112 protein-coding genes and 1 tRNA gene (1 of these 113 only partly in view) are annotated in these 111,198 nt (G+C 64.6%); 33 read left to right on the top strand and 80 right to left on the bottom strand.

Features of this window, described 5'->3' with window-relative positions:
• Together HL671_RS06645 and HL671_RS06640 are read left to right on the top strand one after the other, a co-directional pair.
• Nucleotides 1-374 carry the end of an MFS transporter gene (locus HL671_RS06645; RefSeq protein WP_172235928.1) on the top strand. It extends 769 nt beyond the left edge of the window, so only the last 374 of its 1,143 coding nucleotides appear in the window; the start codon falls outside the window, past its left edge; its stop codon occupies nucleotides 372-374.
• 12 nt (nucleotides 375-386) lie between these two features.
• Nucleotides 387-1,133, top strand: coding sequence for a hypothetical protein (locus tag HL671_RS06640; RefSeq protein ID WP_172235927.1), 747 nt, complete (start codon nucleotides 387-389; stop codon nucleotides 1,131-1,133).
• A gap of 443 nt (nucleotides 1,134-1,576) precedes the next feature.
• On the opposite strand, the gene HL671_RS06635 is transcribed toward HL671_RS06640, so the two are convergent.
• Together HL671_RS06635 and HL671_RS06630 are read right to left on the bottom strand one after the other, a co-directional pair.
• Entirely contained in the window at nucleotides 1,577-2,236 is a 660-nt protein-coding gene (locus HL671_RS06635) for a hypothetical protein (protein WP_172235926.1), read from the bottom strand.
• A 218-nt stretch (nucleotides 2,237-2,454) separates the two neighbouring features.
• On the bottom strand, nucleotides 2,455-4,773 hold the full coding sequence (locus HL671_RS06630; RefSeq protein ID WP_172235925.1) for a lysozyme inhibitor LprI family protein: 2,319 nt from the start codon (nucleotides 4,771-4,773) through the stop codon (nucleotides 2,455-2,457).
• A gap of 734 nt (nucleotides 4,774-5,507) precedes the next feature.
• Between HL671_RS06630 and HL671_RS06620 the strand changes: the two genes are divergently transcribed.
• The 3 genes from HL671_RS06620 to HL671_RS06610 all read left to right on the top strand — a co-directional run bounded on the left by HL671_RS06620 (nucleotide 5,508) and on the right by HL671_RS06610 (nucleotide 8,899).
• On the top strand, nucleotides 5,508-6,698 hold the full coding sequence (locus HL671_RS06620; protein ID WP_172235923.1) for a hypothetical protein: 1,191 nt from the start codon (nucleotides 5,508-5,510) through the stop codon (nucleotides 6,696-6,698).
• Between the two features lie 595 nt (nucleotides 6,699-7,293).
• Entirely contained in the window at nucleotides 7,294-8,559 is a 1,266-nt protein-coding gene (locus tag HL671_RS06615; RefSeq protein WP_246705821.1) for an acyltransferase family protein, read from the top strand.
• Between the two features lie 127 nt (nucleotides 8,560-8,686).
• Nucleotides 8,687-8,899, top strand: a complete 213-nt coding sequence (locus tag HL671_RS06610; protein WP_012044976.1) for a hypothetical protein — start codon at nucleotides 8,687-8,689, stop codon at nucleotides 8,897-8,899.
• A gap of 61 nt (nucleotides 8,900-8,960) precedes the next feature.
• On the opposite strand, the gene HL671_RS39080 is transcribed toward HL671_RS06610, so the two are convergent.
• On the bottom strand, nucleotides 8,961-9,203 hold the full coding sequence (locus HL671_RS39080) for a GCG_CRPN prefix-to-repeats domain-containing protein (protein ID WP_012044977.1): 243 nt from the start codon (nucleotides 9,201-9,203) through the stop codon (nucleotides 8,961-8,963).
• A gap of 491 nt (nucleotides 9,204-9,694) precedes the next feature.
• On the opposite strand from HL671_RS39080, the gene HL671_RS06605 reads away from it, so the two are divergent.
• Both HL671_RS06605 and HL671_RS06600 read left to right on the top strand, forming a co-directional pair.
• Nucleotides 9,695-9,880 (top strand): hypothetical protein, encoded by a 186-nt coding sequence (locus HL671_RS06605; protein WP_041751579.1) that lies wholly within the window; start codon nucleotides 9,695-9,697, stop codon nucleotides 9,878-9,880.
• Nucleotides 9,881-10,041: 161 nt separating this feature from the next.
• Nucleotides 10,042-10,236: a hypothetical protein gene (locus HL671_RS06600; protein ID WP_172235922.1), complete on the top strand. Its 195-nt coding sequence runs from the start codon at nucleotides 10,042-10,044 to the stop codon at nucleotides 10,234-10,236.
• Nucleotides 10,237-10,265: 29 nt separating this feature from the next.
• Here HL671_RS06600 and HL671_RS06595 read toward each other — a convergent pair whose 3' ends face one another.
• From HL671_RS06595 to HL671_RS06580, 4 genes are all read right to left on the bottom strand, one after another.
• Complete coding sequence (locus tag HL671_RS06595; protein ID WP_012044980.1) at nucleotides 10,266-10,712, bottom strand: host attachment protein; 447 nt, start codon at nucleotides 10,710-10,712, stop codon at nucleotides 10,266-10,268.
• 162 nt (nucleotides 10,713-10,874) lie between these two features.
• Complete coding sequence (locus tag HL671_RS06590; RefSeq protein ID WP_012044981.1) at nucleotides 10,875-11,288, bottom strand: DUF3775 domain-containing protein; 414 nt, start codon at nucleotides 11,286-11,288, stop codon at nucleotides 10,875-10,877.
• A gap of 175 nt (nucleotides 11,289-11,463) precedes the next feature.
• Nucleotides 11,464-11,940, bottom strand: a complete 477-nt coding sequence (locus HL671_RS06585) for a hypothetical protein (RefSeq protein WP_172235921.1) — start codon at nucleotides 11,938-11,940, stop codon at nucleotides 11,464-11,466.
• Between the two features lie 117 nt (nucleotides 11,941-12,057).
• A complete protein-coding gene (locus HL671_RS06580) occupies nucleotides 12,058-12,750 on the bottom strand; it encodes a hypothetical protein (RefSeq protein WP_246579395.1) in 693 nt (230 codons plus the stop codon).
• A 224-nt stretch (nucleotides 12,751-12,974) separates the two neighbouring features.
• Here HL671_RS06580 and HL671_RS06575 point away from each other — a divergent pair, with 224 nt between their 5' ends.
• Nucleotides 12,975-13,358, top strand: coding sequence for a VOC family protein (locus HL671_RS06575; protein ID WP_172235920.1), 384 nt, complete (start codon nucleotides 12,975-12,977; stop codon nucleotides 13,356-13,358).
• 14 nt (nucleotides 13,359-13,372) lie between these two features.
• Here the strand turns inward: HL671_RS06575 and HL671_RS06570 are convergent, their stop codons facing one another.
• The 8 genes from HL671_RS06570 to HL671_RS06535 all read right to left on the bottom strand — a co-directional run bounded on the left by HL671_RS06570 (nucleotide 13,373) and on the right by HL671_RS06535 (nucleotide 22,277).
• Nucleotides 13,373-13,819, bottom strand: a complete 447-nt coding sequence (locus HL671_RS06570; protein ID WP_041751581.1) for a hypothetical protein — start codon at nucleotides 13,817-13,819, stop codon at nucleotides 13,373-13,375.
• A gap of 137 nt (nucleotides 13,820-13,956) precedes the next feature.
• Nucleotides 13,957-16,638, bottom strand: coding sequence for a PAS domain-containing protein (locus HL671_RS06565; protein WP_012044987.1), 2,682 nt, complete (start codon nucleotides 16,636-16,638; stop codon nucleotides 13,957-13,959).
• A gap of 112 nt (nucleotides 16,639-16,750) precedes the next feature.
• The gene (locus HL671_RS06560) at nucleotides 16,751-17,554 is read right to left on the bottom strand and encodes an NUDIX hydrolase (protein WP_172235919.1); all 804 of its coding nucleotides are present in this window, start codon (nucleotides 17,552-17,554) and stop codon (nucleotides 16,751-16,753) included.
• Between the two features lie 2 nt (nucleotides 17,555-17,556).
• On the bottom strand, nucleotides 17,557-18,510 hold the full coding sequence (locus tag HL671_RS06555; protein ID WP_172235918.1) for a dihydrodipicolinate synthase family protein: 954 nt from the start codon (nucleotides 18,508-18,510) through the stop codon (nucleotides 17,557-17,559).
• 74 nt (nucleotides 18,511-18,584) lie between these two features.
• Nucleotides 18,585-19,463: an SDR family oxidoreductase gene (locus HL671_RS06550; protein ID WP_172235917.1), complete on the bottom strand. Its 879-nt coding sequence runs from the start codon at nucleotides 19,461-19,463 to the stop codon at nucleotides 18,585-18,587.
• Nucleotides 19,464-19,607: 144 nt separating this feature from the next.
• Entirely contained in the window at nucleotides 19,608-20,468 is an 861-nt protein-coding gene (locus HL671_RS06545; protein ID WP_172235916.1) for a MaoC family dehydratase, read from the bottom strand.
• Nucleotides 20,469-20,739: 271 nt separating this feature from the next.
• Nucleotides 20,740-21,129 (bottom strand): Zn-ribbon domain-containing OB-fold protein, encoded by a 390-nt coding sequence (locus HL671_RS06540; protein WP_012044992.1) that lies wholly within the window; start codon nucleotides 21,127-21,129, stop codon nucleotides 20,740-20,742.
• Complete coding sequence (locus HL671_RS06535) at nucleotides 21,129-22,277, bottom strand: thiolase domain-containing protein (protein WP_012044993.1); 1,149 nt, start codon at nucleotides 22,275-22,277, stop codon at nucleotides 21,129-21,131. Before HL671_RS06535 ends, HL671_RS06540 begins: the two co-directional genes overlap by 1 nt.
• A gap of 1,018 nt (nucleotides 22,278-23,295) precedes the next feature.
• Between HL671_RS06535 and HL671_RS06530 the strand changes: the two genes are divergently transcribed.
• The 4 genes from HL671_RS06530 to HL671_RS06515 all read left to right on the top strand — a co-directional run bounded on the left by HL671_RS06530 (nucleotide 23,296) and on the right by HL671_RS06515 (nucleotide 27,122).
• Nucleotides 23,296-23,610, top strand: a complete 315-nt coding sequence (locus HL671_RS06530; RefSeq protein ID WP_012044995.1) for a hypothetical protein — start codon at nucleotides 23,296-23,298, stop codon at nucleotides 23,608-23,610.
• A gap of 27 nt (nucleotides 23,611-23,637) precedes the next feature.
• Complete coding sequence (locus tag HL671_RS06525) at nucleotides 23,638-24,540, top strand: papain-like cysteine protease family protein (RefSeq protein ID WP_172235915.1); 903 nt, start codon at nucleotides 23,638-23,640, stop codon at nucleotides 24,538-24,540.
• 461 nt (nucleotides 24,541-25,001) lie between these two features.
• Entirely contained in the window at nucleotides 25,002-26,054 is a 1,053-nt protein-coding gene (locus tag HL671_RS06520; RefSeq protein ID WP_012044997.1) for an alpha/beta fold hydrolase, read from the top strand.
• 90 nt (nucleotides 26,055-26,144) lie between these two features.
• Nucleotides 26,145-27,122: a sensor histidine kinase gene (locus HL671_RS06515; RefSeq protein ID WP_041751583.1), complete on the top strand. Its 978-nt coding sequence runs from the start codon at nucleotides 26,145-26,147 to the stop codon at nucleotides 27,120-27,122.
• Nucleotides 27,123-27,258: 136 nt separating this feature from the next.
• On the opposite strand, the gene HL671_RS06510 is transcribed toward HL671_RS06515, so the two are convergent.
• Both HL671_RS06510 and HL671_RS06505 read right to left on the bottom strand, forming a co-directional pair.
• Nucleotides 27,259-30,750: an indolepyruvate ferredoxin oxidoreductase family protein gene (locus HL671_RS06510; RefSeq protein ID WP_172235914.1), complete on the bottom strand. Its 3,492-nt coding sequence runs from the start codon at nucleotides 30,748-30,750 to the stop codon at nucleotides 27,259-27,261.
• 317 nt (nucleotides 30,751-31,067) lie between these two features.
• Nucleotides 31,068-31,712, bottom strand: coding sequence for a trimeric intracellular cation channel family protein (locus HL671_RS06505; RefSeq protein WP_012045000.1), 645 nt, complete (start codon nucleotides 31,710-31,712; stop codon nucleotides 31,068-31,070).
• A 141-nt stretch (nucleotides 31,713-31,853) separates the two neighbouring features.
• Between HL671_RS06505 and HL671_RS06500 the strand changes: the two genes are divergently transcribed.
• Both HL671_RS06500 and HL671_RS06495 read left to right on the top strand, forming a co-directional pair.
• Nucleotides 31,854-32,294, top strand: a complete 441-nt coding sequence (locus HL671_RS06500; protein WP_172235913.1) for a hypothetical protein — start codon at nucleotides 31,854-31,856, stop codon at nucleotides 32,292-32,294.
• A 205-nt stretch (nucleotides 32,295-32,499) separates the two neighbouring features.
• A complete protein-coding gene (locus tag HL671_RS06495; protein ID WP_172235912.1) occupies nucleotides 32,500-32,811 on the top strand; it encodes a hypothetical protein in 312 nt (103 codons plus the stop codon).
• Between the two features lie 65 nt (nucleotides 32,812-32,876).
• Here HL671_RS06495 and HL671_RS06490 read toward each other — a convergent pair whose 3' ends face one another.
• A complete protein-coding gene (locus HL671_RS06490; protein WP_172235911.1) occupies nucleotides 32,877-33,692 on the bottom strand; it encodes an isocitrate lyase/PEP mutase family protein in 816 nt (271 codons plus the stop codon).
• 43 nt (nucleotides 33,693-33,735) lie between these two features.
• Nucleotides 33,736-34,050, bottom strand: coding sequence for an NIPSNAP family protein (locus HL671_RS06485; RefSeq protein ID WP_012045004.1), 315 nt, complete (start codon nucleotides 34,048-34,050; stop codon nucleotides 33,736-33,738).
• Nucleotides 34,051-34,125: 75 nt separating this feature from the next.
• On the opposite strand from HL671_RS06485, the gene HL671_RS06480 reads away from it, so the two are divergent.
• Both HL671_RS06480 and HL671_RS06475 read left to right on the top strand, forming a co-directional pair.
• Nucleotides 34,126-34,824: a winged helix-turn-helix domain-containing protein gene (locus HL671_RS06480; protein ID WP_246579397.1), complete on the top strand. Its 699-nt coding sequence runs from the start codon at nucleotides 34,126-34,128 to the stop codon at nucleotides 34,822-34,824.
• A 109-nt stretch (nucleotides 34,825-34,933) separates the two neighbouring features.
• Entirely contained in the window at nucleotides 34,934-35,938 is a 1,005-nt protein-coding gene (locus HL671_RS06475) for an alpha/beta fold hydrolase (protein ID WP_012045006.1), read from the top strand.
• Nucleotides 35,939-36,000: 62 nt separating this feature from the next.
• Here HL671_RS06475 and HL671_RS06470 read toward each other — a convergent pair whose 3' ends face one another.
• The 4 genes from HL671_RS06470 to HL671_RS06455 all read right to left on the bottom strand — a co-directional run bounded on the left by HL671_RS06470 (nucleotide 36,001) and on the right by HL671_RS06455 (nucleotide 39,556).
• Nucleotides 36,001-36,315 (bottom strand): EthD domain-containing protein, encoded by a 315-nt coding sequence (locus HL671_RS06470; protein ID WP_012045007.1) that lies wholly within the window; start codon nucleotides 36,313-36,315, stop codon nucleotides 36,001-36,003.
• A 60-nt stretch (nucleotides 36,316-36,375) separates the two neighbouring features.
• Nucleotides 36,376-37,095 carry an alpha/beta hydrolase gene (locus HL671_RS06465; RefSeq protein WP_012045008.1) on the bottom strand — a complete coding sequence of 240 codons (720 nt, stop codon included), beginning with the start codon at nucleotides 37,093-37,095 and terminating at the stop codon, nucleotides 36,376-36,378.
• Nucleotides 37,096-37,269: 174 nt separating this feature from the next.
• Entirely contained in the window at nucleotides 37,270-37,740 is a 471-nt protein-coding gene (locus HL671_RS06460; RefSeq protein WP_172235910.1) for a hypothetical protein, read from the bottom strand.
• 283 nt (nucleotides 37,741-38,023) lie between these two features.
• Complete coding sequence (locus HL671_RS06455; protein ID WP_012045010.1) at nucleotides 38,024-39,556, bottom strand: acyl-CoA carboxylase subunit beta; 1,533 nt, start codon at nucleotides 39,554-39,556, stop codon at nucleotides 38,024-38,026.
• Between the two features lie 125 nt (nucleotides 39,557-39,681).
• Between HL671_RS06455 and HL671_RS06450 the strand changes: the two genes are divergently transcribed.
• The 3 genes from HL671_RS06450 to HL671_RS06440 all read left to right on the top strand — a co-directional run bounded on the left by HL671_RS06450 (nucleotide 39,682) and on the right by HL671_RS06440 (nucleotide 41,945).
• Entirely contained in the window at nucleotides 39,682-40,113 is a 432-nt protein-coding gene (locus tag HL671_RS06450; protein ID WP_012045011.1) for a DUF4260 domain-containing protein, read from the top strand.
• Nucleotides 40,114-40,378: 265 nt separating this feature from the next.
• Nucleotides 40,379-41,359: a dienelactone hydrolase family protein gene (locus tag HL671_RS06445; RefSeq protein WP_172235909.1), complete on the top strand. Its 981-nt coding sequence runs from the start codon at nucleotides 40,379-40,381 to the stop codon at nucleotides 41,357-41,359.
• Nucleotides 41,360-41,459: 100 nt separating this feature from the next.
• Nucleotides 41,460-41,945, top strand: a complete 486-nt coding sequence (locus HL671_RS06440; RefSeq protein ID WP_172235908.1) for a hypothetical protein — start codon at nucleotides 41,460-41,462, stop codon at nucleotides 41,943-41,945.
• A gap of 63 nt (nucleotides 41,946-42,008) precedes the next feature.
• On the opposite strand, the gene blaOXA is transcribed toward HL671_RS06440, so the two are convergent.
• The 4 genes from blaOXA to HL671_RS06420 form a co-directional block, all read right to left on the bottom strand.
• Nucleotides 42,009-42,827 carry an OXA-1091 family oxacillin-hydrolyzing class D beta-lactamase gene (blaOXA, locus tag HL671_RS06435; protein WP_172235907.1) on the bottom strand — a complete coding sequence of 273 codons (819 nt, stop codon included), beginning with the start codon at nucleotides 42,825-42,827 and terminating at the stop codon, nucleotides 42,009-42,011.
• A 94-nt stretch (nucleotides 42,828-42,921) separates the two neighbouring features.
• Complete coding sequence (locus HL671_RS06430; RefSeq protein WP_049795397.1) at nucleotides 42,922-43,218, bottom strand: EscU/YscU/HrcU family type III secretion system export apparatus switch protein; 297 nt, start codon at nucleotides 43,216-43,218, stop codon at nucleotides 42,922-42,924.
• On the bottom strand, nucleotides 43,215-44,852 hold the full coding sequence (gene fliK / locus HL671_RS06425; protein ID WP_172235906.1) for a flagellar hook-length control protein FliK: 1,638 nt from the start codon (nucleotides 44,850-44,852) through the stop codon (nucleotides 43,215-43,217). Before fliK ends, HL671_RS06430 begins: the two co-directional genes overlap by 4 nt.
• A gap of 61 nt (nucleotides 44,853-44,913) precedes the next feature.
• A complete protein-coding gene (locus HL671_RS06420; RefSeq protein WP_172235905.1) occupies nucleotides 44,914-45,696 on the bottom strand; it encodes an ATP12 family chaperone protein in 783 nt (260 codons plus the stop codon).
• Between the two features lie 87 nt (nucleotides 45,697-45,783).
• Between HL671_RS06420 and HL671_RS06415 the strand changes: the two genes are divergently transcribed.
• Nucleotides 45,784-46,224, top strand: a complete 441-nt coding sequence (locus HL671_RS06415; RefSeq protein ID WP_012045017.1) for a hypothetical protein — start codon at nucleotides 45,784-45,786, stop codon at nucleotides 46,222-46,224.
• A gap of 64 nt (nucleotides 46,225-46,288) precedes the next feature.
• On the top strand, nucleotides 46,289-46,462 hold the full coding sequence (locus tag HL671_RS06410) for an RNA polymerase sigma factor region1.1 domain-containing protein (protein WP_085972632.1): 174 nt from the start codon (nucleotides 46,289-46,291) through the stop codon (nucleotides 46,460-46,462).
• 12 nt (nucleotides 46,463-46,474) lie between these two features.
• On the opposite strand, the gene HL671_RS06405 is transcribed toward HL671_RS06410, so the two are convergent.
• Complete coding sequence (locus HL671_RS06405) at nucleotides 46,475-47,851, bottom strand: RluA family pseudouridine synthase (protein WP_172235904.1); 1,377 nt, start codon at nucleotides 47,849-47,851, stop codon at nucleotides 46,475-46,477.
• Nucleotides 47,852-47,957: 106 nt separating this feature from the next.
• Here HL671_RS06405 and HL671_RS06400 point away from each other — a divergent pair, with 106 nt between their 5' ends.
• Complete coding sequence (locus HL671_RS06400; protein ID WP_172235903.1) at nucleotides 47,958-48,905, top strand: alpha/beta hydrolase; 948 nt, start codon at nucleotides 47,958-47,960, stop codon at nucleotides 48,903-48,905.
• A 178-nt stretch (nucleotides 48,906-49,083) separates the two neighbouring features.
• On the top strand, nucleotides 49,084-50,313 hold the full coding sequence (locus HL671_RS06395) for an MBL fold metallo-hydrolase (RefSeq protein ID WP_172235902.1): 1,230 nt from the start codon (nucleotides 49,084-49,086) through the stop codon (nucleotides 50,311-50,313).
• A 53-nt stretch (nucleotides 50,314-50,366) separates the two neighbouring features.
• Here HL671_RS06395 and HL671_RS06390 read toward each other — a convergent pair whose 3' ends face one another.
• From HL671_RS06390 to HL671_RS06380, 3 genes are read right to left on the bottom strand one after another with little or no spacing between them, the layout of a single operon-like run.
• Nucleotides 50,367-51,701 carry a replication-associated recombination protein A gene (locus HL671_RS06390; RefSeq protein WP_012045021.1) on the bottom strand — a complete coding sequence of 445 codons (1,335 nt, stop codon included), beginning with the start codon at nucleotides 51,699-51,701 and terminating at the stop codon, nucleotides 50,367-50,369.
• The gene (locus tag HL671_RS06385) at nucleotides 51,698-53,092 is read right to left on the bottom strand and encodes a DegQ family serine endoprotease (protein WP_012045022.1); all 1,395 of its coding nucleotides are present in this window, start codon (nucleotides 53,090-53,092) and stop codon (nucleotides 51,698-51,700) included. Before HL671_RS06385 ends, HL671_RS06390 begins: the two co-directional genes overlap by 4 nt.
• A 59-nt stretch (nucleotides 53,093-53,151) precedes the next feature.
• A complete protein-coding gene (locus tag HL671_RS06380) occupies nucleotides 53,152-53,529 on the bottom strand; it encodes a winged helix-turn-helix transcriptional regulator (protein WP_012045023.1) in 378 nt (125 codons plus the stop codon).
• Nucleotides 53,530-53,647: 118 nt separating this feature from the next.
• Here HL671_RS06380 and HL671_RS06375 point away from each other — a divergent pair, with 118 nt between their 5' ends.
• A complete protein-coding gene (locus HL671_RS06375; protein ID WP_012045024.1) occupies nucleotides 53,648-54,664 on the top strand; it encodes a zinc-binding alcohol dehydrogenase family protein in 1,017 nt (338 codons plus the stop codon).
• A 131-nt stretch (nucleotides 54,665-54,795) separates the two neighbouring features.
• Here the strand turns inward: HL671_RS06375 and HL671_RS06370 are convergent, their stop codons facing one another.
• From HL671_RS06370 to HL671_RS06360, 3 genes are read right to left on the bottom strand one after another with little or no spacing between them, the layout of a single operon-like run.
• Complete coding sequence (locus tag HL671_RS06370; protein ID WP_012045025.1) at nucleotides 54,796-56,133, bottom strand: chloride channel protein; 1,338 nt, start codon at nucleotides 56,131-56,133, stop codon at nucleotides 54,796-54,798.
• Between the two features lie 19 nt (nucleotides 56,134-56,152).
• On the bottom strand, nucleotides 56,153-56,449 hold the full coding sequence (locus tag HL671_RS06365; RefSeq protein ID WP_041750845.1) for a DUF1330 domain-containing protein: 297 nt from the start codon (nucleotides 56,447-56,449) through the stop codon (nucleotides 56,153-56,155).
• Nucleotides 56,450-56,458: 9 nt separating this feature from the next.
• Nucleotides 56,459-57,253: an SDR family NAD(P)-dependent oxidoreductase gene (locus tag HL671_RS06360; RefSeq protein WP_172235901.1), complete on the bottom strand. Its 795-nt coding sequence runs from the start codon at nucleotides 57,251-57,253 to the stop codon at nucleotides 56,459-56,461.
• A 345-nt stretch (nucleotides 57,254-57,598) separates the two neighbouring features.
• Between HL671_RS06360 and HL671_RS06355 the strand changes: the two genes are divergently transcribed.
• On the top strand, nucleotides 57,599-59,575 hold the full coding sequence (locus HL671_RS06355) for a methyl-accepting chemotaxis protein (RefSeq protein WP_172235900.1): 1,977 nt from the start codon (nucleotides 57,599-57,601) through the stop codon (nucleotides 59,573-59,575).
• Nucleotides 59,576-59,743: 168 nt separating this feature from the next.
• On the opposite strand, the gene rplQ is transcribed toward HL671_RS06355, so the two are convergent.
• From rplQ to rpsL, 31 genes are all read right to left on the bottom strand, one after another.
• Nucleotides 59,744-60,157, bottom strand: coding sequence for a 50S ribosomal protein L17 (gene rplQ / locus HL671_RS06350; RefSeq protein ID WP_006611863.1), 414 nt, complete (start codon nucleotides 60,155-60,157; stop codon nucleotides 59,744-59,746).
• Nucleotides 60,158-60,310: 153 nt separating this feature from the next.
• Complete coding sequence (locus HL671_RS06345; protein WP_011926060.1) at nucleotides 60,311-61,342, bottom strand: DNA-directed RNA polymerase subunit alpha; 1,032 nt, start codon at nucleotides 61,340-61,342, stop codon at nucleotides 60,311-60,313.
• Between the two features lie 113 nt (nucleotides 61,343-61,455).
• Entirely contained in the window at nucleotides 61,456-61,845 is a 390-nt protein-coding gene (gene rpsK, locus HL671_RS06340) for a 30S ribosomal protein S11 (protein ID WP_012045029.1), read from the bottom strand.
• 129 nt (nucleotides 61,846-61,974) lie between these two features.
• Nucleotides 61,975-62,343: a 30S ribosomal protein S13 gene (gene rpsM, locus HL671_RS06335; RefSeq protein WP_012045030.1), complete on the bottom strand. Its 369-nt coding sequence runs from the start codon at nucleotides 62,341-62,343 to the stop codon at nucleotides 61,975-61,977.
• Nucleotides 62,344-62,538: 195 nt separating this feature from the next.
• Nucleotides 62,539-63,447: an adenylate kinase gene (locus tag HL671_RS06330; RefSeq protein ID WP_172235899.1), complete on the bottom strand. Its 909-nt coding sequence runs from the start codon at nucleotides 63,445-63,447 to the stop codon at nucleotides 62,539-62,541.
• 84 nt (nucleotides 63,448-63,531) lie between these two features.
• Nucleotides 63,532-64,866 carry a preprotein translocase subunit SecY gene (secY, locus tag HL671_RS06325; protein ID WP_012045032.1) on the bottom strand — a complete coding sequence of 445 codons (1,335 nt, stop codon included), beginning with the start codon at nucleotides 64,864-64,866 and terminating at the stop codon, nucleotides 63,532-63,534.
• A 156-nt stretch (nucleotides 64,867-65,022) separates the two neighbouring features.
• Nucleotides 65,023-65,508, bottom strand: a complete 486-nt coding sequence (gene rplO / locus HL671_RS06320) for a 50S ribosomal protein L15 (protein ID WP_012045033.1) — start codon at nucleotides 65,506-65,508, stop codon at nucleotides 65,023-65,025.
• 11 nt (nucleotides 65,509-65,519) lie between these two features.
• Nucleotides 65,520-65,711, bottom strand: a complete 192-nt coding sequence (rpmD, locus tag HL671_RS06315; RefSeq protein WP_012045034.1) for a 50S ribosomal protein L30 — start codon at nucleotides 65,709-65,711, stop codon at nucleotides 65,520-65,522.
• A 44-nt stretch (nucleotides 65,712-65,755) separates the two neighbouring features.
• Nucleotides 65,756-66,328 carry a 30S ribosomal protein S5 gene (gene rpsE / locus HL671_RS06310; protein ID WP_006611855.1) on the bottom strand — a complete coding sequence of 191 codons (573 nt, stop codon included), beginning with the start codon at nucleotides 66,326-66,328 and terminating at the stop codon, nucleotides 65,756-65,758.
• A 48-nt stretch (nucleotides 66,329-66,376) separates the two neighbouring features.
• On the bottom strand, nucleotides 66,377-66,739 hold the full coding sequence (gene rplR / locus HL671_RS06305; RefSeq protein WP_012045035.1) for a 50S ribosomal protein L18: 363 nt from the start codon (nucleotides 66,737-66,739) through the stop codon (nucleotides 66,377-66,379).
• Between the two features lie 11 nt (nucleotides 66,740-66,750).
• A complete protein-coding gene (gene rplF / locus HL671_RS06300) occupies nucleotides 66,751-67,284 on the bottom strand; it encodes a 50S ribosomal protein L6 (protein WP_012045036.1) in 534 nt (177 codons plus the stop codon).
• A gap of 13 nt (nucleotides 67,285-67,297) precedes the next feature.
• Nucleotides 67,298-67,696 (bottom strand): 30S ribosomal protein S8, encoded by a 399-nt coding sequence (gene rpsH, locus HL671_RS06295; protein ID WP_012045037.1) that lies wholly within the window; start codon nucleotides 67,694-67,696, stop codon nucleotides 67,298-67,300.
• Between the two features lie 12 nt (nucleotides 67,697-67,708).
• Nucleotides 67,709-68,014: a 30S ribosomal protein S14 gene (rpsN, locus tag HL671_RS06290; RefSeq protein WP_012045038.1), complete on the bottom strand. Its 306-nt coding sequence runs from the start codon at nucleotides 68,012-68,014 to the stop codon at nucleotides 67,709-67,711.
• A 43-nt stretch (nucleotides 68,015-68,057) separates the two neighbouring features.
• Nucleotides 68,058-68,615 carry a 50S ribosomal protein L5 gene (rplE, locus tag HL671_RS06285; RefSeq protein WP_012045039.1) on the bottom strand — a complete coding sequence of 186 codons (558 nt, stop codon included), beginning with the start codon at nucleotides 68,613-68,615 and terminating at the stop codon, nucleotides 68,058-68,060.
• Nucleotides 68,608-68,922: a 50S ribosomal protein L24 gene (rplX, locus tag HL671_RS06280; RefSeq protein WP_012045040.1), complete on the bottom strand. Its 315-nt coding sequence runs from the start codon at nucleotides 68,920-68,922 to the stop codon at nucleotides 68,608-68,610. The genes rplE and rplX overlap by 8 nt, the downstream gene beginning before the upstream one ends.
• Nucleotides 68,922-69,290, bottom strand: a complete 369-nt coding sequence (gene rplN / locus HL671_RS06275) for a 50S ribosomal protein L14 (protein WP_006611848.1) — start codon at nucleotides 69,288-69,290, stop codon at nucleotides 68,922-68,924. The genes rplX and rplN overlap by 1 nt, the downstream gene beginning before the upstream one ends.
• A 98-nt stretch (nucleotides 69,291-69,388) precedes the next feature.
• Nucleotides 69,389-69,637: a 30S ribosomal protein S17 gene (rpsQ, locus tag HL671_RS06270; RefSeq protein ID WP_006611847.1), complete on the bottom strand. Its 249-nt coding sequence runs from the start codon at nucleotides 69,635-69,637 to the stop codon at nucleotides 69,389-69,391.
• Between the two features lie 10 nt (nucleotides 69,638-69,647).
• Nucleotides 69,648-69,854, bottom strand: coding sequence for a 50S ribosomal protein L29 (gene rpmC / locus HL671_RS06265; protein WP_006611846.1), 207 nt, complete (start codon nucleotides 69,852-69,854; stop codon nucleotides 69,648-69,650).
• Between the two features lie 5 nt (nucleotides 69,855-69,859).
• Nucleotides 69,860-70,273 carry a 50S ribosomal protein L16 gene (rplP, locus tag HL671_RS06260; RefSeq protein ID WP_008963467.1) on the bottom strand — a complete coding sequence of 138 codons (414 nt, stop codon included), beginning with the start codon at nucleotides 70,271-70,273 and terminating at the stop codon, nucleotides 69,860-69,862.
• 40 nt (nucleotides 70,274-70,313) lie between these two features.
• The gene (gene rpsC, locus HL671_RS06255) at nucleotides 70,314-71,024 is read right to left on the bottom strand and encodes a 30S ribosomal protein S3 (RefSeq protein WP_012045041.1); all 711 of its coding nucleotides are present in this window, start codon (nucleotides 71,022-71,024) and stop codon (nucleotides 70,314-70,316) included.
• Between the two features lie 19 nt (nucleotides 71,025-71,043).
• The gene (gene rplV / locus HL671_RS06250; protein ID WP_006611843.1) at nucleotides 71,044-71,424 is read right to left on the bottom strand and encodes a 50S ribosomal protein L22; all 381 of its coding nucleotides are present in this window, start codon (nucleotides 71,422-71,424) and stop codon (nucleotides 71,044-71,046) included.
• A gap of 10 nt (nucleotides 71,425-71,434) precedes the next feature.
• Nucleotides 71,435-71,713 carry a 30S ribosomal protein S19 gene (rpsS, locus tag HL671_RS06245; protein WP_008963465.1) on the bottom strand — a complete coding sequence of 93 codons (279 nt, stop codon included), beginning with the start codon at nucleotides 71,711-71,713 and terminating at the stop codon, nucleotides 71,435-71,437.
• Nucleotides 71,714-71,725: 12 nt separating this feature from the next.
• A complete protein-coding gene (gene rplB, locus HL671_RS06240) occupies nucleotides 71,726-72,559 on the bottom strand; it encodes a 50S ribosomal protein L2 (protein WP_012045042.1) in 834 nt (277 codons plus the stop codon).
• Between the two features lie 12 nt (nucleotides 72,560-72,571).
• A complete protein-coding gene (locus HL671_RS06235; protein WP_012045043.1) occupies nucleotides 72,572-72,871 on the bottom strand; it encodes a 50S ribosomal protein L23 in 300 nt (99 codons plus the stop codon).
• Nucleotides 72,868-73,488, bottom strand: a complete 621-nt coding sequence (rplD, locus tag HL671_RS06230) for a 50S ribosomal protein L4 (protein ID WP_012045044.1) — start codon at nucleotides 73,486-73,488, stop codon at nucleotides 72,868-72,870. The genes HL671_RS06235 and rplD overlap by 4 nt, the downstream gene beginning before the upstream one ends.
• A complete protein-coding gene (gene rplC / locus HL671_RS06225; protein WP_012045045.1) occupies nucleotides 73,489-74,208 on the bottom strand; it encodes a 50S ribosomal protein L3 in 720 nt (239 codons plus the stop codon).
• Nucleotides 74,209-74,265: 57 nt separating this feature from the next.
• Complete coding sequence (gene rpsJ / locus HL671_RS06220; protein ID WP_002712302.1) at nucleotides 74,266-74,574, bottom strand: 30S ribosomal protein S10; 309 nt, start codon at nucleotides 74,572-74,574, stop codon at nucleotides 74,266-74,268.
• A gap of 89 nt (nucleotides 74,575-74,663) precedes the next feature.
• Nucleotides 74,664-75,854, bottom strand: a complete 1,191-nt coding sequence (gene tuf, locus HL671_RS06215) for an elongation factor Tu (RefSeq protein ID WP_008963462.1) — start codon at nucleotides 75,852-75,854, stop codon at nucleotides 74,664-74,666.
• A gap of 39 nt (nucleotides 75,855-75,893) precedes the next feature.
• A complete protein-coding gene (gene fusA, locus HL671_RS06210) occupies nucleotides 75,894-77,966 on the bottom strand; it encodes an elongation factor G (protein ID WP_012045046.1) in 2,073 nt (690 codons plus the stop codon).
• A 33-nt stretch (nucleotides 77,967-77,999) separates the two neighbouring features.
• Nucleotides 78,000-78,470, bottom strand: coding sequence for a 30S ribosomal protein S7 (gene rpsG / locus HL671_RS06205; protein WP_012045047.1), 471 nt, complete (start codon nucleotides 78,468-78,470; stop codon nucleotides 78,000-78,002).
• Between the two features lie 113 nt (nucleotides 78,471-78,583).
• Entirely contained in the window at nucleotides 78,584-78,955 is a 372-nt protein-coding gene (gene rpsL, locus HL671_RS06200; protein WP_006611834.1) for a 30S ribosomal protein S12, read from the bottom strand.
• Nucleotides 78,956-79,595: 640 nt separating this feature from the next.
• On the opposite strand from rpsL, the gene HL671_RS06195 reads away from it, so the two are divergent.
• Complete coding sequence (locus tag HL671_RS06195; protein ID WP_172235898.1) at nucleotides 79,596-80,840, top strand: FAD-dependent oxidoreductase; 1,245 nt, start codon at nucleotides 79,596-79,598, stop codon at nucleotides 80,838-80,840.
• Here the strand turns inward: HL671_RS06195 and HL671_RS06190 are convergent.
• From HL671_RS06190 to secE, 11 genes are all read right to left on the bottom strand, one after another.
• Nucleotides 80,756-82,849 (bottom strand): ABC transporter ATP-binding protein, encoded by a 2,094-nt coding sequence (locus HL671_RS06190; RefSeq protein ID WP_172235897.1) that lies wholly within the window; start codon nucleotides 82,847-82,849, stop codon nucleotides 80,756-80,758. The two genes, HL671_RS06195 and HL671_RS06190, sit on opposite strands and share 85 nt — an antisense overlap.
• A 209-nt stretch (nucleotides 82,850-83,058) precedes the next feature.
• On the bottom strand, nucleotides 83,059-85,122 hold the full coding sequence (locus HL671_RS06185; RefSeq protein WP_012045050.1) for an FAD-dependent oxidoreductase: 2,064 nt from the start codon (nucleotides 85,120-85,122) through the stop codon (nucleotides 83,059-83,061).
• Nucleotides 85,123-85,458: 336 nt separating this feature from the next.
• Entirely contained in the window at nucleotides 85,459-89,658 is a 4,200-nt protein-coding gene (gene rpoC / locus HL671_RS06180) for a DNA-directed RNA polymerase subunit beta' (protein ID WP_012045051.1), read from the bottom strand.
• Between the two features lie 134 nt (nucleotides 89,659-89,792).
• On the bottom strand, nucleotides 89,793-93,911 hold the full coding sequence (gene rpoB / locus HL671_RS06175; RefSeq protein ID WP_012045052.1) for a DNA-directed RNA polymerase subunit beta: 4,119 nt from the start codon (nucleotides 93,909-93,911) through the stop codon (nucleotides 89,793-89,795).
• 544 nt (nucleotides 93,912-94,455) lie between these two features.
• Nucleotides 94,456-94,833 (bottom strand): 50S ribosomal protein L7/L12, encoded by a 378-nt coding sequence (gene rplL / locus HL671_RS06170; RefSeq protein ID WP_012045053.1) that lies wholly within the window; start codon nucleotides 94,831-94,833, stop codon nucleotides 94,456-94,458.
• Nucleotides 94,834-94,893: 60 nt separating this feature from the next.
• Entirely contained in the window at nucleotides 94,894-95,412 is a 519-nt protein-coding gene (gene rplJ / locus HL671_RS06165; protein WP_008963452.1) for a 50S ribosomal protein L10, read from the bottom strand.
• Between the two features lie 659 nt (nucleotides 95,413-96,071).
• The gene (locus HL671_RS06160) at nucleotides 96,072-97,025 is read right to left on the bottom strand and encodes a 2-hydroxyacid dehydrogenase (RefSeq protein ID WP_172235896.1); all 954 of its coding nucleotides are present in this window, start codon (nucleotides 97,023-97,025) and stop codon (nucleotides 96,072-96,074) included.
• Nucleotides 97,026-97,102: 77 nt separating this feature from the next.
• Entirely contained in the window at nucleotides 97,103-97,795 is a 693-nt protein-coding gene (gene rplA / locus HL671_RS06155; protein ID WP_012045055.1) for a 50S ribosomal protein L1, read from the bottom strand.
• 5 nt (nucleotides 97,796-97,800) lie between these two features.
• Nucleotides 97,801-98,229 (bottom strand): 50S ribosomal protein L11, encoded by a 429-nt coding sequence (gene rplK / locus HL671_RS06150; protein WP_012045056.1) that lies wholly within the window; start codon nucleotides 98,227-98,229, stop codon nucleotides 97,801-97,803.
• 394 nt (nucleotides 98,230-98,623) lie between these two features.
• The gene (nusG, locus tag HL671_RS06145) at nucleotides 98,624-99,181 is read right to left on the bottom strand and encodes a transcription termination/antitermination protein NusG (protein WP_012045057.1); all 558 of its coding nucleotides are present in this window, start codon (nucleotides 99,179-99,181) and stop codon (nucleotides 98,624-98,626) included.
• Nucleotides 99,181-99,372, bottom strand: coding sequence for a preprotein translocase subunit SecE (gene secE / locus HL671_RS06140; RefSeq protein WP_041750849.1), 192 nt, complete (start codon nucleotides 99,370-99,372; stop codon nucleotides 99,181-99,183). Before secE ends, nusG begins: the two co-directional genes overlap by 1 nt.
• A 419-nt stretch (nucleotides 99,373-99,791) precedes the next feature.
• Between secE and HL671_RS06135 the strand changes: the two genes are divergently transcribed.
• A complete protein-coding gene (locus tag HL671_RS06135) occupies nucleotides 99,792-101,042 on the top strand; it encodes an ABC transporter substrate-binding protein (RefSeq protein WP_172235895.1) in 1,251 nt (416 codons plus the stop codon).
• Between the two features lie 66 nt (nucleotides 101,043-101,108).
• On the opposite strand, the gene HL671_RS06130 is transcribed toward HL671_RS06135, so the two are convergent.
• On the bottom strand, nucleotides 101,109-101,612 hold the full coding sequence (locus tag HL671_RS06130; RefSeq protein ID WP_012045060.1) for a MarR family winged helix-turn-helix transcriptional regulator: 504 nt from the start codon (nucleotides 101,610-101,612) through the stop codon (nucleotides 101,109-101,111).
• 497 nt (nucleotides 101,613-102,109) lie between these two features.
• On the opposite strand from HL671_RS06130, the gene HL671_RS06125 reads away from it, so the two are divergent.
• The 4 genes from HL671_RS06125 (at nucleotide 102,110) to HL671_RS06110 (ending at nucleotide 106,779) form a co-directional block, all read left to right on the top strand.
• A complete protein-coding gene (locus HL671_RS06125) occupies nucleotides 102,110-102,901 on the top strand; it encodes a crotonase/enoyl-CoA hydratase family protein (RefSeq protein WP_012045061.1) in 792 nt (263 codons plus the stop codon).
• A gap of 42 nt (nucleotides 102,902-102,943) precedes the next feature.
• On the top strand, nucleotides 102,944-105,100 hold the full coding sequence (locus tag HL671_RS06120) for an acetate--CoA ligase family protein (protein ID WP_172235894.1): 2,157 nt from the start codon (nucleotides 102,944-102,946) through the stop codon (nucleotides 105,098-105,100).
• A 101-nt stretch (nucleotides 105,101-105,201) separates the two neighbouring features.
• Nucleotides 105,202-106,389 carry a thiolase domain-containing protein gene (locus tag HL671_RS06115; protein ID WP_172235893.1) on the top strand — a complete coding sequence of 396 codons (1,188 nt, stop codon included), beginning with the start codon at nucleotides 105,202-105,204 and terminating at the stop codon, nucleotides 106,387-106,389.
• A 3-nt stretch (nucleotides 106,390-106,392) separates the two neighbouring features.
• Nucleotides 106,393-106,779, top strand: a complete 387-nt coding sequence (locus HL671_RS06110; protein ID WP_012045064.1) for a Zn-ribbon domain-containing OB-fold protein — start codon at nucleotides 106,393-106,395, stop codon at nucleotides 106,777-106,779.
• A gap of 98 nt (nucleotides 106,780-106,877) precedes the next feature.
• Here the strand turns inward: HL671_RS06110 and HL671_RS06105 are convergent.
• Nucleotides 106,878-106,953, bottom strand: a tRNA-Trp gene (locus HL671_RS06105).
• A 150-nt stretch (nucleotides 106,954-107,103) separates the two neighbouring features.
• Here HL671_RS06105 and HL671_RS06100 point away from each other — a divergent pair.
• Entirely contained in the window at nucleotides 107,104-108,339 is a 1,236-nt protein-coding gene (locus tag HL671_RS06100) for a serine hydrolase domain-containing protein (protein WP_172235892.1), read from the top strand.
• A 230-nt stretch (nucleotides 108,340-108,569) separates the two neighbouring features.
• On the opposite strand, the gene HL671_RS06095 is transcribed toward HL671_RS06100, so the two are convergent.
• On the bottom strand, nucleotides 108,570-109,337 hold the full coding sequence (locus HL671_RS06095; RefSeq protein ID WP_012045066.1) for an SDR family NAD(P)-dependent oxidoreductase: 768 nt from the start codon (nucleotides 109,335-109,337) through the stop codon (nucleotides 108,570-108,572).
• 160 nt (nucleotides 109,338-109,497) lie between these two features.
• Complete coding sequence (locus tag HL671_RS06090) at nucleotides 109,498-110,205, bottom strand: histidine phosphatase family protein (RefSeq protein ID WP_172235891.1); 708 nt, start codon at nucleotides 110,203-110,205, stop codon at nucleotides 109,498-109,500.
• Nucleotides 110,206-110,349: 144 nt separating this feature from the next.
• On the opposite strand from HL671_RS06090, the gene HL671_RS06085 reads away from it, so the two are divergent.
• Complete coding sequence (locus tag HL671_RS06085; RefSeq protein ID WP_012045068.1) at nucleotides 110,350-111,135, top strand: SDR family NAD(P)-dependent oxidoreductase; 786 nt, start codon at nucleotides 110,350-110,352, stop codon at nucleotides 111,133-111,135.
• Nucleotides 111,136-111,198: the final 63 nt, after the last annotated feature.

Here is a 111,198-nt window from a genome sequence, read left to right as displayed (position 1 = left end):
GGGTTGTGATACCCGCAATCTTTGACATGGGGTTCAGAAGATGCTCGATAGTCGCTGCAGCATTTCTTTTCGCTCTTGGTATGCTCTCGCTCCTGTTCATACCTATCTCGTCGGCCACCGTCGTGACCGGCTTTGGATACGGCGCGTTGCTTCCTGTCCTCATGGCCTTCGTTTTCATCCGCTACCCAGCACACAAGACACAGTCTTCGTACGAGATGTTCGCTTTTGGAAGCGTCGGCATGTTGGTGGCGCCATTCGCTAACGGGTTAGTGGACAGCGTTGGAGTTCCAGCGCGGACGTTCGTGGTACTAGCCGTACCTCTGATGGCGATATTCGCCTTCTACTTCATTATGGACCGTCGCGGTCCGCAGTGAGAGGGTTTGATAGTGCGTTGTCACGGTTTGAACTGCACCGGAGAGAAACTGATCGAAGCGCACATTATACCGCAGTCGTTCGGCCGTTTCATTCGCGGAAAAAGGGCGAACGTAAAATTGACGCCTGGGAGAGTTGGCGAGGCCATCCCTCAGCTTGGCGAGTACGATAGAGATATCCTTTGTGAAGCGTGCGACAATATCTTAGGGCTGGACGACGAATATGCGATCGACATCTGTAGAAGGTTCGAGGCCAATCGCCGCGATTTCGGCGACGTATTCGAGCTTCCGGGTTACGACGGCGGCCGCTTCGCAAAGTTCGTATTGTCGGTCTTATGGCGCGCCTCGATCAGCCGACGAAAGAGTTTCGCTTCCGTTGACCTAGGGCCGTACCAGGACCGAGCCAGAGACGTTCTGTTTGGTGAAAAGCCCCTTTCCGGTCTCGGTGCATTCGAGGTACTCGTACAGCGCTATCGAAGCATTCATATTGATACGACGAAGTGGCTCTTCAACCCCGAGCGGCATCCATTCATAGGACTCAATGCCTATGGTTTCGGCCTTGCAGGTTTCCGCATTCTCGCAAAGCTCGATAATCGTCCACTCCCAGCAGGATATGCGCCTTTCGTACTCAATCGCTCAGGTGTTTTTCGCGGGACTTACGTGACACTTGAAAATTGCTCAGAGTTCAACTCCATCGTATCTATTGTGAGGAAGAACGTAAAGAGACCGGCGGCTTTCGCAAGACCGAAAACTGACCCGTAGCAAGCGGAGTAGCATGCAACCACGTGCGCATCCGTCTGATCTTTGGAGCGCGACGCAGAGGTGAGCTCCGGCCTACTAGACACCCGTGATAATGCGGCTCGGCACCGCGGCTAATACCGTTCGACGTAAAGTCCCTTTTGCCCCGAAACCGCCGAATTCTTCGAGCCAACGACGCGTTATGAAGGAGCTTCCAGAGTCCCTATTTCAGGCCCCCGATGACCGCGAGGAAACTTGGCCGGACGACAAAGACGTCCGGCGAGCCGTCGAATGGTTCAAAGGTTTCTTGAAGCCCGGCGAGTGGAAGAAGAGACGCGACGCCGCTGCCAATCGCCTGTATTCCGCTTCGCTCGGCCGCATCGACCAGTCGGACGGGGGCCGTTACTTCGAGGAGGCTGTCAACCGGCGTTCAAAAATTTGCACGCCGGATAACACCAAAGAAGCCATCAATTGCCCGCAGCTTCGATGCCACAAAGTGGATCGGTCTTTACGTTGTAAATTGGGTTCCATTGGACCTGTACTTTGCACTTATAGTTGTACGATGCCTTCCCCCACTCCTTTTTTCGATCCTCGCCTGATCCAAGCGTATTCCAGGTATGATCGCCACTAACTCCGTTCTCTCTGAGAGCGATCGCTGCCAATTCTCCGCACCATTCGGCCTGGGTGTGACCGCCTTCTCGCCAGCCGGAACTTCCTTCCCGCTCCGCCGTAGACTGCCAATTGTTGATGCCGAATTCAGGCCGGACGCAGGTCTTAAAACTTACCTTCTTTTTGCATTGCAGTTCGATGGCAATCTTTGCCATATCGGCTCGACAGCTGATGACGTTGAAGCGATCCTGGGTTAGCTGATCGCGTACAGGCCCAACGTATTTGTCGATGCTGGCGTTTCCCTCGACTTTTCCGTCGATCTTTAGGAACGCGCTAATCCACTTGCTGATGGAAGCATCCGCATCGGCTTTGCCTGACAGTTGGGTGCGGGTACCTGCATTATTTAGTTCTCCGCAGAGCTTGACGGCGAAATTCGTCGCATCGTCCAGGCATTCGGCCCGAACACTGGTTGCCTGCACGATCAGAAGCGAAACCAGAGCAGACAGGAGAAGTTTCATGGCAACGATCCTCGGTATGGTTACGTTCACGGTAAAGTAGACGTGGGCGCGGTTGGCCGCAAATTCACCCCAGCCCCGTGCTGTCCGTTATCGGCGTCGACTAGCAATTGCACCCCGGCGCATGATGATCACATTGGACACTCTCTAAAGCCAAATAGACACTTTGAAAAATATCGCACAAGCTGCGATCTTCTGCTCGCAGGCATTAACTTTGCTGATCAAAACCAACTGCTCGGGTCCATTACGCGAAGAACTTTGCGGAATTCAGAGTTGCTGCCTCCTGCGATCTGATTGAAGACGGAATTTTGTCCGCCCCAAATCTGACCTGGATTGTTGATCATGCTATTTGAGCCGCCGAGCAACTGGCGCGGATTGTTGATCACGGAGTTGGGACCGCCGGTTACCTCGCCAACAGCTCGGATTGCCTTTACAATCTCATTGTTGGGCCCAGGGCCGTTTGTGAGATCGTTAAACGCATTTGTCAGCGTGAGGACAATCGTGTTGTTCTTGCCGAAGCAACTGGTGCCGATCCCGCCCTTGAAGCATTTGGTCAATTCGTTGATGGTCAGTTGGGTCGCGGTGCAGCCGGCGAAACCAATAGGATTTCCGCCCGTTTCGACTGCGCATTCGGCGGCAATCCGCCATTCCTCATTCATCGCTGGTCCTGCGGCGCAAAGAGCGAATGATGTTGCCCCAGAACTCGTTGTTGCACAGCTCACAACCCGCGCGGCGTCTGGCGGCAACACCGCGCCCGCGGCGCAGCCGGCCAATTGACTCTTGTCGCCGTTTGCGTTGGAGACACAGGAAAGAACCTGGCTTGTCTTGGCATCCAGGATGCCGTCCGCACAGTTTGCAATGAGCGAGCTGGCGCTCCGGCCAGAGGAGATGCAGGTGAGCACATGCTGGGCGGTTCGCACTTCGAGTTTGTCACCAAGCAGGCAAATCGCGATGTCGGTGGACGACTTACTTCCATCTCCGACGCAATTGACGGCACGTGCGGCATCGCCGCTAACCGCGGTCGCGGCGCAATTGGTCCAAACTCCCTTGCCCCCGGAGTTCATGCAATCGAAGAGCTGCCTGGCTTTTGCATAATCGGCTGAAAGGTTGCCGAGACAATCTGCAGAACCGGCTGCGGTGTTGGTCTTTGTCAGACAATCAGCCATCTTCTTTTGCGCGTCGGGCAAATCCGCGGTGACACAACCTGCTGCAGATGCGTAGCTACCGGCTTGCTTGACGCAATCGCGGATCTTTTCCGCCTTGGTTTTGAGCTCGGCACTGGGATTGCAGGCAAGGACGCTTTCGGCTGAGGGAGTTCCTCGGATGGCGCAGCCGACCTGTAGGGCTAGGTTGGGATCGTTGACCTTGTCCGTGAAGCACAGCAGACGGTCACCCTCGGTCTTCTTGCTGAAGCAGTCAATCAACGCCTTTTTGTCCGCGCTGATCGTCAGCATGACACAATCGGTGAAGGCGTTCTGACTATTAGTTGCGACGTTGCATCGCTCGATGTCGGTCTTGGTTGGCATCGCGGGAATATCTGCTTCCGAGAGCATCAGTGCACTCGTTCTTGTCAGATTACGTGCGGCAAGAGCGGAATCCAAGGCCGCTCTCCCGCTGACTGTGTCGGGATAGACTGGGCACTGTTGACCGAGTGCGCATCGCAATAGCGCTTTCGGAGTGATCCAAACGCCCGAGCAGAGAAACATCTGCTCGACTGTGACTAACCTGTTGTTTGACGCCCGTTCGTTGTAGCAAGTAAGTACCTTCTTCGCGGTTGCTACTTGGTCAAGTGGGCGCCGATTCGGACCCACAGCCTTGCGATCGGGTTGACGCACATCGGGAGCATCGAGCGGTCCGGATGCAACTGGCATCCAGCCGCTCAAATCGACGTGGTCGGGCATTCTCCAGACGACTGGAGTTAAGGTGATAGCAAGCGCACGGGCAAGCGCAGCACTCTGAGTTGCTCGAGCGTGGCTAACATAGGAAGCCAGCACGATCGTCCAATTATACTGTTCGGAATTCGGAGGGTACAGCGCGAAGGACTCAAAGGGAAAAGAACTTCTCAGGCGCTCGAAATGGGTGCGGGCGTCAGGTTCGGTCGTGCCGCTCGCCACGATCGTGAAGTAGGACTTGGTGGCCACGACCTGTTGTGGATGATCATTGAGTCGGCTTAGCGTGGCGGTCTTGGTCGTGGCCAACTTTGCGAACCGGTCCCGGTACTGGTCCATCAGGCAGGAACGCGCGACGAGCGCGTCCTTCGGCAACAGAAAGCCCATGTCTGGAATTGCGCATTTTGCTTCCAGGCTACCGGCCCAACGATTATGTTCTCGAACTAACGCGGAGCGCTCGGGTCCTGACAGGTCGTCTAGTTGTGCGGCGTAAAGCCTGCTTTCTTCTTCTTTGAGAGCAGCGATTTCAGCGTCGAAGCAGCTGAACATAGCGATGGGTCTCATGAGACCATCGCAGCTCTGGGCCGACGCCGGATTGTTAAATATCGAGATCGCCAAAAGAAAAGCACAAAGAAAATACATTGCGCGCATCGGTCAACCTCCGAGGTTCACGCAGCTCGAATGAAATGTCAAAAGCAATCAAAAGTAAAGTAGTTCGTTGCGATCTCAGCTTGCCTCATACGCGGCCAAGCGCCGTTTTCAGCACAACACGGCGATAACGCGATGGGCAGTTTTGCTCTTGTCCCCGTCTAAAACGGCGATGTACATTCCCTCGCCACATCCGCGGATGAGATGCTGACTGCGACATCATCTCGCCGGCACAGGGAGGACGATCATTGTCCCACCGCAAAACCTGAATTGGGAGTTATCGCGGCGCCTCGTTCAAGCTTAGCAGGCAGTGTTCCGCGGCTTCAAGCATCTGCACCACATGAAGCTGGCGGCCATCAATTTGTCCGACGATCCCGAAGCGTGCGGGACGTGGCTGGCCGCGCTGTCGCGGCTGCCGCTGGCGGACATTGTCGCCACGCGCACGGGGGAGATCCAGCTGACGGAGGAGAGCCTTGTGGACGGCCACCCTGGGCATCACCTTCGGCGACCCCCCCTCCTCGGAGGATGAAGCCTCGGCCTGCTGCATGGCCTTCACCGCGCGGGCCTGGCCCGGCTCGGGCTGGCCGATGCGGCCGGGAGCTTCCCCACCGCATTCAATTTCGGCATGCGATCGCGGCAGCGGATCCTGGGTGATTTCGGCGCATTGGATCCGTCAGGCTGGCGTTGGCCGGCGGCGGATGACGATGCGCGGACGGTGCATGCCGTGCTGCTGCTCTATGGACGGTCGGCGAGCGACTGCGGCGACCGGCTGCGACGGCATCTGGAGCAGCTCGGCGGCGCCGGCCGCCTTGGTCTACGAGACCGACACCCAGCCGACGGCGAAAGGCTTCAACTACGAGCATTTCGGTTTCCGCGACGGCATCTCGCAGCCGGTGATCCGCCGCACCGAGCGGTTTGCGCGCGGCGCCCTGCCGCGCGACGTCATGGCGCCCGGCGAGTTCATGCTGGGCTACCAGAACAATCAAGGCTTCTACCCGCCGACGCCGGTGGTGGCGCGGGAGCTCGATCTCGAGGATCAGCTGGGCTCGGTGCCCGTCGCCGCCGACAGCCGCTTCTCGGCGTTCCAGGATCCGCGTCCGCACGTGCGCGATTTCGGCCGCAACGGCACCTTCCTGGCGATCCGGGAGCTCCAGCAGCACGTCGAGGAGTTCGACGCCTTCGCGACCGCGCAGGCCGCCAAGGTGAGCGATCCGGATTGGGGCGGCGACGCGCCGCCGGCCTGGGCGGCCGATTGGATAAAGGCCAAGATGATGGGCCGCTGGCAGGATGGCGTGCCGCTGATCGATCGCCCGATCGGGCCCGTTCCGCCGCCACCAGGCGGTGCGCAGCCGCCGCAAGACGGCCCACCACCGTACCCGGTGCACGGTCGCCGCACGAGCCGCATGAAGACCGACGCCAATCTCGAGTTCGGCGTCGACGGCCCGCAGGGACTGTATTGTCCGTTCGGCGCGCACATCCGCCGCGCCAATCCCCGCGGCAGCCTGGCGCCGGGCGACGATTCGCAACTGATGATCACCAACCGCCATCGTCTGCTGCGGCGCGGCCGGTCCTACCAGAAGGGTAATGAAAAGGGCCTGCTGTTCATGGGCCTGTGCGCGGAGATTGAACGCCAGTTCGAGTTCATTCAGCAGTCCTGGATCGAGGCACCGGGCTTCGCGGGACTGACCGACGAGCCGCACCCGATCGTCGCGGTCGGCCCGCCCAGCCGCGCCACGCGCTTCACCATCCCCACCACCGCAGGCTCGCTCGTGCTGCGCGGCCCCGGCGGCTTCGTCACCGTCTACGGGGGCGAATACGCCTTTCTCCCTGGCCGCTCCGCCTTGATGTTCCTGAGCCGCCTGAACACGCGCAGCCATCGCGAACGCCTGCGCGCCACCGCAGCCTCGGCCGCCGAAGCCGCGCCGTGACAGCCACGCGATCGCGCGCTGATGTGCCACCATCAGCGCGATAGGCGCCGGCTTCATCCAGGCGCATGGCGACCGACCGATGACTAGGAGCAAACAGCGCCCTCACCGCAATCCGCGCTTTTTTTCGGCGCACCAGCTTTCGAGCAAAAAGCTTGTTGATAACTGCGCGACAGAACGACATGCCCCTTGATTTGCCCCTTGAACCAATCTCATCCGAAATAAGACAAATAAATCAAGCGGTCATGGATTTAGTTCGAATCCCTCCGAGCGCGCCATCCGGTCCTCCTCTGCCGGCTCAATATCCGGCCCAGCCGGTCGCACGTGCCCCTTGGCTCGGCCAGGCGGTCTCTGCAGGGGGGTGGAAAAGCTCAGCGAGGCGGCTATGAACGCCCGCGTTGCCGAGACTGCCAATATCCGAACGAAATGCGTTTCGAGCCGATCGAAGCCCCACAATGGGCGCGAAACCTGGATTGAGGGCCGGCGTGCCGAAGACCATCCGTCCCACTGTGGACAGCCGCCGCGCGTCGCCCCGGAGATCCGCGTGCGCCGAGCTTCGCGCCGCCGACAGAGATCCTGCGGCCACGTGAGATCTGGATTGCCTCCCGCCCCCGCGGTTCCTAGAACGAGACGAACAGATTTCCATCCTCTCGACGCAGCCGGATATTCCTCCAGCGTGAATGACCAGCGTTTCATCGGCTCGCTGACCGGCCTGCGCTTCGTCGCGGCCGCGACGGTCGTCGTCGGGCATGGTGCGCCATCATTGGCGCGTGGCGCGCTGCCGGAATTGATCGCCCAGGTCAGCAGCATCGGCATGACGATGTTCTTCGTGCTGAGCGGCTTCGTTCTCTGGCTCAATTATGCCAAGCGCTTCCAGTCACAATCGCTACGCTCCGCCTTGCGCGAATTCATGATTGCGCGACTCGCTCGGCTCTACCCGATGTACGTCGTTGTCGTTCTCAGCATCGTGACCTTTCTGATGATCGTCAGGGGCGTGTCCGCACCGTCCTTGGGATTCATTCTGACGATGACGCAAGCTTGGTTTCCCGTGCAGAACGGGACCATGCTGGTGGCGGTCGTTCCGCCGCTGCAGCACCTCTGGTCCATCAGCGTGGAGCTGTTTTTCTACCTCCTCTTCCCCTTCGTCTGCCTGCTGTTCTCCGGCGTCGACAAACTGAGGACGATGATTTGGATCGCCCTCGCGAACATTCTGCTGTTTGCCATGACCATCATTGCTTTCTTCACGTGGGGCGAGCGGGTGTTACAGGTCATAGCTCCGTCCCTCCAGCACGGCGGGATGCAGTGGCTCACTTATTACTCGCCGTTCCTGCACCTGTCGCAATTCGTCGCCGGGTGTCTTGCTGCCATGATCTATCAGAACCGCGCCGAAGCCGCGATCGGCAGTACAGAACGTTCCGGCGTTGCGATCATGTTCTATTCGGCGGCCGCGGGCCTCGCCTGTTCGCCTGTGCTGCTGTTCCTGGAGCCGCGCCTTCCGGGTTGGTCATTCTCGATCGAGCTTGCCGTGTGTCTCCTCGAGATCGTCGGATTTTCCGTCGTCTTCCTCGGGACCAGCCGCTATGGCCACGGTCGCTGGCTGTCATCCCGCGCCCTGGTGATCGGCGGGGAATGCAGCTATTCGATCTATCTGCTGCACCCGTTCCTGATCCGGCTCGCGATGCTCGGCAAGTCCGAAGATCCCGGCGCGTTGGAATTGATGCTTCGATTGGGGTTGTTCGTTGCCATCGCAACGGCCGTGGCATGGGTCACCTACGCGCTGATCGAGGCGCCATCGCGCTCATGGCTGCGCAAGGCGTTCCGCACCCGCCCGCCACGCGAGGTTCTCCATCCGAAGTCCGGCTAAGCTTGGACGACCGACCGGGGGGCGTGCGCCAGTGCCATGCTACCACCAGTTTAATCAGAACATTTTGCGCGAATTTAACACGATTGCAGCCACGCTCGGTCATCCAATCATGGCGTGAGATGCAGTGATGAAGATTCAGATCAAGGCGATGTGCGAAGCAAACGGCTCCCTCCTTGCCGCCACCAGCTACGACGACACCAATGACGACGCTCGAACCAATGCGGTGATTGCGCTGCTCGAACAGGTGCTGGCGCGTGCCGAGAGCACCGACGAACAACGCCTGTTCACGTTGGACATCGAAGCCCTGTCGCCCGAAGCGCCCCGCTCGTCGAGCACTTGAACGGAGCGGCGCCGAACGATCTGCGCCGCTGCTGAAATGCGGGGGTGGTCCGCCCTGAGGATCACCTGATGAGACACGCCTTCGCTCGTCTGCTCCATTTGAGGGCCGCTCCGCAGGGAGGTCTTGGCCGGGCGCCGGCAGGACACTCGTTCCAAACTGCCGCGCCAGTTTCCCAGCCATTCACCACACATCCGCCATTCGGCGCCACGTGGCAGCCGGGACCGCAGGAGTCGTTCGCCTGGGCGGGCTGAAGCCCCACCAGCAGCCCCGCGATCGGCAGCACCATCAAAAACTTCAATCTCATTTGCGCTCCATCCCGCTTCGAATTGCGAAGCGCAACAGAAACAACATCGCCCCTTCCGCGTTCCAGTGCTCGTTGCACTCCGCGCATGCTGCCTCGGCGCACGCGCGAGGGTTCATCAACCATCTCTGTGACGAAAGGCCGCGTCGCGAGCCGCGGAGCCGCCATCTTCCTTGCACGACAGGACCACAAGTCAGGCATCGAATTGGGCAGAGAATCAAAGGCGCGAGACGATTCACCATATGCGGAAGGCCGCTCGGTCCGGTAACCGGGCGCAAGGCGACAGTTACCACTTACGGCCCAAACAACAGCAAAGTCGGCACGGCCAAGACCATTGCAGAGAGCGGATTTAGGTTCAGAGCGAGAGCATCATTGCGGTCGAATTGACGCCTGCTCGTCCTGAATACGGCGGCGGCCTTCCGGAAGGACTGCCGAGTCGATGAGCATCTGCGGGGGACAAAGGATTGGCCGAGAATGAGGGAGCAACGGTCAACATGACGTCTCGTAAATTCACGGTGCGCGAAGCCATCGCCAGATCCTACCCGACCTGGGACTACGACATGGCCGACCGGCTGATCGCCTGGCTCGATCATTGTGGTTACGAGATCGTCGAAAAGAAGCAGCGCAGTCTTGCCCTGCATGCTGCCGACGAAGAGACCTCAGAGACCGTTGACGCATAAGGCCAGCCTCCGCTGTGGCTCTGCGGCGGCATTTCCAACGCCGGCAACCGAGCCTTTTGCGGCCAGCGGCAGGAACCGTCGCGTCACGCTTGGGTTAAGAAGACAGCCCCGAAAATTAGATGTGTTGAAGAATTTGCGTTCGATCAGCGAAGGAATCCAGGATGACTCGCAAGCTCACACCGCGCCAGGTCATTGCCCGCTCCTATCCCAGTTGGGACTATGCCATGGCTGACCGTCTCATCGCATGGCTCGATGAATGTGGTTATGAGATCGTGGAAAGAGGCTCGCAGCATACCGATGCGAGCCTGGTGCCCACCGAGCCGAAGTCCGCGCCGGAGGTCGCGCGGACCATGTAATTGCAGGGCGGCTGAAATCGAACGATCGATCAGGCCAGCAGCTGCTTCTCGATCTCGTAGACCGGGAGCTTCACCAGGTCCTTGTGGATCTCGCCGTGCAGCACCTTGCGCACGGCGTCGGAATAATCCGCCCGGATCATTCCGAGAGCCCGCGGTGACGCCACCATCGTCACAGCCTTGGTCTCGCCGCCCTGGACGGCGTGATGCAGGCGGTCCGCCAATTGCTTGAGGAAAGCGCGTTCGGATTGGTCATGCCAATCGGTCTGCTCGACCGAGCTCCGCATATGGCCGACGGACTGTTGCACTGATCCCGGGGCATCGGTTCCCTGTGCGCTGGTCCGTTCATTCACATGCTCATGGACTTCCTTGGTATGCAGGTTCGGAAACATGCTGTCTCCGATATTTTCGAGGATCAGCGCCTTGCGTCCGTCGCAAACCACGACCCAGTCACCGGTCCCTACCTTCATCTTGTCCATTGAGCTACTCCATCCTTGCCTCGCGCGATGCGCGAGCGCTTCGCTTGCTATTCGTCGTCGACACGGGGCCGTGGGCGTGACCATGTCGTGGGCGGCCAACCCAGACCGCGCCAAGGGCTTCCGCTTCAGCGCAGCCTCCGCATCTTCTGACACGGCGCCGGATCAAAGGCTTTCTTCGAAATCCTCCAGGGACAAGCCGAATTCGGACAAGGCCTCTTCCAGGTAATCGCCCAGCATCGGCGTTTCGATCAGATAAGTGGCCGTGCGGTTGTTGTGTGCCTGTGCCGCCTGGGCGCGCAGCTCATCCCAATTGTCGAGAGAGCCGTCGCCACGGCCGAGCCACATCAACGCGACCAGATCGATCTGTTCGTCGACATTCAGCCCCCTGATGAAGCTGACGAGCTCAGAGCGATCCGTGGTCGCGCCTCGGCCGCCGGTGCCAGGCGCGGAATCGTCGTCTGTCAGATCGGCCAGCAGCTCGGGTTCGGTGGCTTCCATCTCATATTGATGGATCTTCGTGACAACGAAGGCGACCTTCTCTGGCGAGATCGAGAGGTTGGGCGGGGTTGCGGTCATGCGGCGTCTCCGTAGGTCCGAGGGCAAACGCGCCTGGTCCTCATTGGAGATGACGCTAGGCGCTCTGAAGCGAGCGCACTTTGCGCAAGATCAAGGCAGTCTGGCGGCGCGTACACGCCCCTGGCGACCAATCAGCGATCGCGCTCGGCAGCGACCAGCCGGCATCGGAAGCGTCTTACCAGGTCGAATTGAACAGTCCGAAATGCGGCTGTTGCGCCACCAGAATCATGGGTTTGCCGGGATGCGTCTTCGCAACCTTCCGCTTCTTGGCGTCTGCCGGCCTGGCTGCGGTTTCGGAGCTCTTCATCGCGCGCGCCGGCGGCTTCTCGACCGCGGCTGCCGTGGGCGCCTTGGCCTCGGCGACATTCAGCTGCGCATAGGCGTCGCGGGCAGCGGTCTTCGCGGGTTGAGCGGTGGCCACAACCGCCGACGGCTCGACCGTCGCAACTTTGGTTTGGGCTGGCGTCGCAATTGACGTATCGATGACGATCCGCTCCGGCCACTTCCGGGTGGATTGGATACGAACCGGCGGCAGATCCGCTGCGGAGGTCAGGCTGGCTGGAAGAGGTACGCTGGGAAGCACCGCGTCCGCGAGGACCAGCAGCGCGAACAAAGTTCCGCCGACAAACAGAAAATAACGCAAGATAGGCATAATTTACCGCTCCGTCGGCGCGCCCTCGGCCGACTATCCACCTAACGGAGGACCATGGAAGTATGTTCCCGGGCAAACCGACAGGTTCAAGCACCGCCGGAAACTAGCGCGACATAATTAGATTTTCGTCGCTGCAACCAGCGCGCATTTTGCCGAGCTGACGTTAACGTTGACAAATCCAACATGGACCCCCACGAAGGTCCGGCGGCCCCCTGGCTTCACTAGGCCGGGGACGACACGCCTTCGCGCGGTGAGCGGTCCGCCGTCATCTCTGCCGAAAGCGCAGTTGATCTCAACATCCTTGATCGCGAATGGGTGGGTATTCCGCAGCGTGAAGGTGACGAGCGCCCGCGATCCCAATCCGCCCCGCCGCCACGACTGGGAGCTGATCCGAACGCCCGACAGGACGGATGAATCCTGCAAGCCGGGCTGCGCGGCCGAGGTGAGTCTCGCATTGGCGTCCAAAACGCTGCCGCCTGGGGTGGCCGCTGACGACAGCGGCGAGCCGATGCTCGTGCCGGAGCCGCCCGCACCAACCGTCACCGCCAGCGGCAAGCCGTGCAATGTCCCTGCCCCGTCCTCATCACCCGCATCGGCGTTGCTCGCCTGATCCGACGTGAGCGGGGCAAGGCCGACATCGGCGGTCTCAGCGTCATCGAGGGACATCATCAGCAAGCCCGCCGCCACGATCACGCCTGCGAGCGCGGCAAGGCCGAGCAACGCCGGTCTCCAGGGAACCTGCGGTGCAATTTGCCGAGTAAGCACCGGCGAGGTCGCACGTCGCAGCAAAACAGAAAGACCCACGCTCATGTCCGCCCCATGGCTGCCGGTCAGGACTCTGAAACTTTCAATCTGCAAACGTCGGCAGAGTTGCACGCAAAACCGACATTTGGAGGGCTGGCCCCGGCCACCGGTTCGATGACCGGACCGGACTGGCGCAGCCGAGGTCGAGCCGATAAACATCGGGATCGTTGCCGATGCAGCAGCTACGCTGCTACGTCCAAAGACGTTTCACTTTTTGAGAGATCTCGACGATGTTGAATGTCACCTGGGACCATATTCACCTCCGCAGCCCGGACCCTGAAGCCACGGCCAACTGGCTGCATGACGTTCTCGGCGGCGAGATCATTCGCAATCCCGGCCGCATCGATGTCAGGCTGGGCGGCGCCAGCGTGTTCATCGCCAAGGTCGAGCCCGGTGACGGCGTCCATGAGCCCCCAAAGACACCCTATCAGGGCCTCGATCATTTCGGTCTCACCGTAACGGACATTGACGCCGCCGCCGCGGCGCTGAAGGCCAAGGGCGTCACCTTCACGACCGAACCGACCACGATCCGTCCGGGCGTGCGCATCTGCTTCATCCGCGGCCCTCAGGGTATTTCCATCGAGCTGTTGGAGCGCGACAGGAAATACACCTGAGCCGCGGCACATCGCTAAGTCATGCTGCCGGGCATGAAGCAGCGGATCGAGAGGCCCTGATAGCCCCGCATCGGCCAGACCATCGTGCGGCCGACCCGGTTGGGCTCGGTGATGACGGCCTCGTCGGGCACGTCGAGCCATTCGCCTTCGATGCGCACGCGGTAATGGCCATTTCTGCTTTCCCAATCGACGTCGCTGACGGCGCTGCCGTCAGCATCGGAGCAACAGGGACCCTTTCCGCTTCGCAGCCCATCGAACCAGGCCTTCAACTCCGGCGACGAGTTCGCGTATTGACCGCGGTCGCGCGCCAGCCCAGGTGGCGCGGAAAGTGCGATCAGCAGAGCTGCCCCCGTCATCTGGATGGGAGGCGTCCTGCACTTGTCCCGCCATCGCGCGCGGCGCGTCGTCCCGGGCTCAATTCGATGCGGCTCATGGCCGCCTGACACGATCCATTTGCTCATTGCCGTCTGGTCCATCTGCTCTTGCACCACCCAAGGGTGCGCGGATGGCGATGCATCAACCGGGCCAGTTTGCGATTCGATCGCGGCTTCGTGAGAGTCAATCCGGGGTCTTACGCAGGAGATCGAGGTCGATCGGCCTACTCGGCCGCCTGCTCCAGCGGCGCGACACGCGGCAGGACGATCTGGATGCGCGTCCCCGCCCCGGGCTCGGACTCGAGATCGAGCCGTCCGCCGAGACGATTGGTGACGATGTTGTAGACGATGTGCAGGCCGAGGCCGGTGCCGCCCTGATCGCGCCGCGTCGTGAAGAACGGATCGAAGGCGCGGCGCCGGACGTCCAGGCTCATGCCGCAGCCATTGTCGGAGAAGATGATCTCGACATTGTCGCGTCCGGACTCGCGGGCCTGGATCTCGATCGTGCCTCCCCGGCCATCCGGGAACGCATGCGCGACGGCGTTGAGGAAAAGGTTGGTCAGGACCTGGCCGTAAGGGCCGGGATAGCTGTTCATCACCAGATCGGGCTGGCAGTTCACGTTCAGCGTCAGGTTCTGCTTGCGCAGGCCTGGCCGCAGGCTCAGCATCACCTGCTCGGTGAGATCGGCGAGATCGAAGGTCCGCTGGTCCGAATAGTTGCGGTCGGCCGCGACCTGTTTGAACGACTGGATCAGCTCGGCCGCACGATTGAGATTGGCGACCAGTTGCCCGGCCGCGTTGCGACTGGTCTCGATGAACTCGTTGAGGCTCGAGCGGCGCAGTTCACCGCGGCTCACGGCCTCGCTGAAGCGCTCGGTCTTGCGCTCGAGCGCGGAGGCCACCGTCAGGCTGATGCCGACGGGATTATTGACCTCATGCGCGACGCCCGCAACCATGCGCCCGAGAGCGGCGAGCTTCTCGGCTTCGATCAGCGAGGCCTGCGTCTCGCGCAGGTTCCGGAGCGCCGTTTCGGCGGCCTCCTTCGCCTTGCGCATTTCCAGCTCGCTTTTTTTGCGTTCGCCGATGTCCAGCGCCACCGTGACGATCTTGTCGACCTCGCCATCGGCATCCAGCAGCGGCAGCTTGTTGACCAACCATTGCCGCATCACGCAGCAGGAATCGAGGTACTCCTCTTCGTAGAATCCGAGGCCGGCCTTGGTCGCCAGCACGCGCTTGTCGTTCGAGTCGGTCTTGCTGGCGCCGTAGCGCGACATCAATTCGCCGGTGGTGCGGCCGAGCGCATCCTCCGGCTCGACATTGAAGATGCCGGCCATGTAGCGGTTCATCAAGACGTAGCGCAGCTCGCGATCCTTGACGTTGATCACCGCCGGCACCGTGTCGATGACCTGCTGCAGCAATCGGCGGCCTTCGGCGATGGCCGTCTCGGCGCGCTTCTGATCGGTGATGTCGCGAACGACGCCTTCGTAGCGCAGCACCTCGCCGCTCTCGTCGCGCACGACGGTGGCGCTGTCCGACAGCCAGCGGATCTCGCCATTGCGCCGCCGCACCTGGTACTCGAACTCACGCACCATGCCATCGCGCTGCATCAGCTTCTGATAGCGCTTGCGCGCCAGCGGGTGCACATAGATGGTGTCGGCGATGTCGCTCACGCTCTGGATCAGATCGCTCGCCGAATCGTACCCCATGATCCGCGCCAGCGCCGGATTGGCATTGAGCACGAGCCCGCTCGGCGTGGTCACATAGATGCCGTCGATCGAAGCCTCGAACAGCTTGCGATAGCTCTCCTCGGCCAGCCGCTGCTCGGCCAGCGCGCGCACCGCCGCCTCGCGCGCGGCGTCGGCGTCCTGCAAGGTCTGTCGGAACACCTCCGCGGCGCGGGCGATGTCGCCGATCTCGTTCTGCACGTCGGTCTGCGGAATCGCCGTCGACTTCTCGCCTGCGGCCAGCGCCCGGATCGAGCGAGCGATCGAGGCCAGCGGCCGCACCGTGCGGCGAACCACGAAGGAGGCGGCGAAAATGCCGATCAGAACCCCGGCCGTGCCGAAAATGATGCTCTGCCATTTGGTCTCCGCCAGGGTGCGGGCGAAGTCGCGCGCCAGGACCTTGCCCTGGCTCGCGCTCAGCGCCCGCAGCAGCTCGGTGACGCGGCCGATCAGCCGGCCTTCGATGCCCAGCACCTCCTTGTCGAGCCGCGCGATCTCGTCCTCGGTGCCGGCGATGGCGATGATCGCCTCGGCGTAACGATCCGCTGCCGCGCGCAGCGCCTTGTCCTGGATCGGTGTCGCGCGGATGCTGCGCGCCGCCTGCTCGGCGCCGGCCGGATCGCGCGCCAGCAGCGCGGCGCCGATCTGGTTCTGCACCTTGAACAGCGCCCGCGCGGTGTCGCGCTCGGTCACGCCCGCGATCGCCTCCTCGAAGCCTTCGCGCGCCGCCGGCAGGCCGGACAGCAACTCGGCGCGCTGTGCGATCAGCGCGCTGATCCGGTCGATACCCTCGCGATAATTGCTGAGCCGCTGCGCCACGCCGTCGATCGTCGCCTGCTGCTCCGGCGCCAGCTGCAGGCGCGTCTTCTTCAACAAGGCGCTGAGCTCGGTCGCCGCCTCCATGACGCGGTCGGAGCGCGAGGCTGGATCCGTGACGAAATCGCGCGCCGCGAGCCGCAGCTCGTTCATGCGCTGATCGATCTCCTCGGCGAGATCGCCGACGCCCTGCAGCCGCTGCAGCTCGGCAAAGGTGGAATCGATGTGGCGAATGGCGATGACGCTCGCCATGCTGGTGGCGGTGATCACGGCGAGCAGCAGCAGAAAGCTGCCAAAAATCATCCGACCGATCGTCATCGATCGGAGCGAACTGCAGGCGGTGCCGAAATCAACTGGTTTACTCATGGGTCCGGTGCTCGGAACCGCAATATATACGAGCCGCGATGCGGCCAACTGAACATATCAGGAACAGAACCGATCCGCACGCACTCCGCAAGACGAAAAATGGCGTGTGCGGTTAACCGGCCGCACCGAATTCGAAGATCTCCCCATCATAGCCGGCCTCCGGCGGAATGCGCAGCTGCCGGCCGCCATCCGCGGTCTTGGTCATGACCGGCATGACGGTGACGATGTCCATGTCCCGGGCCGCCGCGAGTGCATCCGCCACCGCCGGCTGCTTGCCGAGCCGGATCAGGTTGCGGGTCGTCGGGAACGGCAGCTTGAAACGGCCATCCTCGCCGCCCGCGAGCGCCTCGCGCGGCGAGACCCAGACCGAGTCGGTCGATTCCCGGCCGTCATGGGCGCCGAGGTGGTCCGGCGGCGCTGCCGCCAGGAAGAACCAGGTGTCGAAGCGCTTCGGCATCCCCTCCGGGGTGATCCAATGCGCGTAGGGCACCAGCGCATCGAGCGCCAGCACGAGGCCATGGCGCTCGAGCACTTCGAGGAAGCTGACCTTGCCTTCGCAGAGCGGCAGCCGGTGCGCGGCCTCGATCTCGCGCGCCGCCGCCGCATCGATCAGCGCGCCAGAGCCCCTGGCCCGCGCTAGCAAGATGCCGCTTTCCTCGAACGTCTCGCGGATGCCGGCAATCCGGAAGCCGAGCGCCTCGGCCTGAACGGCATCGCCGCCGGCATAGAGTTCGGGCATCCCGGCAATCTCGCGGTCGCCCTTGTCGACGCTGCCGCCCGGAAACACCAGTGCGCCCGAGTTGAACTCGATCTGATGGTGACGCACCATCATGAACACCTCGATCTCGCGGGCGGCTGCGTTGTCGCGCAGCAACAGCACGGTCGAGGCGGGACGGACGGCGGCAATGTCGGCCATGGTCACTCCGCGGCGCTGGCGTGGGGTTGCAGATTGGCCCGGGCATCGTAGCGTGCGACCCGCGACAGGAGATAGTCGACCTCGGCCTTGGCTGCAGCGCTGATGCCGGAGGCCGGCTTGCGCTGCGCCGCGGAGGCGATAGCGCCGCGCTTCTGCAGCACGTATTTGCGCACGGCGAGCCCTGCCCCCGGCTGCTGCTCATAGCGCACCAGCGGCAGATGCGCATCGAACAGGTCATGCGCGGCATCGCGTTTTCCGGCCTGCGACAGCTTGACGACATCGACCAGCATTTCCGGGAAGGCATAGCCGGTCATGGCGCCGTCGGCGCCGCGCTCCATCTCAAAATCGAGGAACAGGCCGCCATTGCCGCACAGGATCGACAGCGGCCGCAACGACCCGTCCTTCTGGAACGCACGCAGCGCCGAGATCTTCTCCAGGCCCGGCCAATCCTCGTGCTTGAGCATCACGCAGGAGGCGCTATCCATGACGATCTTGCGGATCACGGCCGGCGTGAACACGACCTGCTGGGTCAGCGGATAGTCCTGCAGCACCCAGGGAATGTCCTCGCCGATCGCATCCTGCGCCTGCTTGAAATAGCCGGTGATCTGGTCGTCGGTGCGCAGGCTCGGCGGCGGGGCGATCATGACGCCGGCAGCGCCCGCATCCATCGTGGCCCGGGCCAGCGCGCGCATCGTCGCAAAGCCGGGCGAGGACACGCCGACGATGATCTGCAGGTTTTTCGCGCGCTTGACGAAACGGATGGCAACCTCGGCGGATTCAGCCGCATCGAGTTTCGGTGCCTCGCCCATGATGCCCAGCACGGTAATGCCGTCACAGCCCGCCTCGGCGTAGAAATCGACCAGGCGGTCGATCGAGGCCTCGTCGATGCGGCCGTCATCGTGGAACGGCGTCGGCGCGATCGCGAAGGTGCCCTTGGCGGCGGCGGTGAGTTTCATCGTCAGCTCTCCAACATCTCTGGTCTCAGTCCGGGTTTGCGCCAGGCGCAGGCCGGAATGACCATCTGAATACATCAAAACCGCCGGGCGGACTTTTGAATGTCGGCCTCCGAAAAGAATATCTCCTCTGCATGAACAGCGATGTCCTCGGGCCGCCAGGCCGAGGATGGCGGCTTCCAGCCGTCCATTTCCATCATGCGCAACTCGCGCACGCCGCGCGGGCCGGAGACGCCGAGCACCTTGCCGGTCTGATCGCCGGAGAGGTGGCTGACCATATACAGCACCGCCGGCGCGATGCCTTCGGGCGTCAGTGCGGCGCCCGGATTTTCCTTGTAGCGCGGCAGGTCGGCGGTCATCCGTGTCAGCGCGCCCGGCGCCAGGGTCCACACCCGGATGTTGTACTTGCGGCCCTCCACCGCCAGCACGTTGGACAGGCCCCAGATACCGCCCTTCGCCGCGCCGTAATTGGACTGGCCGAAATTGCCGATCAGCCCGGAGGTCGAGGACGTGTTGACGATGACGCCGCCGCCATTGTCGCGCATCCAGCGGAACACCGGCAAGGTGCAGCAGAAAGTGCCTTTGAGGTGGACCTGGATCACCTTGTCCCAATCGGCCTCGCTGGACTTGGCAAAGGTCTGGTCGCGCAGGATGCCGGCATTGTTGACCAGAATGTCGGCGCGGCCGAAATGCCGGATCGCATCGTCGAACACCGACTGCCCGCCGGCCATGGTCGAGATGTCGGCGCCATTGGCGACCGCACGGCCGCCCTCCGCCATGATCGCGGCCGCCACCTGCCCGGCCATCGACAGATCCGAGCCGGACCCATCACGCGGCCCGCCGAGATCGTTGACCACCACCGCCGCGCCCTCGCGCGCGAACAGCCTTGCATAGGCCTCGCCGAGGCCACCACCAGCGCCGGTGATCAGCGCCACCTTGCCGTCGAGCAGTCCCATGTGTGCCTCCGCAGAGCTGTTTGTTCTTCTCCGTCATGGCCGGGCTTGACCCGGCCATCCATCTCATGAGGAGGCATCGCGTGGATGCCCGGGTCAAGCCCGGGGCATGACGACAACAAACAGGCGAGCCTCACATGCCAAGCATCATCCGAGCACGGTTTTGCCGTTCTTGATCACGGTGACGTTGCGCGACTTCACGCGCGCCTCGAACGAGATCACATGGCCGTCCTTCCACAGATCGACCGTCACGGTCTCGCCGGGAAACACCGGCGAGGAGAACCGCGCGGCATGCTGCCTGAACGCCGAGGCATCATAGTCGGCATAGGTCTGCAGCACGGCGCGGCAGGTCAGGCCATAGGTGCACATGCCATGCAGGATCGGGCGCGGGAAACCGGCGCGGCGCGCAAACTCGGGATCCGAATGCAGCGGATTGCGGTCGCCGCACAGGCGGTAGATCAGCGCCTGGTCGGGCCGCGTCGAAATCTCGACGCTGCGATCGGGCGCGCGGGAGGGCACCGGATGCGGCTCCGGGATGCCGCCGGAGGGACCGCCAAAGCCGCCATCGCCACGGGCGAAGCGCGAGGCCACCAGGGTCGCCAGCGGCGCACCGCTCTCGTCGCGCAGGATGGTCTGATGGCGAATGACGGCGCCCTTGTCCTTGCCCTTGTCGGACACCGCCAGCACCGAGGAATCGGCGGTGATCTTCGCTGCCACGGCGAGCGGCTGATGGAACGTGATGTCGCGCTCGCCATCGACGACCAGCACGCGGTTGAGCTTCATGTCACCCGGGCCTGCGCCCCAGGCAGCGACCGAGGCGAAGGTCGGCACCACCTTCAGCGGCCGCGGCTCGGCGGTGGCCTCGTTGACAAAGGCAAGCTCCCTTTCATCCATCGGGTCGGCGCCCATGCCGATGCCATAGGCGTACAGCATCACCTCGCGATCGGTGTAGGCATATGGCTGCCCCATCGCCTTCATGGCCATCAGCTCATCGTAGTTGATCGGCATGTTGTTGGTGTCCTCCCGGAAACGCATTCTTCGTAGGGTGGGCAAAGCGAAGCGTGCCCACCATCTTCATCGCGGTAGAACGGTGGGCACGGTGCTCCGCACCCCTGCCCACCCTACGATGTCATGCCTCTCCCATGACTCGTGGCACTCGCCGCTCGATCCCACCGTCATTGCGAGCGAAGCGAAGCAACCCAGAGCTCCGCCCGCGACTCTGGATTGCTTCGTCGCTTCGCTCCTCGCAATGACGCGGGGCTGCATCTCTTCTCCTCACCTACACCGGCGTGAAGAACGGCAGCGGGGCTCCGTCGGTCGGCTTGAACACCACCTTCACCTTCTGGCCGATCTTCAAGCTGTCGAGATCGCAATCGACGAAATTGGTCTGCAGCGATGGTCCTTCCTTCAAGGTGACGTAACCGATCGCATACGGTCCTGTCGGCGACTTGCGCATGATCGAGAACGTGTAGATCTCCCCCTCGCCCGCGCTCTGCTCCCATACGGTCTGATCAGAGAAGCAGAACGGGCAGATCGAGCGCGGAAAGTAGTGCGCCTCGCCGCAGGCGGTGCAGCGCTTGATCAGGAACTTGCCCTCGGCGGCGGCATCCCAGAACGGCTTGGTCTCGGGATTGGTGATCGGGGCCGGCAGTTTCTTCGCTTCAGACATCACACGCGCTCCAGAATGCAGGTCGAGGCGGCGTGGCGCACGCCGAGCAGGCCACCGGTGCCGTGGGCGATGGCGAGGTCGCAGTTTTGCACCTGGACCTTCGGATGGGCTTCGCCGCGCAATTGGCGCACGGCCTCGATCACCTTGGTCATGCCGCCGCGATTGACCGGATGGTTGCTGCAGAGCCCGCCGCCATCGGTGTTGAACGGCAGCTTGCCGACGCCGGAGATGAGGTTGCCGTCGGCGACGAACTTGCCGCCCTCGCCTTTCTTGCAGAATCCGAGATCCTCGAGCTGCATCAAGACCGTGATGGTGAAGCTGTCATAGATCGAGGCGTATTTGATATCCTTGGGCGTCACGCCCGCCTCCGCGAAGGCGCGCGGGCCGGACCAGACGCCGGCCGAATAGGTCAGGTCGAGATCCTTGCCGCCGCGCGGCCCCTTCATGGCCTCGCCATGGCCGATCAGCCGCACCAGCGGCTTCTTCAGGCTCTTGGCGATGTCAGGCGTGGTCACGATCAACGCGCCGCCGCCATCGGTGACGACGCAGCAATCCATGCGATGCAGAGGATCGGAGATCATCGGCGAGTTGAGGACGTCCTCGACCGTGACAACCTCCTTGAGCATGGCATGCGGATTGTACTGCGCGTGATGCGAGGCAGCGACCTTGATCCAGGCGAGTTGCTCCGAGGTGGTGCCGTAATCGTGCATGTGGCGCATCGCACACATGCCATAGGCGTTGTGCGTGGTGGCGCCATAGGCCAGCTCGAAATCGGCCTCAGCGCCGGCGGCGCGCGGCGGCATCGGCCCGGTGCGCGGCTTGCCGGCGAGCGTGATCAGCGCAATCGAACATTTGCCGGCTGCTATCGCTTCGGCCGCGTGCCCGACGTGAATGAGATAGGAGCAGCCGCCGGTCTCGGTGGAATCGATGTGCCGAACCTTCAGGCCCAGATAATCGACCATCGGCCAGGCGCCGCCCGGCGCATCGCCGGCGCAGAAATAGCCGTCGACATCCTTGGCGCTGAGCCCGGCATCCTCCAGCGCGCCCTTGGCCACTTCGGCATGCAGCTGCGCGGTCGATTTGTCGGGTGCGTGCCGGGTCGGATGCTCATAGATCCCGGCAATGTAGGCCTTGCCCTTGATGGTCAATTCCGTCTCCGCTTCCTGTCGTTTCGTCCCGAATGGTTGGAGATTTTTTGGACCCTCGCACGAGCCTTGGCAAGCGCGGAAAATATTCCGCGCGGTGGAGATGAGCCGTGGTCTTGCCCTTCACTCCGCTGTCGTCCCAGGTCAAGCCCGGGACGACACCGGTGATGACGCGCGATCTTGCCCATATCGAACTACGCATGACCTCGCATTCCCGCGGCAGACACTGCCCGGGTCATGCTGCTCTCGCTCACCCTCATCAAGTCGGAGGGCGCAGGGAAGGCCAGGCGTCGGCTGACGCCTGCGGCCCGCCTGCTGAGAAAAAATGCAGGCGGCAGGTACCACAGGTGCAGCCGGAACAACCGGCCTTCCCTGCGCGACGGTCTTCACGCTTATACGCAGTCTGCCTGGTGCGCCGGCCTGTTGGCCACCATTCGCGACAATGCGCTTCAGCGCACTGCGCGGGACACCAGCATCGGGGTGTCGGCACGCTGCGACTTCACGTCCACGCCCAGCCGTTCGTCCGCGCATCCGTGTAGGACACGCTGCGGCTCGATCGCGGCCATCGCTCCCCGCCTCGCGTGTCGTGACGATCGCGCGCAACGCCCCTTCCGAGTGAGGCGGGATCGGCGCAGTAGAACACGATTTCTGTTTTTCGTAAAGCGCCATCTGCCCGACGGGCAGTTGGCTGCGCGACGCGACGCTGGCGTCAGTCAAGACTGGGCCCCGCGCTCCGCCGGCATGCGACGACCCGAAGTTGCAGAAATGGCCGACGTGTCTTTCTTCATGAACCCAATCCGGGCTCAGCCCGACAACTTGAGGCAGGCTGCCATACGAGCCGCCGACAGCCAAGACCGATCGCCGAACGGTGTTCGACGATGCCGCATCGTGCATGCCAGCTGCGCGACCGTCGGGTCGCTCAACGTCGAAAGTTCGAGCCCCGCCGCTCCGGCTCGATCTCATCTTCCGTTGCTGAAACACAGTTCCGGCCGATCACGTCATCTACCGACAGGAGAGAGCAATGCCGAGGACGATCCGCAAATTCTGGGGTCCGATGAAGGGCCGCGCGACGCTCAACTTCAACTGGCCACTTATCAACCACGATTCCGTCGTGCTGATCACGGCAGCCGAGTATCAGACGACAACGCCCCCCAGCAACGAGCACCGCTTCATCGGCGCCGCCAACATCACGGTCGAGAACATTGCCCCGCACGGACCACCCTTCGATCCCAACCATGGCGTGACCTTCGTGGTGAAGGTCGATTGGGGCAGCCCGCTGCCGATCGTCACCGACATCACCGTCCTCGACAATCCGCCCATCGAAGTGCAGCTGTAGTTTCTTGATCGAACCAGGAACAGGCACATGCCCCGTACGATTCGAAAATATTGGGGAGCGTTCCGTGGCCGCGAGACGCTCAATTTCAACTGGCCGGCGATCGACCACGACTCCGTCGTTCTGGTCACCGCCTCCGAATACAACGCCCAGCACGCCCGCTTCATCGGAGCGGCATCGATTACTGTATCGAACATCGCGCCTCACGGCCCGCCCTACGATCCGAACCACGGCGTCACTTTCGTGGTCAATGCCGACTGGGGCTCAGCCATCAACGTCGTCACCGACATCACCGTGCTCGACGCCAAGCCGCTGGAGGTCCAGACTTACCTGCCACCGCGACCTAACAATATGGGACTGCGCATGCAGTACCAGGAATCCAATGAGTGGTGCTGGATGGCCGTCGCGACCAGCATCAACCATTTCTATAATCCGGCAAGCACCTGGACGCAGTGCCAGATCATGACGGTGGTGGGGCATAACATCAACGGCTTCCCCTCCAACACGAGCGCATGCCCCAGCGCGCAGGTGCTCAGGGACCACCCGGCGCTCGCCAAGGCCCTCGCGAATCCCTACGACAAGGCAGTCGAGTTCATCCTCGACGACGCCGCCTATGGGATAGATCGCCGCTATCTGAAATCCGGCGGCGTGACCGATCCACTGAAGGTCACCGGCAATTTCGACAGCTATCACGGCGCCGACGTCAGCCTCCAGCAGATTGCGGCCCAGATCAATGCGGGCCGGCCGATCGCGGTCGACATCACCTGGCGTGACAACTCCGGCTCACACGTGGTGGCGATCGCCGGGGTGCTCGGGGACAGCCTGCTGATCCTCGACCCTGCCAATGGCGAATCCGTGGTCCGGTTCGGCGACTTCCCGGGGACCTACTTCAACGGCGCCAAGCTGGACGGCTACACGTTCACCAAACGATAGCGCGCCCAAGGTCGCAACGAGCGGCAGATAGGTCCGTGGCGTCCATCGATCGAGGACGTGCACTCATCGCACGTTCGATCGCATTGCTCCTGAGCAATGCGATCAGCACGACAATCCAGAGCTGCCCAAACTCTGGATTGCTTTGTCACGAAGTCCGCCCTCGAGGTTCGCCGATTGCGAGATCGGGGGATCCTCTCGATGCGGACGAACTGCCCTCGCAACACGGTCGATGTCGATGCAGTGATCAACCAGCTCAAACAGCGCAATTGAGCTTGCGAGTGTTGGCATCTCTCCTCCGTCCCGTGACCGAAATGTCCCGGACGTCACTCGGGTCACCCCGCGTCAGCTCAAATCGCGCAAGCGGCGTCACGGAACGAAGCGCGTGACCGGCCGTTGCCCCTGCGCTGCATCATTTCCCGGATCCTCCGGCTGTCATGCACGCCTTTCCATGAGGGCAGATCATGACCGCAGCCCGGACCACGGCACGTGCACTGGCAGCATCAACGCCGAGCCTCCTTGCCAGCCCAGTTCCATCCTTGAGGCCTCTGGCGCGTCGCGGCAAGTCGCTGTCCAAGACTCATCCCTTTCTGCTGGCAGCAGCAGCGACCACGGCCGCCTTGGTCGTCACCGCCCTGATCAATCGCCGGCTGGCCAAGTCCGCCGAACGGGCCAATCCGCCTGCCGGCCAGTTCATGGATGTCGACGGCGTCCGGCTGCATTATGTCGAGCGCGGCACCGGCATGCCGCTGGTGCTGCTGCATGGCAACGGCAGCATGATCCAGGACTTCGCCTCAAGCGGGCTGATCGACCTGGCTGCGCAGAACTACCGCGTGATCGCGTTCGATCGGCCGGGCTTCGGCCACAGCGACCGGCCGCGCAATGTCGTCTGGACGCCGACGGCGCAGGCCGGCTTGATCAAGAGCGCGCTCGACCGGTTGGGCGTGTCGGAGGCCTTCGTCCTCGGCCACTCCTGGGGCGCCTCCGTGGCGGTTGCGCTGGCCCTCGAACATCCCGCCATGGTCAAGGGCATGGTGCTCGCCTCCGGCTATTACTATCCGACCTTCCGTTCCGACGTGGTGGCAGGATCCGCTCCCGCCATTCCGCTGCTGGGCGACATTCTGCGCTACACGATCTCTCCCCTGATCAGCCGCATGATGTGGCCGCTGCTGATGGCCAAGCTGTTCGGTCCCCGGTCGGTGCCGGCCAAGTTTGCCGGTTTTCCGAAGGAACTGGCGGTCCGCCCGTCGCAGATCCGCGCCTCCGCCGCAGAAGCCGCCCTCATGATTCCCGATGCATTCCGCTTCAGGAAGGCCTACGGTGACTTGAAGATGCCGGTCGTGATCGTTGCCGGCGACCAGGACCGCCTGATCGATATCGACGCGCAATCCCGGCGTCTGCATCAGGCTATCAGCCACAGCACGTTTCGCCGGGTTCGCGGCGCTGGCCACATGGTTCATCAGACGGCGACCGAGGCCGTCATGTCCTCGATCGACGAGGTGGCCGCAGCGGCCTAGCCCGAAGGGCTGCCGCCGCACCGCGCGTCGCGGGCGCGGAGGCCGCGACGACAAGGGGGAGCGATTGTGATGCCCGCCGAGGGCGCGAGCATGCCAGTCTGGCACGAAAAGCATCTGCGCGCCGCAACCAAAGCGGCTGGCGTCGCCCTGTGGTCGTGGAACGTCGACACCGACGCCATCACGATGGATGAGCGTGCCTATGAGCTGTGGGAGGTGTCCAAAACCCACGGCCAGATCACGTTCGAGGTCCTGTCGCGGAACATCCATCCGGCCGATCTGGAGCGGGTGAGATCGGCGTTCTCCGCGACGCGATCCATCGTCGGCGCCTATGAGATCGATTTCCGCATTCTGGCTGATGGCGAGGTCCGCTGGATCTCAGCGCGCGGCCAAGGCGATGACGCCGACATCGCCGACCGGCTGATGTTCGGTATCTTCCTCGACGTGACCCAGCGCAAGCAGGCCGAAGAAGCCAACGAGCTGCTGGCGGGCGAGATGAGCCACCGGGTCAAGAACCTGCTGACGATCGCCACGGCACTGACGCAGATGACGTCGCGCACGGCGGCGACGAAGGAGGACATGGCCCATGATCTCGCCAGCCGGTTGATCGCGCTGGGCCGTGCGCAGGACCTGATCCATTCAAGGCCAGGCCGGACGAGCGCTGCGGCCCTGCTCGGCGATCTCGTCTCCGTGCTGCTTGCCCCTTACGACGAGAAAGGCGCCAGCGTCCGCATCCGCGTGTCGGTGCCCAAGATGAATGTCGGAGAACGCTCGAGCACGACATTGGCACTGGTCATCCACGAGCTCGCGACCAACTCGGCGAAATACGGCTCGCTGTCGGTTTCGAGCGGCACGCTGGACGTGTCGTGCAGCGCGCATGACGACGAAGTGGTGATCATGTGGACCGAGCGCGGCGGGCCGCCGAAGTCGGCCGACACCACCGAAGGCTTCGGCAGCAAACTGATCCATCGCAGCATGAGCGCCCAGCTCGGCGGCACCATCGCCTTCGACTGGTCCGCCGAAGGCCTCGTCGTGACGCTGCGCATGAGCCGGGAGCGGATGGCGAATTGATGCGTCTGGCGGGCTCGTGGCGCTTCGCTCATGCGGACGCCGACTCTCGGCGAGCGCAGCGAAGCGATCCAGGACGTCACGAGGACTCTGGATTGCTTCGTCGCTCCGCTCCTCGCAATGACGGAGAGGCCAAGCCCTACTCCGCCGCCATCTGCCGTGGCGCGGGCGGCGGGCTGGCGAGGTCGGCGGCGAGCTGGGCGTAGCGCGCCTTGGCGTCCTGCACCGCCTTGTCCTTGACCGGGCCGTAGCCGCGGATCTTGTCGGGCAGCGACAGGAATTCGGCCGCGATGTCGGCGTTGGCCGGCGACAGCAGGCTCAGCACGGTCGCGACGTCCTTCTCGTAGCCGGCGATCAGGTCGCGCTCCATCTTGCGCTCGGCGGAATAGCCGAAGATGTCGAGCGGCGTACCGCGCAGGCTCTTCAGCTTCGCCAGCAGCCGGAACATCTTCATCATGCCCGGGCCATAGCTTTTCTTCTTCGGACGGCCCTGCGGGTCCAGGCCGGAATTGAAGATCGGCGGCGCGAGGTTGAAAGAGATCTTGTAATCACCCTCGAAGGCGTCGTGCAGCTGCTTCTCGAAGGTGCCGTCCGAGAACAGCCGCGCCACCTCGTACTCGTCCTTGTAGGCGAGCAGTTTTGCGTAATTGATCGCGACCGCGCGCGGCAGCGCTTCGCCATAGCCACCCTTGTCGGCGGCGTCGCGAACCTGGTCGACCAGCTTGCGATAGCGCTTGGCGAGCCGTGCGTTCTGATACGCCGTGAGATAGGTCATGCGATGGGCGATGATCTCGTCCAGCGTCATGGCGTCGAGCGCTTTCGGCGGCACCGTCTCGTCCTGGCCGGTCATCATCGCGGCGACGCGCTCGGGATTGACGACCACCAGACGGCCGAGCCGGAACGCCTCGGTGTTCATCTTCACCGCAACGCCATTGATCGCGATCGCCTTCTCGATCGCCTCGGCCGAGAGCGGCAGCAGGCCCTTCTGATAGGCGTAGCCCATCATCATCATGTTGGTGGCGATGGAATCGCCGAGCAGCGCCTCGGCTGGCTTGGTGAAATCGAAGAATGTGGAGTCCTTGCGCAGCGCGGTCTCGAGCAGGCTCGTCACCTTGCGGTTCTGAAAGTTGAAGTCGCGATTGAGCACAAAGTCGGCAGTCGGTATCAGATGGCTGTTGATCACGCCATGGGTGCGTTCGGCATCGCACAGCGTGATCGTCTCCTTGGCGCCGGCCACCACCTCATCGGCGGCGATGACGAGATCGGCGGTGCCGGTGACGATGCGCGAGCAGGTCACGTCGGCGGTGTTCTGCGACAGGCGGACGTGGCTCAGCACCGCGCCGCCCTTCTGCGCGAGGCCCGACATGTCGAGGATCATCGAAGCCTTGCCCTCGATGTGCGCGGCCATACCGAGCAGCGCACCGATGGTCAGCACGCCGGTGCCGCCGACACCGCCGACCGCGACGTTGTAGGGCCGGTCCAGCGACGGCTTGGTCAGCGGCTCCGGCATCTCGCCGATGTCGCCGAGCTCGGCCGGCGCGCGCGAGCGCGGCTTGCCGCCGTCGATGGTGACGAAGGATGGGCAGAAGCCCTTCACGCAGGAATAGTCCTTGTTGCAGGAGGACTGATTGATGACGCGCTTGCGGCCGAGCTCGGTCTCCAGCGGCTCGACCGAGATGCAGTTCGACTGCACCGAGCAGTCCCCGCAGCCTTCGCAGACGGCCGGGTTGATGAACACGCGGCGCTGCGGATCCTCCATCGTGCCGCGCTTGCGGCGGCGGCGCTTCTCGGCCGCACAGGTCTGCACGAACACGATGGCCGAGGCGCCCTTGGTCTGGCGCAGCGTCTTCATGACGTTCTCGAGCTCGTCGCGATGCGCTGTTTTGACGCCCGGCGCGATGCTGTCCGCCGGATAAGCGTCGGGATTCTCCGAGACCAAATAGATCTCGCGGATGCCCTCGGCGTGCAGCTGGAAGGTGATCTGCTGCGGCGACAGGTCGCCGTCATGGCGCTGGCCGCCGGTCATCGCGACCGCGTCGTTGTAGAGGATCTTGTAGGTGATGTTGGCCTTGGAGGCGATCGCCTGGCGGATCGCGAGGCTGCCGGAATGGAAATAGGTGCCGTCGCCGAGATTGGCGAAGATGTGGTTCTCGTTCGTGAACGGCGCGATACCGACCCACGGCACGCCTTCGCCGCCCATATGGGTGAAGGTCTCGGTGTTGCGGTTCATCCACAACGACATGAAGTGACAGCCGATGCCGGCCAGCGCGCGGCTACCCTCGGGCACCTTGGTCGAGGTGTTGTGCGGACAGCCGGAACAGAAATACGGCGTGCGCGCGACCGGCGACACCAGTTGCATCTGCGACGCGTCGCGGCCGTTGAACCAGTCGGCCTTGGCGCGCAGCATGGCCTTGATCTCGGGGTTGAGATCGAGGCGGAGAAGACGCTCGGTCAGCGACGTGGCGAGCGAGGCGACGGAGAGCTCGGTGGCGAACGGCAGGAAACGCTTGTCGTGCTCGTCCATCTTGCCGACGATGCGGGGACGGACGTCGTCGCGCCAGTTGAACAGCTCCTGCTTCACCTGGTTCTCGACGATCTCGCGGCGCTCCTCGACGATGAAGATTTCCTCGAGGCCGACCGCGAATTGCCGCACACCCTCCGGCTCCAGCGGCCAGGGCATGCCGATCTTGTAGAGCCTGAGCCCAATCTTGGCGGCAACCTCCTCGGTGATACCGAGCTCGCGCAGCGCCTGGCGGATGTCCTCATAGCTCTTGCCCGACGCCATGATGCCGTAGCGGGCGTTCGGGCTATCCATCGTGACGCGGTTGACCTTGTTCGCGCGGGCGAAGGCGATCGCGGCAAAGCCCTTGTAGTCCTGTAGCCGGCGGTCCTGGTCGAAGCGGTCGTCGGGCCAGCGCAAATTGAGGCCACCCGGCGGCATCTCGAAATCGGTGGGAATGACGAAGGGTGTCATCTCGTCGTTGAGGTTGATCTCGGCGGTGGTCTCGACCGTCTCGGTGATCACCTTCATGCCGACCCAGCAGCCGGAATAGCGCGACATCGCAATGCCGAGCAGGCCCATCTCGATCATCTCATGGATCGACGACGGGTAGAGGTAGGGCATCAACGCCGACATGAAGGCATGGTCGGACTGATGCGGCACGGTCGAGGACTTGGCGCCGTGGTCGTCGCCGGCGAGGCACAGCACGCCACCGTTCTTGGCGGAGCCGGCGGCGTTGCCATGGCGGAACACGTCGCCGCAGCGGTCGACGCCGGGGCCCTTGCCGTACCAGATGCCGACCACGCCGTCATATTTGCCGCCGGGCGACAGATGCAGCTGCTGCGAGCCCCAGATCGCGGTGGCCGCGAGGTCCTCGTTCACACCCGGCTGGAACTTGATGTTGTACTGCTCGAGATGCTTGCGGGCCGAGAACAGCTGCTGATCGTAGCCGCCGAGCGGCGAGCCGCGATAACCGGAGATGAAGCCCGCAGTGTTGAGCCCGGCAGCGCGGTCGCGCCGGATCTGGGCCATCGGCAGCCGCACCAGGGCCTGGATGCCGGTCAGGAAAATATGGCCGGTATCAGCGGTGTATTTCTGGTCGAGATTGATCTCGCTCTCGTTGATGCCCATTCCGCCCTCTTGCCGTGCTTTATCGGGGTGCGCGGATGCCGCCGCCGGCGGAAGCGCGCGTTCTGCCAATCATTTATGTCGGCTTTTGCAGAATGCGCATTACAAATCTCGCGGACGCAGGGCAGCCAACCGAAATCGCAATTTCGTGGCGGGCGGTGCCACGGCTTTTGCGCTTTCTGTCGAAAACCACGGCCCGGACGAAATGGGATGATGCGCGCCATCGCTTTCCGGCCACCGGCGGACGGTTACCGAACCGTTTCAGCGCGGTGATTCCTGCGCTGCCCCGTTGTGCAACGCGAGATAATGGCTGCCGAGCCTCAGCGCTGCTCCTCGCCGGTGAAGACGAAGCGCGGCATGTTCCATTTGTAGCGGATCGCGAGCAGCCGAAACGCCAGCCCGAACGCAAAGCTCAGCGCCGTCAGGATGCCGCCTGCGAGTCCGAGGGAGAGCCCGCCCGCGTAAAGCAGGCCCGTCAGCAACGACACGCTGGCATAGAGCTCCGCGCGAAACAGCAGCGGCACGTCGTTGCACAGGATGTCGCGCAGCACCCCACCCGCGCAGCCCGTGATCATGCCGGCGACGATGACGATGCCGATCGGTACGTTCATCTGCCAGGCGATGTCGCAGCCGGCAATGGTGAAGACGACCAGGCCGATGGCGTCGAGGACAAGGAAGGCCATCGTCAGCCGATGCACCAGACGCGCCATTGCGATGGTGACAAAGGGGGCCAACACGGTCAGCAGCAGCAACGACGGCCGCTCGACCCAGGCGAGCGGATAATGTCCCAGTAATACGTCGCGCAAGGTGCCGCCGCCGAGCGCAGTGATCGCGCCGAGCAGGCAGACGCCCATCCAGTCCATGCTGCGACGACCGGCCGCCAGCGCCGCCGTCATCGCCTGTGCGGCCAGCGCCAGCCACGACAACAGATGCAGCACGCTATCGGCCGGCGGCAGGTTCCACATCGACAAGCTCCAAGAATCGCAAAGCGCGCGCAAGGAACCTTAGCGCGCAGCATGCGGCAGGCCAGCACGGGTTTTCGCAAGGTTTCGCGGAACGGACCCGGGGAGCCGCTGGTTGTCGAGGCACATCAAGAGGAGGATCACATGGCCAATGAACGGCTACCGAATGAGCGTTATCCTGATGGCATGAATCGCCCGGACATGGCGGGCCGGCCCGGCATGTCCAGAGCGGATCTGCCTGGAGCCGATATCACCGGCGCCGGCGTGACGGGTCCGGAGTATGAGCGTGCAGCGCGCATGGACAGCCGGCTGCAGCCGGATCCTGAACTGACCGAAGGCCGGTCGTCGACCGGCCGCATCGCGGCCTATGCCCTGGGCATCGCCATCCTGCTCGGCGCCGTGTTCTATGGCCTGAACAACATGTCAATGCATAGCGACCAGGCGAGCACCGCGCCGGCATCCCAATCGGCCTCGACCAGCAATGGCGGTGCCTCGAACAGTTCGCCGCGCGTCACGACCGGCGCAGCGGGTGACCGGACGACTCCGCCGCCAGCGCCGGCCGGCCAGACCAACAGCGGCAAGTAATCTCGCGGGCGGCCCTCAGCCGCCGGCCAACTGGGCGACGGGTGTCAAGCCACCCGCCGCCTCTTTTCCATGTCATCCCGTTCGGCAAGTTCCTTCCGATCCGAACCAACTAAAAGAACAGCTAGCAAGGATGAGGTGGAACGATCGGCAGTCACACCGATTGGCTCTGCGTCACCAGACTGGATTTGAACCGAGGAGGCATGTGATGAAGGCTCTCGCTCTCGCCGCCGCAGCAGGCACGCTCGTGATGACCGCCGCGTCCGCTGCTCCCGTCACTCCCGACGTTTCGATGCTTCCGCACAGGGAGACCCACAACGTCCGGATGATCTGCAATGAGGACGGCCGTTGCTGGCGCGAACGTCGCGAACGCCGCGTCATCATTCAGGACGAGGACCGCGATTCCTACGGCTATGCACCGCGCGAACGCTATATCGAGCGGCGCAGCTATGAGGACCGCGGCGGCATCGGCATTCGCGCCCCCGGCGTGAGCGTCGGTATCGGAACGGACCGCTATTAGCACAACGCCACTACGCGACGAACGGCAGACAGCGGGCGATGCTTCGCCCGCTGTCGTCGTTTTGGTCACGCCTTGAACATCGCGTCGAGATCACCCGTGTAGCGGTCGGCGAGCACAGCGAAGCTGCCCTGCTCCGCCATGTCCTTCGCGGCGCGCATCACGCCTGCCCAGGCCATCCGCGCGAGAGCGCCGCCGATGCTGATGCGGCGAACACCGAGCGCCTCGGCCTGCTGGAGGCTGAATGCGCCTCCACCGTTCAACAGATTGACCGGCTTCGGGCCCACCGCCTTCACGATCTCAGCAACGTCCTCAGGCGTAGTGATCCCGGGCGCATAGAGGCAATCGGCGCCGGCCTCCGCATAGGCGCGGAGACGGTCGATGACCAGCGCAAGATCCTTGCGTCCCCACAAATAGGCCTCGCAGCGCCCCGTCAGCAGCACGTCAGCGCCGGTCGCATCGATGGCCTGCCGCGCCGCACGGATTCGCTCCACCGCGAGCGCGCGCTCATACAGCGGATGCGACGCATCGCCCGTCGAATCCTCGATGGAGAGTCCCGCAATCCCGGTCGCCACCGCGCGCGTCACATTCGCCGCGACACCGTCCGGCGCGTCGGCGAAACCGCCTTCGAAATCGGCGTTCACGGGAATGTCGACGGCGGCGCTGAGCGAGGTGAGATGCGCGAGCATCTCCTCCAGTTCGACGCCCGTATCCGGCTTGCCGATCGACCATGCGAAGCCGGCGCTGGTCGAGGCGATCGCCTGGAAGCCGAGCTGCTGCAGCATCTTCGCCGTCCCGATGTCGAACGGGTTCGGCAGCATGAAGCAGCCCGCCTGATGCAGCCTGCGAAACGCCGCGCGCTTGTCTGCCGTGGTCACCGCCATGTCGTCCTCCCTGCGTCGTCGTTGCCCCAGGATAATACCGCACTCATGGCACTGCCACGACATTGCGCAGAAATGTTCGTTCTTCGCCCAGAATGAGCTTGTGCTCCTCAGCCAGCGCGAAATTCGCCCGGCCCTCGGCATCGCCGCGAAGCGCTGTCCGGTAGCGCTCGTAAGCTGCGAGGCTGTCGAAGGAAATCAGCCCGTAGGCGATGTTGTTGGTGCCTTCATGCGGCATGAAATAGCCGATCAGATCGCCGCCGCAGCGCGGGATGATCGACAGCCACTGCTTTGCGTAGATTTCGAAGACATCGCGCTTGAACGGGTCGATGCGATAGCGGATGAAGACGGTGATGGACATGACAACCTCGGGTGTGTTCTGCGGCATCGACACTATCTGCTTGCCCGACGACGATGCTTCGGTTAGCATCGAACTATGAAATCAGGACCTGACATCGCGATGGTGGCTGCGCTGGTCGGCGACCCCGCCCGCGCCAACATGCTGACCGCCCTGCTGTCGGGTCGCGCCCTGACCGCGACCGAGCTCGCGCAGGAAGCCGGCGTCACGCCGCAGACCGCGAGCTCGCACCTCGCCAAGCTCGAGAGCGGCGGCCTGATCGAGCCTGAGAAGCAGGGCCGCCACCGCTACTACCGGCTTGCCGACCCTGACGTCGCCGACGTGCTGGAGAAGCTGGCCGGACTTGCCGCGCGCGCCGGTCACATGCGGGTGCGCACCGGACCGAAGGAGCCGGAGCTGCGCCGCGCCCGCATCTGCTACGACCATCTCGCGGGCGACCTCGGCGTGCAGATGCTCGAAAGCATGGTCAGCCAGAAGCTGGTGCGACGGCGCAAGCAGGAGATCGTCCTGACCGAGGACGGAGAGCAATTCCTGACGCGCCATTTGCGGATCTCCCCGGAGATGCTGGCGCACCCGCGCCGGCCGGTCTGCAAGGCCTGCCTCGACTGGAGCGCAAGGCGGCATCATCTGGCCGGAACGCTCGGTGCGGCGCTGATGAAGCGCTTCACCGAGTTGAAATGGGCGGCGCGCGATCCGACGCCGGGCAGCCGGGTGGTGAATTTCAGCCGCGCCGGCGAAAAGCATTTCGCGGCGCTGTTCGGGCCGACCGGCGACTGACGATCACGCGCTGTTTATCGCCAGCGGCCCGCGACGACTTGCGCCTGGCGCGAACGCGGGCCACCGCGGAGTGGCTGATCATGCCGTCGCCATCCGTCCTGGAGTCCACATGTCCCGTTTCGCCGTCGCGCTCTGCGCTGCCCTGCTCGCCTTCTTGCCTGCCATCGCTCCGGCTGCGGAAGGCCCGCGCGAGCCCTATGGCATCAATCTCGAAGGGTTCCCCTATCCCTTTCCCGTCAACCTGCTGCCGCTGGTCAATGACGGTGAGCAATTGCGCATGGCCTATATGGATGTCGCCCCCGCGCAGCCGAACGGGCGCACCGCGCTGCTGCTGCACGGTCGCAATTTTCCGTCGAGCTATTGGGCCCCGGTGATCAAGACGCTGACCGAGCAGGGCTTCCGGGTCGTTGTGCCCGACCAGGTCGGGTTCGGGAAATCAACCAAACCATCCGGCGAGCTGCATTTCGACACGCTGGCGCGCAACACGGTGGCCCTGCTCGATCATCTCGGCATCGCCAAGGTGGATATCGTGGCGCATTCGATGGGCGGAATGCTGGCGGTGCGCATCGCACGCGCCTTTCCCGACCGGGTCGCGCATCTCGTGCTCACGGCGCCGATCGGGCTTGAAGACTACCGCCTCTACGTGCCGCCGATCGCGTCAGAGAAGATCATGGAGACCGAGGACCGCCTCACCGCCGAAGGCTATCGCAAGCAGTTGGAGAGCAACTATGCGCTGAAACTTTCGCCCGAGCAGGTCACGCCCTTCATCGATGCCCGCTTCAACCTCAAGGGCAGCGCCGACTATCCGCGCTGGCTGAAGAGCTTTGTCAGCTCCTATCAGATGATCTACCGCGAGCCCGTCGTGCACGAGATCCCGCTGATCGGACAGCCGACTCTTTTCATCATGGGGGCCGACGATCACAACGCGCCGGGTCGGCCGAACGCGCCGGAAAATCTGCGCGCCCAGATGGGCCAGAACGCCGAATTGGCGAAGAGCCTGGCGGGCCGGATGCGCGATGCACGCGCCGAGGTGATCGCCAATGCAGGCCACCTCGTGTTTCTGGATGCGTCGGACAAATACGATACGCTGCTCAAGGACTTCCTGAGCCGATAGCGGGCAGCTGCTGCAGATCACCTCCCCGGAGCGCTTGTCGGCTGCGCGGCCCTCCGCGCCGCTCAGGCGGGGACCGTCTGCGCCAGCACGAAGCTCTCGCGCGTCCTTGTGACGTCCGGCCAATCGCGGTTGAAATCCGCGATCAGCCGCTGCATCTCCGCGCCGCTCACGGCGCGCTCCATCGCGGCGACATCGTCGAACTGATACATCGCCTGGTGCACCGCCGGATCGGACAGGCTCCAGACCCGCCACGCCTTGGCGACGCCGAAGCTCCTGATCGCATCGGGCAGATGCACGTCGCGATACCAGCGATCGAACTCATCGCGCTTGGCAGGATCTGGCACGGTGGCGCGGACGACGAAGATGGCGGAGGGCATTGTTTCCTCTGGATATGATATGATTGGTGCTGTCGCCGAAGCCTGGCCGCAATCAGCTGCTCAACGAAACCCTGCGGCCAGCGAGACCACCTGACCATCGAGCCCGTTGAAGCCGTGATGCCCCCGGGCCTGGCACGGATCGCCCTCTTCCGCACCGCCCGACAACCATTTCGCCCGGGCGCGGCCGCCGGACCATTTGATGAAGGGATCGACACCGGCCGGCAAGGTGACCTTGCAGCCGTCGCTGGTGTGGTGGATGACAAGCGTACGCGGCAGCGCCGATGGCGAGCCGAGGATCGACATCACATTCGATGAGCTGCCCGATTCCGGGCTGAGAAAGCCGGAGGTCAGCACCAGCGCATCCGGCCGGGCGCCGCGGGCGATCCCCTCCGCCGCGCGCAAGGTGCCGCGGCTGGTGCCGATCACCGTCACCGGTCGTTTGATCGCGGCCATGTAGTCGACGGCGGCCTTGAGATCCGTGTTGGCGTCCGCAACCATGACGGCGAGTCCGCGCGCCGCATAGGCGTTGCGCGTGCGTACCAGCTGATTGCCGAGCAGGCCATGAATGTCGCCGCGATCACCGACATTGATGGCGCCGTCGCCGCCGGGCAGCAGGATGACGCTGGCGCGCACCGCCTTCGGCCTGATCAGCGCCACGCGCGAGCCGCCGATCGTCACAGTCTCGTCGGCGCGCGCCGCCGCGCCGACTGCCAGCGACACCGTCAGCGCCAGACAGATACGCACGATCACACGACACGGCTGGCTTGTCAGCCTGACCATCGCAGCCTCCCTCCGACTCGCGCGGATGGAAAGAGACTAGCAGAAAACAACGAGGCCCGGAGTGCCTAGGAGTCCGGGCCTCGTCACCTCGCGACCTCGCGCGAGCGAAGCCGGTCGGTATTCGTTGGAAGCTATTGCGCCATCACCTGCCCTGCCTTGAGCTAGCTCAAGACGTCAGTAACAGCGGGTGATCGTGACGCTGTGATCGCCGCCGTGCCGTCCCGGCACGGTCACGGTCTGCATCGGGCAGCTCGATACATAAGGGCGATCGGACGGCACGACATTCGGCGGGTAGCGGTGCGCCCAATCCCACGGGACGTCGTAGGTATAAGTGTAACGCACGTCGGCCGATGTGTGCTCGGGGATCTGCTGCGGTGCCGGCCCGCCATCACCGCCATAGGCGAAGGCGCCGGCCGCCGGCAGATAGGCGCGGTAGCCGCGAGGGTGATGATGACGGATCGCGGGCCCGGGGCCCGGCGCCGGCGGGGTGACCTGGCTCGGCGCAGCGGGGGGCGCGGCAGTCGGCGCGGCCACCGCAGCGCCGGAACGGGCCGATGCGGCCTCGGAGGAGAACATCAGCGCGGCCGCGCAAGCCCCGAGGAAAAGAACTCTCAACTTCCGAAACGCCGATGTTCTATCAGCCATGATACGCAAACCCTACTCTTCTGACCCACCAGCGATCCGCCAAGGCTCGTCGCCCAGGCTGGCCAGCAAGCTAGGCCAGCGGCCCAGTTCCCGCAAACCCATCGTTAAAGCTTAGTTAAGCCGCAAGCTTAACGCCAGGGCCGCCAGAGGCGCCAGATTGCCGCGTCGCCCCGCTGGCGGCGCGTCGCGATCGCCGAGCGTGTCAAAAACCAGGCCGTCAAAACAGAGGGCGGCCCAGCCGGGACGCCGGCGAGCCGCCCTCTCCATCATCTCCGACCAGCGCTTACAGTGGCAGATTGTCGTGCTTCTTCGCCGGCATTTCCATCTTCTTGTCCCTGAGCATCGCGAGCGCACGGGCGATGCGGCGGCGGGTGGAGTGCGGCATGATCACGTCGTCGATATAGCCGCGCTCGGCGGCGATGAACGGCGACAGGAAGCGGTCCTCATATTCCTTGGTGCGCGCGGCAATCTTCTCCGGGTCCGCCATATCGGCGCGGAAGATGATCTCGACCGCGCCCTTGGCGCCCATCACCGCGATCTGCGCCGTCGGCCAAGCGTAGTTCATGTCGGCGCCGATCTCCTTGGAGGCCATGACGTCGAAGGCGCCGCCATAGGCCTTGCGGGTGATGACCGTGACCAGCGGCACCGTGCACTGCGAATAGGCGAACAGCAGCTTCGCGCCATGCTTGATCAGGCCGCCATATTCCTGCGCGGTGCCAGGCAGGAAGCCCGGCACGTCAACGAAGGTGACGATCGGGATGTTGAAGGCATCGCAGAAGCGGACGAAGCGCGCGGCCTTGCGCGAGGCGTCCGAGTCGAGCACGCCCGCCAGCACCATCGGCTGGTTGGCGACGAAGCCGACCGTGCGGCCGGCGATGCGACCGAAGCCGGTGACGATGTTCTTGGCGAAGCCCTCGGCAATCTCGAAGAAATCGCCCTCGTCGACGACCTTCAGGATCAGCTCCTTCATGTCATAGGGCTTGTTCGGATTGTCGGGGATCAGCGTATCCAGCGACATGTCGACGCGCTCGATGTCGTCGAAGCTCGGCCATTCCGGCACGCCGTCGGTGTTGTTCGACGGCAGGAAGTCGATCAGACGGCGCATCTGCAGCAGCGTCTCGACGTCATTGTCGAAGGCGCCGTCGGCGATCGAAGAGCGCGTCGCATGCACGGAGGCACCGCCGAGCTCTTCCGCCGTGACCACCTCATTGGTGACGGTCTTCACGACGTCGGGCCCGGTGACAAACATATAGCTGGTGTTCTTCACCATGAAGATGAAGTCGGTCATGGCCGGCGAATAGACGTCGCCGCCGGCGCAGGGACCCATGATGACCGAGATCTGCGGGATCACGCCGGACGCCAGCACGTTGCGGCGGAACACATAGGAATAGCCCGCGAGCGCCGCGACGCCCTCCTGGATGCGGGCGCCGCCGGCATCATAGAGGCCGATGATCGGCGCGCGCGCCTTCATCGCCATGTCCTGCAGCTTGGTGATCTTGAGCGCATGGGTCTCGGACAGCGAGCCGCCGAACACGGTGAAATCCTTGGCAAAGACGAAGGTCTTGCGGCCGTTGACGGTGCCCCAGCCGGTGACGACCCCGTCGCCGGGGACCTTGGTCTTCTCCATGCCGAACTCGGTCGAACGGTGCTCGACGAACATGTCGAACTCCTCGAAGGAGCCCTTGTCGAGCAGGAGCTCGATGCGCTCGCGGGCCGTCAGCTTGCCGCGCGCATGCTGCGCCTCAATGCGCTTCTCGCCGCCGCCCAGCCGCGCGCCCGCGCGCCGCGTTTCGAGGGTGTCCAGGATGTCCTTCATGCGCTTCCCGCCCGTTCCCGATGTCGTGAGTGTTGGCGGCCTTCTAACACGGCTATTTCGGAGGCGAAAAGCAGCTTTCGGCAGCACCGCTGATCCTCCCGCAGTTCGGAATTGGAAGCAGAATCATGGATATGACCATCAATACGGATGCTGTGATTGAGGCTGGAGGCCCGTCCCGGGACGCCGCCTCGGGCGGCGTCCGCACGCTGCTGCGGCTCGAAGGGCTGGTGCTGGCGGCCGGCGCGACCGCCTTTTATGCCCATCAGGGCGGATCATGGTGGCTGTTCGCCGCCCTCTTCCTGGCGCCCGACATCAGCTTCGCCGCCTATCTCGCTGGACCGCGTGTCGGCGCCGCGGTCTACAATGCTGTGCACAGCACGCTGGCCCCCGCCGTTTTGCTCGCGATCGGGCTTTGGGCCGGACCGCCGCTGGTCACCGGCCTTGCCACCATCTGGCTCGCCCATGTCGGCGTCGACCGACTGGCCGGCTATGGGCTGAAATATGCCGACGGCTTTGGCTTCACTCATCTCGGCCGGATCGGACGGGCGGCGGCCTGAGCGCAGGCGCGCCGCGGCGGATTCCCAGCGGGCTGGTCGGCGACGTTGTCCACCGCCCTGCACGCGCACAGCTCAGCTCATGGTTTGACACAACCAGGCAGCGCCGTTCTACTCGCATTCAAAGCTGCAAAATAAGCAGCGATGCAGGAGGATGGCCATGGAGCGACGCGTCAGTGGCACGCCGACGATGTTTGGCACGTGCAGGAATCGCGCTGCCAGTTGTGCAAGGTGGCGCGTCCGTCCGCGATCCCGACGCGCGATCGCGATGGCGGCCGTTGCGGTGCTCGCAGCCCTTGGCCTCACGCTCGCCAACAGCGCGAGCGCGCAGGGCATCACCAAGGATGTGCCGGCGCGGGTCGAGATGTATCCGATCGCCTCGGTAACTTTGTCCGATCGGCAATTCCTCTCCGGCGACGAGGGCGGCACTCCGGTCACCGTGGTCGGCGAACTGCGCGTGGCGCAGGGCAGCGGCCGGCTGCCGGTGGTGGTGCTGATGCATGGGTCCGGCGGCGTCGGCGGCAACATCGCGGCCTGGAGCCGCACCTTCAACGCGATGGGGATCTCGACCTTCGTCATCGACGGCTTCAGCGGTCGCGGCATCACCGCGACCAGCACCAACCAGGCGCAGCTCGGCCGGCTCAACCTGATCATGGACATCTATCACGGGCTCGAGGTGCTCGCGAAACATCCGCGCGTCGATCCCGAGCGCATCGTATTGATGGGATTCTCGCGCGGCGGACAGGCGGCGCTCTATGCGAGCCTCGAGCGCTTCCACAAGCGCTGGAACAGATCCGGGCTGCAATTCGCCGCCTATCTCCCGTTCTATCCCGACTGCTCGACGACCTATCGCGGCGACACCGAACTGGTGGCGCGGCCGATCCGGATCTTCCACGGCGGACCGGACGACTACAATCCGGTGCGGACCTGCAAGGCCTTCGTCGAGCGGCTCAAGGCGGCCGGCCGCGACGTCGAGCTGACGGAATATCCGGACTCGCCGCACGGCTTCGATATCGGCCTGCTCGGCGCCAACTTGCTGGCGATTTCGCCCAAGGCGCAGACCGTGCGCAATTGCCGGATCACCGAAGGCGAAGGCGGCCTGCTGATGAACGCCGAGACGCAGCAGCCTTTCACCTATCAGGATGCCTGTGTCGAGTTCGATCCGCATGTCGGAGGCAATCCGGCGACCGCGGAGGCGGCGCGCCAAGCCGTGACGGACTTCCTGCGCACGCTGTTCAAACTGTCGTGAGTAAAAATAGAACGATTTGGATCAATTTTTGAAGTGACAGATCGAACGTATTGGGTGTTCCTGCGTTGTCGCTCGCTTTTCGACGATGAAACGGAGCCCGATGATGCGCGCCTCTCGCCTTGCGATTCCCACCTTGCTGACGGCCCTCGCCTGGGGCGTCGCGGCCCATGCGGCGCCCGCCTCGCCATTCCGGGCACTGGAAGGCTCGTGGAGCGGCGGCGGCGTGATCAGCATGTCCGACGGCAACCAGGAGCGGCTGCGCTGCCGCGCCGCCTACGACGTCGGCGGCGCCGGCGAGCAGCTCAGGCTCAACATCCGCTGTGCCAGCGACAGCTACAATATCGATCTCTCGAGCGACGTCGCCTATCGCGGCGGTGAGATTTCCGGGCAATGGACCGAGTCGAGCCACAATGCGTCCGGCACGATCGAGGGGCGCGCCGTCGGCAATCGCATCGAGGCCCAGGCGCGCGGCCAGACCTTCTCGGCCGGGCTGGCGCTGACGACCAGCGGCAAGCGGCAGACGGTGTCGATCCGGCCCGCGGGCGCGGAGATCACCGCGGTTGATCTCCAATTGTCGCGGCGCTGATCCAGCAGCGCTCTTCACCATCAAGGCAGCGTGCGCCGCTGCCGATGATGGACCGTCACACGCTCACAACGCGCCGATATCCTTCAGGCAGGCCTGGGTCAGCGTCATCCGCGCTTCGACATGGCGTGGCTCGGGGCAATCCATGTTGAGCGCAAACACGGTCGGCTGGTCACCCTTCTCGACCCAGCCGACCATCCAACCGAGCGAGCCCTGCTCCTTGCCGAGCAGGCCGGATTTGGCGTGGATGACGGCATCACCGACCTTGGTCACGGGGATGATATCGCGCGTCAGATCCTGGCTGCGCTTGGAGACCGGCAGCGCACCACGCCTGAGGCGGTCGATGAAGTCGACCTGCTCCACCGGATCGATACGAAGCGCGCCGGTCAGCCAGAACTGATCGATGCCGCCGCCGATGTCGTGATTGCCGTAATCGAGCTCCTCGAGATATTTCTGCATCCGCTCGGGGCCGATGCGCCGCGCGATCTCCTGAAACACCGGCACCGCCGACACCGCGATCGCGCTGCGCAGCGTATGATCCTTGTTCCAGGCCTCGATCGATCGCGTGACGCCGTCCCATTTGAACACGTCGGTGTCGGGATCGGCGACGACGCCGGTCTCCAGCGCGATCAGCGCGTTCGCGATCTTGAAGGTCGAGGCCGGCAGCTTCGCCGCGCCCGAGCGCTCGGTGTCGCTGGCAATGATCAGATACTCCTCGACCTTATAGGCGAAGAACGTGCCCTGGGTGCCCATGTCGGTGAAGCGTTGAGCGAGCCCGGCGCGGATCTCGTTGCGGGGCGGCGCGACATGGGCGGATGCGCGCGCCGGCACCAGGCTGGCGCCGGCCATCAAAGCGAGCGCATGGCGGCGGCTGATCAGGGGCATGGCAGGTCTCTCCGTCGACAGTCGGCCCTGCCTATCACAGGGCGTTGGCGATCGAAGCAGGACGGAGATCACAATTGTTGCGGCGCGTGGCGGATCAGCGCACCGGCCGCGACAGGTTGAGCACGAACACCAGGACCTCGGCGACCGCCTTGTAGAGCTCCTCGGGGATCTCGTCGCCGAGCTCGACATTGGAGAGCGCGCCGGCCAGCACCTCGTTTTCCTCGATCGGAATGTCGTGTGCGCGCGCGACCTCGATGATCTTGGCGCCGATCGTGCCCTTGCCCTTGGCGACCACGCGGGGCGCGCCGCCCTGCCCCTTGTCGTAATGCAGCGCGACCGCGAGCTGGGTCTTGGCTGGAATCTTGGTTGCGGCCTTCACGTCGATGCTCATAGCGCGCGATCCAGGAAATGGCCGGCCTTGGGCGGCATCACCGCTGGCGGCGCGCCGTCCTGCACCACGAGATCGCCCGGGGACAGATCGGCGCGGATCAGCGCCTGGCCCAGATCCGACAGACCGGCGTGCAGGCGCGCGGCGGTGGCCGGACGCTCGGCCCACATCCGCACCGAAGTGCGCTCGGCATTGAACGAGACCAGCGCATGCACCGGACCAGCCGGCTCGACATCGAGCGAGAAGCGCGCGCGCCAGACGCGCTTGGACGTCTCAGGCGCCTGGGTGCCGCCGTCGCGCGAGATCTCGAACTGCGCCATCGCGGTGCCCTGCGGCGTCGCGAACGGGATTTCGAAGTTCCAGCGCGGCAGCGTGGGATCGGTGCGCGCCGTCGATGCGTCGGGACGGTCAGGCAGCGACGCGACCTGCAGCAAGGCTTGCCGCGACAGCGCCTGGTCGGTCTCGTCGAGCAGCCGATGCGCGATCGCCGGCAGCGGCGCATCCGGGCCGAGCGTCGGCGTCGCCACGGCCTGCGGCATCGGAGCACCGCCGCGGAACGGCGGCGGCGGCGTGTTGGTGCGGGCGACGTCGCCATTGGCGTTGCGTCCGGGAACCAGGCCCGCGGCCCGCGGGATCTGTTGCTGGGCTTCCTGCAGCACGGCCAGCACCGCGCCCGGCGTCATCGATTGCGCCTTGGCCTGGCTCAGGGTCTCGATCAGCGCCGAGCCGGTGAAGCCCGCGGATGCCGCATCCGGCCGGCCTGCTCCCATCACCCAGGGCTGCGGCGGCAGCTCGATCTCGATGTCCGGAACCAATGAGGGGGCCGCGTTCTGCTGCGCGGCCGCGGCACGGCCGGCCTCGGACAGCACCGAGGCGTAGGATGCGCCCGGCGGCGGTGAGGTTGACGCCGTCGTGCCGGGATCGACGGTCTGCAATACCGTCGCCAGCGTCTGGCGCAGCACGATCAGGGCCGCCTTCAGATCCGACGGAGCCGATGCGGTGCTGCCCTTGGCAAGCGATGCTTCCAGGAACAGGCCGGAATTCTGCACGGCATTGCGGATGTCTTCGCCCGTCAGCCCAGGCGACAGCGCCGTCTGCTGGGCCAGGACCTGCGCCACCGCGGCCCGCAGAGCGGGCGGCAAATTGGGTGAATCGGCGACCGCCTGGAGATCGGCGAATAATTGCCCCTGGCTGCCCTGCCGGGTCGCGGCGTCCTCGCTGGCGATCGACAGCGCGAGACGCTCCAGGCCGGTGAGGGGATCAGCCGGCGGGGCCAGCGTGGGTGCGAGCCGACCGGTGACGTCGACAACGGTGGCAGCCGGCGTGCTGGTGCCGGATGTGCCCGCGGCGGCGCCGTTGCCAGGACCGACGATCGCGAGCTGCAGGCCCTGCCCGGTCTGCGAGACCGCGACCTGCACGGTCTGGCCAGCCTGCAGCGGCAGCTCGCTGGCGAGCTCCATCGACAGATTTCCGATCGCGACCTGGACCAGGTTCTCGGCGAGCACCTGCTGCACCCGGGCGCTGAGCAGCGCACCGGCCTGCAGGGTGGCAGCGGCCTGCGGGGCGTTTCCGGCCGGCGAGCTGCCGACGCCACGGACGGCGCTGACGGAAGGCGACGGCGTGATACTCTGGACCATACGCGTACTCGGGTTACGCGCAGAGCCTAGACCTTTGCCCTAAACCCAGCGTTAACCGGCCTCAGCTGGCGGGGCCGACGTCCTGGAGGATGCGGACGGCAGCCTGGTAGTCGATCTCCTTGGCGGCGCGGCGGCGCACCGCTTCCTCGTCCGCGCCCCATTGCTCGACATTCCAGTCCTCGTCGACATGGGCCGCCGCCCAGACCTGGTCGGCGTCGCGCACACGCTGCGCCAGCGCCAGCGCCAGCAGCGCCGAGCCGGTGACGGTCGTCACCACATGCGCGGCCGCCACCGCCCAGGGGCCGGTCGGCAGCGCATTGCGCGCCGCCTGCACCGCGGCGTCGGGCTGGGTCACATGCATGATGCCCTCGGACAGGATGAAATGCGCGCCAAGCGTATCGCGCGCCCAGTCCAGCACCGGGTCCCAATGCGTGGCCTCGCGGGCGACCAGCCCTTCGGGATGGCCGGCGCGGTAGAACAACAGGTCCGACTGCAGGTATTTGGCCATGTCCTCGCGGACGTCATCGGTGCGGTCGATCACCGACTGCACCACGCTGTTGGCGAAGCGCGTCAGCGGCATCGTGGCGGGATCGATGATCTCGCCTTGCGCCTGCCACTCGGCGGCCACCGCCTCCGCCAGCGCCTGCACGGGAACGACAACAACGCGGCCCGAGGGCGTGCGGATCGGCCGTCCATCGAGCGTCACGTGATAGCCGCCATCGACTGCGGCTGTGCCGACGTCCTTGTAGAAGCGCTTGCGCTGGGGCGCGCGCATCGCCTGGCGCGCCGCCTCCTGCGGATCGGGCTTCCCCTGGCCGACAACCTCGTCGAACAATTCACGCATCGAATTCCGGTCCTCTCGCGGGATGATCACACAGGATCCGTGGTTGCGCGCTAGATAAGGCCGATCCGCCCGAAATGCGAGCTGCCGATGCGCGTCCTGCTGTCCGTCCTCGCCTTGCTCTGGAGCCCGCTCCCGGCCGCGGCCGGCTTCGGCTCACCGGAATCGCTGGTGCGCAATGTCTATGCGCATTATGGCCAGGGCCAGCCGGACCTCTCCGCGGGCCTGCCGCGGACCGCCGAGGCGGCGCGGCAATTCTTCGACCCGAGCCTCGCCAAGGCGTGGGCGGCGCCGCGGCGCGAGCCCTACGACTTCCTGGTGCAGAGCCCGCGCTGGAAGCTCGGTCCGGTCGCGATCTCGATCATGCGCAAGCAGTTCGACAAGACCTACGTCGCGGCCGCCTTCGACAATCAGGGCCGGCGCGTAACCATGAACTTCATCGTCGTGAAGGGACCGGACGGCTGGGTCATCCTCGACGTCGAGACCCCGCACGATTCGCTGCGGCTGTTCCTGGAGCAGTTCCGGAACTGAGGCGGCCTGGCATCCGATTCGTCTTCCCTTGGGTAGATGCGCCCAATTTCAGCAGGAGAAGACCATGCTCGTGTCGGAGATCATTCGCCGGGCCATCGCGATGAGCGAGCCGGATGGCGAGATCAGCTTCGACGAATTGAACGCGCTGTGCGGATCGGACATGCCGCCCGAGGACATCGAAGACATCTTCTGCGCCTTGCGGGATGCAGGCATTCAGCTCGTCGAACAGAGAGGCTGAGCGCCGGACGGCTCACTCCTCCGGCGCGTTCTCGATCGGGTCGAAGCGGTCGTGCTCGAGGCCGAGCAGGTTCCAAGATTGCAGCATATGCGGCGGCAGCGGCGCGGTCGCGTCGATGACACCGCCGCGCGGATGCGGGATGACGATGCGGCGGGCTAAGAGATGCAGCCGGTTCTGCAGGCCGCCGGGCAGCGCCCAGTTCTCGATGTTGAAATATTTGGGGTCGCCGACGATGGGATGGCCGATATGTGCCATATGCGCGCGCAGCTGATGCGTGCGGCCGGTCACCGGCTTCAGCGACACCCAGGCGAGCTTGTTGGCCGAGGCCTCGACGACCGCATAATAGGTCACGGCGTGGCTGGCGCCCTCGTCGCCATGGGCGGCGACTCGCATGATGGTGTCGTCCTCGCCCTCGTCCTTGGCGAGATAGGTCGAGATGCGGCCCTGCTTCGGCTTGGGCACGCCGGCCACCAGCGCCCAATAGATCTTGCGCGCCGAACGGCTGCGGAAGGCGCCGGTCAGATGCGTCGCGGCGAAGCGGGTCTTGGCGATCAGGAGACAGCCCGAGGTCTCGCGGTCGATGCGGTGCACGAGCCGCGGCTTCTGGCCCTTGGCGTCGCGCATCACCTCCAGCATCTGGTCGATATGGCGCGTCATGCCGGAGCCGCCTTGCACCGCAAGCCCGACCGGCTTGTTGAGGACGAGCACGTCGTCGTCCTCGTACAGCGTCATCGCCTTGAGGCTCTCGAGCGTCTTGCGCTCCGCCTCGGAGAGGCCGGCACGCTCCTTCGGCGCGTCGAGCTTCAGCGGCGGAATGCGGACGGTCTGGCCCTCCTCCAGACGATCCTTGCTGTCGGCGCGCTTGCCGTCGACGCGCAACTCGCCTTTACGGACGATGCGCTGGATGTGGGAGAATGACAGGCCGGGAAAGCGCGCCTCGAGGAAGCGGTCGACGCGCATGTTGTTCTCGTCCGCCGTCACCACGACGGTCTGCACCTTGGTCGGCAGCACCGGCGTCTCGGGCTCGGCCTTCTGCGGTGGCGGTGCGGCGACGGGCTTGCGTTCGGCCCGCTCGGCGCCGAACCGCACGGGCTTGCCGGCGGCGACGCGCTTGCCACGCGGCTCGAACGTCTCCCGACGCTCGTCGCGCTCGGCACGGGGCGGACGTGCCTTGCCGCGCCCGAACTCGCTGCGCGACGCGGCCTCGCGTTCCCCGCCAAGACGCTCGCGCCGCGGACGGTCGCTCTCCGGGCGCTTGCTCGCCTCACGCTTCGGCGAATCGCGCTTGGCAGGCGCGCTCCGCACGGCTTCGGCCTTCGGCCGCTCGCTTTTGCGGCGGTCGGTCGGTCGGTCGGATCGGGTCTGGGTTCGCTTGATGCGGCGGCTCATGCGAGGTGCCTATCGCAAAAGCCCCTGCCAGTCACGGCGAAATCACGATAAATCGGCCCGGCGAGGCGCTGGCCCTCGCGAATCGGACGTGATCGGAGCTGACCTGATGATGCTGACGAGACTGGCCCTGACGATCCTCGCGACCGCGCTGACGCTGAGCGCTGGGCAGGCGCAGCAGAGCCCGATGCCCGACGACATCGCCTGGAAGCTGATCGAGATCGGCCGCGCGATCGACCCGCCGAAGACGGCTGCCATCTACGCGCCCCTGCAGGCCAGGGAGCCTTACGCCGGCGTCAAGGTGCAGCGCGATATCCGCTACGGCACGGCCGAGCGCAATCTGCTCGATGTGTTCACACCCGATATGGCGGCCGAGCCGCGCCCGGTCCTGATCTTCGTGCATGGCGGCGCCTTCATCGGCGGCAACAAGCGCACCACGCCGGACAGCCCGTTCTACGACAACATCATGCTCTGGGCCGCGAAGAGCGGCTTCGTCGGCGTCAACATCACCTATCGCCTGGCGCCGAAATTCCCCTGGCCCGCGGGCGTCGAGGACGTCGCCAGCGCGGTGCAATGGGTCGTCGCCCACGCGGCCGAGAACGGCGGAGATCCCGCGCGCATCTACCTGATGGGCCATTCCGCCGGCGCCGTTCATGTCGCGACCTATGTGGCGCATCCCGAATTCCACAAGATCGGCGGCGGTGGACTGGCCGGCGCGATCATGCTGTCCGGCATCTACGACCTCACCGCGACGCCGCTCGGCGACCAGGAGATGGCCTATTTCGGCACCGATCCCTCGCGCTTCAAGGAGCGCTCGTCCTTATCAGGTTTGCAGGCCTCGTCCCTGCCGCTGATGATCGCCTCCGCCGAGCTCGACCCGCCGCGCTTTGTCGAGCAGTTCGACCTGTTGAAGCAGGCCGCCTGCAAACGCCCATCCGGCTGCGCGCGAAGCGTGATGCTGCCGCAGCACAGCCATATGTCGGAAGTGTATTCCATCAACACCGAAGACGACCGGTTGACGCGGGAGATCGCGGAGTTCGTGACCACCCGCAAATAGTCATCTAATTCAGACATCGCGACGCAGCAAAGACAGCGAGGTTCCGCGACTGAGAAGGGCGATCAATCTGCCGGAGACAGACCGGCCTTGATACAGGTCAAGACCTCTCCTTGAGGCTGATCGATAGTCCGGACTGGTTGGGCGCATGCGGTGACGACACTCCTGTCAGGAGGGTGACATGCTCTTCCGTGGCTGCACTTGTGGTCCCTCGCCCTCATCAGCGACAAGACGCGGACGGTTCCATGTCGACGACGGCTCCGTTCAGGATCGTTCGAGCGCCGGCCTCGACCGGCGCGATGCGCTTTGCGGCATGGGCGCTGCCGCGCTCTGGGCCACCATCGCGAGCCTGGCGGGCGGCGCAGAACCTGCCCGGGCGCAGAAGCTGACCACGTCGATGCCGGAGGTCGACTCGCTCTCCATTCGCGTCATCACGGACAGTTTTCAGCAGGTCTTCGCGGCGCCGGCCCGCATGGGCAATGTTGAGGTGCAGCCGTTTTCGCTCGGGCTCACGGACAAGCCTCCACGCAATGTCCTGGAAAGCGAATGGGGCGTCTCGGCGCTGCTTCAAACGCAGTCCGGGACCGCGCAGCGTGCCGTGCTCGTCGACTTCGGATACACGCCGGAAACGCTAATCAACAACATGGCCATCCTGCAGATTCGACCCGAGATGCTCGATGCCATGTTGCTGACGCATGGTCATTTCGATCATTTCGGAGGAATGGCGGGGTTCCTCGGGGCGAGCAAAGGGCGATTCAAGCCGAGCATTGCGCTCTATCTGGGCGGCGAAGAGGCGTTCTGTACCCGCGAGATCGTCGTGCCGGCGACGCCTCCGCAATCCTACAACTTTGGTGCGCTGGACCGGAACGCTCTGCAGAGCGCAGGCGTGAAGGTCGTGTTGGCCGATCAACCGGCGCTCATTGCCGATCATGTCGTGGCGACAGGCCCGATCGGGGAGCGAAGCTTTGAGCATGTGACCGCGCCCACCCGCATGAGTGTCGGCCTCAAGGATGGCTACGGTTGCTTCCCGGAGCAGATGCCGGAGGCGAAGCGCACCGCAAGGTCAATCCCCGATGACTTCAGCCATGAGATTGCGCCCTGCGTCAACCTGAGAGGGCACGGCCTCGTCGTGTTTACGGGCTGCGGCCACCGCGGCATCGTCAACACACTGAAGCAAGCCATGGCTGCCACGGGCGTCGACCGGATCCATGCCGTCATGGGGGGCTTCCATCTTGCCCCGGAAAAGGACGAGTACGTTCAGGAGACGGTAGCGGCGATCAAGCAAATCAATCCCGACTTTGTCTTGCCCATGCATTGCACCGGCGAGTTGTTCACGAGGCTCGTTGAACATGACATGCCGGGCAAGCTCATTCGGATCAACACCGGGACGCGCGTCGTCTTCAAAGCCTGACCTCGTCCTCGCCAATTCGTGCAGGAGCGGCTTGCGACGTCACCTCTGCTGCGCTACCCGCCCCGCTCCTTCCTGAGCTTGGCCCAATAATCCAGCCGCTTGCGGATCTCGCGCTCGAAGCCGCGTTCGGGCGGATCGTAGAAGTGCTGGCGTCCCAAGGCTTCGGGGAAGTAGTCCTGGCCGGAGAAGGCGTCCGGCGCATCGTGGTCGTACTGATAGCCGGTGCCGTAGCCCTCGCCCTGCATCAGCTTGGTCGGGGCATTGAGGATGTGCTTCGGCGGCAGCAGCGAACCGCCCTCTTTCGCCACGCGCTTGGCGGCGCCGAAGGCCTTGTAGGCGGCATTGGATTTCGGTGCGGTCGCGACATAGATCACGGCCTGCGCGATCGCGAGCTCGCCTTCAGGCGAGCCGAGGAAATCATAGGCGTCCTTGGCGGCGTTGGCGATCACCAGCGCCTGAGGGTCAGCAAGGCCGATGTCCTCGACCGCCATGCGCACGATGCGACGGGCCAGAAACAGCGGATCCTCGCCGGCGTCGAGCATGCGCGCGAAGTAGTACAGCGCCGCGTCGGGATCGGAGCCGCGTACCGATTTGTGCATCGCCGAGATGAGATTGTAGTGGCCGTCGGCCGATTTGTCGTAGATCGGCGCGCGGCGCTGCAGGATCTCCTGCAATTGCACGGCGTTGAAGATCTCGTCCTTGCGCGCCGAGCGCCAGACTTCTTCCGCCAGCGTCAGCGCGGCGCGGCCGTCGCCATCGGCCATGCGGATCAGCACCGCGCGCGCCTCGTCATCGAGCGGCAGCTTGCGGCCTTCGACGGCTTCGGCGTTGCTGTAGAGCCGCTCGATCGCAGCCGCATCCAGCGAGTGGAACACCAGCACGCGCGAGCGCGACAGCAAAGCGGCGTTGAGCTCGAACGAGGGATTTTCCGTCGTCGCGCCGACCAGCACGACCGTGCCGTCCTCCATCACCGGGAGGAAGGAATCCTGTTGCGCGCGGTTGAAGCGATGCACCTCGTCGACGAACAGCAGCGTGCCCTGCCCGGTCTCGCGCCGGGCGCGCGCGGCGTCGAACACCTTCTTCAAATCGGCGACGCCGGAAAACACCGCCGAGATCTGCTCGAAATGCAGCTCGGTGGCGTCAGCCAGCAGTCGCGCCACGGTGGTCTTGCCGGTGCCCGGCGGGCCCCAGAAGATCAGCGAGCCCAGCGTGCGCGTCTCCAGCATGCGCGTCAGCGCGCCGTCGGGGCCGAGGATGTGATCCTGGCCGACGACGTCGGACAGCTTATGCGGGCGCAACCGCTCCGGCAGTGGCCGCGGCGCATCGTGCTCCATCCCCGCCGCGGCGAAGAGGCTCGGGCCTCCCGGCTGGGGACGCTTCGGACTCATCCGCCGAGCGTGACGTTGATCTGCTGGCCACCGCGCAGCACGGTGATACGCCAGATGCGCGCAGACTCGCGCGAGGCCTTGTCGAGATCGGCGGTCTTGGCAATCTTCTGGTTGTTGACGGCCATGATCACGTCGCCCTTCTGGAAGCCGACATTGGCCGCCGTGGTGCCGTCGCCCGGCTCGAGCACGACGACGCCTTCGGTGTCGGCGTCGAGATGCAGCTCATCGGCCACCGCGGGCGAGATGTTGGCCACCTTGGCGCCCTGGAACGGCGAGCGGCCGTTGATGACCATCTCGTTGCGCCCGGTGTCAGGCGCCGTCTCCAGCGCCACCGCGACCTTCACCGGCTTGCCACTCCGCTGCACCTCGATCTGCGCGTTGCCGCCGAGCGGACGGGTCGCGAAGCGATAGTCGAAGGCGTTCGGATCATCGACGGTCTGGCCGTCGATCGACACGATCAGGTCCGACGATTTGATGCCCGCTTTCGCCGCCGGGCTGTTCGGAACGACGGAGGCGACCAGCGCGCCGGTGGGTGAGCGCAGACCCAGGCTCTCGGCGATCTCCGGCGTCACCGCCTGCAGCCGCGCGCCGAGCCACGGACGCTTCACCGCCTTGCCGCCACTCTTGGCCGAGGCCACGACGACGCGCACCATGTTGGCGGGAATCGCGAAGCCGATTCCCTGCGAACCGCCGGACTTGGAATAGATCGCCGTGTTGATACCGACCAGACGGCCGGTCATGTCGACCAGCGCGCCACCGGAATTGCCGGGATTGATCGCGGCATCGGTCTGGATGAAGAATTGATAGTCGGTGATGCCGACCTGGGTGCGCGCCAGCGCCGAGACGATGCCATGCGTGACGGTCTGGCCGACGCCGAACGGATTGCCGATTGCGAGCACGACGTCGCCGACCAGGAGGTCATCGGAATTGGCGAGGTCGAGCGTCGGAAAGGTCTCGCGCGTGCCTTTGAGCCTGAGCACGGCAAGATCGGTACGGCTGTCCTTCAGCACGATCTCGGCCTCGAACTCGCGCTTGTCCGACAGCGACACCTTCACCTCGTCGGCGCCCTCGATGACGTGCACGTTGGTGACCACCAGGCCCGACGCATCGACCATCACGCCCGAGCCGAGCGAGCGCTGCATCTGCTCCTGCGGCCCGCCCTGCAGGCCGAAGAAGCGGCGGAAGATCGGATCGTCGAGGAACGGATTGCGGTTCTGCACCACCTTGGCGGCGTAGACGTTGACGACCGCCGGCTGCACGCGCTGCACGATCGGCGCATAGGACAGCCGCAGCTCGGCCGGGGATTGCGGTACGCGCCGCTCCTGCGCCGCGAGCGGAGTGGCGGCCAGCAGCGACAGCAGCAGAACCACGGTGGAGCGAATCAACGTCATGCGAACAATCCTGGAAAATGACGCCATGCATATAGGCGGAACGGCAGGTCGGGCCAAGCTCAGGCGGCCTGATGCGGCGTTTTGATGGTGTCTGCAACGGGGCCGCAGGACAGCCGTTCGTGGTGGCGCTCGCCCCAGCTGCGCAGGACCTCGATCACCGGCCGCAGGCTCTCGCCGATCTCCGACAGGCTGTAATCCACCCGCGGCGGCACCTCGGCATAGACCTTGCGCACCACCAGCCCATCCTCCTCCAGCGCGCGCAGCTGCTTGGTCAGCATGCGCTGGGTGATGCCGGGCATCAGCCGGCGCAGCTCGCCGAAGCGCTGGCTGCCGCCCTGCAGGTGGTAGAGGATCACGCCCTTCCACTTGCCGTCGATCAGGTCGAGCGTGGCTTCGACCGCGCAGCCCGGGCGGCGGGCGAAATTCTTCCGTTTCATCGGCTTTCGGTCCAATAGTATCCAAACGGGGACTAGTTCCCTGTTTTTACAGTACTTGCGAACATGACGCCAGCAGGACAAGTAGGCCCTATTCGGAAATTCCAGCCAGGAGGTTGTCATGAAGGCCGTCGGTTACCAGCAGTCGCTGCCCATCACGGAGGAGCGCGCGCTGTTCGATTTCGAAACCGCCAAACCCGAGCCCACCGGGCGCGACATCCGGGTCGCGGTGAAGGCGGTGTCGGTCAATCCGGTCGACACCAAGGTGCGCAAGCGCGCCGCGCCGCCGGCGGGCGAAACCAAGATCCTCGGCTATGACGCCGCCGGCGTGGTCGAGGCGGTCGGCCCCGAGGTGACGCTGTTCAAGGCCGGCGACGAGGTGTTCTATGCCGGCTCGATCCTGCGCCAGGGCACCAATGCCGAATTCCACCTCGTCGATGAGCGCATCGTCGGCCGCAAGCCGAAGACCCTGTCCTTCGCCGAAGCCGCCGCTTTGCCGCTGACCTCGATCACCGCCTGGGAGCTGCTGTTCGACCGGCTCGGCGCCGTGCCCGGCAAGAGCCTCGACGATCGCACCCTGCTGATCACAGGCGCGGCTGGCGGCGTCGGCTCGATCCTGATCCAGCTGGCGCGCCGCCTCACCGGGCTCACGGTGCTCGCCACCGCGACGCGGCCGGAATCGCGCGACTGGTGCCTGTCGCTCGGCGCCCATGCCGTCGTCGATCACGGCAAGCCGATCAAGGAGCAGATCGAGGCGCTGAAGCTGCCGCCGGTCGGCCTCGTCGCCAGCCTGACCCACAGCGACCAGCACTACAAGGCCATCGTCGAGGTCATGGCGCCGCAAAGCAAGTTCGGCCTGATCGACGATCCCGCCGAGTTCTCGATCGCCGCCTTCAAGGGCAAGGCGATATCGATCCATTGGGAATCGATGTTCACGCGCTCGATGTTCACGACGCCTGATATCATCGCCCAGCACAATCTGCTCAACGATGTCGCCGACCTGATCGACAAGGGCGTCGTCCGCACCACGCTCGGCGATCACTACGGCTCCATCAACGCGGCCAACCTCAAGCGCGCGCATGCCTTGATCGAGAGCAACACATCCCGCGGCAAGATCGTGCTCGAGGGGTGGGGCTGATAGCCGTCTCTCACAGGTGGACAAACGCGCAGCCGCAGTCTCTCCACGTCCGGGATCGCGGTGCGCCGTGCCCACCCCGTGCCGTGCGCGTACCGGCGCATAGTGGGCACGCTGCCGCGAGCTGATGAAGGTCAGCCGGCAGCGGCCACCGGCGGCGGCTCGCGCGTGCTCGCCTTGTTGGCTTCGGCTCTGGCCACGAAGCCCTTGGCGAGCGCGTGGTAGAGACCCTCCTCGCAGACCAGCTTCGAGGTCCCATAGGCGATCAGCGAGGCCATCATCAGCGGCACCACCATCGCGTGATTGTCGGTCATCTCCGTCACGATGACGAAGGCGGTGATCGGCGCCTGCACCACGCCCGCGAAATACGCGACCATGCCGAGCAGCATAATCGGCGCCAATGGCGTCTCATGAAACAGGCTTGCGATATTGGCGCCGATGCCGGCCCCGACAGCGAGCGACGGCGCGAAAATGCCGCCGGGCATGCCGCTGATCGCGGCGAAGGTGGTGGCGAGGAACTTGAGCACGCTGAAATTCTGCGGCAGTGGCGTGCCGGTCTCCAGCGCCGCCTTCACCTGCGCATAGCCGGTCCCGTAGATCGTGTCGCCCGAGGCGAGGCCGCACAGCGCAACCGCAAATCCGCAGGCCAGCGCGAACAGCAGCGGCTGCCGCCTGATGGCGCCACCGACGGCGCCTGGCAGCCCGCGGGCCATCGCGATCAGGATCCGGCTGAACAGGCCGCCAGCGGCGCCGCCGATGATGCCGCAAAGCGGCACTGCGAGCCAATCGATGCCCTTGCCGAGCGCAATCGGAGTCGTGCCGAAATAGGCGTAGTTGCCCATCAGCGCGAGCGAGGTCAGACCGGCAGCGATCACGGTGGCGATGACGAGGCTGGAGGTGCGCGTCTCGTAGGTGCGACTCATCTCCTCGATGCCGAACACGATGCCGGCAAGCGGCGTGTTGAAGGCGGCGGCGACGCCAGCTGCGGCGCCGGCCAGGATCAATCCGGGCTGGCGTCGTGGCGACAGCCGGCCCAGCGCAAACATGATCGAGGCGCCGATCTGCACCGTCGGCCCTTCGCGGCCGACCGAGCCGCCGCACAACAGGCCGAGCAAGGTCAGCACGATCTTGCCGATGGCGATGCGGATCGAGACCAGCGGACTCCGCGACCGCGGATCCGTCAGGTGCCGCGCGGCGATCGCCTGCGGGATGCCGCTCCCTTGCGCGTTGGGAAAGTAGCGCTGGGTCAGATAGACCGACAGCGCGAAGCCGGCGGGCGTGACGATCAGCGACGCGTAGCGCGACCTCGACAACAGCCAATTAAAGGCAAGCTGGGCCTGATCGGCGAGCACCGCCAGCGCCACCGCCGCCGCGCCCACGACCAGCCCGCCTGCAACGAACAGGACCCGCCGCTGCCACCTCGCCGAGGTCAGCTTCAGCCAACGCTTGCGGCGGGGTGTGATTGTCAGCATCGGGGCGCCAGTCCGGTCTTTACGCAGGTGCAGCACCCTCGACGAAAATCAACCGGCGGTCCAGCGCGTTCCAGCGCTCGTTCAAGGCTACGGCATATTCGGCCGATGCATACCATTCGCGCAGCCGGGCCATCGACGGGAACTCGACGATGATCAGGGTCTTGGCCGGCGGGCCGCCCTCGACCGTTTCGGCCGGCCCGCCGCGCACCAGGTAGCGCCCGCCATAGAGCGCGATCGAGCGCGCCGCACAGTTGCGGTAGCGCTCCATGGAATCGAGGTCGCGCACCTCGACCTCGGAGATGACGTAAGCGGCCATGGCCCGGCCTCAGGCGATGGTGTCGATGATCCCGCCCTCGACGCGCAGCGCGGCTCCGTTGGTGGCGGAGGCCTGCGGAGAGGCGACGTAGACGACCATGTTGGCGACCTCGTCGACTGCAGCAAAGCGCTGCAGCAGCGAGCCCGGCCGGTGCTGCTTGACGAAGGACGACGCGGCCTCCTGCTCCGACTGGCGGTTCTGGCGCGCCAGATCCTTGACGAAGGTCTCGACGCCTTCCGACAGCGTCGGCCCCGGCAACACCGCATTGACGGTGACTCCGGTGCCGCGCGTCAGCTTCGCGAGGCCGCGCGAAATCGCAAGCTGAGCCGTCTTGGTCATGCCGTAGTGGATCATCTCGGTCGGGATGTTGAGCGCCGATTCCGAAGAGATGAAGATGATGCGTCCCCAATTGCGCTTCAGCATGCCCTGCAGATAGGCGCGCGACATGCGCACGCCGGACATGACATTGATCTCGAAGAAACGGTCCCAATCCTCGTCGCCGATCTCGAAAAAGTCCTTCGGCTCGAAGATGCCGGCATTGTTGACGAGAATGTCGACCTCGGGAAGCGCTCTGACCACGGCGTTACCGCCGTCGATCTGAGCGACATCGCCGGCGATACCGTGCAGCCTGGCTGCGGGAACTGCCTGCTGCAGACGGATGAGAGCGGCGTCGACGCGGTCCTGAGCGCGACCGTTGAGCACGACCTCGGCACCCGAGGCGGCCAATCCCTTGGCGATGGCAAAGCCGATGCCGGCGATCGATCCGGTGACGAGAGCAGTCTTGCCGGAAAGGTCGATGTGCATGCGAAAGCTCCTTCGTGAGATCCTGGACAGCTCGGCAACGCACGCGGCTGCGGCAAGCCGCCATCACTCAGGCGTGACCGTGATGACCCGCTGGGTCGCCCGCGGGCCAGTCATCGCCGCGTTGCACAACCCCTGAGATGTAGAGCGCAGATAATCACCTATCCGACTGATTAATTTGAAAAATTTGCGTATTCCGGCGGTCGATCTGTCACGAAAGGTTCAAGACGAAAGAGGTAATTACGTAGTCACGCTGGTGGAGAGGCGCCCATGCACGCAGCCTTGCGTGCGATGCCCCCGCTCGCCTCGACCGACCTGACAGGAACGCAGTAATCGATGTTTGCGCCCATGACCGCCCTCCGCGCCTTGCTTTCGCGGCGGCTGCGTCCACGCCTTGCCACTCAGATCGCAACCTTCGGCACGGCCGGCGTGGTCGTGGTCGGCACACTCTGCCTTGGCGGGCTCGATCATGCCGCGCGGGTCCAGCACATCTCCGATGAGGGCATGCGGTTCCGCATGGACATTGCCGTGCTCTCGCAAGGCTTCCTCGAGACGCAATGGCTCGCGACCCGCTTCCTGCACAGCCACGACGAACGCCTCATCACCCAGCACGCCGATCGCGTCGCGCAGGAGCTGCAGGTGCTCGACGCCGTCGAAGCCTATGCCGTGACCGCGGCGGATAACGATCCGATCAGGCAGGTCGGGTCGCTGCGCACCGGCATCAATCTCTATGCCACACGGTTCCAGAATATCGTCGGCGCGCAGCGCGTGCTCGGCCTGCGCGAGGGCGACGGGCTGCAGGGCAGATTGCGGGATGCCGCCCGCGGCTTCGAGAGTGCGGTCACGGCGGCCGGCGAGCCCGGGCTCACGCTGCTGATGCAGGCCATGCGCCGGCTGGAGCACGAGTTCATGCTGCGCGGCGAGGAGAGGATCGGCGATCGGTTCGACGAGACCGAGAGCAGATTCGAGACGGTGTTGGCCGGCGCGGCGCTCGCAGCTCCGACCCGATCGGAGCTCCTGTCGCTGGCACGCGCCTACAAGCAGGCGTTTGCAGGGGTCGCGGTGTCGCGTCAGGCGCTGGACGAGCAGGTCGAGGACCTCGAACAGATCTTCGATCGCATCCACCCTGCTCTGGTCCAGGCGGCCGCCGCCGCCCAGTTGCGCGGCGAGGCCGCTGAACGCAGGGCGGCCGAGGTGCGGCGGATGCTGAGCTGGATCACCGGAGCGACCGCGATCGCGCTGGCACTCGCCGCGGTGCTGTTCGGACGCCGCGTGGCGCGGCTGATCCGGGGCATGAGCGCCGCCATGCACGAGCTGTCGGCCGGCAGGTTCGACGTCGTGCTCCCCGGCCTGGGGCGCAATGATGAGATCGGCGAGATGGCGCAGGCCGTCGAAGCCTTCAAGCTCACCGCCAGGCGGCGTGCCGAGACCGAGCTCGAAAGCCGCCGCGAGGAGGATCGCCGCGCCGCCGAGCGCCATCGTGCAGAGCTGGCGCGGCTCGCCGAGTCGTTCGAGGCCACGGCCGGCCACGTCATCATGTCGGTGTCGTCGGCCTCGCAGGAGCTCACCCAGTCGGCGCATGGCCTGACCGAGACCGCCCACCATACCCAAGCGCTGTCGGCGGCAGTGGCCGCAGCCTCCCAGGAAGCCTCGCTGAATGTGCAGCGGGTCGCGGCCGCGACCGACGAGATGATGGCATCGGCTGCGGAGATCGGACGGCAGGTCGACATCTCAGCAGGGATCGCCCGCGACGCCGTCGATCAGGCCAGGCAGACCGACGAACGGATGGCGCTGCTGGCAGCCGCGGCCGACCGCATCGGCAGCGTCATCCAACTGATCGCCACGATCGCGCAGCAGACCAATTTGCTGGCGCTGAATGCGACGATCGAGGCGGCACGGGCCGGCGAATCCGGCGCCGGCTTCGCCGTCGTCGCCCAGGAGGTCAAGACGCTCGCCAAGCAGACCGCCGACGCCACCGAGGACATCCGAGAGCAGATCGCCGGCATCCAGACCGCGACGCGGGAATCGGTCGGTGCGATTGGCGCGATCGTCGCCATCATCGGCCGCATCTCGGATATCGCCTCGGGCGTCGCAACCGCCATCGAAGGCCAGGGCCACGCCACGCGTGACATCGCCCGCAACATCCAAAGCGCGTCCGAGCGCACCGCCCAGGTCGCGCACAGCATCGGCGAGGTGACGAACGGCGCCTCCATCACCGGCGTGGCCTCGTCCCAGGTCCTCAATGCGGCCCGGCTGCTGACCGATGGCAATGATCGCCTGCGCCAGGAGCTCGACGATTTCGTCCGCACCATCCGCGCGGGGTGAGTGCGCACGCCTGGATCATGGCGCGTTTGCACGAGCCCGCATCATGATCTCTCCTGTTGGTCTGAGCACGATACTGTCCGGGCGACGGGACCATGAAACGAAAACGGCGTCCAAAACGAAAAACGGCGCCCGAAGGCGCCGCTCTGTAACCCTATCTCGGATGCCTGCTTACGCGGCTTCCGAGGTTTCCTGCACCGGGCCGGAATCCTGGCCCTTGGCATCGACGTCGCGATCGACGAACTCGATCACGGCCATCGCCGCGTTGTCGCCGTAGCGGAAGCCGGCCTTGATGATGCGGGTGTAGCCGCCATTGCGGTCCTTGTAGCGAGGCGCCAGCACGTCGAACAGCTTCTTGACCTGGTCGACGTCGCGCATTTCGGCGATCGCCTGACGGCGCAGCGCCAGACCGCCCTTCTTGCCGAGCGTGACCAGCTTCTCGACGATCGGCCGGAGTTCCTTGGCCTTCGGCAGCGTGGTGACGATCTGCTCGTGCTTGATCAGCGCGGCGCACATGTTGGCGAACATCGCCTTGCGATGCTCGGCAGTGCGGTTGAGCTTCCGATGAACCTTGCCGTGACGCATTGTCTTAGTCCTTCATTTCAATCTGCCGCGACGGTTCGTCGGACATGTTGCTCAGGTGGGCTGCCTGCGTTCGCCCGGTAGAATAGCGAGTGGCGAATAGCGAATGGCGAGGAGTGTTTCTTCCCTATTCGCCACTCCCTACCCGCCATTCGCTCAGTAGTGATCCTCGAAGCGCTTGGCCAGTTCGTCGATATTCTCCGGCGGCCAGCCAGGCACTTCCATGCCGAGATGCAGACCCATCTGAGCCAGCACTTCCTTGATCTCGTTCAGCGACTTGCGGCCGAAGTTCGGGGTGCGCAGCATCTCCGCTTCCGACTTCTGCACGAGGTCGCCGATATAGACGATGTTGTCGTTCTTCAGGCAGTTCGCCGAACGCACCGACAGCTCGAGTTCGTCCACCTTCTTGAGGAAGGCCGGGTTGAAGGCGAGATCCGGAATGATCTCCTGGGCGACTTCCTTGCGCGGCTCTTCGAAGTTGACGAAGACGTTGAGCTGATCCTGCAGGATGCGGGCGGCGTAGGCCACCGCGTCCTCCGGCGAGATCGCGCCGTTGGTCTCGATCGTCATGGTCAGCTTGTCGTAGTCGAGGATCTGGCCCTCGCGGGTGTTCTCGACCTTGTAGGAGACCTTGCGGACCGGCGAGAACAGGCTGTCGATCGGGATCAGGCCGATCGGCGCGTCCTCAGGACGGTTGCGCTCGGCCGGCACGTAGCCCTTGCCGGTCGCGACCGTGAACTCCATGCGGATCTCGGCGCCCTCGTCCAGGGTGCAGAGCTGCAGGTCGGGATTGAGCACGACGATGTCGCCGACGGTCTGGATATCGCCGGCGGTGACGGCGCCCGGACCCTGCTTCTTCACGACCATCCGCTTCGGGCCTTCGCCCTGCATCTTGATCGAGATATCCTTGATGTTCAGCACGATGTCGGTGACGTCCTCACGGACGCCCGCTATCGAGGAGAACTCGTGCAGCACGCCATCGATGTGCACCGACTGCACCGCGGCGCCCTGCAGCGACGATAGCAGGATGCGGCGGAGCGCATTGCCCAGCGTCTGGCCGAAACCGCGCTCCAGCGGCTCGGCAACCACGGTGGCGAAACGGGTCGCGTCGGAGCCCGGCGTGACCTGGAGCTTGTTCGGCCGAATCAATTCTTGCCAATTCTTCTGGATCGTCACTGTTTCACCCATGGGCCAGTCCGTCGGCTGCGACTGACTGGCGTTGGAGAACCGCGCATCGGATCGCGGCAATCGAAATGGTTCAAAAGCAAGACGAGGCGGACATGCTGCCCGCCTCCTTCAGATCAAACGCGACGACGCTTCCGCGGACGGCAACCATTGTGCGGGATCGTCGTCACGTCGCGGATCGAGGTGACGGTGAAGCCCGCGGCCTGCAGCGCGCGCAGCGCCGATTCACGTCCGGAGCCCGGACCGGCGACCTCGACCTCGAGGGTGCGCATGCCGTGCTCCTGGGCCTTCTTGGACACGTCCTCCGCCGCGACCTGTGCCGCGTATGGGGTCGACTTGCGCGATCCCTTGAAGCCCATCGTGCCAGCCGACGACCAGGCGATGGTGTTGCCCTGCGCATCGGTGATGGTGATGGTGGTGTTGTTGAACGACGAGTTCACATGGGCGACGCCGGAGGCGATGTTCTTGCGCTCACGACGGCGGACACGTGTGGCTTCCTTGGCCATATAGGTACCTTTCTTGAGATCTCAACGCCGCCGTAGTGCCAGCGGCTACACCGAAGATGCGAATGGTGAATAGCGAGTAGCGAATAGGGATCGCCCCTACTCGCCACCCGCTACTCGCAATTCACCAGATTACTTCTTCTTGCCGGCGATCGCCTTGGCAGGACCCTTGCGCGTGCGCGCATTGGTATGCGTGCGCTGACCGCGAACCGGCAGGCCACGGCGATGACGCAGGCCGCGGTAGCAGCCGAGGTCCATCAGCCGCTTGATGTTGATGCCGGTCTCGCGCCGCAGGTCGCCCTCGACGACGTAGTCGCGGTCGATGATTTCGCGGATCTGCAGGACTTCCTGGTCGCTCAGCTGGTTGACACGGCGATCCTCGGCGATCTTGACCTTTTCAATGATCTCGCTCGCGATCTTCGGGCCAATGCCATGGATGTACTGGAGCGCGATCAGGACGCGCTTGTTGGTCGGGATATTGACACCGGCAATACGGGCCACGGACTTCTCTCCTGTCGCCGATCCCAGGACGGACCGGCCTTCATTCTCGCTATCTCGGGCAGGTGTCCGCAAACGCGAACAAGACGCCCACCCCTCGATTCGTGGGGCCCGGCATCTTTCGAAAACTATCCGACTTGGATGCGGGCTTATTAATGGATTCACACGGCGGTCGTCAACCGCTCCTAGAAGATTCGGTCACCTCGTTGCGCGCTTTTTTGCGGCTTTCGCCGAGGTTTTCCGGGTCCCCTTGGTGGCCTTGGCTGCGGATTTGCTAGCCTTGGCGGCGGGCTTGCGTGCCTTGGCAGGAGCTCTGGCCACCTTTTTGGGAGCCTTGGCCGGCGCTTTCTTGGCGGCCTTTTTCACGGTCTTGGCGGCCTTTTTGGCGGTTTTGCCGGCCTTTTTGGCCGCGGCTGCCGATTTCGTGGCTGTCTTGGCCGATGTCTTGGCGGCCTTCGTGGGGAGCTTGGCACTGCGCTTGGCGGGGCTGGCATTCTTGGCCGCCCGACTCGTACCGCCCTTCCCGACCGCGGCCAGGATCCGGCCGATCTCCGCGGTCACCTGCTCGATCGGCATCATGCCGTCGACCGTCGCGAGCATCCGGTGGTCGGAATAATAGTGGATCAGGGGCTCGGTCTGGTCGCGATAACTGGCCAGCCGCTTGGTCAGGACCTCCGGCGTATCGTCGGCCCGCACCGGCTCGCCCCGCGCGCGGGTCTCGGCCGCCCGGCGCTCGACCCGCTCGAGCAGCACACCCTCATTGACCTTGAGCTCGATGACCGCGTCCAGCGTCATCTGCTTCTGCTTCAACAGCGCATCCAGCGCCTCGGCCTGCGGAACCGTGCGCGGGAAGCCGTCGAGGATGAAGCCGTTGGCGGCGTCGGGCTGCTCGATCCGGTCGGCGATAATGCCGACCACGACCTCGTCCGGCACCAGACCGCCGGCGGCCATGATGTCCTTGGCCTTCAGCCCGATCGGGGTCTGCGCCGCCACGGCTGCGCGCAGCATGTCGCCGGTCGACAGCTGCACGATGCCATATTGCTGCACCAGGCGCTGCGCCTGCGTTCCCTTGCCCGAGCCGGGCGGTCCCAGAAGAATGAGTCTCATTGAATGTCCGCCCCCCGGCACACGGTGAGCGATCCTCCCGCGCACCTTGTTCTTGGCTTTTGGCTCCCGGGCCGCGATCCGCCGCTAGCCGCGGCGGCGCCCCCGCAATTTCGACTTCCTGATCAACCCTTCATACTGATGGGCGAGCAGATAACCCTGAACCTGCGCCACGGTATCCATCGTAACGCTGACCACGATCAGAAGCGAAGTGCCACCAAAGTAGAACGGGACGGAAGCGTAGGAAATCAGAATTTCCGGGATCAGACACACGATCGCCAGATAGATGGCGCCGAGCACGGTGATCCGGGACAGCACGTAATCGATATATTCCGCGGTGCGCTCACCCGGCCGGATCCCGGGGATGAAGCCGCCATGCTTCTTCAGATTGTCCGCCGTCTCGGTCGGGTTGAACACGATGGCAGTGTAGAAGAAGGCGAAGAACAGGATCAGCGCCAGATACAGCACCAGGAACAGCGGCCGGCCGTGGCCGAGCTGGGTGGTGATCCACTGGAACCATTCCGGGCCCTTGCCGGCGTTGAAATTGGCGACGGTGGTCGGCAGCAGCAGCAGCGACGAGGCGAAGATCGGCGGGATCACGCCCGAGGTGTTCAGCTTCAGCGGCAGATGCGAGGACTGGCCCTCGAACATCTTGTTGCCGACCTGGCGCTTCGGATACTGGATCAGGAGCCGGCGCTGGGCGCGCTCCATGAACACGATGAAGGCGATCACGGCAACCGCCATCACGATGACGATCAGGATCAAGCCGGTCGACAGCGCGCCCTGACGTCCCAGCTCGAGCATGTTGGCGAGCGCCGAGGGCAGCTCCGCCACGATGCCGGACAGGATGATCAGCGAGATGCCGTTGCCGATGCCGCGCGAGGTGATCTGCTCACCCAGCCACATCAGGAACATGGTGCCGCCGGTCAGCGTGATCGCGGTGGACAGGCGGAAGAACAGGCCGGGATCGGCGACCACATTGCCGGCGCCTTCGAGCCCCACCGCAATGCCGTAGGACTGGACGGCGGCCAGAATCACCGTGAGATAGCGGGTGTACTGGTTCAGCATCTTGCGGCCCGCCTCGCCCTCTTTCTTGAGGGCTTCGAGCTGCGGCGAGACCGTGGTCAGGAGCTGGATGATGATCGATGCCGAGATGTACGGCATGATGTTCAGCGCGAAGATCGCCATGCGGTGGATGCCGCCGCCGGCGAACATGTTGAACATGCCGAGAATGCCGCCGGCCTGGGTGCGGAACACCGAATCCCAGATGTTCGGATCGATGCCGGGCAGCGGGATGTAGGTACCGAGGCGGTAGACCAGCAGCGCGCCGAGGGTGAACCAGATGCGCTTCTTGAGCTCATCGGCCTTCGCAAACGCGCCGAAATTGAGGTTTGCCGCCAGTTGTTCCGCTGCTGAGGCCATATCTGACTTTCTCCCGCCGCCCTTTTGACCACATCAGCCCCGCGAGGGCTCGCGGGGCTTGGGCAGACGTTCGGATATTATCTGGTGCGCCGACGCATTCTGTCCATCGCCCTCCCCCGCCAAGCTGACGCCTGCGGCGGGGCGATGACGCAGAAGTTACGCCGCTTCGCCTTCGTCCTTGGCTGGCGCCAGGAGCTTGACGGTGCCGCCGGCCTTCTCGACCGCCGCAATCGCCGACTTCGAAGCGCCATGCACCTCAATGTTGACCTTCGCGGTGATCTCGCCGCGGCCGAGCAGACGCACGCCGTCCTTGGCGCGACGCAGCGCGCCCGACTTCACCAGCGCCTCGGCGTTGATCACGCTGCCGGCATCCAGCTTCTTGGCATCGATCGCCTGCTGGATCCGGTCGAGATTGATCTCGACGAAATCGAGCGCGAAGATGTTGTTGAAGCCGCGCTTCGGCAGACGGCGATGCATCGGCATCTGGCCGCCCTCGAAGCCCTTGATGCGCACGCCGGAACGTGCGGTCTGGCCCTTGCCGCCACGGCCGGAGGTCTTGCCCTTGCCGGAGCCGATGCCACGGCCGACGCGCATGCGCTTCTTGCGCGCACCGGCATTGTCGGCGATATCGCTGAGCTTCATCGCCCTTCTCCTTACTTCTCGTCGACGATGCGGACGAGATGATGAACCTTGGTGATCATGCCGCGGACCGCCGGCGTATCAGGCAGTTCGGTCACGCGGCCGATCTTGTTGAGCTTCAACCCGATCAGCGTCTCGCGCTGCGAGTGATGCCGGCGGATCGGGCTGCCGATCTGCTCGATCTTGATCGTCTTGGCGTCAGCCATTGTCCTCACTCCGAGATGCGCCAGCCAGAGGCGGCGCGCGTTCGTTAGTCGGCAGCTGCTTCGGCATCGCCACCGACGCGGCGGGCCTGCAGGGTCGACACCTTGATGTTGCGGCGCGCGGCGACCGAGCGCGGGCTGTCCTGGTGCTTCAGCGCGTTGAAGGTCGCGCGCACCATGTTGTACGGGTTGGACGACCCGATCGACTTCGCCACCACGTCCTGGATGCCCAGCGTCTCGAACACGGCACGCATCGGGCCGCCGGCGATGATGCCGGTACCGGCTGGCGCTGCACGCAGATAGACGCGGCCCGCACCGTGACGACCGAAAATGTCGTGGTGCAGGGTCCGGCCCTCGCGCAGCGCGACGCGGGTCAGGTTACGCTTGGCGGAGTCGGTCGCCTTGCGGATCGCCTCCGGAACCTCGCGCGCCTTGCCGTGGCCGAAGCCGACCCGGCCCTTCTGATCGCCGATCACGACGAGCGCCGCAAAGCCGAAGCGCTTACCGCCCTTCACGACCTTCGCGACTCGGTTGATGTGGACGAGCTTGTCGACGAACTCGCTGTCGCGCTCCTCACGCTCCTTGCGATCGCGACCGCCTCGTTCCCGTTCACCTGCCATGGTGCTATCCAATCTTCTGAGGGGCTCTGACGCCCAAATCCAATGATGTTAGAAGCTCAGCCCGCTCTCGCGCGCCGCGTCGGCCAGAGCCTTGACGCGACCGTGATAGAGATAGCCGCCGCGATCGAACACGACTTCCTTGATCCCCGCCTTCACCGCGCGCTCGGCGAGCAGCTTGCCCACCGCCTTGGCCGCATCGATATCGGCGCCGGTGTTGCCGGACGAGCGCATCTCCTTCTCCATCGACGATGCAGAGGCGAGCGTCTCGCCCTTCTGATCGTCGATGACCTGAGCGTAGATGTGCTTCGACGAGCGGAACACCGACAGACGCGGACGGCCGCCGGCGGAGCGGCGCAGCGACAGCCTCACGCGCTGCTTGCGCCGGGCATTCGTAACCTTGGCTCTCGACATGTCCGGCTCCGTTACTTCTTCTTGCCTTCCTTGCGGAAGATGAATTCACCCGCGTACTTCACACCCTTGCCCTTATAGGGCTCCGGCGGCCGGTAGGCGCGGATCTCGGCGGCCACCTGGCCGACGCGCTGCGGGTCGATGCCCGTGACGGTGATCTCGGTCGGCTTCGGCACGGCGATCGTGATGCCTTCCGGGATCTGGTAGACGACGTCGTGGCTGTAGCCGAGCGCGAGCTGCAGGTTCTTGCCCTGCATCGCGGCGCGGTAGCCGACGCCGGTGATCTCGAGCTTCTTCTCGAAGCCCTTGGTGACGCCTTCAACCAGATTCGCGATCTGGGCGCGCGCGGTGCCGTACAGCGACCGGGCGCGCTTGGTCTCGCTGCGCGGGGCAACCCTGACCTGGCCGTTCTCGAACTTCACGTCCACGTCGTCATGGACGATAAACTGAAGCTGCCCCTTCGGCCCCTTCATCTTGACGGTCTGGCCGTCGACGGTTGCGGTCACACCGGACGGCACCGTCACAGGCTTCTTGCCAATACGTGACATGGCTCAATCCTTCTTAGAACACCGTGAAGAGAACTTCACCGCCGACATTCGCGTCACGCGCGCTATGGTCGGCCATGATTCCCTTCGGCGTCGACAAAACAGAAATTCCGAGCCCGTTGTTCACGCGCGGCAGGTTCTTCACCGAGGTGTAGACGCGCCGGCCGGGCTTGGAGACGCGCTCGATCTCGCGGATCACGGGCTCGCCGTCGAAATATTTCAGCTCGATCTCGATCTCGCTGCGGCCGGACGGATGCTCCAGCGTGGCATAGCCACGGATGTAGCCTTCCGACTTCAGCACCTCGAGCACGCTGGCGCGCATCTTCGAGCCGGGGGTCGTGACCTTCGACTTCGAGCGCATCTGCGCGTTGCGGATGCGGGTGATCAGATCGCTGATGGGATCGTGCGTTGACATGTTCGACCCTCCTTACCAGCTCGACTTCACGAGGCCCGGAACCAGGCCCTTGGATCCGAGCTCGCGCAGCGCGATGCGGCTCAGCTTGTTCTTGCGGTAGTTCGACCGCGGACGGCCCGTCAGCTCGCACCGGTTGCGGATGCGGGTCGCCGACGAGTTGCGCGGCATTTCGGCCAGCTTCAGGGTCGCGGCAAAGCGCTCCTCCATCGGCTTGGTCTTGTCGGCGATGATCGCCTTCAACCGGGCGCGCTTCGGGGCGGCGTTCTTCGCCATCCGCTTGCGCCGGTTGTTCTTCTCGACTGAACTCTTCTTTGCCATGCTTGGCTCCTGGGTATCCGCGTTTGAGAAGCTGGTCAGCTGCTCACTGCCGGAACGGGAAATTGAATGCGGTCAGAAGGGCACGGGCCTCGTCATCGGTCGCCGCGGTGGTGCACACCGTGATGTCCATGCCCCAGCTCTCCCCGGCCTTGTCGAAGTCGATCTCGGGGAAAATGATGTGCTCCTTGATGCCGAGCGAGTAGTTGCCGCGGCCGTCGAAGCTCTTCGGGTTCAGGCCGCGGAAGTCGCGGACGCGCGGCAGCGCGACGTTGATCAGGCGGTCGATGAACTCGTACATCTTGGCCTTGCGCAGCGTGACCTTGCAGCCGATCGGCTGGTTCTCACGCAGCTTGAAGGTCGCGATGGCGACGCGCGAATAGGTCACGACCGCCTTCTGGCCGGCAATCAGCGACAGATCGGCCGCCGCCGTCTCCGCCTTCTTGCGGTCGTTGACGGCCTCGCCGATGCCCATGTTCAGCACGACCTTGTCGAGCCGCGGCACCTGCATGACGTTGGCATAGCCGAACTTCTCGGTCAGCGCGCTCTTGATCTTGCGATCATATTCCGTGCGGAGGCGCGGGGTGTAAGCGGTCTCAGCCATCGATCTCAACTCCCGAGCTCTTGGCAACGCGGACCTTCTTGCCGTCCGCCTGAACTTTGAATCCGATGCGCGTCGGCTTGCCGTCCTTGCCGACATAAGCGACGTTGGACAGGTGGATCGGCGCTTCCTTGGTGATGATGCCGCCCTCCTGGTTCTGCGTCTGCTTCTGGTGACGCTTGACCAGGTTGATGCCGCGCACCAGCGCGGTCCCGGCATCGGGACGCACTTCGAACACCTCGCCGGTGCGACCCTTGTCGCGACCGGTCAGGACGATCACCTTGTCGCCCTTGCGGATCTTGGCAGCCATCACAGCACCTCCGGGGCCAGCGAAATGATCTTCATGTGGTTCTTGGCGCGCAGCTCGCGCGGCACCGGCCCGAAGATACGGGTGCCGACCGGCTCCGACTGGTTGTTGATCAGAACGGCCGCGTTGCGGTCGAAGCGGATCACCGAGCCGTCGGCGCGGCGGATGTCCTTGCGGACGCGCACCACGACGGCCTTCATGACGTCGCCCTTCTTCACCTTGCCACGCGGAATGGCTTCCTTGATCGACACCACGATGATGTCGCCAACGGTGGCATAGCGGCGCTTCGAGCCGCCCAGCACCTTGATACACATGACACGGCGTGCGCCGGAATTATCGGCCACGTCGAGGTTGGTCTGCATCTGAATCATTGATGCACCTCGTCCTCTTCATCTGCTGCGCAGGAAAGCTGCGCCTTGTTTGGTCCCGAAAGCGAAACCGGCCCCTTGGGAGGGCCGCGTTCCGCGCCTCAGGCGGTTTTCTTGTGCTCGCCCCGGACCACGGTCCAGCGCTTCAGCTTCGAGATCGGCTTGCTCTCCTCGATCCACACCATGTCGCCCGGCTTGAACTCGTTGCTCTCGTCGTGGGCGTGGTAGTTCTTCGAGCGGCGGATGGTCTTCTTGTAGATCGGGTGGGTGAAGCGCCGGTCGACGCGCACGACCACGGTCTTGGCCTGCTTGTCGCTGACGACAACGCCCTGGAGGGTCCGTTTCGGCATGTCGAGCCTCTTACTTCGTCTTGGCGCGCTGCTGCGCGGCGATGGTCTTGATACGGGCGATGTCGCGGCGCGCCTCACGCAGGCGAGCGGTGTTCTCCAGCTGCCCGGTGGCGCGCTGGAAGCGCAGGTTGAAGCGCTCCTTCTTCAGATTGACGATCGCATCGTCCATCTGGTCCGGGCTCATCGCGCGAATGTCGGCAATCTTCATCTCGGCCATGACCATTACTCCGCAATGCGTTCGACGAAGCGCGTCTTGATCGGCAGCTTGGCGGCCGCCAGCAGCAGCGCCTCGCGCGCGATCTGGTTGCTCACGCCGTCGATCTCGAACATCACCCGGCCCGGCTTGACGCGGGCCACCCACAATTCCGGCGAGCCCTTGCCGGAGCCCATGCGGACTTCGGCCGGCTTCTTCGACACCGGAAGGTCTGGGAACACGCGGATCCAGACGCGGCCGGCGCGCTTCATGTGACGGGTCAGGGCACGACGGGCAGCCTCGATCTGGCGTGCGGTGACGCGATCCGGCTCCATCGCCTTCAGCCCGAACTGGCCGAAGGCCAGCGTCGCGCCCGAGGACGCAACGCCGTGGATACGGCCCTTATGCGCCTTTCGGAACTTGGTCTTCTTTGGTTGCATCATGGCTTTGAGCCCTCAAACCTGTCTTGTCGCGGCTGATCGATCAGGCCGCGTCGCGGCGCGAGCGCGGCTGCGAGCTCTCGCCGCCGCCTTCGTTCATCCGCTTGTCCTGTGCCATCGGATCGTGCTCGAGGATCTCGCCCTTGAAGATCCAGACCTTCACGCCGCAAGTGCCGAAGGTGGTGAACGCAGTGGCCACACCGTAGTCGATGTCGGCGCGCAGCGTGTGCAGCGGCACCCGGCCCTCGCGGTACCATTCCATGCGGGCGATTTCCGCGCCGCCCAGACGACCCGAGCAGTTGATGCGGATGCCCTCGGCGCCCAGACGCATCGCCGACTGCACAGCGCGCTTCATGGCGCGGCGGAACGCGACGCGGCGCTCGAGCTGCTGGGCGATCGATTCGGCGACCAGCGTGGCATCGAGCTCCGGCTTGCGGATCTCGACGATGTTGATGACGACGTCCGACGAGGTGATGTCAGCGACCCGCTTGCGCAGCTTGTCGATGTCGGCGCCCTTCTTGCCGATCACGACGCCAGGACGCGCCGAGTGGATCGTCACGCGGCACTTCTTGTGCGGACGCTCGATCACGATGCGGGCGACGGCCGCCTGCTTGAGCTCCTTGTGCAGGATCTCGCGGATCTTGACGTCTTCATGCAGCAGCTTGCCGTATTCGGCCTTGCCGGCGAACCAGCGCGAATCCCAGGTCCGGTTGATGCCGAGACGCAGACCGATCGGATTGATCTTTTGACCCATCGTATTCTCCTAGCGCTCTTTAAGCGCTCGCCTCGACCTGACGAACAATGATCGTCAGCTGCGAAAACGGTTTGAAAACCCGGCCCGAACGGCCACGACCGCGCGGCGAGAAACGCTTCATCACGATTCCCTTGCCGACGAAAGCCTGCGAGACGACGAGATCGTCGACCTCGAGCTCGTGGTTGTTCTCGGCATTGGCGATCGCCGATTCCAGGCACTTCTTCACGTCGACCGCAATCCGCTTGCGCGAGAACTGCAGGTCGGCGAGGGCTGCCGACGCCTTGCGGCCGCGGATCATCTGCGCCACCAGGTTCAGCTTCTGCGGGCTCACCCGAAGCATCCGGGCCACAGCCTTGGCCTCGTTGTCGGGGAGGCTCCGTTCGCGCTTTGGTTTGCTCATCGCTTAATCCTCAAGCCTTCTTGGCTTTCTTATCGCCCGAATGGCCGTGGAAGGTGCGGGTCGGCGAGAACTCGCCGAACTTGTGGCCAACCATTTCCTCGTTGACCGCGACCGGCACGTGCTTCTGGCCGTTGTAGACGCCGAACGTCAGGCCGACGAACTGCGGCAGGATGGTCGAGCGGCGGCTCCAGATCTTGATGACGTCGTGACGGCCGGACGCGCGCGCCGCATCTGCCTTCTTGAGCAGCGACGCCTCGACGAACGGGCCTTTCCAGACTGAACGAACCATGTCCGTCGTTCCTTACTTCTTCCGCTTGTGGCGGCTCAAGAGAATGAATTTGTCGGTCGACTTGTTGGTGCGGGTCTTCTTGCCCTTGGTGGGCTTGCCCCACGGAGTGACCGGGTGACGACCGCCCGAGGTACGGCCTTCGCCGCCGCCGTGCGGATGGTCGATCGGGTTCATCGCGACACCGCGGTTGTGCGGGCGACGGCCCATCCAACGCTTGCGGCCGGCCTTGCCGATCGAGGTGTTCATGTGGTCGGGGTTCGACACCGCACCGATGGTGCCGCGGCAACGGCCATGCACCAGGCGCTGCTCGCCCGAGTTCAGGCGGACGATCACGTAGTCCTGGTCGCGACCGACGATCTGGGCGTAGGTGCCGGCCGAACGCGCCAGCTGACCGCCCTTCCCGATCTTCACCTCGATATTGTGCACGATCGTGCCGACCGGCATGTTGCCGAGCGGCATGACATTGCCCGGCTTCACGTCGACATAGTTGCCGGCGACGATGGTGTCGCCGACCGCCAGGCGCTGCGGCGCCAGGATGTAGGCGAGCTCGCCGTCCTGATACTTGACCAGGGCGATGAAGGCGGTGCGGTTCGGATCATACTCCAGGCGCTCGACGGTCGCGGGAACGTCGACCTTGTCGCGCTTGAAGTCGACCATGCGGTACGACTGCTTGTGACCGCCGCCGAGGAAGCGAACCGTGATGCGGCCGGTGTTGTTGCGACCGCCGCTCGACAGCTTGCCTTCGGTCAGCGCCTTGACCGGCTTGCCCTTGTACAGGGCCGAACGATCGACCATGACCAGCTGGCGCTGGCCCGGCGTCGTGGGGTTGAATGTCTTCAATGCCATGGCAGCTGAGCCTTACAGTCCGGTGGTGACGTCGATCCGGTGGCCCTCTTCGAGGGTCACGATCGCCCGCTTGCTGTCCGATTGCGAACCGAAATGGCCGCGGAACACCTTGGTCTTGCCCTTGCGGACGAGCGTGTTCACGCTCTTGACCTTGACGTCGAACAGCTTCTCGATCGCCTCTTTGATCTGCGGCTTGGTCGCCTTGGCGGCCACCTTGAACAGAACCTTGTTGTGCTCGGAGGCGAAAGTCGCTTTCTCGGTCACGACCGGCGCGAGGATGATGTCGTAGTGGCGCGGATCGATGGTCTTCATTTGAAGCGCGCCTCCAGCGCATCGATCGCCGCCTTGGTCAGAACGAGCTTCTGGCGGCGGAGAATGTCATAGACGTTGATGCCCTGGATCGGCAGCACGTCAAGGTTCGGGATGTTCCGGGCCGCAGCGGCGAAGCCGTTGTGCAGCTCGGCGCCGTCGATGATCAGCGCGTTGGTCAGGCCGAGACCCGAGAAGTGGCCGATCAGCGCCTTGGTCTTCGCCGCCTCGAGGGTGGCGTTCTCCAGCACGACCAGATCACCGTCCTTGGCCTTGGCCGACAACGCATGCTTCAGCGCCAGCGCGCGCACCTTCTTCGGCAGGTCGGTCGCATGCGAGCGCACGACCGGACCGAAGGCACGACCACCGCCGCGGAACTGCGGCACGCGCGCCGAGCCGTGACGGGCGCCGCCGGTACCCTTCTGCTTGTACATCTTCTTGCCGGTGCGCCAGATCTCGGCGCGGCCCTTGGCCTTGTGCGTGCCGGCCTGACGCTTGTTCAGCTGCCACTGAACACAGCGCTGGATGATGTCGACGCGCGGCTCAAGACCGAAGATGGCGTCGGACAGCTGGACAGAGCCAGCGTCCTTGCCCTCAAGCGTGGTGACTTTCAGTTCCATTTATGCGCCCTCCTGCACGGCCGGCGCTTCGGCAGCCTGCTCACCCGCGACCTTGAACTTGCCGGGCTTCGGCGCTTCCTTCGGCAGCGGCTTCTTCACGGCGTCGCGCACCGAGATCCAGCCACCCTTGGAGCCGGGCACCGCGCCTTCAACCAGGATCAGGCCGCGCTCGACATCCGTCTGCACCACCCGCAGGTTCAGCGTGGTGACGCGATCGACGCCCATATGACCGGGCATCTTCTTGTTCTTCCAGGTCTTGCCGGGGTCCTGACGGCCACCGGTCGAACCGATCGAACGGTGCGAGATCGACACACCGTGCGTGGCGCGCAGACCGCCGAAGTTCCAACGCTTCATACCGCCGGCGAAGCCCTTACCGACCGTGGTGCCGGTGACGTCGACGAACTGGCCGACGACGAAATGGTCGGCGAGGATCTCGGCGCCGACCGGGATCAGCGAATCCTCGCTGACGCGGAACTCGGCGACCTTGCGCTTCGGCTCGACCTTGGCGACCGCGAACTGGCCGCGCTCGGCCTTCGGCATGTAGACCGTCTTGCGGCTGCCGCTGCCGAGCTGCAGCGCGACATAGCCGTTCTTCTCGGTGGTGCGGTGACCGACCACCTGGCAATTGCCGAGCTTCAGCACGGTCACGGGGATATGTTCGCCGGTCTCCGTGAAGACCCGCGTCATCCCGACCTTTTGTGCGATCACTCCGGAGCGCATCGGCGTGCTTCCTGTTCTTCTCTATGTCCGCGATGAGGCGGACGTGAATCCAAAAACTTAGAGCTTGATCTCGACGTCGACGCCGGCCGCCAGATCGAGCTTCATGAGAGCATCGACGGTCTGCGGGGTCGGATCGACGATGTCGAGCAGGCGCTTGTGGGTGCGCATCTCGAACTGCTCGCGGCTCTTCTTGTCGACGTGCGGCGAACGGTTCACGGTGAACTTCTCGATGCGGGTCGGCAGCGGAATGGGTCCGCGAACCTGCGCGCCCGTCCGTTTCGCCGTGTTGACGATCTCGCGCGTCGACGTATCGAGGATTCGATGGTCGAACGCCTTGAGACGGATGCGGATATTCTGGCCGTTCATTGCCGTATCTTTCTTTGAGTAGTGAGTGGCGAGTAGCGAACGGCGAATGGAGATCTCCATTCGCCACCCGCCATTCCCTATTCGCTTTGTTACTCGATGATCGAGGCGACGACGCCAGCGCCGACGGTGCGGCCGCCTTCACGGATGGCGAAGCGCAGCTTCTCTTCCATCGCGATCGGCACGATCAGGTGCACTTCCATCGCGATGTTGTCGCCCGGCATCACCATCTCGGTGCCTTCCGGCAGGTGAACGACGCCGGTCACGTCGGTCGTGCGGAAGTAGAACTGCGGACGGTAGTTGGTGAAGAACGGCGTGTGACGGCCGCCCTCTTCCTTGGTGAGGATGTAAGCCTCAGCCTTGAACTTGGTGTGCGGCTTGACCGAACCCGGCTTGCACAGCACCTGGCCGCGCTCGACGTCCTCGCGCTTGGTGCCGCGGAGCAGCGCACCGATGTTGTCGCCAGCCTGGCCCTGATCGAGCAGCTTGCGGAACATTTCGACGCCGGTGACGGTGGTCTTCTGGGTCGGACGGATACCGACGATCTCGATTTCCTCACCGACCTTGATGACGCCGCGCTCGACACGGCCGGTCACCACGGTGCCGCGGCCCGAGATCGAGAACACGTCTTCGACCGGCATCAGGAAGGGCTGGTCGATCGGACGCTCCGGCTGCGGAATGTACTCGTCGACATTGCGCATCAGCTCGAGGATGGCGTCGTGGCCGAGCTTCTTGTCGGAATCTTCCAGAGCGGCCAGCGCCGAACCCTTGATGATCGGGATCTTGTCGCCCGGGAATTCGTACTTCGAGAGCAGCTCGCGGACCTCGAGCTCGACGAGCTCGAGCAGCTCCGGATCGTCGACCATGTCGCACTTGTTGAGGAACACGACCAGCGCCGGAACGCCGACCTGGCGGGCGAGCAGGATGTGCTCGCGGGTCTGCGGCATCGGGCCGTCAGCGGCCGACACGACCAGGATCGCACCGTCCATCTGGGCGGCGCCGGTGATCATGTTCTTCACGTAGTCGGCGTGGCCGGGGCAGTCGACGTGCGCATAGTGGCGGTTCTGCGTCTCGTACTCGACGTGGGCGGTCGAGATGGTGATGCCGCGAGCCTTCTCTTCCGGCGCCTTGTCGATCTGATCGTAGGCAGTGAACGTCGCACCGCCGGTCTCGGCCAGGATCTTGGTGATGGCAGCCGTCAGCGACGTCTTGCCATGGTCGACGTGACCGATGGTGCCGATGTTGCAGTGGGGCTTGTTACGTTCAAATTTAGCTTTGGCCATTTGACTCTCCGTTCAGTCGCTAAGCTGAGCTAACGACAATCAGGCAAACTTCTTCTGGACTTCGGCCGACACGTTGGCCGGCGCTTCAGCGTAGTGCGAGAACTGCATCGTGAAGGTTGCGCGGCCCTGGCTCATCGAGCGCAGGTTATTCACGTAACCGAACATGTTCATGAGCGGCACCATCGCGTTGATGACGTTGGCATTGCCGCGCATGTCCTGGCCCTGGATCTGGCCACGACGCGAGTTCAGGTCGCCGATGACCGAGCCGGTGTAGTCTTCCGGCGTGACCACTTCGACCTTCATGATCGGCTCGAGCAGAACCGACTTGCCCTTCTGCAGCGCCTCGCGGAAGGCCGCGCGGGAAGCGATTTCGAAGGCCAATGCCGACGAGTCGACGTCGTGATACTTGCCGTCGACCAGCGCGACCTTGACGTCGACCACCGGGAAGCCGGCGACCACGCCAGCGCCGAGCACGCTCTCGATGCCCTTCTCGACGCCGGGGATGTATTCCTTCGGAACCGCACCGCCGACGATCTTGGACTCGAACACGTAGCCACCACCCGGCTCGTTCGGCTCGACCACGAGGCTCACGGCCGCGAACTGGCCGGTACCGCCGGTCTGCTTCTTGTGAGTGTAGTCCACATTGGCCGGCTTGGTGATGCGCTCACGGAACGCCACCTGCGGCGCGCCGATATTCGCATCGACCTTGTAGGTGCGCTTCAGGATGTCGACCTTGATGTCGAGATGGAGCTCGCCCATGCCCTTGAGGATGGTCTGGCCCGACTCGTGATCGGTCGACACGCGGAAGGACGGATCCTCGGCGGCGAGCTTCGCCAGCGCGATGCCCAGCTTCTCCTGGTCGGCCTTCGACTTCGGCTCGATCGCGATCTCGATGACCGGCTCGGGGAATTCCATCTTTTCCAGGATCACCTGGTTGTTCGGATCGCACAGCGTGTCACCGGTGCGGGCTTCCTTGAGGCCGGCGAGAGCGACGATGTCGCCCGCATAGGCTTCCTTGATGTCCTCGCGGTTGTTCGCATGCATCAACAGCATGCGTCCGATGCGCTCCTTCTTCTCGCGGGTCGAGTTCACGACGCCGGTGCCCGAGGTCAGGATGCCCGAATAGATGCGGCAGAAGGTGATGGTGCCGACGAACGGATCGTCCATGATCTTGAACGCGAGCAGCGACAGCGGCTCCTTGTCGTCCGCCTTGCGCACGACCTCGTTGCCCTTGTCGTCGGTACCCTTGATCGCGGGCACGTCGAGCGGTGACGGCAGATAATCGACGACGGCGTCGAGCAAGGGCTGCACGCCCTTGTTCTTGAAGGCGGATCCGCACAGCACCGGATAGAACGCGCCGGACAGCACGGCCTTGCGGATCAGCCGCTTCAGCGTCGCCTCGTCCGGCTCGGTGCCTTCGAGATAGGCCGACATGGCGTCGTCGTCGAGCTCGACGGCGGCTTCCACCAGCTTCTCGCGATATTCCTTGGCCTGGTCGGCGAGCTCAGCCGGGATCTCGACATGGTCGAACTTCGCGCCGAGCGACTCGTCGTTCCAGACGATCGCCTTCATCGTGACGAGGTCGATACAGCCCTTGAAGTTGTTCTCCGCGCCGATCGGCAGCTGGATGGCAACCGGCTTCGCGCCCAGGCGGTCGACGATGTCGGCCAAGCACTTGAAGAAGTCGGCACCGGTCTTGTCCATCTTGTTGGCGAAGACGATGCGCGGCACCTTGTACTTGTCACCCTGACGCCAGACCGTCTCGGTCTGCGGCTCGACGCCCTGGTTGGAGTCGAGCACGCACACGGCGCCGTCGAGCACGCGCAGCGACCGCTCGACTTCGATCGTGAAGTCGACGTGGCCGGGAGTGTCGATGATGTTCAGGCGCTTGCCGTTCCAGAACGCGGTGGTGGCAGCGGAGGTGATCGTGATGCCACGCTCCTGCTCCTGCTCCATCCAGTCCATCGTCGCGGCACCTTCGTGCACTTCGCCGATCTTGTGGCTCTTGCCGGTGTAATACAGGATGCGCTCGGTCGTCGTGGTCTTACCGGCGTCGATATGCGCCATGATGCCGAAGTTACGATAGTCTTCGATGGCGTGTTGGCGGGGCATGGATCTGTTCCCTGATTTCCGTTCGGGCCGCTGTTACCAGCGGTAGTGCGAGAAGGCGCGGTTGGCTTCAGCCATCCGGTGCACGTCTTCGCGCTTCTTCACGGCGTTCCCCCGGTTGTTCGAGGCGTCGAGCAGCTCCGCCGAAAGCCGCTCGGTCATCGTCTTTTCGTTGCGGTCGCGCGCCGCCGAGATCAGCCAGCGAATGCCCAGCGCCTGCCGGCGGGTCGAGCGAACCTCGACCGGCACCTGGTAGGTCGCGCCGCCGACGCGGCGGGAGCGGACCTCGATGGTCGGCATGACGTTGTCGAGCGCCTGCTCGAACACCGTCAGCGGGTTCTGCTTGGTCTTGCTCTCGATGATGCCGAAGGCGCCATAGACGATGCTCTCGGCGACCGACTTCTTGCCGGCATACATCACGGAGTTCATGAACTTGGTGACGATGATGTTCCCGAACTTCGGATCCGGCAGAACTTCACGCTTTTCGGCAGAATGACGACGCGACATCTGGGTTGTCTCTTCTTGCTCGTGATGGCGAGGATCACCCCGACCACCTCCGATTAAATCCTTCGTTTGATATCCCCGGGCCCGACCCGGGAACGATCTTCGCTCCGCTCAGATCACTTCGGACGCTTGGCGCCGTACTTCGAGCGGCGCTGCTTACGGTTCTTGACGCCCTGCGTATCCAGCACACCGCGCAGGATGTGATAGCGCACGCCCGGCAAGTCCTTGACGCGGCCGCCGCGGATCATAACCACCGAGTGCTCCTGCAGGTTATGGCCCTCACCCGGGATGTAGCCGATCACCTCGAAGCCGTTGGTCAGGCGCACCTTGGCGACCTTACGAAGCGCCGAGTTCGGCTTCTTCGGAGTCGTGGTGTAGACGCGCGTACAAACACCACGCTTCTGCGGCGACTGCTGCAGCGCCGGCACCTTCTTGCGCGACTTCTGCACTTCGCGCGGATTTGCGATCAGCTGGTTGATCGTCGGCATCTTGGCCTTCACCCTTCTCAACGTTCGCACGGAAACCGCGATGGATTTCCGCAAATTCTGTTCGAGGCTCCCCGCCTCACCGGTCCGCCCAGCGCGACGAAAATCCGCGCAAAACGAAAGCGCGCCAACCGTTCATCGCTGAACGGAAAGCGCTCGACGCCACAGAGGACCGCGATCACCACCATCAAGCTTGCGCTGACGGCGGCCTACCGAGGTCATGCATCCGAAATTGGTCTCAAGAGAACGCGCTCGAGAGATCTAAAATCGTTCTGGCATTGCCTAGCTATGATCGACAGCGTTTGAGCGGCATTCGTCGAGGTTGGTGCCCGTTCTGCCCTGTTGAGGGCGGTCCGGGTGATCCGTACCGACGCTGGCGAAGCTCACCGCCTGTCGTTGAGTGCGCGCCTTTTATAAGCGGTAAATATCCAAGTCAAGCAAAACGACGCCGCAGGCTGCGCAAACAGGGCATCGCCGCTTCGCCGCGTCTCAGCCGGTCCCCAGCTCAGCGGGCCGTGAGGTATCCAGGGACCCGCTTCGCGCCGGTCAGATCGCCTCAAGCAGCCTCGGTAATGATCGGAAACAATGAAGATAAGGCTTTTTTCGGGTTTCAGCGCCAAGGATGGCCCCGACGAGGCGCCAGATGACCCGATACACCGACATTGCGATCATTGGCGGCGGCCTGGCCGGCTCGATTGCCGCTGGCATGCTCGGGAGGGCTGGAATCGCCGCGATTCTGGTCGATCCCCACACCGTCTACCCGCCCGACTTCCGAATCGAGAAGATTTCCGGCGCTGAGCAGATCGCGCGATTCCGGCGCACCGGAGTCGCCGACAAGGCCCTGCGCCAGGCGACGCTGGCGTTGGAAAACTGGATCGCCCGATTTGGCTACGTCCTGGACCGGGCGCCGGTCCCGCAATACGGCATCATGTACGACGCGCTGGTGGCCGCGGTGCGGGAGGAGATTCCCGATTCCGTGACGCGAATCGTCGCCAAGGCGGTCGCAATCACCGCGAGCGAGGAGCGGCAGGAGGTCACCCTCTCCGACGGGCAGACGGTGTCGGCGCGACTGGTCGTGCTCGCCAACGGGCTGAATGTCGGGCTGCGACATATGCTGGGAATCACCCGCAAGATCACCAGCCCATCCCATTCGATCTCGGTCGGCTTCGATCTCGCGCCCGTCGGGCGCCCCGCCTTCGCCTTTCCCGCGATGACCTATTTCCAGGAGCGGGCCAGCGCGCGCGTTCCCTACATCACGTTGTTCCCGATCGGCGAGCGGATGCGCGCCAATCTGTTCGCCTATCGCGAAGCCGATGATCCCTGGGTGCGGGCGATCCGGCGTAACCCGGCTGAGACGCTGGACGCCGCCCTGCCTGGCCTGCGGCGGATCACCGGCGATTACGCTGTCACCGGCGAGGTCAAGGTTCGGCCGGCCGACCTCATGGTCAACAGCGGCGTCCGCATGCCGGGCGTGGTGCTGATCGGGGATGCCTTCTGCACCACCTGCCCCGTCACGGGCACCGGCTCCGACAAGGTGTTCACCGACGTCGAGCGGCTCTGCAACGTCCACATCCCGCGCTGGCTCGCGACCGACGGCATGGGCGAGGGCAAGATCGCCGCGTTCTATGACGATCCGGTCAAGACGGCCTGCGATGCGTGGTCGCTGCAGAAGGCCTGGCGGTACCGCGACATCTCGACAGGCACCGGCCCCTATTGGCTGGCGCAGCGCTGGGCTCGCTTCGCAGTGTCACTCGGCCGCGGCGTGCGGCACCGGCTGGCGACGAGCGGCGGACCGCTGAACGCCTATTCCTCGTCGTCATCCTCCTCGTCATCGTCGTCATCATCGTCGTCGTCATCATCATCGTCATCGCTGTCGTCGTCGGCTTGATCCTGCCGGCTCGGCTGGTGGCTCTGGTCGTCCCACAGCTTGCGATAGACGCCGTTCTTAGCCAGCAGCTCAGCGTGGCTGCCGCGCTCGATGGCGCGGCCCCCGGAAATGACGATGATTTCGTCCATCTCGACCACCGAGGTCAGACGGTGGGTCGACCAGATCATGGTGCGGCCCTTGGCGACCTTCAGCAGCGTGCGGTTGATCGCGGCCTCCGTGGTCTGGTCGAGCGCCGAGGTCGCCTCGTCGAGCAGCAGCACCGAGGGGTTGCGGATGATGGCGCGGGCGATGGCGATGCGCTGGCGCTGGCCGCCGGACAGCGTGTCGCCGCGCTCGCCGACGATGGTGTCGTATTTCTGCGGCAGGCTCATGATGTAGCGATGGATCTCGGCCTTCTTGGCCGCCTCCTCCACCTCGGCATCGGTAGCGCCTTCCTTGCCGAGGCGGATGTTCTCCCGCAGCGACATGTTGAACAGCATGTTGTCCTGGAACACGACCGCCATGCTGCCGCGCAGCGAATCGCGCGTGACCTTGCGGATGTCGACGCCATCGATGGTGACGCGGCCCTCATCGGGCACGTAGAGCCGCAGGATCAGGTTCAGCAGCGTGCTCTTGCCGGAGCCTGACGGGCCGACGATGGCGATCCGCTTGCCGACGTCGAGCTTGAGGCTGAGATTGTCGAGCACCGGCGTCTCGCTGCCCTCATACTGGAAGCTGACGCGCTCGAAGGTGATGTCGTGGCTGATGCGCGGCAGGTCCGGCGCGCCCGGCCGGTCGGCGCCGCGGGTCGGCTCGTCCAGCAGCTCCTGCATGTGGCGGATCGCGGCCGCCGAGGAGATCGACACCGGGAGGAAGTGCATGACGTGGGCGATGTTGTAGGACACCTCCCAGAACGCGCTCTCGAAGGTGACGAAGGTGCCGACCGTGATCTGGCCCTTGGTGGCGAGATAGGCGCCGATCGCGAGCACGACCAGGTGCAGCAGCAGCACCGCGATCGTCACAGTGCGCTCGACCATGGTCGAGAGGAACATCGCGTCCGCGATCTTCCGCCGGGCCTCGTCGTTGCGGAAGCTGAACCAGCCGAACACCTTGCGGTGCAGGCTGAACGCCTTGATCACCGCCTGGGCAGCGATGTTCTCCTGGATCACGCCGAGCAGCGAGGCTTCGTTGAGCTTCTGCTCGTAATTGGCCTGCACCGCCTTGGGCGTCAGGATGCGCGGGCCGATCAGCGTGATCGGGAACACCAACAGCGCGATTGCGGCGAGCTGCCAGTTGAGGAACAGCATCAGGATGATGCCGGCGATGAGCTCGAGCAGCGGCAACGCAGCGCTGTTGGCGAAGGTCTTGACCACGCCTTCGAAGGCCGACATGTCGACCGAGAAGCGCGACAGGATCTCGCCGCGCTTGGTGCGCTGAAAATAGGCCGCCGGCAGGTTCTGCACGTGATCGAACAGACGGGTGCGGACGTCTGAGATGATGCCAGCTGCCAGGCGCGCATCCCAGCGCTCATAGAGCACCGCGACGATCGAGGTGAAGATGCCGGCCACCGCCAGTACGCCGAGGATGCGATAGAGCGCCTCGAAATCCTCCTCGCCGAGCGCGTCGTCGATCAGGAACTTCAGGCTGAGCGGCATGATGACGTTGAACAGCGTCTCGATCAGGACGCCGATCGTCACGAAGGCCAGCATCTTCTTGTATTTGGCGAGCAGCGGCGAGACGAAGCCATAGATCGTGGCGAGCGCACCGGCGGCCTCGCGCGCGGTATAGACGACGAGCTCCTCGTCGTCGTCATCATCGTCGAGCTCGAGGCCGGCCGTATCGCCGTCCTCCTCGTCGTCATCCTCGTCCTCGACGAGCGGCGGCTTGTCGCTCGGCAACGTCTTTGCCGTTCCGGTTTTGGGAACCACGGGGACGGCTGCAGCCGTCGCCCCCGGTTTGTCCGGGGTGTCGGCCGGATCAGCGGCCGGCCTTGATTTCTGATTTTCCGGCGGTGAAGATTTGGGCGCCATTCAACGAACCGATCCTGCACGGCCATAGGACCGTAACGGATAAAAGCGGTCCGGCTTTAACACCTGTGTCCGCCGGCCGCCAGCGTTCTCGCAACACGGTGCCGCAGCCGCGGCCGAGCCGGCGGCTGTCACGCAACCAGCGACCGCCGCCGTTCGGAGACAAGGCCCGCAGCCTTACCCCAGGATGACGGGACGTCAGACGACAAGCCCTAGTCCTCGTCGTCCTCGACCTTGTCGAAGAAGGAGTAGCGCAGGCTGTCAGCGTCCGCGTACCACTGGCCCGGGCCCTTGTTGGCAGCGAGCGTCGCGGCCCACACCTCGTCGGTGCAGTCGCGGCGGTGCATCGCGAGGTCGAAGCCATTGCCGAAGAAAAGCTCGGACCATTCCCACCAGGTGCCGAGCTTCTTGACGCCGCGCAGCAGGTCGTAGCGGTCGACCAGCGCCGGCGCCATGTCCGAGGTGATCGACCCGAAGACCAGGCCGGTCTTGACCACGCGGTTCAGTTCGCGGATCGCCCGCGCCACCTGCTTGTCGCCGAGATGACAGAGGCTGGTCTCGAACACGAAATCGAACTCACCTGCCTTGAACGGCAGGTCGGTGATCGTGCCGAGCTTGTTGTACTTCTTCAGCGCCTTCGGCGTCTTGCCGTGGATATAGCGGTTGTTCTCGATGCCCCAGGCATCGATGCCGCGGTCGCGCAGCGCACCGACCAGCTCGCCACTGGCAGAGCCTGCGACGAGAAGCTTGTAGCCTTTGCCCTTGCCCTTGTTCCAGACGATCTTGATCAGGCTGGTCAGATAGTCCGGATCGGTGAACTGCGACCAGGCTTCGCTGTACGGCCCCTGCCCGCGGTAATTGTCGAAATAGTCGCGGTCGATCTTGTCCGACAGCGGCTTCTCCGCCTGCGCGCGGGCGCGGCGCAACCGCATCATCTCGGTCAGGATGATGTCGGTGGCGGCATCCGACGAATCGAGCAGGCCATTGAGCGTCGAATCGAACAGATAGTCGCCGACCACGACGATGCCGGGATGCTCCTTCGGCTCTGGCCGGTGATTCGTCATGACGTCGCGCACCGGCAGGCCGCCCGGCAACGCGTTCACCGACGACAGCCAGCGATGGATCTTGCCTTCCATGAAATGCGCCCGCGCATCGCCGAGCGCCGCCGGCAGCGATTTCAGCGCGGCGTCGATCAGCTCCTGATCGGACAGATTGGCGAAGGCCAGCGCATCGGAGCCGGCGATCAGCCAGTTCAGCACGCCGTGCTTGCCGACGTCGTGGCGCGAGCCTTCATTGTAGATGCAGCAGCCGCCGAACGCCTCGGACATGAACCAGGAGCCCGGGATCTTGTCGCCCCAGAACGGCGAATCGAACAGGATCGAGACGCGCAGGTAATGCGCGGGACGGTCGAAATAGGCGATGTGCTTGACCATCGACCGGCGCAGCTTCTCGCCTTCCCAGCCGACCGTCGACAGCCAGGAATGCGGCAGGCACACCAGCACGAGATCGAACTCGCGGGTCTCCGGGCCCTTGCCGTTCATCATGTTGAGCCGGTAGCGGCCCTGCTCGGTCTTGCCGATGCGCAGCACACGATGATTGAGCTGGATGTCGGCGTCGACCTCCGAGCGCAGGCACTCGATCAGCTGCTCATTGCCGTTCTGGATGGAATACAGACCGATATAGTCGTCGATATCCATCACGAAGTTCTTGAGCGCGTTGAGGCCGTTGGTGTTGTGGGCCTCGGTTGCGATGTCGGAGCGCGACATCACCTTGAAGAAGCGCTTGGCGGTGGGATCCTCGACCTCCTCGTCGAGCAGCTCCTCGCAGGTCTTGTAGGCCCAGGGGTGCTCGTTGTCGTGCGCGCCGACGCCCTCGTAATACTCGACCGGCGACATCACCTCGGAGCAGCGCTTGCGGAACGCCTCGACGGCGGCTGCCGTCTTCGGCCCGTATTTGCGGCGCAGGCCCGGCACGTCGTCGAGCAGCTCGCCGTCGAGCTGCACCTGAAGCGCGTCCATCGGAATCGTCTGCAGGCCGAAATGCTGGATCAGCTCGCGCAGCGGATCGGGCCCGGTCATCGAGTAGTCGTAGATCTCAGCGACACCCGCTTCATACATCGCCGGCGCCGTATCGAATTTTCGCGTCACGATCTTGCCGCCGAGCCGGTCGGAGGCTTCGAAAATCGTGACCTTGCAGAGATCGCCAAGCTTCCGTCTCAAGTACCAGGCGCTCATCAGGCCGCCCGGACCGCCACCAACAATCGCAAGGTCAAGCATCGAAGTTCCGCCATCTCCGGCTGTCAACGACATCGCCGGTCGTCCGTATCACGGGTCCCGCCACCCTTGGGGCTCGATCGGCCATAGCGCGCCCGAGCCGCTCGGAGTTTGCGCCTGAGCAAATCGGCGCATCGCCACGACGGACAAGGACATCAGCCTAGCGGATCTGATGCTCCCAGAAGCGCCTTTGTGCCTGAAGGATAGATGAACAACCGGGCAGCAGCGCGGCAACGGGAGAAGATAATGTCAAAAAAAGGCCGGCAACCGCCGGCCTTTTCTATCGTCGATGAACGAACGGCAGCACCTGACACCTCAGCTGCTGCCGCTCCGCTCGATTTACTCCGCCGGCGGCAGCGCCAGCGGCTGCGGCTCGGGCTGCGACGGCACGATCGCCGCCTGCTTCTCGCGCTCGTCGAGAATCAGCTTGTCGCGCTTCAGCGCAACCTCGCGGATGCGGGCCATGGAGGCGCCGGTGCCGGCCGGAATCAGGCGGCCGACGATGACGTTCTCCTTGAGACCCTCAAGCGGGTCGATCTTGCCATTGACCGCCGCCTCGGTGAGGACGCGGGTGGTCTCCTGGAACGAGGCCGCCGAGAAGAACGACCGGGTCTGCAGGCTCGCCTTGGTGATGCCGAGCAGAACCGGATTGCCGGTGGCGGGCTTCTTGCCCTCCTCCACGGCCTTCGCGTTCAGCGCGTCGAACTCGATCTTGTCGACCTGCTCGCCGGCGATCATGTCGGTGTCGCCCTGATCGGTGACCTCGATCTTCTGCAGCATCTGACGGACAATCACCTCGATGTGCTTGTCGTTGATGAGCACGCCCTGCAGCCGGTAGACCTCCTGGATCTCGTTGACCAGATAGGCCGCGAGTTCCTCGATGCCCTTGATCGCCAGGATGTCGTGCGGCGCCGGGTTGCCTTCGACGATGAAGTCACCCTTCTCGACGATGTCGCCATCCTGCAGATGGATGTGCTTGCCCTTCGGGATCAGGTACTCACGCGGCTCCTCGGTCTTGTCGACCGGCTCGATCGAGATGCGACGCTTGTTCTTGTAGTCCCGCCCGAACCGGATGGTGCCGGCGATCTCAGCGATGATCGCGGCATCCTTCGGCTTGCGCGCTTCGAACAACTCCGCCACCCGCGGCAGACCGCCGGTGATGTCGCGCGTCTTGGCGCTCTCGGTCGAGATACGCGCCAGGATGTCACCCGGCTTCACCGTCGTTCCGACGTCGACCGACAGAATCGCGTCGACCGACAGCATGTAGCGGGCATCGCCACCGCGGGCGAGCTTGAGCACCTTGCCATCCTTGCCCTTGATCACGATCGCCGGACGCAGATCCGCGCCACCGCGCGTTCCACGCCAGTCGATGACCACGCGCTTGGCGATACCGGTGGACTCGTCGAGCGTTTCGGAGATCGACAGACCTTCGGTCAGATCCTCGAACCCGATCGTTCCCTCCGCCTCGGTGAGGATCGGACGGGTGTACGGATCCCACTCGGCGATACGCTGGCCGCGCTTGATCATGTCGCCGTCGTCGACATGCATGCGCGCACCGTACTGGATGCGGTGCGTCGCACGTTCCGAACCGTCGGGGTCGACGATGGTCACGACCATGTTGCGGACCATCGCGATCAGGTGACCCTCGCTGTTGCGGGCGATCGCCTTGTTCTTGATGACCACCCTGCCTTCGAAGTTCGACTCGACGAAGGACTGCTCGTTCAGCTGCGCCGCGCCGCCGATGTGGAAGGTGCGCATCGTCAACTGGGTGCCGGGCTCACCGATCGACTGCGCGGCGATGACGCCGACAGCCTCACCATGGTTGACCGGCGTACCGCGCGCGAGGTCGCGGCCGTAGCACATCTTGCAGATGCCGTTGACCAGCTCGCAGGTCAGCGCCGAGCGGATCTTCACCTCCTGCACGCCAGCCTGCTGGATGGCGTCGATGTGGCTCTCCTCCATCAGCGTGCCGGCCTTGACCAGCACCGCATTGGTCGCGGGATCGCGCACGTCGTCGCAGGGCACGCGGCCCAGGATGCGCGAGCCGAGCGATGCCACCACCGTACCGGCATCGACGATGGCGCGCATCTTGATGCCGAGATGGGTGCCGCAATCGTCCTGCGTGATGATGCAGTCCTGCGCGACGTCGACCAGACGACGGGTCAGGTAACCCGAGTTCGCGGTCTTCAACGCGGTGTCCGCGAGGCCCTTGCGGGCGCCGTGGGTCGAGTTGAAGTACTCGAGAACCGAGAGACCTTCCTTGAAGTTCGAGATGATCGGCGTCTCGATGATCTCACCCGACGGCTTGGCCATCAGGCCGCGCATGCCGGCGAGCTGACGCATCTGGGCCGGCGAACCGCGGGCACCGGAATGCGACATCATGTAGATCGAGTTGATGTCGGCATCTGCTCCCGTCGCCGTCTTCTTGGTGACGGAGATCTCCTTCATCATCTCCTTGGCGATCTCTTCCGAGGCCTTCGACCAGGCGTCGACGACCTTGTTGTACTTCTCGCCATGGGTGATCAGGCCGTCATTGTACTGCTGCTCGAAATCCTTCGCCAGCGTACGGGTGGTGTCGACGATCTTCCACTTGCCCGCCGGCACGACCATGTCGTCCTTGCCGAACGAGATGCCCGCCTTGAAGGCGTTGTAGAAGCCGAGCGCCATGATGCGGTCGCAGAAGATCACCGTCTCCTTCTGGCCGCAGTGACGGTAGACCTGGTCGATCACGCCGGAGATTTCGCGCTTGGTCATCAGCTTGTTGATGATCTCGTACGAAATGCGCGGATGACGCGGCAGCACGTTGCCGAGCATGACGCGGCCGGCGGTGGTCTCGATCCAGCGCTTGGAGATCTTGCCGGTCTCGTCCATGCCCTCCCAGCGGTACTTGATCTTGCTGTGGAGATGGATCGCCTTGGCATGCAGCGCGTGCTCGAGCTCGGCCATGTTGCCGAACGTCATGCCCTGGCCGTTCATGCCCTCGCGCATGATCGAGAGATAATACAGGCCGAGCACGATGTCCTGCGACGGCACGATGATCGGCTGACCATTGGCCGGATGCAGGATGTTGTTGGTCGACATCATCAGGACGCGCGCTTCCAGCTGCGCTTCGAGCGACAGCGGGACGTGCACGGCCATCTGGTCGCCGTCGAAGTCGGCGTTGAACGCCGAGCAGACCAGCGGATGCAGCTGGATCGCCTTGCCCTCGATCAGCACCGGCTCGAACGCCTGAATGCCGAGACGATGCAGGGTCGGGGCGCGGTTCAGCAGCACCGGATGCTCGCGGATGACCTCGTCCAGGATGTCCCAGACCTCCGGACGCTCCTTCTCGACCAGCTTCTTGGCCTGCTTGACCGTGGTCGACAGACCCTTGGCGTCGAGCCGCGAATAGATGAAAGGCTTGAACAGCTCGAGCGCCATCTTCTTCGGCAGGCCGCACTGGTGCAGGCGCAGTTCCGGACCGACCACGATGACCGAACGGCCCGAATAGTCGACGCGCTTGCCAAGCAGGTTCTGACGGAAGCGGCCCTGCTTGCCCTTGAGCATGTCGGCGAGCGACTTCAACGGACGCTTGTTGGCGCCGGTGATGACGCGGCCGCGGCGGCCGTTGTCGAACAGCGCATCCACCGCTTCCTGAAGCATGCGCTTCTCGTTGCGGATGATGATGTCGGGCGCGCGCAGCTCCATCAGCCGCTTCAGGCGGTTGTTGCGGTTGATGACGCGGCGGTAGAGATCGTTGAGGTCGGAGGTCGCGAAGCGGCCACCGTCGAGCGGCACCAGCGGCCGCAGATCCGGCGGGATCACCGGCACGACGGTCATGATCATCCATTCCGGCTTGTTGCCGGAGTGGCGGAACGCCTCGACGATCTTCAGGCGCTTGGCGAGCTTCTTGTGCTTGATGTCGGAGTCGGTCTCCTGCATTTCGGCACGCAGCGTCTGCTCGAGCTTCTCCAGCTCGAGGCCGCGCAGCAGCTCACGGATGGCTTCCGCGCCGATCATGGCGGTGAAGCTGTCCTGGCCATACTCGTCCTGCGCCTTGAGGTACTCGTCCTCGGACAGGAGCTGACGGTCCTTGAGCGCGGTGAGACCCGGCTCGAGGACGACGTAATATTCGAAATACAGGATCCGCTCGAGATCCTTCAGCGTCATGTCGAGCAGCAGGCCGATGCGCGACGGCAGCGACTTCAGGAACCAGATGTGCGCGACGGGGGCGGCGAGCTCGATATGGCCCATGCGCTCGCGCCGGACGCGCGACAGGGTCACCTCGACCGAGCACTTCTCGCAGATGATGCCCTTGTACTTCATCCGCTTGTACTTGCCGCACAAGCACTCATAGTCCTTGATCGGCCCGAAGATGCGGGCGCAGAACAGGCCGTCGCGCTCGGGCTTGAAGGTCCGGTAGTTGATCGTTTCCGGCTTCTTGATCTCGCCGTAGGACCAGGACAGAATCTTCTCAGGGCTCGCGATCGAGATCCGGATCTGGTCGAAGACCTGAGCCGGGGTCGTCGGATTGAAGAGATTCATAATTTCTTGGTTCATCGTATTCTCCTCGCGTGCCGATCGGGGGTCGGCCGCAAATTCGAAAATCTCTTGCAGAGGGCGCCCTGTCCTGACCCGTGGGACAAGGGCGCCGGCACCCGGCCGTCAAAGACGGCCAGGCCGGATCTCTTGAACTACTCGGCGGCTTCCGACGTCGGCGCCGGTCCGAGCTTGGAGTTGTGCAGGTCGACGTTCAGGCCGAGCGAGCGCATTTCCTTGACCAGCACGTTGAACGATTCCGGAATACCGGCCTCGAACGTGTCGTCGCCGCGCACGATCGCCTCATAGACCTTGGTGCGGCCGGCGACGTCGTCCGACTTCACCGTCAGCATCTCCTGCAGCGTGTAGGCCGCGCCATAGGCTTCGAGCGCCCACACCTCCATTTCGCCGAAGCGCTGGCCGCCGAACTGGGCCTTGCCGCCCAGCGGCTGCTGGGTGACCAGCGAGTACGGGCCGATCGAACGCGCATGGATCTTGTCGTCGACCAGATGGTGCAGCTTGAGCATATAGATGTAGCCCACCGTGACCTTGCGATCGAACGGATCGCCGGTGCGGCCGTCATAGACGGTCGACTGGCCGGACGCGTCCATGCCGGCGAGCTTCAGCATCTCCTCGATGTCGGCCTCCTTGGCACCGTCGAACACCGGGGTGGCGATCGGCACGCCGCGGCTCAGATTGTGACCGAGCTCGAGCAGCTCATTGTCGTTGAGCGACTTGATGGTCTCGTCCTCGCCGTAGATCCGCTTCAGGGTTTCCTTCAGCGGCTTGACGTCCTGCTTCGACAGATAGGCATCGACCGTCTGGGCGATGCGCTTACCCAGGCCGGCGCAGGCCCAGCCGAGATGCGTCTCGAGGATCTGACCGACATTCATGCGCGAGGGCACGCCCAGCGGGTTCAGCACGATGTCCGCATGGGTGCCGTCCTCGAGGAACGGCATGTCCTCGATCGGAACGATCTTGGACACGACGCCCTTGTTGCCGTGACGGCCGGCCATCTTGTCGCCCGGCTGGATCTTGCGCTTCACGGCGACGAAGACCTTGACCATCTTCATCACGCCCGGCGGCAGCTCGTCGCCGCGCTGCAGCTTCTCGACCTTGTCGAGGAAGCGCTGTTCAAGTCCCTTCTTCGACTCGTCGTACTGCTTCCGCATGGCCTCGATCTCGGCCATCAGCTTGTCGTTCGCCGAGGCGAACAGCCACCATTGCGACTTCGGATACTCGTCGAGCACCGCGCGGGTGATCTTGGTGTCCTTCTTGAAGCCCTTCGGACCGGAGATGCCCTGGCGGCCGTCCAGCATGTCGGCAAGACGGCTGTAGACGTTGCGGTCCAGGATCGCCTGCTCGTCGTCGCGGTCCTTCGCCAGACGCTCGATCTCTTCCCGCTCGATCGCCAGCGCACGCTCGTCCTTGTCGACGCCGTGGCGGTTGAACACGCGGACCTCGACGATCGTGCCCTGCACGCCCGGCGGCACCCGCAGCGAGGTGTCACGCACGTCCGAGGCTTTCTCGCCGAAGATGGCGCGGAGCAGCTTCTCTTCCGGCGTCATCGGGCTCTCGCCCTTCGGCGTGATCTTGCCGACCAGGATGTCGCCGGCGCGCACTTCCGCGCCGATATAGACGATGCCGGCTTCGTCGAGGTTCTTCAGCGCCTCTTCCGACACGTTCGGAATGTCGCGCGTGATTTCCTCCGGCCCCAGCTTGGTGTCGCGGGCCATCACCTCGAACTCCTCGATATGGATCGAGGTGAAGACGTCCTCCTTCACGATCCGCTCGGAGAGCAGGATCGAGTCTTCGAAGTTGTAGCCGTTCCACGGCATGAACGCGACCAGCACGTTGCGGCCGAGCGCGAGCTCGCCGAGATCGGTCGACGGACCGTCGGCGATGATGTCGCCCTTCTTGACGATGTCGCCGACCTTCACCAGCGGACGCTGGTTGATGCAGGTCGACTGGTTGGAGCGCTGGAACTTCATCAGCCGGTAGATGTCGACGCCCGACTTGGTCGGATCGAGATCCTCGGTGGCGCGGATGACGACGCGGGTGGCGTCGATCTGGTCGACCACGCCCGAGCGGCGCGCCGCGATCGCAGCACCCGAGTCACGCGCGACGACGCCCTCCATGCCGGTGCCGACGAACGGCGCCTCGGCGCGAACCAGCGGCACCGCCTGGCGCTGCATGTTCGAGCCCATCAGCGCGCGGTTGGCGTCGTCGTTCTCCAGGAACGGGATCAGCGCTGCGGCGACCGAAACCAGCTGCTTCGGCGACACGTCCATGTAGTCGACCTTGTCCGGCGTCATCGGCACGACTTCGCCGGCATGACGGCAGACCACGAGGTCCTCGGTGAAGCGGCCCTTGGCATCGAGCGGCACGTTGGCCTGCGCGACGCGATAACGCCCCTCCTCCATGGCCGACAGATAGACCACCTCGTCGGTGACCCGGCCGTCCCTGACCTTGCGGTACGGCGTCTCGACGAAGCCATACTTGTTGACGCGCGCAAACGTCGCGAGCGAGTTGATCAGGCCGATGTTCGGACCTTCCGGCGTCTCGATCGGGCAGATGCGGCCGTAATGCGTCGGATGCACGTCGCGCACCTCGAAGCCGGCGCGCTCGCGGGTCAGACCGCCCGGTCCGAGCGCCGACAGGCGGCGCTTGTGGGTGATCTCCGACAGCGGGTTGGTCTGGTCCATGAACTGCGACAGCTGCGACGAGCCGAAGAACTCGCGCACCGCGGCCGCGGCCGGCTTGGCGTTGATCAGGTCCTGCGGCATCACGGTGTCGATGTCGACGCTCGACATGCGCTCCTTGATGGCGCGCTCCATGCGGAGCAGACCGATGCGGTACTGGTTCTCCATCAGCTCGCCGACCGAGCGGACGCGGCGGTTGCCGAGATGGTCGATGTCGTCGATCTCGCCCTTGCCGTCGCGCAGGTCGACCAGGGTCTTGATGACCGCGAGGATGTCCTCCTTGCGCAGGGTGCGCTGGGTGTCCGGCGCATCGAGCTCGAGACGCATGTTCATCTTGACGCGGCCGACCGCGGAGAGGTCGTAGCGCTCGGCATCGAAGAACAGCGACTGGAACATCGCCTGCGCGGAATCCAGCGTCGGCGGCTCGCCCGGACGCATCACGCGGTAGATGTCGAACAGCGCGTCCTCACGCGTCATGTTCTTGTCGGCCGACAGCGTGTTGCGGATGTAGGGGCCGACATTGACGTGGTCGATGTCGAGCAGCGGCAGATCCTTGTAGCCCTGCTCGTTCAGCACCTTGAACAGCTTGTCGGTGATCTCCTCGCCGGCCTCGGCGTAGATCTCGCCGGTCTTCGGGTTGACGAGATCCTCGGCGATGTAATTGCCGAGCAGCTCCTCGTCCGACATGCGCAGCGCCTTCAGCCCCTTCTCCTGGAGCTGGCGCGCGGTGCGGACGGTGAGCTTCTTGCCGGCCTCGAGCACGACCTTGCCGGTGTCGGCATCGATCAGATCGTTGACCGTCGAATAGCCGCGGAAACGGTTGGCGTCGAACGGAACGCGCCAGCCTTCCTTGATGCGCTTGTAGATCAGCTTCTTGTAGAAGGTCGACAGGATCTGCTCGCCATCCAGGCCGAGCGCGAACATCAGCGACGTCACCGGGATCTTGCGGCGACGGTCGATGCGCGCGAACACGATGTCCTTGGCATCGAACTCGATGTCGAGCCAGGAGCCGCGATAGGGGATGACGCGGGCGGCGAACAGCAGCTTGCCCGACGAATGGGTCTTGCCCTTGTCGTGGTCGAAGAACACGCCCGGCGAGCGATGCATCTGCGAGACGATGACGCGCTCGGTGCCGTTGACGATGAAGGTGCCGTTCATGGTCATGAGCGGAATATCGCCCATGTACACGTCCTGCTCCTTGATGTCCTTGACCGACTTGGCGCCGGTCTCCTCGTCGATATCGAACACGATGAGGCGCAGCGTCACCTTGAGCGGCGCGGCAAAGGTCATGCCGCGCTGGCGGCACTCGTCCACGTCATATTTCGGCGGCTCGAACTCGTAGCGGACGAATTCCAGCATCGAGGTGCCCGAGAAATCGGAGATCGGGAACACCGAGCGGAACACCGCCTGCAATCCCTCATCCGGCCGCCCACCCGTGGGTTCGTCGACCATCAGGAACTGGTCGTAGGACGCCTTCTGAACCTCGATGAGGTTCGGCATTTCCGCGACTTCCTTGATGTGTCCAAAGAACTTGCGAACGCGTTTGCGACCGGTGAATGTCTGCTGCGCCATCGTGGCCTCTCATTTCGTCGCCCGGAGGGGCGAACCTTCCGAAACAGCGGCTGCCGCCGCCCTTCCGGGTTGAATTTCGATCCATTTCGAGGATCTGAGCCCAGGGCCCGGAACGGAAACGTCCCAGATCTGTTCTTCAGACCAGCAAAACGCAAAACGACGCGCGAGGCGCGAGGACGCACCCGCTCGTCACAACCATCTCGTCACGGACTGCAAAAGCCCGAAATTGCCTATCTCCCAACGGCTTACGACGGAGACGCCACTCCACCGCTAAAACCGGCTTTTCGTGCTGCCGACCCAATATGGGTTGACAATAGCCGAGATTCGAGAACGAAGCCCCCAAATCTCTACACTTTTCCGTGTACGGCCCACAGCGGACGATTCCGTTGCACGCCTCTTGCAGTGATTCCGGCCGATCCCGACACCCCCGCAAATATCTTGGCCTTCAAGGTAACCGGGCGATGTTACCGCCCGGTCACCAAAATCGTCCGGAGAGCCCCGCCTCTGCCAGCAGATGACGGGACGCTCCACAGGCGATCGCCGATTACTTGAGCTCGACCTTGGCGCCAGCCTTCTCGAGCTGACCCTTGATCTTCTCGGCCTCGTCCTTGTTGACGCCTTCCTTGACCGGCTTCGGCGCACCCTCGACGAGGTCCTTGGCTTCCTTCAGGCCCAGGCCGGTGATGGCGCGAACTTCCTTGATGACCTCGATCTTCTTGTCGCCGGCCGAAGCCAGGACAACGGTGAACTCGGTCTTCTCTTCCGCCGGAGCGGCAGCGGCGCCACCAGCGCCCGGAGCGGCGACGGCCACGGCAGCCGCGGCGGACACGCCCCACTTCTCTTCCAGGAGCTTGGCGAGCTCAGCGGCCTCGAGAACGGTGAGGGCCGAGAGGTCGTCGACGATCTTCTGCAGGTCAGCCATTGATGTAGTTCCTTGATTTGGTTCGGTTCGAAACCAGGTTGTGAGTGTTTGCGAAGGGCGTCAGGCCGCTTCGCCCTTTGAGGCATGAGCCTGAATGACGCGCGCGACCTTGGCCGCGGGAGCGTTGGCGAGCTGGGCCAGCTTGGTCGCCGGGGCCTGGATCAGGCCGACGAGCTTGCCGCGCAGTTCGTCCAGCGACGGCAGCGAGGCCAGAGCCTTCACGCTGTCGACATTCAGGACGGTTGAGCCCATCGAGCCGCCGAGGATGACGAACTTTTCGTTCGCCTTGGCGAATTCGATGGCAACCTTGGGCGCCGCGACAGGATCGTTCGAAGTTGCGATCACGGTCGGCCCCTTCAACAGGGGACCGATGCCGACGACGTCCGTGCCTTCAAGAGCAATTTTGGCGAGACGGTTCTTCGAGACCTTCACCGACGCGCCAGCCTGCTTCATCTGCTTGCGCAGGTTCTGCATCTGGGCCACGGTGAGGCCGGAATAGTGAGCGACGACGGCAACGCCCGTGGTCTTGAAGACCTCGTGCAGCTGCTCGACCGCCTCTTTCTTTGCCGCTCGTTCCACAGCAAGCTCTCTCCGGTTGGCGGCCTTCGCCCAAGACCTTAGCCCAAGGGCGGGACCGCCGGGTTGCACCCGCCGCCCCACCACACCTGACCTCCGGACGGATAACCCCGAGGACACGCAAGGCAAGACGGCGACGATTAGCCTGCCCTTCCGAAAGCCTAGGCAAAGCCCATGAGCTCGCGGAGTGTCGAGGTTCGAACCAAACCTGCATGCCACCGCGATCCGCAGTGAACATGCCGAAATCCGGTCTTCACCCGTCTATGCAGGCCATACGATTAAGCCATTGAGGAAATTGCATTTCCGCGCTGGCGCCTGCAGTCTCGGACAGGATCGGGGTGATCGGCGGACCGACCTCCCCTGCGGCATTTCGAGAGCAGAAGATCCGTCTTCCTTCCGAGTCATCCTGACGGATATCCTCAAAAGGAATTCTGGCCCTCTCCAAGTCTTTCGGAATGCACGCACAGGCGCGCCAGCAACAGCCGGCCCGCCTGGAAGACGGTTCTTTAACGGGTCGATGGCGACTTGCCAAGACCCTGGGAGCAAATTTCGCACCAGTTTCGTGGGTTCACAGGGGACTCGGCCCTGCCCCAGCCCTCAGATGCGATCGCGACTGCCCCGCGCCCCGTTGATCGCCCGGGGCAGGACTTGACCCGGCCCACTTACGACTTCACCTGATATGGCAGCTTCTCGCCGGCGAAAAACGCCGCAAGATTAGCGACGACGCAGGCCTGCATCGCAACATGCGCCTCGCGGGTGTTGCCGCCAATATGAGGTGTCACCACCAGGTTCGGCTGCGCGGTCAGTTCATCCGGCACATGAGGTTCGGCCTCGAACACGTCCAGGCCGGCCCCCGCGATACTGCCGTCCTTGAGCGCCGACAGCAGCGCGGCCTGGTCGATGACCGAGCCGCGCGAGATGTTGACGACATGACCGTCCGGACCGAGCTTCTTCAGAAGGTCGGCGTTGACCGCATGGGTGGTTTCGGCGCCAGCGCGGACCGCGATCATCAGCACGGTGCACCATTCCGCGAGCGCATCGAGGCTTTGGAAATATCGGTACGGCAGGTCATCGTAGCGGGTGCGGCTGAAATAGCCGATGTCGGTCTCGAACGCGGCGACACGGGCGGCGATCTTGCGGCCGATCGCGCCCATGCCATAGACGCCGACCTTACAGCCGCCGAGGCTCGGCGGCGGCTTCATCAGCGGCGACGGCTTGGCCTCAGCCCAACTGCCGTCGCGGACATAGCGATCGGCGACCACCAGCCGCCGCGTGGTCGCCAGCATCAGCATGACCGCGACGTCGGCGACCGCCGCAGCATTGGCGCCCGGGCTGTGGCCGACTGCGATGTTGCGGGCAGCCGCGGCCTTGAGATCGACCCCGTCATAGCCGGTGCCGTAGCAGACGATGGCCCCCAACGACGGCAACCGGTCCATGTCGGCCGCCCCGAGCGGCGTGCCACCAGCCGTGATCAGCGCCCGGATCTGCGCCATCTCTTCAGCCGGAAACACCTCGTGCGCAGGTCGGCCGCCGCTGTCGAGCAGGTCGAAGCGGTCGGCGAAGCGCTGGGTCATTGACTTCGGCAGGCGGGAATAGATCAGGACCTTGTCGGGCATGTCGTTGGGTACCACCAAATGCGAAGGGCGGGACCGATGAACGATCCCGCCCTGCTTATCTGCCAGTGTCCGTCGGCTTACGCCAGCACGGTGCCCGGCTCGACCTTGACGCCCGGGCCCATCGTCGACGACACGGCGACGCGCTGGACATAGGTGCCCTTGGCGCCTGCCGGCTTGGCCTTCACGACCGCGTCCGCCAGCGCCTTGATGTTCTCGACCAGCTTGTCCTCGGCGAACGAGGCCTTGCCGACGCCGGCCTGGATGATGCCGGCCTTCTCGACGCGGAACTCGACCGAACCGCCCTTGGCCCCCTTGACGGCGCCGGCGACGTCCATGGTCACGGTACCGATCTTCGGGTTCGGCATCATGCCGCGCGGACCGAGCACCTTACCGAGACGGCCGACCAGCGGCATCATATCGGGGGTGGCGATGCAGCGGTCGAAATCGATATTGCCGTTCTGCACCTTCTCGACCAGGTCCTCAGCGCCGACCACGTCGGCACCAGCGGCCTTGGCTTCCTCGGCCTTCGCGCCGCGGGCGAACACGCCGACGCGGAGCGTACGGCCGGTGCCGTTCGGCAGCATCACGACGCCACGGACCATCTGGTCGGCGTGACGCGGATCGACGCCGAGATTGATCGCGACCTCGATGGTCTCGTCGAACTTCGACACCGCGCGCTCTTTGATCATCTTGATCGCGTCAGCAAGCGGATACAGCTTGGTGCGGTCGATGCCCTCGCGGGCCTTCTTCAAACGCTTTCCGATCGCCATGGCGCTTACCCCGCAACTTCCAGACCCATCGAGCGGGCAGAGCCCTCGACCATCTTCATGGCCGACTCGATCGAGTCGCAATTCAGGTCCTTCATCTTCTTCTCGGCGATCTCGCGCACCTGCGCCTTGGTCACCTTGCCGGCCTTGTCGCGACCCGGGGCCTTGGAGCCCGACTGGATCTTTGCAGCCTGCTTGAGGAAGTAGGACATCGGAGGGGTCTTCATCTCGAAGGTGAAGGACCGGTCCGCATAAATGGTGATGACCACCGGGATCGGGGTGTTCTTCTCTTCCTTCTGGGTCTGGGCGTTGAACGCCTTGCAGAACTCCATGATGTTGAGACCGCGCTGACCCAGCGCGGGGCCGATCGGCGGCGACGGGTTGGCCGCGCCGGCCGGAACCTGAAGCTTCAGGTAACCGGTTACTTTCTTTGCCATTATGACTCTCCAACGCGTTCGCGATTCTGCCTGATGCGAACGCACCGCCGCCGGGCGACAAAACCCGAAAGCGAGGTTTGGGACCGTGGTCCGGCGCGCTGGATCCAGCTGGCAAAGCCGGTCACGCCTCCCACGAACGAAATCGCCCCCCATTCGGGGAGCGAAGCGCGCCCGATACACGAGATCGGACGAAAAGGAAAGGGTTGAGGGCTGAACATCCTCTTCCCGTCATTTGAGGCGCCCGCAAGGGCGAGCCCGGAATCCATAGCCACGGAGCGTGGTTCGAGGCACGCCGGAGGTGGCACTTCGCCGTCCAATCCCCGCCTTGGGGTATGGGTTCCGGGCTCAGCCCTTCGGGCTGCCCCGGAATGACGGCGAGAGCTGATGGCCGGCGTCAGCCGACGATCTTCTCGACCTGGTTGAATTCGAGCTCGACCGGGGTGGCGCGGCCGAAGATCGACACGGCGACCTTGACCCGCGAGCGGGCCTCGTCGATTTCCTCGACCACGCCGGAGAACGAGGCGAACGGGCCATCGGCGACGCGCACATTCTCGCCGATCTCGAACGACACCGAGGATTTCGGCCGCTCCACGCCTTCCTGCATCTGATTCAGGATGCGCATCGCCTCGCTCTCGGAGATCGGCATCGGCTTGTTCTCGGCGCCGAGGAAGCCGGTCACCTTGGGCGTGTTCTTGATCAGGTGAAACGCCTCGTCGGTCAGCTTCATCTTCACCAGCACATAGCCGGGGAAGAACTTGCGCTCGGCGTCGATCTTGCGGCCGCGGCGCACTTCGGTGACCTTCTCGAGCGGCACCAGGACCTGCTCGAACAGGTCCTCGAGGTTGCGCTGCTTGGCCTGCTCGCGGATCGACTCGGCGACCTTCTTCTCGAAGTTCGAATAGGCGTGGACGATGTACCAGCGCTTGTCGGACGAATGCGTTGCGGTTGCCATCAGTGAATGCCCAGCACGAGGGTGATGAGGTAGCGGATGATCTGATCGGCGGCGAAGAAGAAGATCGAAGCCAGCGCCACCATCACGAACACCATGATCGTGGTGATCGTGACCTCGCGGCGGCTCGGCCAGGTGACCTTGGCGGTCTCCGAGCGCACTTCCTGCAGAAATTTGAACGGGCTGATAGCCATCGTCAGGGGTCCGCGTCCGTCATCAGACGATTGAAGAGTTTACAGGGAAAACCGAACAGCCGTCCTTAGCCCACCCTCTTGTCGGAGAGATGAGCCGATACACGGGCTCGCTTGTTCGGGGAGTGAAAAAGCCGCGCCGGATATCCGCGTTCCACGGGCCGGCTGCAGGTGCACAACATCTACTGTCGGACCGGCCAAAGGTCAAGATATGGGCAGCCCCGGCCTGCACATCCCCTCCATGGCAGGCCCCGTCTGTCCCGCCTCACGCCGGTTTTTCGTGTCGTGGGGCGCCATTTCCGCAGGGCGGCAGGTTGAGCAGGTGCCGCGACGAAATGCCCGTGGCGGAGCAGTTCCGGCTCTTGCCGGACCTGCGCCACCCGCTCATGCTCATCGGCACAAGAATAATCAGGAGGAAACAAATGACCTTTGCCCCGCGCAAGGGACGGACGCATCTTGCCGCCGTCAGTCTTGCTGGTCTCAGCCTCGCCGCTCTCAGCCTTGCCGCGCTCGCCCTCACCGCCGCCCCTGCCCGCGCCCAGGCGCCCCTCAAGATCGGCGTCCTCAGCGACTTCTCATCGGTCTATTCGGACATCGGCGGCCAAGGCAATCTGGAGGCGACCAAGCTCGCCGTCGAGGAGTTCGGCGGCACCATGTTCGGCAAGCCGATCGAGGTGATCAGCGCCGATCCGCAGAACAAGGCCGACATCGCCGCCTCGATCGCGCGCAAATGGTATGAGAACGAAGGCGTCGACATGATCATCGACATGCCGACCTCGGCGACGGCGCTCGCCGGCATGGAGATGTCGAAACAGTTCGAGAAGCTGATGATCGTGACGGACGCCGCAAGCTCCGACATCACCGGCAAGTCGTGCTCGCCCTATACCGTGCACTGGACCTACGACACCTACGGCAACGCGCATACGGTCGGCAGCGCCATCGTCAAGAATGGCGGCACCAGCTGGTTCTTCATCACCGCCGACTATCTGTTCGGCCATTCGATCGAGCGCGACACCGGCGACGTCGTGCGCGCGGCCGGCGGCACCGTGGTCGGCAGCGCCCGCCATCCGCTCAACAACCAGGACTTCTCGTCCTTCCTGCTGCAGGCGCAGGCCTCCAAGGCCAAGATCATCGGCATGGCCAATGGCGGCGGCGACACCATCAACACCATCAAGCAGGCGGCCGAGTTCGGCATCGTCGCCGGCGGCCAGAACCTCGCCGGCATCGTGATGTTCATCTCCGACATCCACAGCCTCGGCCTGAAGCTGGCGCAGGGCCTGATCATCACCGAGGCCTATTACTGGGATCTGAACGACCGCACCCGCGCCTTCGGCAAGAAGTTCTTCGACAAGATGAAGCGGATGCCGACCATGAACCAGGCGGCGACCTACAGCGCCACCCTGCACTATCTCAACGCCGTCAAGGCCGCCGGCATCCGCGACACCAAGCCGGTGCTCGCCAAGATGCGCGAGACCCCGGTGCGCGACGCCTTCACCGACAACGGCGTGCTGCGCGAGGACGGCCGCATGGTGCATTCGATGTTCCTGTTCGAGGTCAAGAAGCCGGAGGAATCGAAAGGCCCGTGGGACTATTACAAGGTGCTGGCCGAGGTCCCCGGCGACCAGGCGTTCCGGCCGCTGAAGGACGGCAACTGTCCGTATGTGAAGAACTAGGTTTGACGTGAAGAATGAGGTTGGCGTGGCCGGCTGCACCCGTTGCGGGCCGGCCATATCACCGCGCTAAGGTCCCTGGTCTTCCGCTTTGCCCGCCGCAAGCTCTGGCGCGGATGGCGGGACCGCGGACACCGCGACCTTCTCCAGCAATGAGATCAACAGGGCGCGCTCCTGTGCCGTCAAGCGCTCGGCAATGCGTGCCTCGTACTGCCGAGTCTTTTCGTGCATGTCGCGCAGTTCGCGTCGTCCCTGCTCGGTGAGCGCCAGCGAGTAGCTGCGGCGGTCTCCCGGGATCGCGCGACGCTCCACCAGGCCGAGCCCCTCAAGACTGTCGATCACCTTCACCATGCTCGGGCGGGTGACGCGAAGCTGCTCGGCCAGCGCCGACTGGTTGATGCCCGGCTGCGCGCCGATGATGGACAGAGCCGTCATCCGTGCCGGTGAAATCGCGTCCGGGCCAAGGGTGGCAAACAGCACCTCGTAGGTGCGCACCTGTGCGCGCTTGATGGCATAGCCGAGGGAGTCCTGCCGCAGGTCCAATTCCGCAGGCCCAGCACCGCCGTCGGACATCTCGGCCCGCCCGATCGCTTGGAGCGAGCGACGTGCCCCTCGTTCCGTTTGCACAGCATGCGCTGCGTCCTTGGCTCGTTTCGATTCCACTAAGGCGACTCCGACTCCGGGGCTTGACGTATAAATTTACCGGCATTAATGTTTACCAGGTAAACAGTAATCCAAGCTAACGGTATGGTTGTGTCCATGATGGTGGTCAGGACCGCGTCGAAACTAGCGCCCGACTGCCAGCTTTTGGCAAGCCGCGCTGCTTTGGCTGGCTTGCGCGTGGCTGTCAGCTGGTCGCTGATGCCGGGCACCTGTGCAGCGGATCGGCGTCAGGACGCCGCTTGCTTCGGGGCGAGCGGCAGGAAATGCCGGACTTATCCGCCTCCTGTCTGATCCCCAGCCTGAACCCGAAGACAGTCCGCGCATGGCGCGCGTTCGATCCGCTTGGCGGTGAGCGATCCATTTGCCGTGGCCGCAATCAGGCCATGCCCCAACCGGAGAAGCCAGCCTTGAACGTACCGACTCCCGACGAGACCCGCTTGGTGACCCTCGATATCGATGGTCCCGTTGCCACCATCGTGCTCAACCGGCCCGAGAAGCGCAATGCTCTCAGCCTGAGTGTGATCGAGCGTCTGCGCGCTTGCTTTGCCGAACTGCCCGCCAGTGTGCGCGTGGCCATTGTTGCCGGAGCTGGTCCGCATTTCAGCGCCGGCCTCGACCTGTCGGAATTGTCGGATGCCGATACGGCCGACGGCCTGCAACATTCGTTCGCCTGGTACGAGGTGTTCTCGAAGATCCAATTCGGTCGGGTGCCGGTGATCGGCGTGCTGCAAGGCGCGGTCGTTGGCGGCGGGTTGGAGCTGGCGTCCTGTCTGCATGTGCGCATTGCCGAGGAAAGCGCCTATTTCGCACTCCCTGAGGGCCAGCGCGGCATCTTCCTCGGCGGCGGCGGCTCGGTTCGCGTCAGCAAGCTGATCGGCTTCTCGCGGGTCACCGAGATGATGCTCACGGGCCATGTGGTCGATGCGCGTGAAGGCCACGCGATCGGCTTGGCGCACTACGTGGTGCCCCCCGGCGAAGGCATGCGCAAGGCGCGCGAGCTGGCCGAACGCATCGCCGCCAACGCCCCGCTGTCCAATTTCGCCATCCTCAACGCGCTGCCGCTGATTGCCGAGCAGCCGATGTCGCACGGCCTGATGACCGAGGCCTTGATGGCAACGGTGACCCAGAGTGCGCCCGAGGCGAAGGAACGCGTCAACGCCTTCCTGAACAAGCGGGCCGCCAAGGTTGGTCCAGCCTGACCCTATCAAACACCAAAACACAAGACCCGGGAGGATTTCGATATGACGCCACACACCCAAGATCCTGCCGCACCCGGTGTTTCCCCGCGCCCAAGCCTCGCCGCGATCTTCCGGCCCACATCGGTGGCCATCATCGGCATGTCCGCCAAGCCCGGCTCCGCCGGCCAGGTGGTGCTGGGCAACCTGCTGCAAGGCGGCTACACCGGCGCGATTCATCTCGTCGGCCGCAGCGGCGGCGAGATCATGGGCTATCCGGTGCTCACCGAGGTGTCGGAGCTCCCGGAGGGCGTGGACTTGGCCATCCTGATGCTGCCGGCCGATGCTGTCCTGGCCGGCATCGAGGCCTGCGTCGCGCGCCGGGTCCGCGGCGCGATCTGTTTCGCCTCGGGCTTCGCTGAGATGGGCGAACAGGGTCGGGAGCAGCAGCGCCGCATCGGTGACGTGGCGCGCGACGGTGGCCTTGCTTTGTTGGGGCCGAACACCGTCGGCTATTTCAACTATGTCGACGCCTTCCACGTCTTCATGGTCGAGCAGAATCTGCCACCAAGGCTGGATCCCGCCGCCGGCCCCGCGGTGGCGGTGGTCGCGCAAAGCGGCGGCATCGGCGCTCATCTCGCAACATCCCTGCGCATGCGCGGCGTGCCGCTGTCATACATGATGACCACCGGCAATGAGGCCCAGCTGGGTCTTGCCGAGATGATCGACTTCTTCGTCGACGACGCACACACCGGATCCATCGTGGTCTATGCCGAGCAGATCCGCAGTGCGCCGGACTTTCTGGCCGCGACCCGGCGTGCACGGACGACGGGCAAGCCGGTGGTGCTGCTGCATCCGGGCCGCAGCGAGCGTTCGCAGGCCGCGGCGCAGTCTCATACGGGCGCGCTGGCCGGCAATCATGCGGCCATGCAGCTTATGCTCGATCACGTCGGCGTGGTGACGGTCGACAGTCTGGAAGAGGCCATCGACCTCGGCCAATTGCTGCTACGTTATCCGCATGCACCGACCGGCGGTCTCGGCCTGGTCACCGCCTCCGGCGCGCTGTGCGGGATCACGCAGGACTATGTGGAGCCGCTCGCCCTGGACCTGCCCGCGCTATCGGCCCAGCAGGCCGAGCAGCTGCGCGAACACCTGCCGGTGTACACCCCGCCGCGCAACCCCCTCGACCTCGGCACCTTGGTCGCCTGGAAGCCCGAGCTGATCTCGCTCGGCATCAGCGCGCTGCTGGCCGACGCCCAGCTGGGCAGCCTGCTGGTGTCGCTGCCCATGCCTGGAGACGACACCGCTGTGGTCTGGCTGCGGCAATACCTGGAAGGCATCGAAGGCAGCAGCAAGCCTTCCATCCTCGTGATGCAGAACGAGGACGATCCATTGCCGCCGGCCTTCATCGAGGAGGCGCGGCAACGCCGTGCGATCGTGATGCGCTCACCCGAGCGCGCGCTGCGGGCGCTGGCCCGCGTCACGCGATTCGGGCGTTGGCGCGCCGCCGCAGGCGGAGCCGATGCCGTGAAGCCTGCACGCATCGAAGGTCCGCTGGGCCTGGGCCGCGGCACGCAGGCCGAATGGGTCGGCAAGCAGTTGCTCGCCCGCCTTGGCGTGCGAGTTCCGGCCGGCGCGCTGGCCACCAGCCCCGACGATGCGGCGCGCATCGCCGCCGACATCGGCTATCCGGTCGCGCTCAAGGCGCAGGCGGCCACACTGGCGCATAAGAGCGAGGTCGGTGGCGTGTTGCTGAACATCGCCGACGAAACGGCGTTGCGTGCAGCCTGGCAGCGGCTGCATGACAACGTCGCGCGCGCCCAACCCGGCCTGGTGCTCGATGGCGCACTGGTCGAGAAGATGGGCGAGCGGGGCCTGGAGCTGGTCGTCGGCGCAAGCCGCGACGCGCAATGGGGCCCGATCCTGATGGTCGGTCTCGGCGGCATCTGGGTCGAAGCGCTGGGCGACGTGCAGTTGCTCGCGCCCGACCTGCCGCGCGCGGCGATCATCGAACGGCTGCGCCGTCTGAAGGCCGCCAAGCTGCTCGACGGCTTCCGCGGCGCGCCCCCCATCGATCTCGATGCTGTCGCCGACGTGATCGCGCTGCTCGGCCAGCTCATGCTGCAATATCCCGAGGTGACGGAAGTCGACATCAACCCGCTGGTCGCCTACGGCCGCGGACAGGGCGTGGTCGCGTTGGACGCGCTGATCGTCACGCAGTGAATGCTTCCGGAGGACTCCGATGCCCCATCACAGCATGGCTCTGAGCAGGACGCCGCTCCAGCCCCAGACGCAGCGCCGCCAGCGGACGCAGGGCTGACCCCATGTCACTCAAGGGACAGGCCTACATCGTCGGCGCCTATGAACACCCCACGCGCCACGCCGTGGACAAATCACTTGGGCAGCTGCACGCCGAGGTCGCGGCAGGCGCGCTGGCCGATGCCGGGCTGTCGTGGCAGGACGTCGACGGCTATTTCTGCGCCGGCGATGTGCCCGGCTGGGATGCCCAAGGTGCCGGTCCGCTGTCGATGGTCGAGTATCTCGGGCTCAGGCTGCGACACCTGGACACGACGGAGAGCTGGGGATCGGCCTACCTCAATCATGTGGCGCACGCCGTGCAGGCGATCGCTGCCGGCAAGTGCCGCGTCGCGCTGATCACCCAGGCCGGACGCCCGCGCGCCGAGAAGGTCTCGCCCGAGGCGAGCCACCGCCAACAGGCGCAGACGGCGGCCGAGGCCCAGTTCGAGGCGCCTTACGGTCCGGTCGTCACCAATGTCTACGGCATGTGCGCGATGCGCCACATGCACCAGCACGGCACCACCGCGGAGCAACTGGCCTGGATCAAGGTCGCCGCCTCGCATCACGCGCAGCACAATCCCCACGCCATGCTGCGCAAGGTCGTGTCCGTGCAGGACGTGCTGGACTCGCCGATCGTCGCCACACCGCTGCACCGGCTGGATTGCTGCGTGATCAGCGACGGCGGAGGCGCGCTGGTGGTGGTGCATCCCGAGATAGCGCGCAGCCTGACGCGCCCGTTGGTCACGCCGATCGGGACAGGCTTCGCGGTCAAGCATCTGAATGGCGGCTACTTCGACATCCTGGCTTCCGGCGCGGTCCAGACAGGCCGCGAAGCCTTCGCCCAGGCCGGCGTCAGCCCGAGCGACATTCAGTACGCCTCGCTGTACGACAGCTTCACCATCACGGTGCTTGTGCAACTTGAGAATCTCGGCTTCTGCGCGGCTGGTGAAGGCGGCCGCTTCGTGGCCGATGGCGGCCTGATCAGCGGCGTGGGTCGGCTGCCGGTCAACACCGACGGTGGCGGCCTGTGCAGCAACCACCCGGGCAATCGCGGCGGAATGACCAAGGTCATCGAGGCCGTTCGCCAGTTGCGTGGCGAAGCCCACCCTGCCGTGCAGGTGCGCGACTGCCGCTTGGCGCTGGCGCATGGCACGGGCGGCCAACTCGGCGCGCGGCACGGCAGCGCCACCCTGATCCTGGAACGAGAGGCCTAGAGCATGGACACTCGCATCCCGCCATCGCCACAGGTCTGGCCCGAGACGGCGGAATACTGGGCCGCCGCCAATGAGGGCCGCCTGCTGCTGCGCCGCTGCTGCGACACCGGCCGCGCCTATCATTATCCTCGCCTGCACAGTCCCTTCACCGGCAGCTTCAACACCGAGTGGTTCGAGGCCAGCGGCACCGGCACGTTGTACGCGTTCAGCGTGTTGCCGCGGGCTCAGCCGCCCTACTGCATCGCCTATGTCGAGCTGGCCGAGGGGCCGATCATGCTGACCAACATCCTGACCGACGATTTCGACAGCCTGCGCATAGGACAGCCGGTGCGGGTGCAGTTCGTGCCAAGCGCCGACGGCCAGCGCGTGCCGATGTTCGTGCCCTGCTGAGCCAGGCTCAACCCGACGCGGTCACGCTGGCTTGCGCGAATGGCTGGCGAGCGCCAGACCATGCGGGACCAAATGTTTCAGGATATCAGAGACTTAGCTGGCAGGAGTGGAGAGGCTCGAACTCCCAACCCCCGGTTTTGGAGACCGGTGCTCTACCAATTGAGCTACACTCCTAGCGAGCCGGGACTGCGTCGCCGGTTCGGGCGCTTTCAAGCATAGACCTCCCCTCCAATGCAAGGGTGCAATGGGACAAATCGACTGGTCAGACCACAACTTCCGCGCCAGACTTGATGCAAAGCGACAACATTGCCCCAGGGAGAGCCCATGACCCCGTCCACCGCCGCCCCCAGCGTGCCCTTTTCCGCGCTGCGCTCCCTGAGCCCCCCGCTGCCCGATGATCGGCCGGAGGCTCTCGGTCTCTCGACCGCGCGGCTGCAGCGGGCCTCGGATGCCTTCAAGCGCGAGGTCGACAAGGGAACCCTCCCCGGCGCCACCCTGTTGGTCGGCCGGCGCGGCCGGATCGGCTGGTTCGACGCCATCGGCCGCCAGGCGCCGGACTCGGACATACCGATGCGGCCGGATTCGATCTTCCGTATCTTCTCGATGACCAAGCCGATCGTTTCACTGGGGATCATGATGCTGGTCGAGGACGGCGAGTTGTTGCTGTCCGATCCCGTCGCCAAGTTCATCCCGGAATTCGCCGACCAGAAGGTCGGCATCGACAAGGCCGGCAAGCTCGAGCTGGTGCCGGTCGCCCAGCCGATGACGGTACAGGACCTGCTGCGCCACACCTCGGGCCTGGCCTATGAGCACACGGGCTCCTCGCCGGTGCACCAGCTCTACCAGCAATCGCGGGTGCGCAGCCGCAAGATCAGCAATGCCGAGCACGCTTCGATCGTCGGCGGTCTGCCGCTGATCTGCCAGCCGGGCGCCGAGTTCAACTACAGCCGCTCGACCGACATTCTCGGACGGATCATCGAGGTCGTCGCGGGCCAGTCACTCGGGGCGTTCCTGTCGGCGCGCATCCTGTCGCCGCTCGGCATGAACGAGACCGGCTTCTTCACGAGCGAGGCCAATGCCGGCCGGCTCGCCGAGCCGTTCGCCAAGGATCCCTGGACCGGCGAGGCGGTCAATGTGTTCAAGATGACCGAGCAGCCGGTGATGGAATCCGGCGGCGGCGGCCTGGTCGCAACCACCATGGACTATGCCCGCTTCTGCGCGATGCTGCTCAACAAGGGCAGCCTCGATGGGACAAGGCTGGTCGGCCGCAAGACCCTGGAGCTGATGGCCTCCGACCATCTCGGTCCCGACGTGAAGACGGTCGGTACCCTGCTGTCGCCCGGTCACGGCTTCGGCCTCGGCTTCGCCGTCCGCCGCGAGGCCGGCATCGCCCCCTTCCCCGGCTCGCCCGGCACCTTCTTCTGGAGCGGCATCGCCGGCACGTTCTTCTGGATCGATCCGAAAGAGGAGCTGTTCTGCGTCTTCATGGCCCAGGCGCCAGGGCAGCGGGACTATCTGCGCACGCTGGTGCGCGACGTGGTGTACGCGGCGGTGGAGTGAAGGCGGCGGCCCCCTCGCTGTTCCGGTACACGCAGGACCATCGTCTGCCGTGGTGGCGCGACGACCACAGCTGTCGTCCCGGCGAACGCCGGGACCCATAACCACCGCCGGGAATGTGACAGGCAACTGGCAGTGACGTCCCTCGACAGATCACGCGGGTTGGGTCCCGGCGTTCGCCGGGACGACGTTGGTGGGTGTAGCCGCACCGCCGGCCACACCCACGGCTTGCCTCAACTGATCGTCGCGCCGCCGTCGATCACCATGGTCTGGCCGGTCATGAAATTGCCGGCCGCCGAGCCGAGGAATACCGCGGCGCCGGCGATCTCGTCGGGGATGCCGATGCGCAAGAGCGGCGACCGGGCGGTCGAGGCCTTCAGGGTCTCCGGATTGTCCCACAGCGCCTTCGCAAAGTCGGTCTTGATCAGGCCGGGCGCGATGCAATTCACGCGCACATTGTGCGGGCCGTATTCGCAGGCGAGATTGCGCGCCAGCTGCATGTCGGCAGCCTTGGAGATCGCGTAGGCGCCGAGGATGGTCGAGCCCTTCAGGCCGCCGATCGACGAGACGATGATGATCGAGCCGTCCTTGCGCGCGATCATCTGCGGCACGACCATGCTGATGAGCCAGTTGTTGGCGACGATGTTGTTATCGAGAATCTTGCGGAACTGATCGTCGGAGATGCCGGCGAGCGGGCCGTAATACGGGTTGGACGCGGCGTTGCAGACCAGCACGTCGATCTGGCCGTAGATGCGGTTGGCCTCGTCGACGAGATTCTGCAAATTCTCCTTGCTGGAGATGTTGGCGGCGACCGCGGCCGCCGTGCCGGCGCCGAAGCGCTCGTTGATCTCCTTGGCGACGGCCTCGCAGACATCGGCCTTGCGCGAGGAGATCACCACCTTGGCGCCGTGCTCGGCCATGCGCTCGGCAATCGCGAGCCCGATGCCGCGGGTGGATCCGGTGATGACGGCGACCTTGCCGGTCATGTCGAACAGGGTCATGGGAAGTTCCTCCTGGTTATTAGCGGTTGTTCAAAGAGCGTCACACCGTCGGCACGACTTGTTGACGATGCCAGTGACCGCGCCCTCTCCCCTTGTGGGAGAGGGTGCACTGCCCGTGTGGCGAGCGAGGTCCGTGAATGACGCGTGTAGCACCGTCCCCTCACGCCAGCTTGCTCGTCATCACTTCCGGCCCGGCCGGCTGGTGCATCGCACGGTGCGCGGCATCCGCGATCCAGGGCTGCTGATTGACCATCGGCAGGCGCCATAGGCTGGTCTCGCCGCTCGCGATATGATCGAGCCGGGTCACCGAGCAATTGTCGATGTCGAAGGCCAGGCCCTTCTCGACGAGGCCGCCGAGCGCCAATCCCACCGCTGCCTTGATGGTGCCGCCATGGCCAACGGCGATGATGTCGCGGCCGGCCTCGGACACCGTGATGCGCACAATCGCGGCGGTGACGCGGGTGTACAGATCCATGTAGCTCTCGCCGCCCGGCGCCGGCTCATCGATGGCGGCGAACCAATGGCTGCCCACGGGACGACTGGCCAGGAACGCGGCGCGATTCATGCCCTGCCATTGCCCGAGATGCTGCTCGGCAAAGGCGGCCTCCCGGATCATCGTCGCGGGGCGCGGGAAACCCGCCTGCCAGATCGCCTCGGCGGTCTGGTGCGTGCGCATCAGGTTGCTCGCATACCAGACCGCGCTGCGCGGCAGGATCTTGGCCACCGCTGCGAACACCTCGCGATCGGACGTGTCGCAGGCGATGTCGGACTGACCGTAGATGTTGCCGCCGTCGCTGCGCACCGGCGCGTGGCGCACCCACCACCAGCGCGTGGTGACCACAGCAGGCTTGCTTCCATCACCCGTCATCGCTCACCCTTCCCTCTGCTGGCCTCTCGCTGTACGTGAAGGCCCAGATCGTCTCAAGCCGCATCGCGATCTCAGCGCGTTTGAAACGGCGTTTGAATTCCGTTGCGCGGCACGCAACTGATCAACAACGAAGCAGGAGGAAACATGGGCCGTCTTGAGGGAAAATCCGTCATCATCACCGGCGCCGGCAGTGGCATCGGCCGCGCCGCATCGCTGCTGTTCACACGCGAAGGCGCGCGGCTCATCGCGGTCGATCGCAGCGAGGCCGTCAAGGAGACGGTCGAGCTCGTCAAGCAGCAGGGCGGCATCGCCGAAGCCGTGCTCGCCGACGCCGGCTCCGAGGCCGACGTCTCCGGCTTCATCGATCGCGCGGTCGCGACCTTCGGCAAGCTCGACGTGATCTGGGCCAATGCAGGCATCTCCGGCGGGCTCAAGCCGATCGCCGAGCAGACGGTCGAGCATTGGCAGGAGATCCTGCGCATCAATTTGATCGGCCCGTTCCTGGCGGTGAAATACGCGATGCCGCACATGGTGCGCCAGCAGCGCGGCGCCATCGTCTGCACGGCCTCGGTCGCTGGTTTGAAGTCCGGTGCCTCGGGCCATCCCTACGCGGCGAGCAAGGCCGGCGTCATCAGCCTGGTGCAGACCACGGCCTATTCGCTGTCCGGCACCGGCGTGCGCATCAACGCGGTCTGTCCGGGGCTGATCGAGACCGGCATGACCAAGCCGATCTTCGACGGCGCCAAGGAGCGCGGCACCGAGGGCAAGATCGGCCAGCTCAATCCGCTGAAGCGCGCCGGCCAGCCGCACGAGATCGCCGCCATGGGCCTGTTCCTCGCCAGCGATGAAGCCTCCTACGTCAACGGCCAGGCCTTCCCGGTCGACGGCGGCCTGACCGCGTCGATGCCGTATGCGGGCAAGCCGATCTAGCCGACCGCCACGAGGAACGCCCCCGTAGATGGGGTAACGGGCCGACCACCCGAGCGGCACGCT

Origin of the sequence: Bradyrhizobium denitrificans (assembly GCF_013179005.1) — a bacterium.
Lineage (GTDB): Bacteria > Pseudomonadota > Alphaproteobacteria > Rhizobiales > Xanthobacteraceae > Bradyrhizobium > Bradyrhizobium denitrificans.
Note: the sequence above shows the minus strand (reverse complement) of the source record. Positions and strands in the feature narration are given on the sequence as shown.

Excerpts from the sequence above, each read along its gene's own strand:
- HL671_RS06635 (WP_172235926.1), bottom strand. The coding sequence starts at position 2,236 with ATGAAACTTCTCCTGTCTGCTCTGGTTTCGCTTCTGATCGTGCAGGCA.
- HL671_RS06630 (WP_172235925.1), bottom strand. The coding sequence starts at position 4,773 with ATGCGCGCAATGTATTTTCTTTGTGCTTTTCTTTTGGCGATCTCGATA.
- HL671_RS06620 (WP_172235923.1), top strand. The coding sequence starts at position 5,508 with ATGGACGGTCGGCGAGCGACTGCGGCGACCGGCTGCGACGGCATCTGG.
- HL671_RS06610 (WP_012044976.1), top strand. The coding sequence starts at position 8,687 with ATGAAGATTCAGATCAAGGCGATGTGCGAAGCAAACGGCTCCCTCCTT.
- HL671_RS39080 (WP_012044977.1), bottom strand. The coding sequence starts at position 9,203 with ATGAGATTGAAGTTTTTGATGGTGCTGCCGATCGCGGGGCTGCTGGTG.
- HL671_RS06605 (WP_041751579.1), top strand. The coding sequence starts at position 9,695 with ATGACGTCTCGTAAATTCACGGTGCGCGAAGCCATCGCCAGATCCTAC.
- HL671_RS06600 (WP_172235922.1), top strand. The coding sequence starts at position 10,042 with ATGACTCGCAAGCTCACACCGCGCCAGGTCATTGCCCGCTCCTATCCC.
- HL671_RS06595 (WP_012044980.1), bottom strand. The coding sequence starts at position 10,712 with ATGGACAAGATGAAGGTAGGGACCGGTGACTGGGTCGTGGTTTGCGAC.
- HL671_RS06590 (WP_012044981.1), bottom strand. The coding sequence starts at position 11,288 with ATGACCGCAACCCCGCCCAACCTCTCGATCTCGCCAGAGAAGGTCGCC.
- HL671_RS06585 (WP_172235921.1), bottom strand. The coding sequence starts at position 11,940 with ATGCCTATCTTGCGTTATTTTCTGTTTGTCGGCGGAACTTTGTTCGCG.
- HL671_RS06580 (WP_246579395.1), bottom strand. The coding sequence starts at position 12,750 with ATGAGCGTGGGTCTTTCTGTTTTGCTGCGACGTGCGACCTCGCCGGTG.
- HL671_RS06575 (WP_172235920.1), top strand. The coding sequence starts at position 12,975 with ATGTTGAATGTCACCTGGGACCATATTCACCTCCGCAGCCCGGACCCT.
- HL671_RS06570 (WP_041751581.1), bottom strand. The coding sequence starts at position 13,819 with ATGAGCAAATGGATCGTGTCAGGCGGCCATGAGCCGCATCGAATTGAG.
- HL671_RS06565 (WP_012044987.1), bottom strand. The coding sequence starts at position 16,638 with ATGAGTAAACCAGTTGATTTCGGCACCGCCTGCAGTTCGCTCCGATCG.
- HL671_RS06560 (WP_172235919.1), bottom strand. The coding sequence starts at position 17,554 with ATGGCCGACATTGCCGCCGTCCGTCCCGCCTCGACCGTGCTGTTGCTG.
- HL671_RS06555 (WP_172235918.1), bottom strand. The coding sequence starts at position 18,510 with ATGAAACTCACCGCCGCCGCCAAGGGCACCTTCGCGATCGCGCCGACG.
- HL671_RS06550 (WP_172235917.1), bottom strand. The coding sequence starts at position 19,463 with ATGGGACTGCTCGACGGCAAGGTGGCGCTGATCACCGGCGCTGGTGGT.
- HL671_RS06545 (WP_172235916.1), bottom strand. The coding sequence starts at position 20,468 with ATGCCGATCAACTACGATGAGCTGATGGCCATGAAGGCGATGGGGCAG.
- HL671_RS06540 (WP_012044992.1), bottom strand. The coding sequence starts at position 21,129 with ATGTCTGAAGCGAAGAAACTGCCGGCCCCGATCACCAATCCCGAGACC.
- HL671_RS06530 (WP_012044995.1), top strand. The coding sequence starts at position 23,296 with ATGCCGAGGACGATCCGCAAATTCTGGGGTCCGATGAAGGGCCGCGCG.
- HL671_RS06525 (WP_172235915.1), top strand. The coding sequence starts at position 23,638 with ATGCCCCGTACGATTCGAAAATATTGGGGAGCGTTCCGTGGCCGCGAG.
- HL671_RS06520 (WP_012044997.1), top strand. The coding sequence starts at position 25,002 with ATGACCGCAGCCCGGACCACGGCACGTGCACTGGCAGCATCAACGCCG.
- HL671_RS06515 (WP_041751583.1), top strand. The coding sequence starts at position 26,145 with ATGCCAGTCTGGCACGAAAAGCATCTGCGCGCCGCAACCAAAGCGGCT.
- HL671_RS06510 (WP_172235914.1), bottom strand. The coding sequence starts at position 30,750 with ATGGGCATCAACGAGAGCGAGATCAATCTCGACCAGAAATACACCGCT.
- HL671_RS06505 (WP_012045000.1), bottom strand. The coding sequence starts at position 31,712 with ATGTGGAACCTGCCGCCGGCCGATAGCGTGCTGCATCTGTTGTCGTGG.
- HL671_RS06500 (WP_172235913.1), top strand. The coding sequence starts at position 31,854 with ATGGCCAATGAACGGCTACCGAATGAGCGTTATCCTGATGGCATGAAT.
- HL671_RS06495 (WP_172235912.1), top strand. The coding sequence starts at position 32,500 with ATGAAGGCTCTCGCTCTCGCCGCCGCAGCAGGCACGCTCGTGATGACC.
- HL671_RS06490 (WP_172235911.1), bottom strand. The coding sequence starts at position 33,692 with ATGGCGGTGACCACGGCAGACAAGCGCGCGGCGTTTCGCAGGCTGCAT.
- HL671_RS06485 (WP_012045004.1), bottom strand. The coding sequence starts at position 34,050 with ATGTCCATCACCGTCTTCATCCGCTATCGCATCGACCCGTTCAAGCGC.
- HL671_RS06480 (WP_246579397.1), top strand. The coding sequence starts at position 34,126 with ATGAAATCAGGACCTGACATCGCGATGGTGGCTGCGCTGGTCGGCGAC.
- HL671_RS06475 (WP_012045006.1), top strand. The coding sequence starts at position 34,934 with ATGTCCCGTTTCGCCGTCGCGCTCTGCGCTGCCCTGCTCGCCTTCTTG.
- HL671_RS06470 (WP_012045007.1), bottom strand. The coding sequence starts at position 36,315 with ATGCCCTCCGCCATCTTCGTCGTCCGCGCCACCGTGCCAGATCCTGCC.
- HL671_RS06465 (WP_012045008.1), bottom strand. The coding sequence starts at position 37,095 with ATGGTCAGGCTGACAAGCCAGCCGTGTCGTGTGATCGTGCGTATCTGT.
- HL671_RS06460 (WP_172235910.1), bottom strand. The coding sequence starts at position 37,740 with ATGGCTGATAGAACATCGGCGTTTCGGAAGTTGAGAGTTCTTTTCCTC.
- HL671_RS06455 (WP_012045010.1), bottom strand. The coding sequence starts at position 39,556 with ATGAAGGACATCCTGGACACCCTCGAAACGCGGCGCGCGGGCGCGCGG.
- HL671_RS06450 (WP_012045011.1), top strand. The coding sequence starts at position 39,682 with ATGGATATGACCATCAATACGGATGCTGTGATTGAGGCTGGAGGCCCG.
- HL671_RS06445 (WP_172235909.1), top strand. The coding sequence starts at position 40,379 with ATGGCGGCCGTTGCGGTGCTCGCAGCCCTTGGCCTCACGCTCGCCAAC.
- HL671_RS06440 (WP_172235908.1), top strand. The coding sequence starts at position 41,460 with ATGATGCGCGCCTCTCGCCTTGCGATTCCCACCTTGCTGACGGCCCTC.
- blaOXA (WP_172235907.1), bottom strand. The coding sequence starts at position 42,827 with ATGCCCCTGATCAGCCGCCGCCATGCGCTCGCTTTGATGGCCGGCGCC.
- HL671_RS06430 (WP_049795397.1), bottom strand. The coding sequence starts at position 43,218 with ATGAGCATCGACGTGAAGGCCGCAACCAAGATTCCAGCCAAGACCCAG.
- fliK (WP_172235906.1), bottom strand. The coding sequence starts at position 44,852 with ATGGTCCAGAGTATCACGCCGTCGCCTTCCGTCAGCGCCGTCCGTGGC.
- HL671_RS06420 (WP_172235905.1), bottom strand. The coding sequence starts at position 45,696 with ATGCGTGAATTGTTCGACGAGGTTGTCGGCCAGGGGAAGCCCGATCCG.
- HL671_RS06415 (WP_012045017.1), top strand. The coding sequence starts at position 45,784 with ATGCGCGTCCTGCTGTCCGTCCTCGCCTTGCTCTGGAGCCCGCTCCCG.
- HL671_RS06410 (WP_085972632.1), top strand. The coding sequence starts at position 46,289 with ATGCTCGTGTCGGAGATCATTCGCCGGGCCATCGCGATGAGCGAGCCG.
- HL671_RS06405 (WP_172235904.1), bottom strand. The coding sequence starts at position 47,851 with ATGAGCCGCCGCATCAAGCGAACCCAGACCCGATCCGACCGACCGACC.
- HL671_RS06400 (WP_172235903.1), top strand. The coding sequence starts at position 47,958 with ATGATGCTGACGAGACTGGCCCTGACGATCCTCGCGACCGCGCTGACG.
- HL671_RS06395 (WP_172235902.1), top strand. The coding sequence starts at position 49,084 with ATGCTCTTCCGTGGCTGCACTTGTGGTCCCTCGCCCTCATCAGCGACA.
- HL671_RS06390 (WP_012045021.1), bottom strand. The coding sequence starts at position 51,701 with ATGAGTCCGAAGCGTCCCCAGCCGGGAGGCCCGAGCCTCTTCGCCGCG.
- HL671_RS06385 (WP_012045022.1), bottom strand. The coding sequence starts at position 53,092 with ATGACGTTGATTCGCTCCACCGTGGTTCTGCTGCTGTCGCTGCTGGCC.
- HL671_RS06380 (WP_012045023.1), bottom strand. The coding sequence starts at position 53,529 with ATGAAACGGAAGAATTTCGCCCGCCGCCCGGGCTGCGCGGTCGAAGCC.
- HL671_RS06375 (WP_012045024.1), top strand. The coding sequence starts at position 53,648 with ATGAAGGCCGTCGGTTACCAGCAGTCGCTGCCCATCACGGAGGAGCGC.
- HL671_RS06370 (WP_012045025.1), bottom strand. The coding sequence starts at position 56,133 with ATGCTGACAATCACACCCCGCCGCAAGCGTTGGCTGAAGCTGACCTCG.
- HL671_RS06365 (WP_041750845.1), bottom strand. The coding sequence starts at position 56,449 with ATGGCCGCTTACGTCATCTCCGAGGTCGAGGTGCGCGACCTCGATTCC.
- HL671_RS06360 (WP_172235901.1), bottom strand. The coding sequence starts at position 57,253 with ATGCACATCGACCTTTCCGGCAAGACTGCTCTCGTCACCGGATCGATC.
- HL671_RS06355 (WP_172235900.1), top strand. The coding sequence starts at position 57,599 with ATGACCGCCCTCCGCGCCTTGCTTTCGCGGCGGCTGCGTCCACGCCTT.
- rplQ (WP_006611863.1), bottom strand. The coding sequence starts at position 60,157 with ATGCGTCACGGCAAGGTTCATCGGAAGCTCAACCGCACTGCCGAGCAT.
- HL671_RS06345 (WP_011926060.1), bottom strand. The coding sequence starts at position 61,342 with ATGGGTGAAACAGTGACGATCCAGAAGAATTGGCAAGAATTGATTCGG.
- rpsK (WP_012045029.1), bottom strand. The coding sequence starts at position 61,845 with ATGGCCAAGGAAGCCACACGTGTCCGCCGTCGTGAGCGCAAGAACATC.
- HL671_RS06330 (WP_172235899.1), bottom strand. The coding sequence starts at position 63,447 with ATGAGACTCATTCTTCTGGGACCGCCCGGCTCGGGCAAGGGAACGCAG.
- secY (WP_012045032.1), bottom strand. The coding sequence starts at position 64,866 with ATGGCCTCAGCAGCGGAACAACTGGCGGCAAACCTCAATTTCGGCGCG.
- rplO (WP_012045033.1), bottom strand. The coding sequence starts at position 65,508 with ATGAAGCTCAGCGATATCGCCGACAATGCCGGTGCGCGCAAGAAGCGC.
- rpmD (WP_012045034.1), bottom strand. The coding sequence starts at position 65,711 with ATGGCTGACGCCAAGACGATCAAGATCGAGCAGATCGGCAGCCCGATC.
- rpsE (WP_006611855.1), bottom strand. The coding sequence starts at position 66,328 with ATGGCAGGTGAACGGGAACGAGGCGGTCGCGATCGCAAGGAGCGTGAG.
- rplR (WP_012045035.1), bottom strand. The coding sequence starts at position 66,739 with ATGTCGAGAGCCAAGGTTACGAATGCCCGGCGCAAGCAGCGCGTGAGG.
- rplF (WP_012045036.1), bottom strand. The coding sequence starts at position 67,284 with ATGTCACGTATTGGCAAGAAGCCTGTGACGGTGCCGTCCGGTGTGACC.
- rpsH (WP_012045037.1), bottom strand. The coding sequence starts at position 67,696 with ATGTCAACGCACGATCCCATCAGCGATCTGATCACCCGCATCCGCAAC.
- rpsN (WP_012045038.1), bottom strand. The coding sequence starts at position 68,014 with ATGGCAAAGAAGAGTTCAGTCGAGAAGAACAACCGGCGCAAGCGGATG.
- rplE (WP_012045039.1), bottom strand. The coding sequence starts at position 68,615 with ATGGCTGAGACCGCTTACACCCCGCGCCTCCGCACGGAATATGATCGC.
- rplX (WP_012045040.1), bottom strand. The coding sequence starts at position 68,922 with ATGGCTGCCAAGATCCGCAAGGGCGACAAGGTGATCGTCCTGACCGGT.
- rplN (WP_006611848.1), bottom strand. The coding sequence starts at position 69,290 with ATGATTCAGATGCAGACCAACCTCGACGTGGCCGATAATTCCGGCGCA.
- rpsQ (WP_006611847.1), bottom strand. The coding sequence starts at position 69,637 with ATGCCGAAACGGACCCTCCAGGGCGTTGTCGTCAGCGACAAGCAGGCC.
- rpmC (WP_006611846.1), bottom strand. The coding sequence starts at position 69,854 with ATGGCCGAGATGAAGATTGCCGACATTCGCGCGATGAGCCCGGACCAG.
- rplP (WP_008963467.1), bottom strand. The coding sequence starts at position 70,273 with ATGATGCAACCAAAGAAGACCAAGTTCCGAAAGGCGCATAAGGGCCGT.
- rpsC (WP_012045041.1), bottom strand. The coding sequence starts at position 71,024 with ATGGGTCAAAAGATCAATCCGATCGGTCTGCGTCTCGGCATCAACCGG.
- rplV (WP_006611843.1), bottom strand. The coding sequence starts at position 71,424 with ATGAGCAAACCAAAGCGCGAACGGAGCCTCCCCGACAACGAGGCCAAG.
- rpsS (WP_008963465.1), bottom strand. The coding sequence starts at position 71,713 with ATGGTTCGTTCAGTCTGGAAAGGCCCGTTCGTCGAGGCGTCGCTGCTC.
- rplB (WP_012045042.1), bottom strand. The coding sequence starts at position 72,559 with ATGGCATTGAAGACATTCAACCCCACGACGCCGGGCCAGCGCCAGCTG.
- HL671_RS06235 (WP_012045043.1), bottom strand. The coding sequence starts at position 72,871 with ATGAAGACCATCGATCCGCGCCACTACGACATCATCCTCGCGCCGGTC.
- rplD (WP_012045044.1), bottom strand. The coding sequence starts at position 73,488 with ATGGAACTGAAAGTCACCACGCTTGAGGGCAAGGACGCTGGCTCTGTC.
- rplC (WP_012045045.1), bottom strand. The coding sequence starts at position 74,208 with ATGCGCTCCGGAGTGATCGCACAAAAGGTCGGGATGACGCGGGTCTTC.
- rpsJ (WP_002712302.1), bottom strand. The coding sequence starts at position 74,574 with ATGAACGGCCAGAATATCCGCATCCGTCTCAAGGCGTTCGACCATCGA.
- tuf (WP_008963462.1), bottom strand. The coding sequence starts at position 75,854 with ATGGCCAAAGCTAAATTTGAACGTAACAAGCCCCACTGCAACATCGGC.
- fusA (WP_012045046.1), bottom strand. The coding sequence starts at position 77,966 with ATGCCCCGCCAACACGCCATCGAAGACTATCGTAACTTCGGCATCATG.
- rpsG (WP_012045047.1), bottom strand. The coding sequence starts at position 78,470 with ATGTCGCGTCGTCATTCTGCCGAAAAGCGTGAAGTTCTGCCGGATCCG.
- rpsL (WP_006611834.1), bottom strand. The coding sequence starts at position 78,955 with ATGCCGACGATCAACCAGCTGATCGCAAATCCGCGCGAAGTGCAGAAG.
- HL671_RS06195 (WP_172235898.1), top strand. The coding sequence starts at position 79,596 with ATGACCCGATACACCGACATTGCGATCATTGGCGGCGGCCTGGCCGGC.
- HL671_RS06190 (WP_172235897.1), bottom strand. The coding sequence starts at position 82,849 with ATGGCGCCCAAATCTTCACCGCCGGAAAATCAGAAATCAAGGCCGGCC.
- HL671_RS06185 (WP_012045050.1), bottom strand. The coding sequence starts at position 85,122 with ATGCTTGACCTTGCGATTGTTGGTGGCGGTCCGGGCGGCCTGATGAGC.
- rpoC (WP_012045051.1), bottom strand. The coding sequence starts at position 89,658 with ATGAACCAAGAAATTATGAATCTCTTCAATCCGACGACCCCGGCTCAG.
- rpoB (WP_012045052.1), bottom strand. The coding sequence starts at position 93,911 with ATGGCGCAGCAGACATTCACCGGTCGCAAACGCGTTCGCAAGTTCTTT.
- rplL (WP_012045053.1), bottom strand. The coding sequence starts at position 94,833 with ATGGCTGACCTGCAGAAGATCGTCGACGACCTCTCGGCCCTCACCGTT.
- HL671_RS06160 (WP_172235896.1), bottom strand. The coding sequence starts at position 97,025 with ATGCCCGACAAGGTCCTGATCTATTCCCGCCTGCCGAAGTCAATGACC.
- rplA (WP_012045055.1), bottom strand. The coding sequence starts at position 97,795 with ATGGCGATCGGAAAGCGTTTGAAGAAGGCCCGCGAGGGCATCGACCGC.
- rplK (WP_012045056.1), bottom strand. The coding sequence starts at position 98,229 with ATGGCAAAGAAAGTAACCGGTTACCTGAAGCTTCAGGTTCCGGCCGGC.
- nusG (WP_012045057.1), bottom strand. The coding sequence starts at position 99,181 with ATGGCAACCGCAACGCATTCGTCCGACAAGCGCTGGTACATCGTCCAC.
- secE (WP_041750849.1), bottom strand. The coding sequence starts at position 99,372 with ATGGCTATCAGCCCGTTCAAATTTCTGCAGGAAGTGCGCTCGGAGACC.
- HL671_RS06135 (WP_172235895.1), top strand. The coding sequence starts at position 99,792 with ATGACCTTTGCCCCGCGCAAGGGACGGACGCATCTTGCCGCCGTCAGT.
- HL671_RS06130 (WP_012045060.1), bottom strand. The coding sequence starts at position 101,612 with ATGTCCGACGGCGGTGCTGGGCCTGCGGAATTGGACCTGCGGCAGGAC.
- HL671_RS06120 (WP_172235894.1), top strand. The coding sequence starts at position 102,944 with ATGACGCCACACACCCAAGATCCTGCCGCACCCGGTGTTTCCCCGCGC.
- HL671_RS06115 (WP_172235893.1), top strand. The coding sequence starts at position 105,202 with ATGTCACTCAAGGGACAGGCCTACATCGTCGGCGCCTATGAACACCCC.
- HL671_RS06110 (WP_012045064.1), top strand. The coding sequence starts at position 106,393 with ATGGACACTCGCATCCCGCCATCGCCACAGGTCTGGCCCGAGACGGCG.
- HL671_RS06100 (WP_172235892.1), top strand. The coding sequence starts at position 107,104 with ATGACCCCGTCCACCGCCGCCCCCAGCGTGCCCTTTTCCGCGCTGCGC.
- HL671_RS06095 (WP_012045066.1), bottom strand. The coding sequence starts at position 109,337 with ATGACCCTGTTCGACATGACCGGCAAGGTCGCCGTCATCACCGGATCC.
- HL671_RS06090 (WP_172235891.1), bottom strand. The coding sequence starts at position 110,205 with ATGACGGGTGATGGAAGCAAGCCTGCTGTGGTCACCACGCGCTGGTGG.
- HL671_RS06085 (WP_012045068.1), top strand. The coding sequence starts at position 110,350 with ATGGGCCGTCTTGAGGGAAAATCCGTCATCATCACCGGCGCCGGCAGT.